Below are 113,215 nucleotides of genomic sequence, written 5' to 3'. Positions count from 1 at the left end.
GTCCTCCAGAACGCCCCCTATCGTTTCGACGTCGCAGTCCTCGTCCATGCGTGGCACTCCGTTTCGGACGCCGTAATGTAACCCCCGCAACTTCAGGATCTGAAGCCGCGAACACGGTGGCTCGAGTACCGGACCCGCGGCGGACGAAACGTGCCGAGTCCGAAATCGCCACTGCGTCCCCCGCTCCAAGACCGGCTATCGCGGCTCGCCTAGAGAGCACGGCGGAGGGACGGGGAGTCCGAATCGCGTTTCGGGATCATGAGGCGACGTTCCGTCGATCACGTGATGATATTCTCGGTCGACTAGAAGTCACGCCTCGCCGCTCGTAGTGACCACAATTGTGCATACTTTCGTTCGCGGAAAGAGCAACGCTTACAGGTTCGTGCGTTCCGCTATCGACCATGACAGAGACCGTACTCCTGATCGGCGGCGGCGGTCGCGAACACGCCATCGCCCGCGCGCTCGCGGACAGTGAGATTGACCTCTACTCCTGCGCCGGCAACCGCAACCCCGGCATCGCCGACATCGCGACCGAGTTCGAGACGCTCGAGACGACGAACCCCAAAGCCGTCGTCGAGTTCGCCGAGTCGGTCGGCGCGACGCTCGCCGTCGTCGGCCCCGAAGCACCGCTGCAGGCCGGCGTCGCGGACGAACTCGAAGCCGCCGGTATCTACGCGTTCGGTCCGAAGGAGGACGAGGCGCGAATCGAGACGGACAAAGCCTTCCAGCGGCGGTTTATGGCCGAGCACGACATTCCGGGCTGTCCGGATTTCGAGACGTTCGACGACACGGACGCAGCCTGTGACTTCATCGACGAGTACGACGGCGATCTGGCGATCAAGCCCGCAGGTCTCACGGGCGGCAAGGGCGTCAAAGTCATCGGCGATCAGGTTACCGCCGAGGAGGGCAAGGAGTACATCCGCGAGTCGGACTACGACCGGATCGTCTTGGAGGAGCGCCTGATCGGCGAAGAGTTCACGATTCAGGCGTTCGTCGCCAACGGCGAGTTCAGAACCGCCCCGGCGGTTCAGGACCATAAGCGCGCCTACGAGGGAGACGAGGGGCCGAACACGGGCGGCATGGGAAGCTACTCCGACGCGACGGCTGCGCTGCCCTTTATGACCGAGGGGGACTACGACGCGGCCGTTTCGATCATCGAGGCGACCGTCGACGCGCTCGAGGACTACCGCGGAATCCTCTACGGGCAGTTCATGCTCACGAGCGAGGGCCCGAAAGTCATCGAGTTCAACGCGCGCTTTGGCGACCCCGAAGCGATGAACACGCTGCCGGTGCTCGAGACCGACTTCCTCGACGTGCTGACGGCTGCGCGAGACGGGGAGTCGCTCCCCGAACTCGAGTTCGCCGACCAAGCGACGGTCTGCAAGTACGCCGTTCCCGCGGGGTATCCGACGGATCCCGACGCGGGCGCGAAGGTACAGGTTGACGAGGAGAGCGCCGGCGGTGCGCTGCTGTACTACGCCAGCGTGGACGACCGCGACGACGGCATCTACACGACCACCTCGCGCTCGTTCGCGCTCGTGGGCGTCGCCGACTCGATCTCGGCCGCCGAAGAACTCGCCGAAGACGCCCTCGCCGTCGCCGGCGAGGAGGGACTGCACATCCGCCACGACATCGGCACCGCCGAACTCGTCCAGCAGCGGATCGATCACGTCGACGAACTCCGCGGCGAGTAAGCGTCACAACCGATTACTGATCGGCCGACTCTTCGTCGTCGCTGAACTCGATCGGCTGGGAGTCGCTCTCGTCCCCTGCAAACGCCTCGTTGATCCCCTCCGGATCGATCGCGTCGCCGAGCGTCGTCGGATCGGCGACCGCACCGACGCCCTCGTTCTCGACCGCGGTCTGGATGGTCTCGACATCGACGGCGTTTGGCACGCGCTCCGAATCGACGGCCCGATCGAGTGCGCGGCGCAGGAGGACGTAGCCGACGAGTGTGAGCGCGCCGAGTGCGAGCGCTCCCGGGACGCCGTAGCGCCGGTAGCCGATCGTCATCGCTTTCTTCCCGATAGTGAGGAGTCCGATCATAGCCATGGTGACCGTCGTAGCATCGGCAGGCGGATGAACCTGCGCCCTTCGTGTGGAGGCCGAGCGGCGCAGAGCGAACGCGGATCCGACCACCGATCAGAGGACGACGACGGCCGTCGCCGCCGCCCCGCCGACCAGCAGCAACCCGCTGTACAGGGCGACCTGATTGCGAAAGCTCGTATTTGGCGAGGTGGCTGCGAGCATCGCCTTGACGACGATACTCGACACTGTCGCGAGCAGGATGGCGATCGTCGCCTCCGGCGGACCGAGCTGGCCGCCCCGATAGAGGACGACCGCGGACGTGGTCGCGCCGGCGCTCGAGACGAATCCGCTCGCGACGGCCGTCGCGTAGAACCCGAGCGTTCCGAACCAGGTCTCCGCGAGCGACCCGAACACGAGCACGACGAGGAAGACGGCCCCGAACGCGAGCGCGTTCTTCAGCGAGAACGGACTTTCGAGATCCATCGCACTCGACTCGCGCCAGTCCGCGGTGAGCGCAGCGATGACGAACGCGACGAGAATAACGGCCCCGAGCGGTACGATCGCTTCGACGAGCACGTCCGTCTCCGTTCCCATCGTAAAGCCGACTGCAATCGCCAGGTTTCGGGTCGCCATCGCGGCGTTTGCGAGCAAGATTGCGGCGACGGCATAGGACGCCGCATCGGGACGCTGCCTGACGTGATCGAGCATCGTCCCGACGACCGCCGTCGAGGACGCGAGCCCCCCGAAGAAGCCGGTCACGGCGATGCCGCGCCCGCCGTAGGTCGAGACGATCGCGTAGTTGACGATCCCGATCCCGGCGACGGCCACGACCATGAGCCAGATAACCTGCGGTTCGAGCGGAATCGTCAATCCGCCGAGTTCGAGTTCCGTCTCCGCCGGCAAGAGCGGGTAGATGACGAACGCCAGAATCGCAAACTCCGTCGTCGAACGCATCTCCTCTCTGGTGAGTCCCCAGGCGAACTCGTGGAGTTCGCGCTTTAAGACGAGCAACAGCGACGAGAGGACGGCCACGGTGACGCCTTCGATGATGAACCCCGCGGCGACGAGCGAGCCGACGCCGTAGGCGACGAGCATCGAAACGGAGGTCGTCAGCGAAAGGCCGGCATCCTCCTCGCCGAGCAGTCCCTGAACCGCGAGCAACACGCCCTGGACGATCACGAGCAGGCCGCCGAGGAACAACAGGCTCTCGCCGATGCTCGTTTCGAGCACGAGGATCGTAAAGACGGAGGCAAGCAGACTAACGAGGGAGAACGTGCGGATCCCAGCCGACTTCTGTGACCACTCCCGTTCGAGTCCGAGAAACATTCCGAGCGCACCCGCGAGCGCGATGCGAATGACTGTCTCATCGAGTGGCGCATCGGCGAGTTGCAACACGACCTCGTTCACTTCCTGCTGTTCTTCGCGGTCCTACATAAGCCCCCTGTCGGACTCGACAGCGATTCGGACCCACCGACCGGACCGACTCGAGACCTATAGATCGACGTACTGTGCTTCCCACTCCCGCCGAGCTTCGAGTTCGCGTCGGCCACGCCGGGTGAGCGTATAGAAGTTCGTCCGCCGGTCACGGTGGCCCTTCTCGACGAGTCCCTTGTCGACCAGCGTGTCGAGATTGGGATAGAGACGACCGTGATGGATCTCCTTCTCGTAGTACTGCTCGAGTTCCTCCTTGATCGCCAGTCCGTGGGGCTCTTCCTCGCCAGCAATGACGTACAGCAGATCACGCTGGAATCCTGTCAGGTCGTACATTGGGAAAGTACCACCTGCACTTACTGTCGAATTTTAATAAGGCTATCGGGTTGTTTCGATAGAAATAGGCCTATTACCTGGATAGCAGGTTGTTTCGCCGAATTTCGAATACTAACACCCATGACGCATTTTAGATGGAAACACACATAATGAGCGGTTCATGTTTAGTGTCCGTCTCGTTTCGGAACGTATCTTACCGGCCGAACGAGCTCACTCGCCGGTACCGGGATGGGCGAGACGGATAGTACAGCCGCTCACGAGTGTAGTAAACAGGAAAGCAAATCGCGTGGCGGGAAAAACGCCACGCGATCGCTTGCCGCCCTGAATTGGTCCCCGCTGACGCTTCGGCCCTCCAAGCGAAGCGTCACCTGAAAGATTCCGCTGGTCCTACTTAAACCTACCGACATAGTGTCGATTTATGATGTATTCACGCCGGATATCACATATGCTCTTCCTCTAATACCCACCCGATGGCCCGTTTGTAGTAGGTGAACATCTGCTCAACGCCGTCGTGATTCATCTCCTCGCTTTCGAGGTGTTCAGTCAGGAACTCGTACTGCTCGCGGATTTCGTCTTCGTCACGCATAGTCCCGTGTTTTCTCGAGAGACACAAAAGACCGCCGGGAGTCATGTCCCGTGTTGCAATAGGTCATTGTCCGGCGGCTGTCGCTCGCTCGCCGTTGTTTCACGTGGTAGTCGGGCGTTTTCGTCCCCGATACGGACCGCTGTCAGTCAGTTCCGGCGCACCCGCAGGACGGGTCACGAGTGCGCTGGGAACCTGCTACAGCAGACCGTCTGACTCGACGGCACCGATGGCCGATCACCGGCCAATCAGTTGTTACGAGCAGCGTCCACGACCGGGGGAGTCCGTGAGGACTTTTTGTCCACTCACCGTACGACTGCACATGAAAATACGGGGCGAGCGCGAGTGCACCGAGTGTGGAACTCGGTGGTCGTACTACGAAACCGGAAGCATCGACTGTCCCGCCTGCGGCAGCCTCCACAGCGTCGGCACCGACGACCGAACCGAACACACCGACAAACCGGTCTCGTTCGATCTCACGTCGATCCGGAACGCGATCGATGACGTCCCGACCGACGAACTCGCCGACCGCACCCGCGATCACTGCCACGAGTTCGTCCGCCAGCGCGGGTTCGTCAGCGGCGGCGACCTCCGCGATCTTACCGACACCTATCTCGCTGCCGCCGAACTGCACCACGTCGCCGATATCATCGCCCGCGAATCGTCGTTCGCCCTCGACGAGCGCGAGGAACTGTACTTCCTCTCCTTGCTGCGCGACGCCGATACGGGGACGCGCCCGCCCGCTACCGAGGTGCCGTCGACGCTTCGAGCGGCGCGCGGCCTCGCGTACGCGAACGCAATCAGCGCGTATCGCCGCGACCTCCGAACCTGGCTCGACGCGCGCGACCGCGATCTGACGAGTCCCGAACGCGCCGCCCTCGAAACGCTCGGCGAGCACGTCACCCGCGCGCGAATGCTCGACGGCGATATCGAACCGGAGGTCGCCGACTGCCTCGTCGAGGTAACGCGCGACCTCGCGGACGGCCTGCGCGGGGCAGGCAACGAAGACGCCATCTCGCGCGCCCGAGATCAGTTAGCTGAACTCGAATAACGGCAGTGTCACTTGTTTTCACTCAGTTGACGATGACTGAGTGCTGTTCTCATCGCCCAACCGTGAGAAACGACAACATATAGTATTCGGTCGGTCCAAATCTTACCACATTTATACGCGCGATCGGTTACGGTTCAAGCAGACGTAGTGGACGTCTGCCATGGACAGACCTGTCGGACGAACGCTCCGATGAGCTACCCTTCGGTTTTGACAGCCTGATTGGGGCACGCGGCCGACGGATGCCGCCCATCCAAGGCGTCTGCTGTACGTGACCATGTCACAGAGATCATCGGAAGAACAAGTGGAAGCAGGCGGTAGTCGAACAGCAACTGAACCGAGTTCAGCAGGCGGCGGCCCAAGCCCGTATATCCCCGCGGGAAAAAGTATGGCTGAGCTCACGATCAAGGCGGTCGTGATCGGCCTCGCGCTCAACGTGGTGATGCTGACCGCGAATATGTACCTCGGGATGCGCTCGGGGATGACGATCAGCGCCTCCATCCCGGCCGCAGTCATCAGCATGGGGATTTTCTACGGTCTTCGCCGGGCGGGTATCGGCGGAACGATTCTCGAGAACAACATCGTCCAGACGATGACCTCCGCTGGCGAGGCACTGGCAGCTGGTGTGATCTTTACGATCGCCGGTGTCACGTTCCTCGATCAGCCGATCGACATTGTCGGAACCGCAGCGGTTGCGGTTCTGGGCGGATTGCTCGGGATTCTGTTTATGATCCCGATGCGCCGGTATCTCATCGTTGATAAACACGAGGAGCTTCCCTACCCGGAGGGAACTGCGTGTGCGGACGTTCTCGAGGCCGGCAACGAGGGAGACGACGGCGTGAAACTCATCTCGTTCGGCTTCATCGTGAGTTTCATCTACATGTGGTTGGCCAACGGAATGGCCGCCTTTCGGACGACGCTCCAGACGGCGTTTTCGGCGGGTCAAACCCGCGGGTTCGCCATCGGCGGCGACTTCACGCCCGCACTCGTCGGCGTCGGGTACATTATCGGTCCGAAGATCGCCGGCTACGTCTTCGGCGGCGGGCTCATCGCCTGGATGATGCTGATCCCGCTGCTCATCACGGGCGGATTCGTTCCCGAATCTGCCGCTGACGCGGCACTTATCGCCCAGGCCGACGCAGTCTGGGACGAATACATCCGCTACGTGGGTGCCGGCGCGATGATCGTCGGCGGATTCTACGCCATCATCTCGATGCGCGGCACGATCGTCGACGCGCTCGGAACCGCGTTCGATGAACTCCGCGGCTCCGCGGCGTCCGCGACCGACTCTCAAAAGCGCACGCAGCGGGACCTCCCGATGAAACTCGTCGTCGGCGGTGCCGTGCTGGTCGCGCTCGCGCTGGTCGTCATCCCGCAGGTGCAAGTCGGAATTCTCGGCGGCTTCATCGCGGTCATCGCCGCGTTCCTCTTCGTCGCCGTGTCGGCCTATCTCGTCGGGGTCGTCGGCAGCTCGTCGAACCCCGTCTCCGGGATGGCCGTGGCGACGATCCTGATCGCCGCGCTGGCCCTGAAATCGACCGGCGTGAACGATCCCGTCGTCGTGCTGATGACTGCCTCTGTCGTCGCGATCGCCGCAGCCGTCGCCGGTGACACGTCTCAGGACTTAAAGACCGGCTACCTCCTCGGGGCGACGCCCCGCAAGCAACAGATCGCACAGGTGATCGGCATCGCCCTCTCGGCGCTGTTCGCCGGCTGGATTCTGTACTTCTTCAACGAAGCCTACGGAATCGGTAGCGACACCATCCCCGCCCCCCAGGCCGGGATGATGGCACTCATCTCCGAGGGCGTCCTCACGGGCACCGCCCAGTGGGGGATGATCCTCATCGGTGCCGTCTTCGCGTGCGTCCTGATCCTCATGGACGTTCCCGTCCTACCGTTCGCGGTCGGCATCTACCTGCCGATCACGCTCGCGACGCCGATCTTCCTCGGCGGCCTGCTCCGTGCGGGAATCGATCGATACGTCGCACGAAAGGACGACGAAGACGGTACGCTCGCGGCACAGGCGACCTCTCGCGGCCGGATCGTCGCGGCCGGGCTGATTACCGGCGAGGCGATCATGGGGATCGTCATCGGCGCGCTGTACATCACCGGCACCGGTGCCGCAAGCGGCGCACCGTTCGCGCTGGGTCTCGCCGGTGACACGCAGACGATCCTCGGCGGCGTCGCCATCGTCGCCCTGATCGTTCTCTTCACGGTCAGCGTGCTCCGAAACACCGGTAACGTCGCCGACGCGTAAACAGAATCAGAACCAGAACCAAAATCAGAACTATGAGTTCACACGGGCCGACGGCAACACCGGTTCGGGTCGCCGACGACTGGGAAGCGACGACCGTCGACGGCGAGTCTCGGGTCACGATCACCTGGACGAAATCGCCGCGAAACCGGCTCGATCGGTTCCTATTCGACCTCTTCGGGACGAGCCGGGAACGCGACCTCACGCTCGACCCCGTCGGCGCGACCGTCTGGAAACACTGCGACGGCGAGCACACCGTCGCCGAACTCGCGGCTATCGTCGCAGACGCGCACGAGGCCGAGCGCGTCGAACCGGTCGACGAGACGCTCGCTCACTTCCTCATGCAACTCGAGGAACGCAACCTGATCCGGTTCAACGACGAGCAGACTGGGTGAACCGCGCTCACCGCCGGAGACAACCGGGCGGACGGCAAAACGGAACTGACAACTGAAACTGACGGCCGAGAACGAACGGTCTGACGGCGTCGCTCGAGCTGAACTCGGGGCGACTTAGGGAAGGTCGACGGCGACGTCTTCCTGCAGACTCGCGGCTTTGACGGTATTGTACAGTAACATTGCGCGCGTCATCGGTCCGACGCCGCCCGGAACGGGCGTGATTGCGCTCGCTTTCTCCTTCGCGCTCTCGAACTCGACGTCGCCGACGAGTTCGTATCCCTTCTCGGTGTCAGACTGGTCAGACGCTGTCTGACTGTCCTCCGAACGCCGTTCGGAGACATCCACACGATTGACGCCGACGTCGATCACGACCGCGCCCTCGCCGATCATCGAGCCGTCGATCAGTTCGGGGACGCCGACGGCGGCGACGACGATATCGGCAGCGCGGGTCTTCGCGCCGAGGTCGTCGGTGCGAGAGTGACAGACCGTCACCGTGGCGTTGCCGTCCTCGGCCTTCTGGATCAGGAGGTTCGCCAGGGGCTTGCCGACGATGTCCGAGCGGCCGACGATCGTGACGTCTTTTCCTTCCGGTTCGACGCCGGCGGTTTCGAGCAACTTCTGGATCCCGTGGGGCGTGCAGGGCCGAAAGCGGGCGTCGCCGGCGACGAGGCGACCGACGTTCTCGGGGTGGAAGCCGTCGACGTCCTTGATCGGGTCGACGCGGCGGATGACCTCGCGGTAGTCGACGTGGTCCGGAACGGGAGCCTGGACGATGTAGCCGTGAACGTCGGGGTCCTCGTTGAGGTCGGCGATGGCGTCGTACAGTTCCGCGGGCGAGGCGTCCCCGTCGACGTCAACGTGGTGGCTCTCGATGCCGACCTCCTCGCAGTCGCGCTGTTTCATGTTCACGTAGGTCTGGCTGGCGGGGTCGTCGCCCATCAACACCGTCGCCAGTCCCGGCCGCGCGCCCGCGTCGGCGAGCGTCTCGATAGCGGCCGTTAGATCGTCACGAATCTGGCTCGCGACGGCGTTGCCGTCGATGATCTCCGTCATAGTGCAACCGGCGGTCGCGACACTAATCAATGCTCGGGTTCGTGCCTACCACGGCGTGTAGAACGACCCAAAATATGCACTCTTGTGAATACTACTTGGGCGGAATCGAGTTCAGGTGAGCAACAGCACGCAAGCCATGATCGCTCTCCCACATCTGTTTTGATGCTCCGCGGAATACGGCCCCCTATGGAGTACACCACGCTTGGTAACACCGGAACGACCGTCTCGAAACTCTGCTTTGGCACCTGGCGATTCGGCATGACACACGGCGACACCGTCGAAACAACCCGCGAGGAGGCCCACGACCTGCTTGATGCCGCCTGGGATCACGGCATCAACTTCATCGACACCGCAAACGTCTACGGCGATCCCAACGGCACCAGCGAGGAGTGGATCGGCGAGTGGCTCGACGACCGCGACCACGACCGCGAGGACCTCGTCATCGCCTCGAAGGTCTACTTCCCCTTCGACGGCTGGGGCGAGCCCGGCCCGAACGACTCCGGACTCGGCCGCAAGCACATCCGCGCCCAGATCGAGGGCACCCTCGACCGACTCGGCACTGACTACCTCGACCTCTACTACATCCACCGCTGGGACGAAAACACCCCCATCCGAGAAACCCTCTCCGTCCTCACCGAACTCGTCCGCGATGGCAAAGTTCGCTATCTCGGTGCCTCCACGATGGCCGCCTGGCAACTCACCAAGGCGCTGTGGACCAGCGACGTCGAGGGACTCGAGCGCTTCGACGTGACCCAGCCGATGGTCAACGCCGCAGCCTACGACGCCGTCGGCGACTACCTCGACGTCTGTGCCGATCAGGACCTCGCGGTCTGTCCATACTCCCCGCTCGGCGGTGGCTTCCTGACCGGCAAGTACGAGCGCACCGACGACGGCGGCGTCGAGGCCCCCGACGGCTCTCGAGGCAGCCTCTCCGAGATGTTCGAAGATCGCTACGCGACCGACCAGGCCTGGGACGTACTGGAAGCCGTCGAGTCAGTCGCCGGCGACGTCGACGCCACGCCAGCCCAAGTCTCGCTGCGCTGGCTGATCGAACAGGATCGCTTTACGTGCGTGCCGATCGTCGGCGCGCGAACGCCCGACCAGCTCGAGGAGAACGTCGCCGCGGTTGAACTCGATCTGACGGCCGACCAGTTCGAACGGATCGACGAGGCACGACAGGGCGACGCCTAACCCGAACTGGACGCTCTAAAAGATCGGCGACGTGAGCACGAGCGCGTCCACGAGAATCGCGACGAGGACGGCACCGAGGAAGGCGTTCGACGCGTGGAACGCGTGAAACGCTGCGGTCTCGGTCTGCTTGAAGTGGAGACGAACCGCCGCCCAGAGGAAGAGTCCGCCGAAGACGACGACCGTTCCCGCATACAGCGCGCCGAGATCGGAGATCCAGGCCAGCGCAACCGTCCCGACGAGCGTCGCCGCGAGGTAGTAGAGGATGTGTTTTCGCGTCGCCGTCTCGCCGCGAACGACGGGCATCATCGGGAAGCCGCCGCGGGCGTAATCGTCCTTGTAGGCCAGCGCGAGGTTGTAGAAGTGCGCCGGCGTCCAGAGGAAGATCACGCCCGCGAGAGCGAGCCCCCCGAGACCGATCTCGTTCGTGACCGCAGCCCAGCCGATCATCGCCGGCAATGCGCCAGCGAAGCCGCCGATGACCGTGTTCTGGACGGTGTTCGGTTTGAGAACCAGCGTGTAGATGACGCTGTAAAACAGAATTGCAGCGAGGCCGAGTGCGGCCGCCAGCACGTTGATCGTCAGGAATACGGCGAGCGAAGCCGCCGTCAGCCCGATGCCGAAGAGCAGGGCGTTTCGGACCGGAATCAGCTCGGTCGCAAGCGGCCGGTCTGCCGTCCTGGACATCTGTTTGTCCACGTCGCGCTCCAGGATGTGGTTGAAGGTTCCCGACGCGCCGATCGCGAGGACGCCCCCACTGAGCGTCGCGAGGATCGTCGGCACTTCCAGATTGCGACCGGCGGCGAGAGCCATCCCCGCCGCGGCGACGAGACAGAGCAGCCACATCAGCCGCGGCTTCATCATCTTGAAGTAGGCAAAGGCGGTGAGGCGAGCGCGAGCGAGGCGACCGGTCGGCAGATCGAAACCGGAACCGGCCGCGTCGGAATCGACTCCGGAGTCGGCGTTGTCGGCTGCGATCGGTTCCGGTTCGGTATCCGCCCCCCCGAGTAGTCCGCTTTCGCGGTCGATGCCGTCGTCGTGTTTATCCCCGGTCGTCCGTTCGAGATTCCAGGCTAACGCGAGCACGATCGCTCCGAAGAGAACGACGCCGAGTCCGAGGTGCAATCCCGGCACGATCGCGGCATCGCCCACGGTCGCCGTCATCGCACCGACGCCGATCTGGACGACGTACAACACCGCGCCGACCAGAATCGACGCCCGAACGCCGCGCGAAACGTCGCCGGCGATCGCGCCGAACGCCGTCGTCGCGACGAGTATGCCGACCAGAACCGCGGCGATGCGGTGACCCCACGCGATCACGAGTTCAGTCTGGTTCAGCGGGTCCGCCGGGGCGTGACAGGTTGGCCACGTCGAACACGCTGCAGCCGCGTCCGTTAGCGATGTCGTTGCGCCGATGATCAAGAGCAGATAGACGCCGAGGGCGGTCGCTGTGAGCAGTTCCGAGAAGCGACGGCGCGTGCCGATCGGACGAGGGAACGGCGCGGATGCTGATGCCACGACTAGTCTCATCTAGAGCCTTCGCGTCCGTGTATTTATGGCTCCCGTTTTTGCGGACCAGTAACGCCGCCTCCCGACACCTGCACTCAGTCCGGGCACGGCACCGATTCACAGCCCGGGAGAGACCCAGTTTTCATAGCCGTTGACGGCATATGTCTGCACCCGTGCAAAGCGAGAACAGACCGGCCGACGCGTCGGATGCACCGATTCGCTGTCCGGACTGCGGGCAGCCGTTTCACACCCGGCGGCTCCAGCGACTTCACCGCGGGCTCGAGCATCCGGACGAACTCGCCGACCGGGAGCGCGCCGCCGTCGAGCGCGCCCACCGCGAGGAAACCGCCGAGATCCGCCGGTTTCGGTTGCTTGCACTCGGCGCTGTACTCTTGCTTTACTTCTGTACGCTGTTTCTGTACGCCGTCGTCACCTGATCTCAGAGTTCACAGTCACGACCCGTTCACATCCCCATATCCGCCGCCGCCTCCGGTACCGGCAACGCCCCGGGAGACACCTCGAGCAGCTCCGCGACGTGATCGAGTGCCATGTCGAAGCCATAATAGCGCTCGAGTTCGTCGCCGTCGGCCGTCGGCCGAACCTTGAGCATGGCGTACCCCTCGCGATTCTGTGCGATGGCAGCGGTCGTCCCCGCGCCGGCCGAACTCTCGGCGTCGGGCGTCACGACGCTGAACTCGAGACGCCGCTCCGTCTCCGTCTCGTCGTAGGTCGCTCGGATGCCGTTGCCGTGTTCCTCCGCCGTCACTGTCTCGTCGGTCATGCGCTGAACTCGTGTGCGGGCCATCGGGAAAGTATCGGTTCCGGTCGGGACGCTGTGAACAGCGTTCGCGATGCACAGTGGATTCGCCGACTGTCGCCGAACGGGACCGTCTGTCACGGACGGCTGTCGACGAATCGATACCGCTTTTTTGCCACCACCACGAGTGTTTCGCGTGCGCGAGAGCGAGTTCGAGAGCCGGTCGGCCGGGCGCTGGCAGTCTCCACGGCTGCTCGCGGCGTTTCGATTGACGAGATCGGTCGCGCTCCAGTGGCTCGTCGTGGCGGTCGTCGGGTTCTTCGCGTTCGCCTACTGCGGTGTGCGACTGGCAGCCGCGCTACAGGGGCGACACCTAGAGCGGATCGCCGTGCCGGCGGTCCCGCCGGAGACCGCCGTGCTCTGGGGCGGGCTCGCCTTCGTGATACTGGCGCTCGTCGTCGGACTCCACGAGTGCTTCCACGGCGTCGCGATGGCCCGATACGGCAGCGATCCCTCCTACGGAATCGGGGTGTCGTACTTCGTCCTGCCCTACGCCTACACCGAGGTCGAGCGCGCTCGCTACACCAGAGCGCAGATGCTCGTCGTCCTGCTCGCGCCGGTCGTGGGGATTACGGTGCTCGGGCTCGCACTCGTGGCCCTGATCCCGAAGCTCTCGGCTGTCGTGCTGGTCGCGCTCGCGGCCAACGGTGCCGGCTCGATCGGCGACCTCTGGATGGCCGGCGTCCTGCTGCAGTATCCTGCGGGAGTTCGCGTCGACGCGCTGCCGAACAGTACCGTGCAGGGATTCGGCGTCTACGGCCCGCCCGACGAGTCGATCGCGCGACGGTCCGCCAGCGAAGTGCTCTCGCGGATCGCCGCCGGTGCGATCGCCACGCTCGCCCTCTTCGGCGCGCTCGCCATCGTGCTCGCCCTCGCCTCGCTCGCCGTCGGCTCCGGAACGGTCGAACTCGGGCCGGTCGCCGGTCGCTGGGTTCTCTTCCGCCACGAGGTGGACGCGACCGGGACGGCGTGGATCGAGATCGGCGAGTGGCCAGTGCTCGGGCTGGCGGTCGCAGGTGGACTTCTCTGGGCCGGGTTCGGCGCTGTTCGCGCGCGCTTCAGGGACCGCTAACACGAACCAAACCTGAACTCGCGGCTGCCGGAGCTACCGACTGCGCCCGTCTTCGCTTTCGATCTTCCTGAAATCGGATCATCAACCAGAATACATTACTGCGAGAGAGTTCACATGTCCGTGATGGTCGATCCAGAACGGCTTCTCGAGCGACCGGACGTATTGTCGGCCACTGAGACTGTTCGAATCAGTCCGAAAGCAGCCCCGGAGTATCGCACCCTCGACAGCCACGCGGCGGTGGGGATCACGAACGAACGCGGGGAGGTGCTCCTCGCCGACGACGGCGCTCACGGTCCGGGGCTTCCCGCACGGGCAGTGAGTCGGAACGATCGCTGGATCGACGCAGCGACGGCCATCGTCGAAGGAATTTGCGGTGAACTCGAGTATGAATTAGCCGTCAGAAAGGTTCGCTGAACGAGATTCGCTGTCGAACAACGTGACGAACAGATCTCGATGTACAACGTGATATTCGACGTGGAGAGCGAGGAGACGGCGAAGGTAACGCCGACGGGAGCTGCTCACGAGCAATACGACTCGGTCGAGTGGGCGTCGTCCGTGCCGGTCGAGCAGAGCGGTGCCATGGCCGAGGACATCCGGTTATTCGTCTGAACTCGCGCGGGAACCGTAACGCTCGTGGGCTATTCCCGCCGAGTGTCGGGCATGGGAAAGTGGCTTCAGAGCGGGCGGCGGCGAGATCTCTGCGTGCTTCTTGCGGCCGCGGGGAGAGCCGACGACGGGACGACGAAAGCGACAACCGAGGACGAATCGGAAGACGAGAACGGACGGGAAGAGGCAGGCGGAACAACCGGGGAACTGCGCGGCCAGCGGCTCAAATCGCAACTCGAATCGCACTACGACGATCGTATCGAACCGAAGGCGTTCTACGGCTCGCTCTCGGCGCTCGTCGATGCGGGATTCGTCGAGAAGCGAACGGCTGGCATCCACGATGTGTACGCGCTGACGGCGGCCGGCGAACGCCGACTGGACGACCACTACGAGTGGATGCGCGACTGTCTCGAGTCTTCGTGATCGTTCTGCGTACCGCTTCATCTCCTGAACTCGGTGAATCAGTCACGTCCCGGCCATCACTCTCGATCCCGGCCGATCAGGAATCCGAGCGCCGCCCCCGAAAGGGTAAACGGCCACGTGACGGTCACGAACGCGAGGACGGAACAGAGTTCACCGACGCCGCCGACGCCGGAGCGCCACCGTTCGCGGCGAGTGCAGACGCCGAGGACGAGTCCGATCGCGGGCAAAATCCAGACGGCGGTGCCGATAATTGCACCGACGGTCGAGGGGAGTTCAGTGTCGACGAGCGGAATCTCGCGGACGGTAGTGAGAGCCACCCCCGAAAAGCTGCCGTCGTAGGCGGCGGTTCCGAAAAGAACGGCGGTCCAGACGCCGACGACGCCCCACGCGTTTCGTGGCGTCAACTGCGGCGTTCCGTGCCGCGCCATCATCGCGCCGAGCGTCAGTGCGAGCGCCCCGGCGAAGCCGACCGGAATGCGGTACGATTCGGGGAGGACGGGCGGCGATCGGTCCATCTTGACGATGCTGAGCCTGTATGCGGTATCGTCTACCGTAACGACTTCCGAGACGTGTTCGAACAGCCCGGCCGTCGGAACCGCCTCGCGGCTTTCGTACCGGGGCCAGTCGTGCCCGCCGCCCTGATCCCCGCGGAACCAGCCGTCGGGGAGGTCGTCGGCTGCCTCGGTCGTTTCGATCGCGGCCTCGACGGCTGCTGCCGTCTCGGGCGGCAGCGATTCGATCGGGACCCGCTCCGCGTCCGACACGGAGTGAACCTCGCCTGCGCGGAGTTCGTATGCATCAGGATGGTGCGGCCAAAGATAGAACGGGTTGACGAGTAATCCGATGCCGAGGACGATCAGGAGGGCGGCTCGAACGCGGGCGGACATGAGTTCGTTTTCATCGTCTAATTCACGTTAGATATATGTAGTGAATCGCGCCGGTGATCTCGAAAAATCGTCCGCCGTCGACTGTCTCGTGAAAACCGAGTTCAGTTAGGTGTCGAGCAGTTGATCGCCGATCGTGTTCCGCAGCACTTCGCTCGTCCCCTCGTAGATCTCGTTGAGTTTGGCGTCGCGGTAGAATCGCTCCGCGGGGAAGTCCTTGGTGTAGCCGTAGCCGCCGTGGATCTGGATGCCCTCGTTTGCGACCTCGCGCGAAATCTCGCTGGCATAGAGCTTGGCCTGCGAGGAGTCTTTGATGTAGTCCTCGCCGCGGATCTTCTTGTCCGCGGCCTTGTGCATCAGCATCCGAGCCGCCTGGATCTTCGTGTCCATGTCCGCGAGCTTGTGTTTGATCGACTGGAACTCGCCGATCGGCTGGCCGAACTGCTCGCGCTCGCCGGCGTACTCGCGAGCCTCGTCGAACGCCGCTCGCGCGATCCCGAGACTGCGTGCTGCGATGGTGATCCGGCCGCCGTTGAGCGTCTTCAGCGCCTGAACAAAGCCCTCGCCCTCCTCGCCGAGCAGGCGGTCCTCGGGCACGCGGAGGTCGTCGAACCGGAGTTCGGCCGTCGGGCAGCCCTTGTCGCCGAGTTTCTCCTCCGTGTTCTCGACGATGAAGCCGTCGTCTTCCTCGGGGCGCACGACGAACGAGGAGATGCCCTTGTTGCCGGCGTCGGGATCGGTCTTTGCGAACACCGTGACCGTATCGGCGACGGAGCCGTTCGAAATCCAGAGCTTGCCGCCGTCGATCACGTACTCGTCGCCGTCCTTCTCGGCGGTGGTCTCCATCGACGGCACGTCGCTGCCCGCACCCGCCTCCGAGAGGGCGAACGCACCGACGTCCTCGCCCGCCGCAAGCGGCGTCAGGTACGACTCCTTCTGGGACTCGTCGCCGAACTCGTAGACCATGTTCCCCGCGAGCGAGGTGTGAGCCGCGACGACCGTTCCGAGGCCGCCCGAGCCGCGCGAAATCTCCTCGATTCCGATCGCGTAGGAGTGATAGTCGAGTCCGGCCCCGCCGTACTCCTCCGGGAAGGGCATGCCCATCAACCCGAGTTCAGCCATCTCGTCGACGAGTTCTTGGGGGAACTCGTCCGTGTGGTCGATCTCGTCGGCGACGGGGACGACCTCCTCGTCGACGAACTCCGAGACCATGTCGCGGATCTGTTGTTGCTCAGCCGAGAGTGCGAAGTCCATAGCGGAGCTATTGCGGGGTCGATTCTTTATTGTTGTCTCTCCGCGTCGTCCACTGACGGTCGGTTGTATCGGGTTTATTCACTTCGACGCCAGCGACGCCAGCGCGTCGTCGATCGGATCTTCGCCCGAGAGTAGTTCGAACGTCTCGTCGACGAGTGACGAGTGGTCGAGCGCGGCGACGAGAACGGTGGCCACGTCCTCGCGCGGAATATCGCCATCGCCCAGTTCGAAGTCCGTCCCGACCCGAACCTCGCCGGTTCCGGGCTCGTTCGTCAACTCGCCCGGTCGAACGATCGTGTGCGCGAGCGAACTCTCGCGAAGGTAGGTGTCGGCTTCGGCCTTCGCGATTAGATAGTTCCGGAGCGGGTCAGGGCCGGATTCGGGATCGTCCGCACCCATCGAGCTGAGCATGACGAACCGGTCGATACCCGCCTCTACCGTGGCATCGATGAGCCGAATTGCTCCGTCCCGATCGACGCCGTAGACGTCGTCACCACCGGAGCCGGCGGCAAAGACGACCGCATCGCAGCCCTCGACGGCGTGATCGACGGCGTCGGTCAGGTCCGCGACGACCGCCTCTGCGCCCGTTGCTTCCATCTCCTTGACCTGGTCGTCCGCGCGGACCATCGCACGGACACCGTAATCGCTCGCGACGAGTTCAGTCGTGACGTGCTGGCCGACCTGTCCGTGGGAGCCGGCGACGAGGACGGTCGTATCCGAATCGGTGGTGTTCGCCATACGTCCCAGTCGGCGATGAAAGGGGATAGTGTTGGTCCCGAGGACTGCCGGGGTGAGTGTGTAGTATGAGCACCAACGGCGATGATTCCGTGGCGCGAGTTCCAACAGAATGAAATGTTTGGACCGCGGTGTTTTTCCGGGATGGGGACGAAATAGGAGCGAGTAGATGACTACGGGCCAGTCCGACCACACAACTGACGCCGACATGGAGTGGTGTTACGATGCGGTGCATGGCGTTTCGCGGACCTTCTCGATCACTATCGACCGACTCGAGGAACCAATGGCGAAGCACATCTGCCTGGGCTACCTCCTATGTCGGGTTGCTGATACGATCGAGGATGCGGGCCACATTCCACCGGCGGAACAGACTGCCCTACTCTCGACGTACGACCGCCTGCTCGATCCGAACACAGCACAATCACTGGAGTCGTTCATGGACGACATCGAGCCGTGGCTTCCCGGTCCGGAAAACCGATCCAACGACTGGGAGGTCGTCGCCAACACGCCACGCGTGGTAGCCACGTTCGAAACGCTCGACGAGGAACCCCGCGAGATCATGCGCGAACCCGTTCGTGAACTCGTCGATGGGATGGCGATGTTCACCGATCGGTACGCCGACGAGGGCGGACTGCGCCTCCAGACGCTCGACGAACTCGAGGAGTACTGCTGGTACGCCGCCGGGACCGTGGGCACGCTCATCACCGGACTGGTCGCCCGCGGTGCCTCCCCCGACCGAGCCGCAGAGATGCGGGACAACGCCCGATCGTTCGCGTTGCTCTTACAACTGGTCAACATCGCCAAGGACGTCGAGACGGACTACCACGAAGAGAACAACGTCTATCTCCCCGCCGAGTGGCTGGCCGAGGAGGACGTCGACGTCGAGGCCGTCACCGAGGCGGAAAATCAAAGCGGCGTGACGAACGTCGTCGAACGCATCACGGGGCGCGCGGAAACCTACCTGGATGATGCCCAGCGGTATCTCGAGGTCGTCCCCGAATCCCACGGCAATCGCCTCTCCGCGTGGGCGATTCCGTATCTGCTCGCGGTCGGGACGATGCGCGAACTGCGCGAACGCCCCGAGGATGTCGTTGAAGAGGGCAACGTAAAAATCGCGCGCGCAGAGGTCTACGCGCTGATCCAGCAGTTCGAGGAGGGCATATCCCGCTCGCGGCTCGACGAACTCCGGAGCAAGATGGCCGAACAGCCGCTTCACCACTAACTGGCCTTACTGCCCGCCGAATTTTACAGCGCAGAAGTCGTGTCGACGATTGGAAGTGCGAACGGTGAGTCGCAACGACGAGATCACTCCGCTGCCACGCGCCGGCCGATCAGGGAGAGAACGTATCCGACGAGTCCGGCCCCGAGCGACCACGGGAGAAACAGCAAGATGACGACATACAGCAGTGAAAGCGAACTGCCGTACGGCGCAAAGGCAGTCGCTACTGCGAGCGGTCCCAGAACGGCGAGTGCGCTGTACCCCCACACAGCAACGGTATCACCGCGTTCGAGCGCGTGCCCGAGCGGGAGGAACGCCGCGGCGGCGAGGACGAACGAGCCGACGAGGACTGCGTTCGGGAATCCGAACGCGACCCAGGTCCCGACAGTGAGGACAGCTCCCGCGCCGAACGCGAGCAGCGAAAGCGTTCGTCGCCCGAGGGAGAGACCGAGTACAGCACAGCCCGTCTCGATCGCGGTGTAACCGCGGGCGCTGATCGAGCGCCGAGCATCGAACCTCCTGAGCCCTCCGTCCCCTCCGTCCCCTCCGTTCCCTCCGATCCCGAACCGCCTCGTCGTCCCGATTGCAAACCCGAGAACGACGACGGGAGCGACGCCAGCGCGGACGGCGTGTGCCGTTACCAGCGGGCCGAACGTCACCGCCGCCCCGCCCCAGGAAGCGAGCGTTCCGGCGACGCCGGTCGGCCCGTAGGTAACGTACGTGCGACTGCCGAACTCGTCAGTGGCGACCCCGTCCGTGGCGTAATCGCGAGCCCACGTCAGCGTTCCCTCCTCGCCGGCGGAGTTCGACGGCCAGTTCGTCGCCGCATACCCGTCCGGCAGGTGAATCGAAACGCGCTCGGCGACGAGGTCGTACCGGTCGGACGTGTCGCCGGCGTAGAAGTAATCGAGAACCCAGCCGTCACCGACCGCTGAACTCGCGACGCCCGGAACGGTATAGTTGACGCGGACCGTCTGGCTTTCGGGCGCGACCGACGGCGTAATGTCTCGGGCATCGTCGCCAGCGACGTCGTAGCGGTGCCAGCCGTCCTCGACGGCGGTCTCGAGTGCGGTGGTATTCGTGCGGTAGGTTTCGGCCGCCGTGTCGTTGATGGGGACGCGAGCGACCCAGTGCGAGTCACCGGTTTCGTCGACGTGAATGTCGAGCGTTCCCGGTCCGGTCGCTCCGTCGATCGAGTCCGGACCGCAGACGCCACAGATAGACAGCGGTGGTGGGGCAGCAGCGACGAGCGAGACGGCCGTGAGACAGCAGAGGGCGACGAAAGAGAGAGCGAGCGCCGAACGCGCGACCACAGCGGGGGACGGGAGTGAGCGCATATCCCACAGTTGATGTTGGAAATTATAATTGTTTGGACCAATTGAACGACCGTCGCTGGGAACGCGATCGTCGAACTGTTGCACGGGCTGTCTGTCAGCATAATCGATAGGCGAACCACCGAATGTAGCCCGGGTGTCCCGAGTCCGTCGCAGCGTCCGTCTCCCGCCCGCTGTTCGCGCTGCGAACGCGTCTGACGGGAGTCAACTCGAGGACAAGTTTCAAGGATAGACAGTGAGAGCTACGGACGAGCGGTGACTCGCGTGAGTAAAGAACAGTTCGTAACCGAGTCGGGGGAGCCGAGTTCGGGGCGCGGCCGAGAGCGGGGTACGGGGGCGAGAACGGGAAGCCAAGACGGGGACGATACCGATCGATCACGAACGGCGGTCGCAACGAGGGCCGAAGACGGTGGGAGTGAGCGCGATACCGAGCCCAGTAGTGATGCTGACGCTGACAACGACGCCGATATCGATGCCAGCAGAACCGACTCCACCGAAAGCGGGGCGCAGGAAACGGACGCCGGAACGCGAACGATCAGCCTCGGTATCGGCCTCGGTATCGAACTCGAGATCGATCCCGACGCCGACGAGGTGTTCGAGGTGGAGACGACCGGGCAGTCACAGGGGATTCCCAGATCGAACTCGCGGTTCGAGTCGGCCGAACGCGAGTCGCTTGCAGCTGCGGATATCGAGCCCGAGGCAGTTGCGAACAAGGAGTACTCCTACCAGATGCTGCTCGAAACGGAGATCGACGAAGACCTCGCAGACAGCCTTCGGCGACGGTTTTCGCTGCCGTGGTCGTTCCAGACCGACGACGATCACAGTCTCGACCGGCGCTCGAACGAGGTTCGCGGACTCGGAGCAGCCGAACGCGCCTGGATCGCAGCGAGCGATGGCGAGGCGTGGCAGACCTTCGAGGAAACGGCTCCGGACGCCGATGACGACGAGGCAACCGTGATCGACGGGGACCGGACAGACACCGAAGGCGACGGCGGGAACCGACCCTGGCCACGACCAACGCCGGTAACGACGGTAACCGGTGTCGGCCCGGACGACGCCGAGACGCTCGCCGAGGCGGGTATCAGCTCTGCGGAACGACTGGCGACGATCAACGCCGCGACCGTTGCCCGCCTCCTTGAACTCGACGTGCTCCACGTTCGGACGTGGCGTCACAACGCGCGCGAAGTCATCGACTAATCACGGACTGGCGAGTGTAACCACCTCACAAACGCCGGACTGGACGTCGGTTCCGAACACTTACTACCCAAATGAGTAATTTCGATAATACGGACCATCAGAGATATATAGCGGCCTAGTGGACCATCAAACAGATGATTCCGATCGACGATTCCCCGATCGTTCGTGACGGTAAAACACTGATCCTCGCGATGGACCACGGGCTGGAACACGGACCGACCGATTTCGCGGACGTGCCGGAGAAACTCGACCCGGAGACGGTCTTCGAGACGGCGACCCACGACGCCGTCACCGCGATGGCCGTCCAGAAGGGAATCGCGGAGGGGTACTACCCGAGCTACGAAGACGACGTGAATCTGCTGGCCAAACTCAACGGCACCTCGAACATGTGGATGGGCGAACCCGACTCCTCGATCAACTGGTCGGTCGACTACGCTGCAGAGGTGGGGGCCGACGCCATCGGCTTTACCGTCTACAGCGGTTCGAACCACGAGGTCGAGATGTACGAAGAGTTCCGGAAGGCCCAGGAAAAGGCCCGCGAGTACGACCTGCCGGTCGTCATGTGGTCCTACCCGCGCGGACAGGGGCTCAAGAACGACACCAAACCGGGCACGATCGCCTACGCCAGCCGCATCGCGCTCGAACTCGGAGCTGACATTGCGAAGGTCAAGTATCCCGGCAGCCCCGAGGCGATGCAACACGCCTGCAAGGCTGCGGGCGATATGAACGTCGTCATGAGCGGCGGCTCGAAGACCTCGGATTACGAGTTCCTTTCGACGGTCGAGGCGGCGGTCAACGCCGGCTGCACCGGCCTCGCCGTCGGCCGGAACGTCTGGCAGCGCGATGACCCAACCCGCCTCCTCGATGCGCTCGAGAAGGTCATTTACGAGGAGGAAACCGCCGACGCCGCGCTCGAGGACTAACGCTGCATGACGGTATCCGATCCGATCGTCGAGAGCGTCATCACGACGCTCAGTCGTTCGGTAACGGAGATTCGACAGGGATTGGTCGGTCGCCGCGGGAGCGCAAACGCCGAGAACCCGAGCGGCGAAACCCAGATGGAAGCCGACATCTGGGCGGATGATCTGCTCGCAGACCGTCTCTCCTCGATCGATGGCATCAGCCAGTACGCAAGCGAGGAGCGAGACACGGTTCTCGACTGCGGGGACGGGGACGGGGACGGCTACGCCGTCGCAGTCGACCCGCTCGACGGCTCCTCGAACCTCAAATCGAACAACGCCATGGGGACCATCGTCGGCATCTACGACGCCCCCCTGCCAGCCCGCGGCGACGAACTCGTCGCGGCGGCGTACGTGCTCTACGGACCGATCACGACGATGGTCCTGGCGACCGACGAGACCGTCTCGGAGTACGAATTGACGGGTGGCGAGCGACGACTCGTTCGCCGCGACGTGACGCTCCCCGAGGACCCCGTCGTCTACGGCTTCGGCGGCCGCGTTCCCGACTGGACCGACGAGTTCAGAAGCTACGCCCGCGAGATCGAACAGGAGTACAAACTCCGGTACGGTGGCGCGATGATCGGCGATATCAATCAGGTGCTGACCTACGGCGGGGTGTTCGGCTATCCCGGACTCGTCTCCCGTCCGGAGGGGAAGCTTCGGTTGCAGTTCGAAGGAAATCCGATCGGGTACATCGTCGAACAGGCAGGCGGCAGGTCCTCGAACGGGCACCAGTCACTGTTGACGGTTGCTCCGAACGCCGACGACATCCACGAGCGGACGCCGGTATTCGTCGGCAACGACGCGCTGATCCATCGACTCGAAGCTGAACTCGCGGAAGCGCGCGTGTAACTGAGTGTGGTCGATCGCATCGGTCGCTGTGCGGTGCTATTCGTAGCTGTCTAATACTTCTCGCTGCGATTCGATACTGTTCGATTCATCTCGCTGCTCCTCGCTGCTCCTTGCTGCTCCTCGCTGCTCCTTGCTGCTCCTCGCTGCTTCTCGCTGCTTCTCGCTGCTTCTCGGTGGCGGCGTGGGTGCGGCAAACGCGTGCCGACTGCGAGACCGTCGTTCCAGTTCGGGCTCAGCTACTGAGCCAGGGTCGAGTTATGGAAACGTAGCCGCCAACGGAGACCACGACCAGTCCGTAGAACGCTACCCGCGGTATCCCGGTTCGGAGGGCAACTAGTGTTAACAAGAGGACGAGGGCCAGAATCGCGATAGCATCGACGACGATCGTGAGGCCGACCATGGTGACACTCCCCAGTCCTGCTTCGGCCGGTGAACGCCCGGAATCGGACGGGGAGGCGGTCGCCGTCTCATCCGCAGATGCACCTCCAGAACCACCGTCGGCGTCGGATCCGGAGGAGGGACTGGAGCCAGCAGTGTGACGCCGAACGCGTGTTGGCTCTCGATCGCGCTCGTGGGGTGATCGTCGATCACTCATCGTTCACCGAGCGGTATTCACGGCAGGACGTACTCGCCGAGGCCGGTTCGCTGGTCGGTTGTTGGTCAGAAGTGATAGCCATGGCGTTCAGTCATCTTGTACGCACCAACGCCCCAGACGTAACTCTGGCCGGGCCACCAGGTTCGAGCGTTGTTGAATCCCGCAATGAGGACATCGCCGTCCGCACCGTCTGGATCTTCGTGAAAGCTAACCGAGCCGCTATCCCCGTCGGTCAGATCCATTTCGCCACCCCAGCGAATCTGTCCACGCCGACAGAACGCCTCCGTGAAGCAGGTAACGGCGTCGATTCCCTGAATGGCACCGGTCGTATGGCCGGTCATCGCACCGACTTTCTCGAGGCGCTCGCCGCGAGCCATGAGATCTGCAAGGCCGAATCTCGTGTACTGTCCGCGCACGCGGAAGGGTGATGGCGAGTCGATTAGACTCGTCGGCTCGAGTTCACCGGTCGGCTCGACCGTCGCGAGGTCGAGGACGGGGTGGGTAGCTGAGAGCGTGCCGATCGCGACCGGATCGTCCCCTTCGACGGGCAGCGTGAGGTGCGTCTCATCTTCGGATGCTGACTTGAAGGCGTGATTCGCGGTGACGAAGAGCGACTGTTCCGTCTCCGGGTGATACAGTGCTGGTCCGAGCGTCGCCAGACTCGTGGCTGTCTCACAGGCAACGCCGCTCGGTGCGTACCCGTTGTGGGCCTGTTCGACGAGTCGCGGTTCGAACGAATCCGCACCCCCCTCGAGATCGTCAAGGTCGTCAATACCCTCGTCGTCGAAATCGTCTCCCTCGAAAATCGTCTCGATATCGACCGGGAAACCGGCAATGAGCCGTTCGATGAACTCGCGCAGTGACACCCAATCCCGCGAGATACCGACCGAGACGGCCGCCGTCCCGTTCTCGTAGGAACCGGGGACGACCGCACTGCCTAGATACCCGGTAAAGGCGACCTGTGCCAGGAGTTCGTTCAGTTCAAACGCTTTCTTGACAGCAGCGTACCACTCCGCAGGGACGTATCGCGTCCGCTCTGTCAGCGACCAGGGATCGTCCGGATCCTCCCTGACCAGCGCAGTGACGACCGGAACCTCCCCGTCGCCGGCCGAGAGAAAATCATCAACACCGAGAAACTGCGCGACCCCGATCGCGTACCCGCCGGTCGCAAGCGTCCGAATGAACTCGCGGCGGTCCATCCCCCCATCGAGTTGTTCACGGAGCATCGATAGTCGCTGAACAGCTCCCGAATTACTCTTCTCTGACATAAACTGATAGCCGGTTCCGTCTTCGGTTCCACCCCCTCACGCTAAAGCTAATATTCACGTACACGGGTTACTCCAGTACGCCTCGTAGGATCGAGCGAACTGCGAATAGCCGTTTTGCCTGCAGTCGCTACCATTTTGTCCTTTACAAATAAATTATCTGATACCTATTAGAGAGGAGAATTTGCTTATAATATCTGTCTCACTGAACGCAACCGTTCGTGGGTCCCGAGCCACTATCTGAACTCGTCTCCGTGCTGGTGACCGCGGAGACACCACCGAACCGACACACCGCTACGCGAGTCGTGCCAGCCGTTCCCGCACGCCCCTCTCTTCGCCTGTTCGAGGGAGTTGCCGCCCTGTCGTGCAACGGGTGGCTCGACTCGTCGTCCGCTCTCGCTGTGACTCCCGTGAATCCTCCTGAGTAACTGATCGGAGCAGGCGCTGCTCTCTACAGCACTTCGCCGGCCCGCATTCGTCCGCTCACCTCGTTCGAGTTTATCACTGCTTACTCGGCCGTAATGACCGATGATATCGATCTATGGTTCGGATAACAATACCGCCGCTTCGCGACCCATCGATCGTAAGAGCCTCTCGATGGGCACGTGGCCAGTCTCGGGCCGCTCCCGGTTCGATTCCGGGCGAGAGCCTATGCAATCCAACGGCGTCCTCCGCTCTCGCGGATTAGCGGTCGCCATTACGCCAGCCGAACTCGAACGGCTGCTCTGGGGACTCGTCGCCGTCTCACTCATCGGGGACGTACTCACGACCTTCGTCGGCCTGCACCTCGGTCTGACGGAGTCGAACCCGGTCGCTCACAGCGCAATCACGGGCTACGGCGTCATCGGAATGCTCGCGCTCAAAGCCGGCGCACTGGCCGTCGGCCTCGCCTGCCGACCCCTGCTTCCGCCAACGTATCGAGCGGTCGTTCCAGCCGGCCTCGCGATTCCGTGGATGCTCGCCGTCGGCATCAACGTCTACATGATATTGACGGTCGTCTGATATCACCCGATCGGTGTCGCACAAACTGGCCGATTTTCACCGACGCTCTCACCGAAACGCTTCGCGTTCATCGAGCGCCTGGCGCACCGCCCGAACTTCTTCGCGGACCGCCCGCCACTGCGCGAGCGTCCCCGGAATCGGCTCCGAACGATCCGAGCTCGAGGCAGCCTCGTTTTGCAGTCGCCGATCACGACACCGGGACCGATACCGATCGAGCGTCCGCCGAACTGAACTCGGGTCATCGACGTTCCAGAACGCGAGGGGCGCGCCGCCAGCAGTATCGATCGAGACGGTGCCATGCCCGACAAACCGACCCGCAACGCCCTGCGTGACCGTCGTATTCTGGATGTGTTCGAGTGAAACCGTTCGGACGGAGCGTCCGAGCACCCCCTGCCTGATCGCAACTCGCCGCGTCGTGATCACGAATACCGTTCGCGAGAGACGCGCGTACTGCCAGGCCGTCGGAACGGCAAGGAGCGCCACCAGCAGGAGTCCCTGCCATGGGACGAGTTCACTGACGACGGCGGCGAGGAGTGTGAGCGTTCCCAGGAGCGTGACGGCGAGCCAGGGATAGATGGTCTGGATACGCGGGCGGCCACGCCACCGGACGGATTCGTCGGGAGCGAGTGCAAGCCAGGCGAGTTCGGCGTCACCGAGCGCCGTGGACTCGGATGGAGCCGGAGAGTCGGCTGCAGCCTCGCGTTTGCCGGCAGGCTCACCGGACGTGCTATCGTATGAGTTCATGACCGGGACGATTGGTCGTCGTACGTGTGCGTGCGTGACCGGTTCGCGTTCGTCTCTGCGTTGTCGTTTGCGTCTGTATTGTCGTTCGTCTCTGTGTTGTCGTCGGTGTGAGTCCGATCGGTTCCCGTGCGAGCACCGGCCCCTGCGTGGCGGTCACGGTCGTCCGAGGGGCCGGTCCCGTGAGCGCCCTCCGACTCCTCCAGCAGTTCGCGGATCGTCCGGAGTTCGGTGCGAATATCGACGAGTACGTCCGCTTTCGTTGCATCACTGCCCGCTTGCGGTTCGGAATCGGTCTGTTGCGGTGCTCCTCGCCCGCGGCGACCGCGCCGTGTTCGATCGAGTTGTTCGCTGAGCAGTTGCTGTACTCCCGTCGGATCCGGCACTGATTTGAACGACATTTCGACGCCGGACCCGCCTGCGGTGCTGATCTCGACCGTTCCGTAGCCGAGTCGCGTTCCGAGGGCGGATTGGGAGTAGGAACTGTCCTGTACCTTCTCGTGTTCGATGCGCTTGACATCTCGCGAGAGGATACCCGTCTTCCGGTAGAGCGCACGGTTCGTGACGACGTACTGGGTGTTCGTCACGCGGAGATACTCGGCCGCGATGATGACGAGCCCGATCAGCACGATCGAGAGCGGAATGCCGATGAGCACCACCGGCAGGAGCGTTCGCCGATCCGGGCCGCTCTCCCAGACGAGTTCTTCGTCGTCGTCTATCGTGAGCCACTCCAGATCGGCGTCGGTCTGTGGCTCGCTCATTGGGTGGGGTCGTCGGCGAACTCGCGTTTCAACGAGAGGACGGTCCGGTCGAACGCGCAGACGAGTTCGTCGTCCTGGTTGAAGGCCTCGACGTGCATGGTGACGACGCCGCGCTCGCCGTCGCTGGTCTCGCGTTTGTCCGTGACCGTCGACCGGGCGCGGATGGTATCGCCGTGAAAGACCGGCTGGGGATGTTCGACGTCGTCGTACGAGAGGTTCGCGACGATGGTTCCGTCGGTCGTCTCGGGGATCGAAACGCCAACGGCGAGACTCATAGTGTAGAGCCCGTTGACCAGCCGTTCGCCGAACTCGGTGTCGCCCGCGAACTCGGCGTCGAGATGCAGCGGTTGCTGGTTCATCGTCATATCGCAGAACCGTTGATTGTCGCTCTCCGAAATCGTCCGTCGTCGCTCGTGGGCAATCGTCTCGCCGACTGTGAACTCCTCGTAGTACAGCCCGGTCATAGAGTCGCAGTGGGCCAGCGCCACCAAAAAACTAGTGTCGTGTCCCGGCACAATCACCGATCGATGCGAACCACCTGCCCGCTCGTGCGGACGAGCGAGAGCGCGAGAGCGTTACTCGACTAAATCCGTCTCCTCGCCCGCGTCCCGCTGCACCCAGATCGTCTTCGTGTTCACGAACTCGCGAATGCCCTCTCGTGCGAGTTCACGACCGTAGCCCGAATCTTTCACGCCGCCGAAGGGCAGTCGCGGGTCCGACTTAACGAGTTCGTTGACGAACGCCAGGCCGGATTCGAACTCGCGGGCGACGCGCTCGCCGCGGTCCAGGTCCTCGGTCCAGACGCTCGCTCCCAGCCCGAACCGGGTGTCGTTCGCCTTCTCGATCGCGGCGTCCTCGTCGGGGACGCGAAACACCGTCGCGACGGGGCCGAACAGTTCCTCGCTGTCGGCGGGCGCGTCCTCGGGAACGTCCGTCAGTACCGTCGGCGGGTAGAAGGCTCCCTCGCGGTCCATCGGCTCGCCGCCAAGTCGAACCTCGCCGCCCTGATCGACCGTCTCCTGGACTTGCTCGTGAAGCTGATCGGCCAGGTCCTCGCGGGCCTGCGGGCCGATGTCCGTCTCCTCGGCCATCGGATCGCCGACGACCTGGGCGTCCATCTCCTCGACGAACCGATCGATGAACTCGTCGTAGACGTCCTCGACGACGATGAATCGCTTGGCTGCAATACAGGACTGCCCGGAGTTCAGCAGTCGGGCCTGGACCGCCGTCTCGACCGTCTCGTCCATCGGGGCGTCCTCGAGCACGACGAAGGGATCGCTGCCGCCGAGTTCGAGAACGGTCTTTTTGAGTTCGCTGCCGGCGGTTTCGGCGACGGCTCGGCCCGCCCCGTCGCTGCCGGTGAGCGTAACGCCGGCGATGCGGTCGTCTTCGATCACCGCGTCGATCTCGTCGGAACCGATCAACAGCGTGGAAAAGACGTTCTCCGGGAAGCCCGCTTCGCGGAACACGTCTTCGATGGCGCGCGCACAGCCGGGGACGTTCGAGGCGTGTTTCAACAGCCCCACGTTGCCCGCGACGAGGTTCGGCGCGGCGAATCGAAACACCTGCCAGAACGGGAAGTTCCACGGCATGATCGCGAGGATCGGCCCCAGCGGCTGGTGGGCGACGACCGTCCGCGCGTTCGGCTCGCCCGCGACGACCTCGTCCCCTAAGAACTCGGCCGCGTGCTCGGCGTAGTAATCGCAGACCCACGCGCACTTTTCGACCTCCGAGCGCGCCTGGTCGATCGGTTTCCCCATCTCCGCCGTCATCAGTTCCGCGTACTCCTCGCTGCCGTCTCGAAGCACGTCGCCCGCGGCGGCGAGCAGTTGCTGGCGCGTCTCGATTGGAACCGTCCGCCACTCCTCGAACGCCGCCGTTGCGTTCTCGAGGTGGTCGTCCCACGTGTCTGAGTCCGCCTCGTAGGTGTCGATGGTCTCGCCGGTCGCCGGATTCGTGCTCTCGATACTCATGCGGAGAGCCACCACGAGGAGACACTTGAACAGCCCCGGTTAGGACGCAACCACACCGCATCACCCGGCGACCGCCACGCTGAACTCGATGGGTGACAGAGAACGTAGCTGCTTCCGCCGAGGGCCGCCAAAACGGAATCGACCGGAGACCGATTGAGCCGGCGATTGCAAGTATTGCGCGAAATCAGTCCGAGTAACAAGGGTTATGGCAGTGGACCGGAAACTGCCTCATCTACACCCGCCTGACAGTCACGCTGTGACTGCCCATTCACTATGGGACGTCCGATCGTCGTTCCACGCGGGGACTCCACTCTCTGACTATGACAGCAGCCGAACCGACAACGGAATCGGAAATAGAAGAGGAGGAAAGTGCCGTCGAAACAGCCCGTCGCCAGCTCGAACGCGCAGCCGCCCATCTCGATGTCGACGAAGGCATCGTCGAACGGCTTCGCCATCCGACGAGCGTCTATCGCGTCACGATTCCGCTCGAGCGCGACGATGGAACGCGCGAGATGTTCACCGGCTATCGCGCCCACCACGACAGCGTTCGCGGCCCCTACAAGGGCGGGCTGCGCTATCACCCGGCCGTCAACGAGGAGGAGTGTGTCGGGCTCTCGATGTGGATGACCTGGAAGTGCGCCGTGATGGACCTTCCATTCGGCGGCGCGAAGGGTGGCGTCGTCGTCGACCCCAAGGAACTCAGCTCCGACGAAAAGGAACGGCTCACCCGCCGTTTTGCGGAAGAGCTTCGCCCCGTCATCGGCCCGAAAACCGACATTCCCGCGCCCGACATGGGCACCGATCCGAAGACGATGGCCTGGTTCATGGACGCCTACTCGATGCAGGAAGGCGAAACCGAGCCCGGCGTTGTGACCGGCAAACCGCCGGTCATCGGCGGCTCTTACGGCCGCGAGAAGGCACCCGGCCGCAGCGTCGGTATCATCACCGAAGAAGCGATCGACTACTACGACTGGGACATCACCGACACGACCGTTGCCGTCCAGGGATTCGGTAGCGTCGGGGCGAATGCCGCCCGCTACCTCGACGATCTCGGCGCTTCCATCGTCGCCGTCTCCGACATCGACGGCGCGATTTACGACCCGGACGGCTTCGATACGAACGACGTCGAAGACCACGACGAAACCCCCGGCATGGTCTCCGGCTACGCTGACGCGCAGTCGCTCTCGAACGAAGAACTCCTCGAACTCGACGTTGACGTGCTCATTCCCGCCGCAATCGGCAACGTACTGACCGGCGAAAACGCTCGCCGCGTCCAGGCGGACATGATCGTCGAAGGGGCAAACGGACCCACGACCTCGACGGCGGGTCAAATCTTCGAAGAGCGCGATATTCCCGTCATCCCCGACATCCTCGCCAACGCCGGCGGCGTCACCGTCTCGTACTTCGAGTGGCTGCAGGACATCAACCGGCGATCCTGGCGGCTCGAACGCGTCCACGAAGAACTCCAGACCGAAATGCTGCGCGCCTGGGAAGGCGTCCGTGACGAATACGACACTCGCGATATCACCTGGCGCGATGCCGCCTACATCGTCGCACTCGAACGAATCGCCGAAGCACACGACGCCCGCGGCCTCTGGCCATAACGCGACCGCGATCGATTCTCCGCTTCAGTATCGCATTGATTCTCTCCGCCCCCACCCCCTGTTCAGACTGAAAGCGGCGCGAACCGCCCCGGGGAGAACTCGATCAGACTCACACGAAATTCTGTCTCCCCCACCCCCGTCGTTCAGACTGAACTCACGAGAACGAGGAGAGGTCCGTCTCGATGTCGCGCTTGTGCGAAGAGCCGCTGGTATTCGCGAGCTGGTCGTAGGCTGGTAACTCTTCGAGCGAAGAGTCGCGTCGAACGGCCTTGACGATGTGCTTCGGATCCGTTACGAGCCGATGGAGAAGATAGCTCCCCTGCGAACGGCCGCCGCCCGTTTTTTCGGACTCGATGACGCCGAGGAAGGCCTGTTCTTTGAGCTGTCGGTACAGACCGTTCTCCGTGATCGGATCGTTTGCAACCATCTCGCAGATACCAGCATATCGCTGGTAGATTTCCCGCGTCTTGTACGTCTCGCGATCACCGGTAATAATACGGCTCGCAAGTGAGTAGAGCGCGAGTTTTGCATGGACCGTCGCCCCGCTCGTCAGTTCTTCGATACGATTGATCTCGGCGACCTCCTGGGCCTGCTGGATGTGGCTCTCGGAGACGGTTTCCGAGCCCGTCCGCCGGGCGAGTTCACCCGCTTCCTTGAGAATCTCGATCGCTTTGCGAGCGTCGCCGTGTTTCTTCGCGGCGAGGGCGGCGCAGAGTTCGATCGTCCCGTCCTCGAGAACGTCGGGCTGGAAGGCGTCCTCGCGATTGCGCATGATCTCACGGAGCTGGGAGGCGTCGTAGGGGTGAAAGAACAGTTCGCGGTGGCCGAAACTGCTGTCGATGCGTTCGTCGAGCGTTTCGCGGTACTGGACCTTGTTGCTGATGCCGATCACGCCGATGTAGGCGTCGGTTTTACGCGCCTCGCGAGCGCGGGAGAGTTGCATCAGGATGTTGCTGTTATCGAGTTTGTCGATCTCGTCGAGAATGATTATCGTCGCGTCGAAAAACGACTCTAGGATTCTCCAGATGTGTTGGTAGTACTCCATCGTCCCGACGCCGCGAAGCGGAATGTGGTCCTGGTAGCTCGTTTGTTCCGTGAGGTTGAGCGCGAGTTGTCGCGTTGCCCGCGTTTCCGTATTCGCCTCGGAACAGTCGACGTAGAGAACACTACAGTCGATATCGTTGTCCCGAGCGGCATCCTGTGCTCGCGTCGCAACGTGGCGAGAGATGAGACTCTTTCCGGTACCGGTCTTGCCGTAGATCATCACGTTGTTCGGCGGATCGCCGCGGGTAATCGCGCCGACTTCGGCAGCGACTGACTGAATTTCGTTGTCCCGGCCGACAATTCGATCCTCATCGGGAACGTGTCCGACGTGCAAGAGTTCTTTCCGATTGAAAATCGGATCGTGAGATTGAAAGAGCGGGTCCCCACCAGCCGTATCAGCCATGCTTCCATTCTGGAAGACAGGTATTATAAAACCCGGGGAAAGAATTCAGACTGATAACGAACAGCAATGATAGACATATTCCGAGATGAGCGTTAGATGACGCCGTATAGCACGAGTTCGTGTTCGAGTTCTCGGAAACAGTGCTCCGAACTGACCCGCCCCTCATTCAGAGTGAAACGGCCGATGGCGGAGGCGGGTCACGACGGTTCGGTATCGAGCGTACCGTTGCGGTGGTCCTAAATGGAGCGATACGACGAGGGGGAATTCATCAACTGTATGGACTGTACGGCGTGTCCAGTCTCTGGCGGCAAAGACCGTCGAGATGACTCGATACCACCGACGAGAAGATCACTAATGTGAAGATCGTCGTCGAAAAGACTCGATACCACCGACGAGAACGATCACTGATGAGAAGATCGTCATCAAGAAGACTCGATACAGATCGCCAAGCGGACGGAGCCGTGAGCCGTTCCTACTCGAACTGCCAGCGCGTCGAGGAAACCGACGCATCCAGACCGAAGCCGAAGACTGTCTCCGGGGTTACTTCGTACACCTCGTACGGTGGGTCCCCTGCAGTGGGAGCGCCAGCAGCGTAAAATGCACCGTCACGAATCTCAACCTCCCACTCGTATTTAGTCGCATACACATCGGCCGCGTCCTGGAGCGCGGTTTCGTCGCTCCGCTTCGCCGCCTCGCCTTCGATCACGAAGTGGAACGCGTCCGTTTCGGCCGCGAGACTGCAGGACGGAACGGCTGTGATATTCTTAATCTTCCGCGTGGCTGCCCCCGAACAGAAGTACATCGCGTCCGCGACCCAAACGGCGAGCAACGGCCGGACGTGCGGCCGACCGTCCGGATGTACCGTTGCGAGCCAGTAGTAATCGGCTGCCCCAAGCTGCTCGCGCGCATCCGTCCACGCAGTCGCGTTACCGTCTTCGAGGGGCTGTGTTTCCGGTTGTTTTCTTCGAGTCATCGATGCTCACCACACTTTCTTCGGTCGCTACCCACATGAACAGTGCGCCACACGGCAAATAGACGATAGAACGACGATAATCAGTGTGTACCCGTTCTGTCCAATCTGTACCCGTTCTTTCCCCGGTTGTTCTTCCGTCCTAGTCTAGTATTGTATTGTATGTTCCGATATCAGAAATTCTCGCCGAAAACGGTCCACCTATATTTCACGCTCGTCCCTCACCGAAACCGACGACGAAACCCCGCCTCTTCCAATCCCCACCCGACCCTCGACCGAATACACTCTGAATCGGGGGTGCCCCTGGTCGAGTACACCCGACGTCTCGGTTCGACAATCACTGCACCGGCTCTCACCCGCTATCACGTTCGAAAACAGGTACTGCTTACCGTGAGGATCGTCGATAGTTCACGAGAACATCACCCCCGATTCAGAGTGAAAACGATTCGACGGACCCCCGCCTCTCACGCCGGCCGTTTCACTTTGAACGACGGGTGTCTCAGCGAGTAATCGGGCGGTGAGCACACTCGGTTCCACTACGACGGAGTAATCCGTACTTTCACGTCACCACTTCACGCACACTGAGATATGGTACGGCGTAGTCTCCTCTTCACACCCGGTGATCGCCCGGAAATGCTCCGCAAAGCACCCGAATCCGGTGCCGATACGATCGTCTTCGATCTCGAAGATGCAGTGGCACCCGGTCGGAAAGATGCGGCCCGAGAAACGGTCCGCGAGGTCCTTTCGGACCCCGAGTTCGTGCCGGATTGTGAAGTTTGCGTGCGCGTTAACACGTCGTCCGCGTCCATCGCCACGGATCTCGAGGCACTGCTCGCTCACGGACCCGTCCGACTCGACAGTCTGTTGCTCCCGAAAGTCGAGCACCCCGACGACGTCGAAGCCCTCGTCGGTGAACTCGAACAGTTTGACAGCGGCGACGCTGACATTCCCGTTCTCGCGTTGATCGAAACCGCTCGCGGCGTCCTCGCCGCACCCGACATCGCCGCCGTTCCGGAAACCGATGCACTCGTCTTCGGCGCTGAAGACCTCTCGGCCGATATCGGAGCCACGCGAACCGACGACGGGACCGAAGTGCTCTACGCCCGCGAACGCGTCGTGCTCGCCGCCGCTGCGAACGACTGTTCCGCAATCGATACCGTTTTCACCGATTTCGGGGACGAGACGGGACTGATCGACGAAACCGAGTTCGCGATCCAACTCGGGTACGACGGCAAACTCGCGATTCACCCCGCGCAAGTCGACCCGATCAACGACGCGTTCACGCCGACGGCCGAAGAACTCGAGTGGGCAAGGGACGTGCTGGACGCGAAACGAGACGCCGACGCTGACGGCCGCGGTGTCTTCGAGGTCGACGGGCAGATGATCGACGCGCCGCTGATCGCACAGGCAGAACGAATCGAGGCCCGAGCCGCGGCGGATTCCACGGCCGAAGACGGCAGTCCCGACAGCTAACTGCTCCGCCTGTCACCGATCCACGCCACTCGTCACTCAGTGCTATTGCACAGAATATAATGGGATCTATAATCCTTATATTGTGTTTTACTTACTATGGATGTCTTCGTCACGCTTATTTCCGGTTCGCTAGAACTGGGGTGTAATGGTAGCAGACATCAATCCATTCGAGAGCCTCCAGTCGCAGATCGACGACGCGGCGGCGCACCTCGACGTCGGCGATGACGTCATCGAACGGCTCAAACACCCGGAACGAGTTCTCGAAACGAACCTCACGGTCGAACTCGACGACGGTGAACTCGAGCGGTTCAAAGCGTTCCGCTCGCAGTTTAACGGCGACCGCGGCCCGTACAAAGGCGGCATCCGCTACCATCCGAACGTCTCCCGCGACGAGGTCAAGGCCCTGTCGGGCTGGATGGTCTACAAGTGCGCCATCGTCGACATTCCCTACGGCGGCGGCAAGGGCGGCATTATCATCGATCCCGATGACTACTCCGCAAGTGAACTCGAACGCCTGACGCGGTCGTTCGCAACCGAACTCCGTCCGCTCATCGGTGTGGACCGCGATATCCCCGCCCCCGACGTGAACACGGGTCAGCGGGAGATGAACTGGATCAAAGACACCTACGAGACGCTCGAGAACACCACCGAACCGGGCGTCATTACGGGGAAAAACATCGCGAGCGGCGGTAGCGAGGGCCGCGTCGAGGCGACCGGGCGCTCGACAGTCATCGCCGCGCGCGAGGCGTTCGACTACCTCGACAAGGATCTCGAAGATGCGACTGTGGCCGTCCAGGGCTACGGGAACGCCGGCTGGATCGCCGCCAAGCTCATCGACGAGATGGGGGCCACCGTCGTCGCCGCGAGCGACTCGAGCGGCGGTATCTACAATCCCGACGGCTTCGATCCGGTTGCCGCGAGGGACCACAAAAACGAAACCGGCAGCGTCGTCGGCTACGAGGACAGCGTCGAGGAGGTAACCAACGAGGACGTACTCACGATGGATGTCGATCTGCTCATCCCCGCCGCACTCGAGAACGCAATCGACCGCGACCTTGCCACGGACGTCACCGCCGACGTCATCTCCGAGGCCGCGAACGGACCGTTGACGCCCGAAGCCGACGAAGTCCTTCAGAAACAGGACACCTTTGTCATCCCGGACATCCTCGCAAACGCCGGCGGTGTTACCGTCTCGTACTTCGAGTGGGTCCAGAACCGCCAGCGCTTTTCCTGGAGCGAACAGCGCGTCAACGACGAACTCGAGACGCTCATCGTCGACGCCTTCGATGCGCTCGTCGATACCTACGAAATGTACGACCTCGACAACCCTCGGACTGCCGCTTACGTCGTCGCAGTCGACCGTGTCGCCGATGCGTACGAGGAAGCAGGTAGCTTCCCCTGATCACCTAGCTAGCGGTACCGTCGCTCTCGCCCGCGAGTTCCAGTAAGCTCCCGTAAGATCCCATAAGCTCCCGTGAGGTTCTGTTAGAGCGATACGTAGTTCTTCACCGACCGCGGTCTTTTTCCACGTCCACCCGATAGGACACATGGACAACGCGTGAGCATACGGGACCGACTCGATCACTATCGCGAAGAGGCCCTCCACAAGCTTACTGTCGCGATTCAGGAGGAACACACGCCCCACGAGGTCGCCGCCAGTTTCGCCATCGGGATTTTCGTGACGGCATTGCCATCCGGTGGTCTCGGTATCGGCTTGTTCTTCGTGTTCAGCGCCCTGTGGTCGTGGATCTGCAAGCCGGCACTGTTCGCCTCCATCGCCGTCCTCAACCCGTTCGTCAAACCCGTCGTCTACCTTTCGAGTGTTCACGTCGGCGGCGTCCTCCTCGGCACCAGTCCGATCCGTTCGCAGGAAACGATAACCGAATCCGCCACCGCCACCGTTCACCAACTGATCGTCGGCAACGTCGTGTTCGCGACGGTGCTTGCGGCCATCGGTTACGTTATCGTTCGGCGACTGACGCGGCTTCACCGCCGCCGAGCGCAACGCTCGACCGATCGCTCGGTCGTCTCGACGATCCGTCGCATGCTCCGTCGCAACTAAGGATACGGATACCACACGACGATAGCGTCCTGTTAGGAAATCGAGAGACGATCAGGGGACCAGTAAACACTTATCAACTGATCGTTGATTGTGATACTATGAAACGTCGAACGCTTCTGAGCGGCCTCGGCGTCGCCGGCCTTACCAGCCTTTCGGGCTGTCTGGGGCTCGTCGGCATGGCACATCACGAAGCCTCACCCGCCGGTGTCGATGCGTCCGTTCGCAATGATACCGGGTACGAGCAGACCACAATCGACGAGTTCACCGTCGAGCGCGAGGTTGGCGTCAGCATCGCAACCGAAACGGTCGTGATCACGAATTACATGACCGAACACGAGAAGGCGGTCGACATGGGTCCGCTGGGCGAGCAACGCGGGGCCGTCTTCATCGTCCTGACGACGCCGCAGGTCAACGCGCTCGGCTCGCAGTTCAATCCCGTCGAGGACATGTCCACCGACGAACTCGTCGAGTTGGTCGCGAGCAATTACGACGATATCGGCTCCGTGTCCTTCGTCGAGGAAACGTCGGTGACGGTGTTCGACCAGTCGACGACGCAGTCCAGATACACCGCCGAGGCGTCGTTCCAGGGACAGCCGGTCGATGTCGCGTTGCACGTGAGCGAGGCCATCGAGACCGACGACGATCTGCTCGTAACGGTCGGCGTCTATCCGAACGAATTCGATTGGAGCGAGGAAGAACAGATATTCTCGCTGATGGACGGTGTCGTTCCGGATATCGACGAGGAGGACGCCGGCGATACCGAGAACGGAACCGGCGAGTCGGATAGTGACGGCAACGACACCGAGACTGGCGCCGAGAGCGATACCGAGGGCAACGATACCGACACCGGTAACGGGACGGACGAAAACGGTGACAACGAGGACGACGGCGGCCTTCTTTCTGATAGCAACTGACGGGTGTCAATCCTGATCCGTCTGGTTGCGTGTCAAACCAGCCATCTGGTTGCGTGTCAACACTAAGCCGTCTTGTTTGTACGAGCCGATTTCGACGAGTAATCGAGTTCAGCGAGTGACTGCCTTACCAGCCGCGGTCAGCGTCGTCGTCGCGGTCGTCGGAGTCGTCGCTGGGAGTAGCGTCGTCATTGCGGTCATCGGTGGCGTCGGTTCCGGTTCGATCATCATCATCATCGAACCCGGACTCGTCGAGCCACCCGTAGTCGTCGGTTTCGTCTCGGGGTTCGGTGTCGAACTCGTCGTGTGCGTCGTCGGAGCGATCGGTCCGCTCGTCGGCTCGAACCGTCTCGCCGGCACCGGTGTGATTGGCCCGGGCGGCACCTCGTTGCTCCGGAACGAGGTCGAGCTCGGAATCAGTGTCGCCGAGCAGGAGCAGTGCGTAGTACTGGAAGTAGGTTCGGACCGGCATCTGGACGAGAGCGACGAGTGCGATGAGCGCGAGCAGACCGACGACGCCGATGGCACCGGCGAGGTAGACCCCGCCACCGCCAAGCGCATACGCCAGTACGCCGACGATCACGAACGGAATTGCGAGGACAACCGCGCCGAAGAGGATGACGAATCCGACGGCGATACTCGTCACGAGTTGTAGCACCCAGACCAAAAGCAAGTAGACGACATACTCGCCGACGTTCCCCCGAAGCGTCGCCCAGAATCGTCGCCACCCACCGAGCACGCTCCGGTCCTCGAGCAGCATGATCGGCGCGACGAACTCGGACGTAAAGCGCATCACGATGGCGTAGACGATATAGAGCGGAATCGCCACGAGCGCGATCAGCGCGAGTTCGCCGATGAACTCGTCCGTGGTGGCCGTGCTGGTGAGGAAGTAGCCGACTGGAACGGCGACGATTGCAAGCAGACCGAGCGAGACGAGCGCCCGAAACGCAAAGAGCCGGATGCCGCGACCGAGATTTGCCCTGCTGTATCGTCGCACGTGAATCTCCGTCGACCGGAGCGTTTCGATGAAGACGAATTCCATGATGGCACCGAGGAGCGCGAACAGGGCCCAGAGTAGGATGGCAACAACGGCGAGAACAACGGCTGCTGCGAGCACGTCGTCCGGAATCTCGCCGAGTCCGTCCTGCGGCATCGGCTCGTCGCCGACCATCTGCGGGTCGCTGGTTGCGAGGTTCCCTGGCGAACCCAGACTCCCGCCGACGAAGAGCACGACGACGGATAGCTTGAGCCACAACCACACGCGGACCGGGAGTAACAGCGCTCGCGTGGTTTCGATCGCATCCCCGAGATCGTCGACAGCATCCATAGTTACGGTAAACGTCTCAGAGCAACGATAAAAATGGTGCTGTCTCTCGTGTCGCATCTGAACTCGAGTGCGTGCCGAGAGTGATGGCTCGCCCGTGACTGTCGATGCTAACAGCGTTCAGGCGACCGGACACATCTCGTTTGAAACACTTCGAGACGCATTTAACCGCGAGTCCACTCACGGTCTAGTAATGGATCTCCGCCAGCTCGCTCGCGGGACCGTCGAGTGGGGACGCATCGAGCGCGTCATTCGAACGCTGGCGGAACGCCACGACCGCGAGTTCGTCCGCGTCGAGTTCCTCGAAGCCGATAACTGGCTGTCGACGCCCTGCGTCATCGACGAGCGGTGGTTCGTCAAAATCGTCAGCCGTCAGAACGCGCTCGTCCACGCGCTCTTGACGACGGGGCGAAACGTCGGCGCGGTGTCCTCGGGTACCGAGGGCTTTTTCGGCCGCTTCGATACGCCCCGCGAGATGGTCGAACACGAGTACGAGGCAACACAACGGATGCGCGAAGTCGGTCTCAACGCCCCGCGCCCGATCGAAGCCTTCGAGGTCAACGGCCTGGGCGTGCTCGTCCTCGAGTACCTTCCCGAGTTCGAGTCGCTCGGAGACGTTTCCGACGCCGTCGTCGCCGAGCGCGCGCCGGACCTCTTCGAAATGCTCTCGCTCCTGCACGACCACGGCCTGGCCCACGGCGACCTGCGCGACGAAAACATCCTGCTTTGCGACGGCGACCTCTACTTCATCGACGCGACCAGCGTCCACGAGAACCGCGTCGCGGAGACGACCGCCTACGACCTCGCCTGCGCGCTCGCCGTTCTGGAACCGCGTATCGGTGCCCGCGAGGCCGTCCTCGCCGCCTCGTCGGTCTACGACACCGACGAACTCCTCTCGGCGCGGCGCTTCCTCGACTTCGTCCGCCTGCGCCCCGATCACGAGTTCGACTCGACGCTCCTCCGAAGTGAACTCGAGAAGGCGGCGGATCTGGGGCGGCACTGACGTTCGAGACGGATTTCAAAATTCGAGTTCCACCGAGTCCCGAGTTCGATAGTACAGAACTACCGAAGAGCGATCAGGCGCGAGACGGCGACGGCGACGACAGCGAACTCGTGAGGTAACTGACGAGGACGATGAGGACGCCGGCGACCGGTGCCGCGATGATCACCGCATCCAGTCCGTAGGGACTTCCCAGGACCGTGTCCCAGGAGACCGCGAGCACGGCACCGACGATCATTCCGGCGAGGCCGCCGATCTTGGTCAGGCGCTCTCGCATCAGGAAGATCGCGAGCAGCGGCGGCGTGATCGCGGCCCCGTAGGCCGTATAGGAGTACATCTGGACCTCGAGAATCGTCGGGAAGTACTGCCCGAGGACGAACGCGAAAATACCGAGGACGACCACGAACGCGCGGGTCAGCCAAAAGACCTGTTGATCGGACGCATCGGGATTGATGAGCCCCCTGTAGAGGTCCTGGGAGAGGTTGGTACAGGCAGACAGCAGGTAGGAACTCCCCGTCGTGACGATGAACGCCGTGGCGGCGGCCAGCAAAACGCCGCCGATCCAGGTCGGAATCTCCGTCGTCGTCGCGATCAGCGCCATGCCCGGATCGAGTTCGGGAAACATCGCTCGCGAGGCGAACGCGATGAGGGGGACCAGCGTCATGGTTGCGATCGCGCCGCCGAACCAGGCGATGAGTCCGGTGTTCGTCCCTTCGTCGGTTTCGCCGGCGATGATGCGCTGGTACATGTTCTGGTCGGCGAGGATCAACAGCAGCGGCGGGGCCCACAGCGCGAAGAACTCGAAGAACGAGAGGTTTCCGAGTGTGTCGAAGTGGGTCGCGGGGACGTTCGCTGAGATTCCGCTCCAGCCGCCGGCTTCGATGAAGACGAAGGGGACTGCGACGACGAGGCCGACGAGCATCAGGAACGCGCTGATCGCGTCCGTGTACGCGACGGACATGAGGCCGCCCATCGCGGCGAGTGCGATGATGAGGACGGTTCCGATGAGCGTCCCCTGGGCGACCGGGATGCCGGTCGTGACGTTCAATACGAACCCGAGCCCGGTGAACTGGTAGGAAACGATTCCGACGTATGCGAACGCGATGACGAGCAGGCTGATGATGCGCCCTTCCTTGCCCAGTTCTTCCTCGATCATTTCGGGGACCGTCAGCTTGTCGAAGGCCCTGATACGCGGTGCGAGCGCCTTCAGAATGCCGATACCGAGGAGCGATCCCGTACCGAGGATGATCGCGGGCCACAGCCCGTTGTCGTACGCGATCGAGTTCGCGCCGCCGGTCACCGTGCCGGAGCCCATCCACGTCGCCAGCAGCGTTCCGGCGATGATGACCGCGCCGAGGCTTCGGCCGGCGACCATGAAGTCCTCCGCGGTGTTCGTTTTTCCGTACGCCCAGACACCGACGCCGAGCATCACGACCAGATACGCGGCGACGATGTACAGTAACGTCATGTCGCTCTCGACTGCCATGGCGTGAGAATATGAGACACGGGTGTTAAATACCTCACCGACCAATCGTTCCTGATCGATACATACAGATATCAAATATAAACGCGGCAAGACCGACCTGGTCGGGTCCGGTTTTAATATCGCGAGCCGTCTGATGGCGTGTGATGGCAGACCTCACTATCCCCGAATCGGAACACCGCGAACGAACGGAAATAGTTCTCGAACGCGCCGACGCGGACGGCTACGACGGCCTCGTGCTGTTTACCTCGCTGAACATCCACTACGTGAGCGGCATGTATCACCTGCCGACCGAACGGCCGGTCGCACTCGGAATCACCGACGAGCGCATCGAGGCTGTCGTTCCGCGACTCGAACAAGAACACGCTTCCCGGGACGAGTTCATAATCGACGAGGTCACGACGTACTTCGACTATCCCCAGGGCGAGCCGATGGAGGCGGTCGCCGATATGTGTGCCCGCCTCGGACTCGCCGACGGGAACATTGCGGTCGATGCTGACGGGAGCCCGGCCCGAAACGGATACACCGGCCCCGCGCTCTCGTCGCTCGTCGCCGCGGATGTCGGCGTCGAGGAGTACATCACCGAGATGCGCGAAACGAAAAGCGACCACGAAATCGAACTTATCCGCGAGGCGAGCGTCTGGGCCAACCTCGGCCACCGACTCCTGCAGGAGCACATCGAGCCGGGCCGACGCCCCATCGAAGTCCGGGCGGAAGTCGAGGCCGAGGCCGTCAAGACGATGCTCGATACGCTCGGCGACCGCTACGAGATGCGCTCGTGGGCGAATCCGATGCAGTGTCTGTTCACGACCGGCGAGGTGACGGCACGACCTCACAGCATGGACCAGACGACGCGAATCGAACGCGGCGACAATATCGTCACGATCGTCAAACCGAACGTCGGCGGCTACACGACCGAACTCGAGCGGACGATGTTCGTTGGAGAAGCCTCCGACGAGCAGCGGACCTACTTCGAGATCATGAAAGAGTCCCAGGAGATCGCGATCGACGCGATCGGGCCGGGCGTCGAGTACGCCGCAGTCGAGGAGGCCGTCGTCGACTACTACGAAGAGCAAGGTGTGGCCGAGTTCACCCAGCATCACGCCGGTCACAACATCGGTATGCAGGGCCATGAACGGCCGTTTCTCGACGTCGACAGCGACGGTGAGATCCGCTCGGGCGAACTGTTCACTGTCGAACCCGGATTCTACGTCCCCGATCTGGGCGGCTTTCGTCACTCCGATACGGTGCTCGTGACCGACGATGGAACGGAGACGCTGACGTACTATCCCCGCGATCTCGAGAGCCTGATCGTTTGAGAAAGCGCCGACACAGCTCCGGGGAAACCACATATCTACTAGATTGATGCCCATACTCTTTTCAATCGACACAATTAGCGGACAAAGCGCAACATAGAAGCCCTTGCTACAGACACGCAGAGACATGAGCCTGGAGCACGAGTTATCGAGCGTTCGATTAACCCTCGACCTGTGGCACCCGGACTGCTGGGCCATCGAAGCGACGGACCGAACGGGCGGCGGCGTCCTCGCACACGCGATCTATAACTCCCCGAAGATCAAGAGCGATGAGCCCAGTCCGAATACGGTCGAGGGCCTGTTCACCGCGTTCGGCGATACCGCCGCAGAGGTCCGAGATCTCCTCGATGCGATCCGCGCGTCGAACCATGCCGGAGAACTGTTCGAGCTTCAAAAGCGGTTCGGACGGGCACGCAACGCCCCCGGCAACGTCGTCCGCGAGTTCTTCCTCGAGTACGATCCCGACGAGATGGTCTGTCCGACGCTCCTGGAGAACGGCTTCGTTCACAGCGCACCGGTCCGGATCCAGAACGGAAGCGAGGAGTGGAACCTCTGTTTCGCGGGTGATCGATCCCGGATCGAAGAGTCCCTGAACGACGTGCGCGATCAGGCCGGCGCGGAGGTAACGGTCACGTCGATTACAACCGCCGATTCGCCCGAGCGTTCGACCCGCGACCAGCGCCTCGATACGCTCACGACGGCCCAGCGAGAAGTGTTCGAACACGCCCGCGACGCCGGCTACTACGAGTGGCCCCGCGAAATAACGACCCGCGAACTGGCAGCCGACCTCGATATTGCGAAATCGACGCTGCTCGAGCATCTGCGGACGGCTGAATCGAAGCTTCTGGACCCGTAGTCACGCTCTTGCAACCTCGCTCCAAACGGCCGATCAACGAAGGATCGCTGACGGACACAGACGACGAACACGGACGAGATCCTCCTTCCGCTCTCGAACTCGTCGGGAGACGTCGGAGGGTCGTTCGGGATCCTTCCGAGTTCGCTCGAGATTCGCCTGGAGGCAGGCGTCCAAGCCCGTTCCCGACGTATTTATCTAATTTACCTTCGTTGAAATAAATTGCCGACACGTGACCATGATCGGTGGGGATTACATGGGATTAGCGCGTAATCACGAACTATGTCGCACCAATCCGGAACGCAACTGAACCAACACTACATCGATGGCGAGTGGACCGACGGCGACGGCTCGGAGACGTTCGCAAGCGAGAGCCCCGCAACGGGAGAGACGCTGGCGGAGTTCACGCGCGGCACCGAGGCCGACGTCGATGCTGCGCTGGCCGCAGCGGACGAGGCCACCGAGGAGTGGCGTGAACTCTCGTATATCGACCGTGCGGAGTATCTCTGGGATATCTACCACGAACTGCGCGACCGGCATCAGGAATTAGGTGAGGTCGTCTCCAAGGAGTGCGGCAAGGAGATTTCGGAAGGGAAAGCCGACGTGACCGAAGCCTGGCACATGGTCGAGTGGGCGGCGGGCAACGCCCGCCACCCCCACGGTGACGTGGTTCCGTCGGAAGTCGGTGACAAGGACGCCTACATGCGTCGGAAGCCACGGGGCGTCGTCGGCTGTATCACACCCTGGAACTTCCCGGTCGCGATTCCGTTCTGGCACATGGCTATCGCCCTCGTGGAAGGGAATACGGTCGTCTGGAAGCCTGCCGAACAGACGCCGTGGTGTGGCCAGATTATCGCCGAGATGTTCGACGACGCCGGCATTCCCGACGGCGTGTTCAACATGGTCCAGGGCTTCGGCGACGCCGGCGCGGCGATCACGGACGACGAACGCGTCGACACCGTTCTCTTTACGGGCTCGGCAGAGGTCGGGCAGGAAATCGCCAGCAAGGTCGGTGGCGAACCCGGCAAGCTCGCAGCCTGTGAGATGGGCGGCAAGAACGGCATCATCATCACCGAGGAAGCCGATCTGGACATCGCCGTTCACTCGGCGATCATGTCCTCGTTCAAGACCACGGGTCAGCGCTGTGTCTCTTCCGAGCGCCTGATCGTCCACACGGACGTTTACGACGAGTTCAAGGAGCGCTACGTCGAGATCGCCGAGGACGTTGCGGTGGGCGATCCGCTCGAAGAATCGACGTTCATGGGACCGGCGATCGAGCCCGAACACGTCGAGAAGATCCGCAAGCACAACGAACTCGCCGAGCAGGAGGGAGCGAACGTCCTCGTCGACCGTTTCGAACTCGGCGAAGACGAGATTCCGGACGGCCACGAAGACGGCAACTGGGTCGGCCCGTTCGTCTACGAGATCGAGTACGACACGGACCTGCGCTGTCTCAAAGAGGAGTGCTTCGGGCCCCACGTCGCCCTGCTCGAATACGAGGGCGACATCGAGGATGCCGTCGAGATCCACAACGACACGCCCTACGGTCTTGCCGGCGCTGTGATCTCCGAGGATTACCGCCAGATCAACTACTTCCGCGATCACGCTGAGATCGGTCTCGCGTACGCGAATCTGCCGTGTATCGGTGCCGAAGTGCACCTGCCGTTCGGCGGAGTCAAAAAGTCCGGCAACGGCTACCCCTCGGCTCGCGAGGCCATCGAGGCCGTCACCGAGCGTACCGCCTGGACGATGAACAACTCCAAAGACATTCAGATGGCTCAGGGCCTCTCGGCGGATATTACCATGCAGGACGACTGACCGTCGCTGCTGACACTCTGTCCTGGTTTTCTTTTTTCTCGTGAGTCAGTCTCAACCGGCCCGGCGGAACGACGAGTTCAGTTAGTAGGTACTGGTTGTGTCATTGACTATCAGTAACTGGTAACGAGAGGTAGTGGGGACTGAGCAGTGAGTAATGGCCGGTGACTAACAGTCGAAAGGAAGATGCGGACGAGGTGACGAGGAGACGGGAGTGCTCGTTCCCGGGAACGAGCAGTGCCGGGCCGGAGACGCGCTTGCCGGGTACGACGTGAAAAGCGTCTGTACCGGCATTCGTATTTCGATTCGCTGGACCAAAAAGTCAGCGGTCAGCGAACGTCAAATGTGGACTAGTGACATGGTTTCTCGTTGCCGGGTCCGCGTTTCCATGTTGTCACGGTGTCGGATTCCCAGTTATGAGGGACCTATAACCGTCGGTCACGTAGTGCGGGGAACTCCTCGCGTACAGCGGACACCGCTTCTCGGTTGAGTTCGGCCATCACGAGGTCGGGATCGTCCCCAGTCGAGGCAAGCGTGATGCCCCAGGGATCGGTGACGGTCGAGCGGCCGAGCAGCGTCGTCGTGTCGCCGGTGTCGCCGTCGGTGAACTGGCCGGAACCGTTGATCGTCGCCACGTAACACTGGTTTTCGATGGCTCGCGCCCGTGAGAGCGTCTGCCAGTGTTCGAGTCGCGGGTAGGGCCACGCACTCGGGACAAGCACGAGTTCAGCGCCCGCATCCACCAATCGGCGGTAGAGTGCGGGAAAGCGCAGGTCGTAGCAGGTCGTCACGCCGACGGTCAGTCCGCCGATGGTCGCGGTTTCGATCCGCTCGCCGGGAACGAGCAGGTCGGATTCGGCGGAGTCGTAGCCGAAGAGGTGGTGTTTGCGGTAGACCAGTTGCAGGTCGCCGTCGGCGTCGAACAGCGCGGCGGTGTTGGCGAGTCCGTCGTCGGCGGGCGTGTCTACAGCGGTCGTCGCGCCGAGATCTTCGACGATACTGCCGGCGAGAATGGCGATATCGTGTTCGGCGGCCGCCGCTCGGAGGCGCGCGTTCGTCGCGCCGAGCAGGGGTTGTGCATCACGTTCGTACCGGTCGAACGCGAAGTAGCCCACGTTAAACAGTTCGGGGAGAGCAACTAGATCGGCACCGCGGGCGGCCGCGCGATCGATCGCGTCGAGCGCCCGGTCGACGTTTTCCTCGAGTGCACCGGCTTCGACGCGGAGTTGGGCCAGGGCCAGCGTGAGCGGTGGCGTTTCTCGGGACGTCGTTTCGGCGGTCATCGTGTCGTCTGAAGGTGGCGCTCGAGTTCGTCGCGGAGGTTCTCGAGTTCGTCGTCGAGGTTGCGTTTGAAGAATTTTTCGACGCCTGGAAGTTTCCCATCGACGACGAAGTGGTTCTCGAGGCGCGCCCCGGTTTCGGTTGCGACGATTTCGTGCTCGCCGGTGACGTCCAGGACGCTCGAGTTGCCGACGAACTTGACGTATTCCGGCGGCCTTCGCGTCACGTCTTCGGTGTCGACGGTGACGGTCCGTCGAACGAACGGAATCGGCAGGGCGACCTGCCAGGTAACTTTGTGGCTCGCCGGGTCGGTGACGGTGAACTCGTCGACGACGCTGATCGCGCGGGCGCGATTCTCGGGATCGGCAATAAACGACCAGACGCGTTCGGGTGGTGCCGATAGCTCGAACGACCGGTCGACCCGTACAGTCATGCCACTAACTGTGCGCGTAGTGGATAAAAAGACCGTGGGACCGTCGTGAATCGAACGGAGAGTCGAAGACCGGTCTGGTAGAGCAATTCGAGCGGGTGGTCATCAGGCGGTTGAAGAGCTCAGGGTTACCTTCCACGTGGTCGAACGCGCACGGCCCCATTTTTCGATGTCCACGTCGTCGGATTTCTCCGCGAGGTGTGGGAGGCGCGCGCCAACCTGTTTCGACGAAAGTCCGATCGCATCGGCGATGTTTTTCGACCGGAAGTAACGTTCTCCACGGGTAGCGCTCTCGCGCAGATACGAGATAATCCGCTGTTCTTCGTCGGAGTAGTCGGTCATCGTCCGTACGAAACATAGGAGGCCGCCGCTCTTAACTCTTGACGGCCGTTATGGCATGTGTTGGCGCGTCAGTCCCAGTAGAGATGAATGCCAACAACTGCGAGTGAACTGAAGAGGACGGCACCGGCGAACCCGAAGGCAGCATCGATTTCCGGCGCGCCCGTCACCATCACGAGTGCGCCGATCGTGGCGAGCGCCCCGAGTGCAAGCGCCAGCCCGACGCCCTTGTCCGTCGTCGACTCCGATTGCGTAGCCATGCTCGTGAGTTTGTCGATGGGGTCTCTTAATTGCACTTATTCCGGCCAGCGAGAGGGTGTGTCACACCGGCCGGTCGTCGTCACCGCCCGGCACCGCAACCGTTTCAGTTAATCGTCGTGTGCTCCGATTCCTCGTTGAGCGCGAGGTTCGCCGCGATTTCCGCGTTTCGCATCGCGTACTGGGCGGTCTGCTGGAGGCTCACGAGGACTTCCCGAACGCGAAGGAGCTCTTCGTTCGACATCTCCGGCAACTCCACGAGGATTTCGTCCTCACGGTCGGCGATTTCGTGGAAGAGTTCACGAACCTTGTTCGATTTGTCGTAGTCGCGTTCGACGGCGGATTCGACCGCGAGCGAGGTGATCTCGTCGACCAGATCGTTCAGTTCGCGGATATCGCGCATGACGGAGCCCTCGACGTCGAGCGTGTGGCCGTTCGTCTCGATGACGATCTCCGCGATGTCCTCGCCGTTGTCGGCCGTGAGTTCGAGGTTCTTCGCGATCGAGCGGTAGCCGATGAGCGGAAAGCCGCTGTTGAGGCCGACCGCACGCGCGAGGTTCGGGTTCTGGTAGGCCGTAAAGATGAGTCGCAAGAGGAGGACGAAGATTTTGTTCGCCTGTCGCTCGCGGTTGAGCGCCCGCTGTGCGAGGTCGGTATTCCCGTGAGCGAGCGCCTTGATCCCCTCGCCTCGCATCGTCTGCCCGGTTCGTTCTAGTCGCTCGAGCAGGTTATCGAGCGTAAAGTCCTCCGGGTCGACCGAACAGCGAATCGCGATACTCTCGGGCGTCTCCTCGATGACGCCCAGGCCCATCAGTTGCGTCTCGGCCTGGTAGACCGCGTTGATGTGCGCCGATTCGAGCGCCCCCTCTTCGCGCTCGATTCGGATGACACGCCGACCGAGGACGTACTGGGCGACGATCGCCCGTTCGACGGCCCCTGCGTCCAGGTCGTCCGCGTGGATAATCGCCTCCGTCTCTTCTGAACTCGCAGACTCGGGCATCACCGTTAGCGTCCCCTTGCCGCTCGTTCGGAGAGAGACCTCGTCTCCCTTCTCAACGTCCTGTTCGGACGCCCACTCGGCGGGCAGGGTCATCGCCAGCGTGGATGGCCCGAGTCGCTGGACTTTCCGCGTTTCCATGCTCTCCCCGTAGTAGCGACACGACCTTAATATTGACTATACACCCATTATGTGAAACGCCGAGGGTTATATGGTTCTGGTTCTCACCCGTTTATCTCCGCCCCCTTAAACAACGTTGACGAGCCGCGTCGTGAACCGTCCCGTCCGAACCTGCTGCCAGCCGCGGAGTTCGTCGTTGATCGTCTCATCGTCCGTGTCGACGCGCAGCGCCTCGATCCCGTCGAGTTTGTCCTCGTCGGCGACGACGACGAGTTCGTCTGCGAACTCGATGACGGGCGGGGAAATCTGGTGGTTGCCGCGGCCGAAGATGACGCCCTGGCCGCCGATGGGTGAGACGACGATCGTCGCGGGTTCGTCGAGCGCGGCCAGAATCTCGGATTCCGACGCATCGCGAGCGAGAAGCGTTCCGTTTCGTGTTTCGCTCGCCTCGTCTCTGTCGCGTGCCGACTCGGTGTTCGAACCGGGGTCGGCGCGCCAGACGTCCACCCCGAGCGGAGCGGAATCGATCCCGAGTTCGGATTCGATCGCGCCGACGGTGCCGCCGGGGCCGAAGACGTAGGTTCGGCCGGGCTCGATGTCGCGGGCGAAACCGGCCGCCAGCGCGTCGACGGTGCCGCTCGAGAGCTGTTTGCTCGACTGGACGTTCGGGGCGACCGGGACGGGAACGACGGATTTGAGTTCGGAGCGGACCTCGCCCTGGCGGTAGGCCGCCTCGTCGATGTCGTTGACCTCGCGGGATTCGACGCGGTCGAACTCGGCGGCGATCCGACCGGCATCGGTCGGGGTGACGGCGAAGACGGAGGAGTAGATTTTGACGCCGGCGGGGACGCCGAGCATCGGCGTCAGTGGCGACTGTTCATTGCCCGTGCCCGTGCCCGTGCTATGTCCGGCTCCGTCGGCGTTCTCGAGAGCCGCTGCCACATCAACCGCTGTTCCGTCGCCGCCGACGAACAGGACGAGGGAAACGTCGTGGTCGAGCAGCGCGCGAACGGTCCGGCGGGTGTCCGCGGCGGTCGTTTCGGCGGTGGCGGGGTCGACGGTCGAGTCGGCGGTCGGATCGTAGACGGTGACCGGTTCGTAGCCGGCATCGCGCGCGGCGAACTCGCCCATGATGCCGGTCGCGGTGTAGACGGTCGCGTCCGGGGCGTGGCGAAAGAGGGAAGTCAGTGCCTCGCGCGCTCGCGTCGGCGCGCGCGGTTCGGCACCACGCTCGCGGGCCTCGGCGAGTGTCTCGTCGGTTCCTTTGAGTCCAACGCGGCCGCCCATGCCGGCGATCGGGTTGACGACGACGCCCAGCGCGTCCATGGCCGGGCTACGGGGGGCGATTCAAAAAGCCGTGCGATTGCAGCCCTGTCGCGGCGACCGGTTGCAGAGTCCGTCGTTATTGGGCCGTTTCTCAAAAACTAAGAGGGATCGGGATAGAGCACCGTTCATGAACGAACTACTATACGTTCTCGCGGCGGAGTCGGAACTTCCGATGCCGATGGAGTACGTCGGGTGGAGCGCCCTGGCCCTGAGTCTTCTCGTCACGATCGCCTGGCTCGCCTACTTCTACCGGTAGTTCGACGGTGCGGCTGGCGGACACCGGCTACGCGCTTTCGACCCGCTCGCGCAGCCACGCGGCGGCTTCCGCGACCGTCCGCTCATCCCTTCCTTCGATCGAAATCCGAACGCCGTCGCCGGGATAGCTGCCAACCGACACGTCGAACTGCCGGCGAAGCGTGGCGATCCGATCGAGTAACGCACTCTCGGGTTCGTCCGCGACGACGACGAGCCGATGTGTCGGTTCGCCGTTGAACTCCGAGGCCACCGCCTCGAACATCGCTTTCATCTCCTCGGGGACCCCCGGGAGCACGTAGACGTCCTCGAGGACCGCGCCCGGAGCCACCCCGACATCGTTGTGTAGCGCCCGCGCGCCTGCCGGCAACTCCGCCGTTCCGTCCGCGAGTTCAGCGTGAGAGTAGCCGTTTTCTTCGAGCCAGGAGCGGGCGGCGTCGTGTTCCGTCAGCGACCGGCCGAGTGCGGCGGCGACGCCGTCCATCGTGACGTCGTCGTGCGTCGGTCCCAGGCCGCCCGTGACGATCACGGCGTCGTAGGCCGCTCGATACTCGTTGACTACGCGTGCGATGTCCGAAACGCGGTCCGGAATCGTCGTCACTCGCTCGATGTCGACGCCGCGCTCGGTGAGTCGCTCGCAAAGCCACGTGGCGTTCGTGTTTGCCGTTCGTCCGGCGAGGAGTTCGTCACCGACCGTAACGACCGCAGCGTTCATACCCGCTCGTTCGCGGTCCCCCCTCAAATGTGTCTCGTCCGCATCATTCGATTTAAAATGGTATCTTACTGACCACTCAGAATCCCTGTTACTCATCATAACCACAAGATTCAATTCTGATAATTAGTAACGGTGTGACAATGCCTCGTCGGACGCAACGAACTGACACCAATTCGACTACGGTTCTTTCGGCACTCGGCAGCAAGTACAGTGCCGAAATCCTCTGTGCTGCGGGAACTCCGAAGTCGGCACAGACGCTGAGCGAAGACATCGAAATACCCATCGCAACCTGCTATCGACGCATCGAAGAACTCGTCAACGCGGGGTTACTTACCTGCGAAGGACGACAACTCTCCGAAGAAGGGCGACGAACGAACATTTATCGCCGCACGGTCGACGAACTCGAGATCGACTTCTCCGACGAGCAACCGACGTTCTCCCAGAAGCGCCGCACCGAGGCCAAAAACCGGCTGCAGGACCAACTCGAGAACTGATCGATCGACCGGTAGTGTCGTCGGCGCGAGAGCAACCGAACTCGTAGTCGCAACTCCACCGTCGTCACCGTCACGGGTGCCGTCACCACCGCCATTACCGCCACCGCCACTCTTACCGTCGCGGTTACCTCTCGCTCGAGTTCATCTCAGAGCGGGGCGTTCGACCAGATTTAAGTATTCTCGAGAGAATACTCGCGTGTGACTGAATACGCCTCGGACGACGACCACCGCGAGGCCGACGGGTCGACGACGGCCGACGAGCGCCTGGTCGGTCGTTCTCGAACCCTCCACATCGGCCGCGACCGCCCGATCAGAATCAGCACCGGCCACCGAATCCTCCACCACGACGGCAAGTGCGCCAGACCGCACGGCCACAACTACGAAGTCGCGGTTACCATCGAGGGGACGCTCACCGAGGAGGGCTGGATCGCCGACAAGGGTGATATTACTGCAGTAATAGACGAGTGGGACCACCGGTTCCTCCTTCAGCGCGGGGACCCCCTCGTCGAGGCCTTCGAAGCGGCCGGCGACGCGGACGGAATCGTCGTCCTCGATCAGCCGCCGACGGCCGAGGTGATGAGCGTCCTCCTCGAAGACAAACTCCGCGCTGAACTCGGAGCGAACGTTACCGACGTCGCCGTTCAGGTCAACGAAACGAACGAACTCTGCGGCGGAAGCCAGTTCTGATCATAATGCCGGTCTCTCACTCAGTCGACCGGGAACCGTCCGAGCCGACGAACAGCACGGAGAACGAGCACCAAAATCAGACCGACGACGGCGGCGACCGACCCGACGACGGACTCCCGATCAACGAACTCTTCTACTCGCTGCAAGGCGAGGGGACTCTCGCCGGCGTCCCCTCCGTCTTCGTCCGCACGAGCGGCTGTAACCTCCGGTGTTGGTTCTGTGATTCCTATCACACCTCCTGGGAACCGACCCACGCCTGGATGAGCCTTGAGGAAATCCTCGCCGAGATCGAATCCTACGACGCGGACCACGTCGTCCTCACCGGCGGCGAACCGCTGTTGCACGACGCGAGCGCGGACCTGCTCTCCGAACTCGACGACCGCGGCTACCACACCACCGTCGAGACGAACGGGACGATCCACCGCGACGCCCCCATCGATCTCGCCTCGATCAGCCCGAAACTCCAGAGCAGCACCCCGACTCCCGAACGCGACCCGAGAAGCGAGATTCCAGAAGAATCTCGAAACGGTGAGCGGCGATCACGAGGAGCCGCGAACCGAGGCGACGGCGAATGGGAACAGCGCCACGAGAACGCCCGACTCGACCTCGACGCACTCACCGAACTCGTCGAGACCCACCCGTTCCAGTTGAAGTTCGTCGTCACCGACGCGGACGACATGCCGGAGATCCTCGACCTGCTCGCCGAACTGCGGGACGCGGCGGCCGTTCCCATCCACGAGGAGAACGTCCTGCTGATGCCCGAGGGCGCGACCCGCGAGCGCCTCGCCGAAACGCGAACGCGCGTCGCCGAACTCGCGATGGAGCACAGCTTCCGATACACGCCGCGGCTGCACGTGGATCTGTGGAACGACGCACCCGAGACATAACTAGCACCATCCCGATACGAAGAGATACGATGACATCCGATTCACCTACCACCGACACCGGTACCGACCCGACGACTGACTCGAAGCGCGCCGTCGTCCTCCTTTCGGGCGGCATGGACAGCGCCACCGCCGCCTACGAGGCCCGCGAGCGCGGCTACGACCTCTATGCCCTCCACACCTCCTACGGCCAGCGCACCGAAACCCGTGAACTCGACTGTGCAAAACGGCTCGCCGACGATCTCGAGATGAACGACTTCCTGCAGATCGAAACCGGACACCTCTCGGCGATCGGCGACTCGAGTCTCACCGACGACGAACTCGCCGTCGCGGACGCGGATATGGACGGCGACGAAATCCCCACCTCCTACGTCCCCTTCCGGAACGCGAACCTGCTCGCGATGGCCGTCTCCTATGCCGAAGCCAACGACTGCGAAGCCGTCTTCATCGGTGCCCACAGCGAGGACTTCTCGGGCTATCCGGACTGTCGCCCCGAGTTCTTCGAGGCGTTCGAAACCGTAGTTGACGTGGGGACCAAACCCGAGACCGACATCTCGATCGAAGCCCCCTTCGTCGAGTGGTCGAAGACCGACATCGCAGCCCGCGGCACTGCACTCGGGGTTCCCTACGAACACACGTGGAGCTGCTACCGCGACAACCAGCCGGCCTGTGGCACCTGCGACGCCTGTGCCTACCGCCTCCAGGCGTTCCAGCGCAACGATCGCCGCGATCCGATCGAATACGCCGAGCGGCCGTCCTACGTCGAGGAGTGACGACTGCGTGATACGTTTGGAGAAGCAAACGTTCTTTGTCCAACCCATCGTTCTCCCGCTATGCCCCTCCCGATCGTCTCGTGGGTTCGCGACGGGGACGGCGGTTGGACGCTCCCCGACGGCCGTCGCCGCGAGTTCATCGGCCTCGCGATTGGTCTCCCAGTGTTCGCCTGGTTTGTCGCGGACGATGTGGGGCCGCTCGCGCCGAGCCAGCACTGGCCGGTCGTGGTACTTGGCGTCTGCTGTGGCGTTTACTATGCGGCATCCGTTCGATCCACGGTGTTCGAGTTGCTTCCCGACGGTCTCAGCGGCGTGACTGTGCTTTCACTACTCGGTGGCGGAGCCGGTCTCTCGCTGCTCGAAATCGTTCACCTCGAAACGCCGACCGTCGTGTTCCTGGTGACTGCCGGTGTGACGATTCTCGGAATCTACGTGATTCGACTCGTTTCTCCACTCCACGACGGATTGCAGCCCTCGCGTCGCGGAGTCGAGCCGCCGCCCGCGATAGAGTGAACGCCGCTCTGCTTACCACGCCGCTTCGAGCACGGCGACGAGTTCGTCGACCGACGGGTCGAGTCCCGACGGCGCGTTCGCCATCATTCGATCCGCGAGCGTCGCCTCCGCGACGGCGCTGAACTCGTCGGGTTCGGGTCCGTCCACGTCCCGAAGCCGGGTCGGGAGCGAGAGCGCGTCGCGGACCGCGGTCACGCGGTCGACGACCGCGGCGGCCGGCTCCGCGTTTGCGCCGACGCCGAGCGCGTCCGCGAGCAGGTCGACGCGGGCGTCCACGCCTTCCTGGGCGAAGACGAACTCGAGGACGTGCGGGGCGACGACCGCGTGAGCCGTCCCCTGTTGTACGTCGTTCGTGCGCGTCAGCCCGTGGCCGAAGGCGTGGATGATCGAGAGCGTCGTCTCGCCGGGGCGGGAGATGCCGTACTGGACGAGGACGATCCCTTCGAGAATCGTCTCGAACGTCTCGGGGTCGCGCTCACCGCGGCCGTACGCGCGCAGTCCGGACTCCAGTGCGGCCAGTCCACGCGACGCCGTCGCGTCGGTGATCGGCGTCGCGTTGGCGGCGTAGATCGTCTCGAGACCCTTGTCGAAGCCGTTCATCGCGGACCCCGCGAGGACGGATTCGGGCGTCGTCGCGACCAAATCGGGGTCGTAGAAAGCGGCCGCGGGCATCAGCTCCCGACCACCGATTCCACCCCCGAGTTCCTCGTCGATCCGGCCCGATCCGTCCGACGCCGGTGCGGCCGTGATGCCGGCAGCCTGCGAGAGATCCGCCCCCGCGAGCGTCGTCGGCACCGCGAGGATCGGCACCAGCCCCGACTCGGGAACGGTGATCGTTCCCGTCTCGCTGAACTCGGCGACGATATCACCGCGCGAGCGCTCGTCGGCCGCGAGCGCGCTGATCACCTTCGCCACGTCGAGGCTGCTGCCGCCGCCGACCGCGATGATCGCGTCAGCGTCGGTGTCTCGCAGGCGGTCGAGTCCGTCGAACGCCGTCCCGAGCCGTTTCTTTGGCGTCGTCTCGTCGAAGACGCCCGCGAGTTCAGCGCCGAGTCCCGTCCGGACCGGGTCGATTACCGCCGGCGTGCTCCCGACGGTCGACCCGCAGACGACCAGCGCGCGCTCGCGGTCCAGCCGCTCGAGTTCGGCGTCGAGGTCGTCGACGCAGCCTCGGCCGAAGCGGATCGTCGGCGAGGTGAACTCGAAGCGAAACGGGGTTCGATCTCGCGCCCTCCGGGAGAAGCCGTTCGAATCGGGTGCGGTCATGGGGTCGTCTACGGACGGGGGACTGTTAACAGTGGAGTCCCCGGCGGGCCACGTCCGAGGGTCCGTCTCGATCCGTCGCTCCAAAACACTGTTGCCGTTTCCGGAACGATACTGCAACGTGACGCTCACACCGAACTGGCGACTCCGGGTTCGAATCGCTGCCGCGCTCGCGCTGGTCGTGGGAGTGAACGGACTCCTGCTCGCGGCGCTCGCCTGGAGCGCTCTCCGTCTGCTTTCCGCGAGCGGCCGATCGGTGCCGGTCGAACTCGGCCTGCCGCTCACCGTCGGGACGCTCCTCCTCGCCGCCGTCGGCCTCGTCGCCGTGCAGGCGCGATACGGCTCGCGGACGATCGTCTCCGGCCTCGATCTCGACGAACTCCACGAACGTGACGACTCCGGCGAACTCGAGGGAACCAACCCGCAAACCCTCGACGGCCGGGTTCGGCGACTCGCAGCGCAGGCGGACGTCCCGCTTCCGTCGGTGGCCGTCGCGAACCGAGCCGAACCCGCCTGTCTGACCGTCGGAACGCAACGCTCGCCGACGATCGTGGTCACGACGGGACTGCTCGAGCGACTCGACGACGATGAACTCGATGCGGCTCTCGCACACGAGGTCGCCCACGTCGCCAACCGCGACCTGCCGGTCGTGACCGCAGTCGCCGCAACCGTCGCGATCGGCGATCGGTTACTCGAGCGCGAGCGGAAACTCCGCGGCGTTCTCGCCGGCATGGCGATGGTCGCTCTCTTCACCGGGATCGGCCTCCTCATCTTCGCAGTCCCGATTCTCGTGGTCGGCGCGCTCTACCTTGCCGTGAGTGTCGTTGCGCGGGCGCTGCTCGGACTGAACTCGATCGCGCTCGGACTGTTCTCGAAGACCCGCGAGTTCGCCGCCGATCGCGGTGCGAGTCGACTGACCGGTGAGCCGGCGGCGGTGGCGAGCGCGCTCGAGACGCTCGAGGACGAGCGATCGAAACCGGATCAGGATGCGCGACTGCACGCGAGCGCGACGCTCGGGATCGTTCCGCAGCCGCTGGCGTTCGAGCGCACGGCTGAGAACGGTGAGGGTGGGGAACACTGGTTCGACCGGTGGTTCGTCGGTCAGTTCTCCATAGAGACAGTCGACAAGCAAGAATCCAGTGGTCCCCCGGGACCCATCGCCCGGCGCAAGGAGCGGGTCAAAACGTGGCTTCGTACGAGGATCATCGAGCCGGTGCGGACACGTATTCGACGAGTGCTCGCGTGGCGGCCCCCGACGCATCCGGCGACTGAGGAACGGATCGAACAGCTACGAACGCTCGAACGGCGTCGGCGCGGGTAAGTCGTCTCTTCCAGGATGCGACGGCGACGAACTACCGATCAGACGATGGCTCGGAATCGACCGCCGGGCCGTCGAACGACGGCAACTGCGACTCGATCCGTTCGCGCTCGTCCTCGAGCCACTCGGGCAGCGCCAGGCTGGACCCCAGTTCGTCGCGGTCCTCGTCGGCCGTGAACCCGGGCTCCGTCGTCGCCATTTCGAAGAGGACGCCGCCGGGCTCGCGGGTGTAGACCGACTGAAAGTACTTCCGATCGATGACCTCGCTCGGGGAGAGTCCCTGCTCGGCGTAGGCCTCCCGCCAGCGCTCTTGTTCCTCGAGATCGGCCGCCTCGAAGGCGACGTGGTGGACCGTCCCGACGCCCATCCGGCCGCGACCGGCATCGGTCTCGACCAGGTCGACGATCGAGCCGGGACCGCCGGCCGCGCTCCGGTACCGGCGGCGACCGTCGGCCTCGGCCTCGAGTTCGTAGCCGAGCACGTCGGTCAGGATCGTCTCCGTCGGCCCGAACTCGCTGACGGCGAGCGTGACGCTGTGAAAGCCGCGCAGTTGGTGGTCGGTCGGGACGGGGCCGTCTTCCCACGGCGTCGCGTCGCTCTCGGCGGCCGCGTCGTCGGCCGGCGCGACGAGTTCGAGTTCGATCCCGTCGGGGTCGGCAAATCGGAGGACGGTTTCGTCGAAGCGCTGTATCCGCTCGACGTCGATACCCTCGCTCTCGAGTCGGTCGAGCCAGTAGTCGATCGAGTCGGGGCGGATCAGGTAGGCGGTCGCCTGCGTCTGGCCGGCACCGAACTCGCCCCGGCGGCCGCGGTCGGTCCAGGGAAAGAACGTAATATTCGTGCCGGGCGTCCCGCCTTCGTCGCCGAAGTAGAAGTGGTAGGAACCGGGGTCGTCGTGGTTGACGGTCTGCTTGACGAACCGGAGGCCGAGCGTGCCGACGTAGAACTCGGCGTTTCGATCGGGATCGCCGGCGATCGCCGTGACGTGGTGTAATCCGGGCGTGGTCGGTGACATACAGCGTGTAGGCGCTCGGCCCTTGTGAGGGTTGTCCACGGTCGTGTCACCAGGGGACGCGGCCGTTACCGGCTCGCGAAGCGCGATTTCTTTATGTGCTTCCGGAACAGATTAGAAATATGAACCGACGACAGTGCGTGGTCGGTATCGCCGCCCTCTCCTCGAGCGCCGTCGCAGGGTGTTTCTCGCGGGAATCGGGTGGCGCACAGCAGTTGAACCTCACCCCGACCGACGACCGAGACGTCGAGGCGGTCTCCTCGACGACGTTCGACGAGGACGTGACGCCGATCTGTGCCGAGGGCGAGTCGCTGACAGCGACCGTCGACGGGCCGAACGCGGACGCCGTAGTCGCCCACGAGTTCGTCCGCGATCCCAAGAGCGGGCGGTACGGCGTTCGCGGTCGGATCGAGCCCGGAGAGTGGGGGAATATACCGAGTATTCGCGCGGCGTTCGACGACGGGTCGAGTGAGTCGACTCGGGTGTACGGACTCGATGCGGACGAAACATCTCTGTTTACGATCACGACCGCAGATGGAGCGGCCGACGAAATCGGCGAGTACACGCTCACCGTTCGCGACGGGGAAACCGCGGATATCGGTCGCGTTTCGGAGCAGTACGCCACCGTCGACGGCGACTGGGGGCGGATCGGAACGTACGACGGGTCGCCGGTCTACGGCTACAGCGCGACGGTCGCGAACGACCACAGCGAAGCCGTCGAACTGTATCCGCGGCTGAAAGCGTACCTGGATGAGACGACCGTGGCGTACAGCGGGACGGCTACCGAGTCGGCCATCGACGTCGCACCCGGCGAGACGAGAGCGGTATTCTTCCCGTATCCCCGGTGCGATCCGGGGAGCATCGTCACGGTTGAGGCGTGGCTCGACTGGCCGACGATGCTGTATCCCTGATCGAGCGGTTTTGCGGTTCGCGGTTCGTGGTTCGCGGTTTTCCACAGTATCAACCGCTCGGCGTATGGCGGACGGCAAGCGGCGAGTAGCGAACGGTGACCTCAAAGGGCGGACGACGAACCCGGACGGCGAACAGCTAACACGATCGGCCCGGAACGATGCCTATGTCCTGTCCGTTCCTGGACTACCGACTCGAGGCGAACGAGCGGAAATTCGACGAACCGCGGGCATACTGCGAGGCGGCGGCGCGATTCGTCCAGCCGATGCGCGCTGATATCTGCAACGACCGCTACGACCTGGCACACGACAGCGACTGCGAAATCTACCTCGAGCACGCCGGGGCTGCCGACGAGAACGAGGGCAAGAACGAGCGGGAGCCGAAAAACGGGACCGAGAACCGAAGCGGTGACGGCGACGAAAATCGGGCCGGGTCCGGTGAAGACGCGTGAGTTACGACGAGTTCCTCGCCGGCGAACCGGTCATCGTCACCGCCGCCCTGACCGGCGGCGTACACGGCAAGGAGACCACGCCGCACCTCCCTGAAACGCCCGAAGAGATCGGGAAAGCGGCGGCGGAAGCCGAAGCCGCCGGCGCGGCCGTCGTCCACGTTCACGCGCGCCAACCGAACGGCGAGCGCACGTTCGCGACCGAGCGCTTTCAGGAGATCGACGACGCCATCCGCCGCCGCGCTGAGGACGTGATCATCCAGCACTCCACCGGCGGAACGGGTGCGCCGGATGCGGCGCGACATCTTCCCCTGCGGACTGACCCCGCCCCGGAGATGGCCTCGCTCGACATGGGGCCGCTGAACCGGTACGATCACCTCACCAGCGAGAACACCCGCAGCCTCGTCGACTCGCTCCACGCGGAGATGGTCGAACGCGGCGTGAAACCCGAACTCGAACTCTTCAACGACGGCCACCTGAACGAGGCGCTCGGGCTCCTCGATCGGCGCGACCTCGCCGACCCCGTCTACGGAACCCTGATCTTCGGCCCCGGCACGCTCACCCCGCCGACACCGCGGAACTTCCTGACTGCGATCGACAACCTGCCCGCGGGCGCGCAGTTCAACACCCTCGGCTTCGGCCGCCATCAGCTTCCGTTCGCAACGATGGGCCTCCTCTTCGGCGGCCACGTCCGCGTCGGTCTGGAGGACAACGTCTACTACCGACAGGGTGAACTCGCAACGAGCAACGGGCAACTGGTCGAACGAGTTGTCCGCATCGCCGACGAACTCGGCCGCCCGGTCGCGACGCCGTCGCAGGCGCGCGAAATTCTGGGTCTCTGAGTCGCGTCTGCCCCCGTCCTCTGACGAATCCGACGAAATCAACGAAATCGACCCAAACCATTAGCCCCCCTTCCATCGTACCGGGCCTATGGTCGCGGACGACTCTCCTCTCACAGAGGCACTCCAGATCGATTCCGGCGTCGTCGCCGTCGTCGGCGCGGGCGGCAAGAAAACGACGCTCTACACGCTGGCGGAACGCGCCGCCCGACTGCCGTCTTCGAGAACCGTCCTTACCGCGACCGTCCGTATCCCTATCTTCGACCAACACGTTTCGGCCGTCTCCATCTCGGACGATCCGGTCGCAACTACAGCCAACGCCGATCGCTGGCCTCTCGGCATCGTTCCGGAGCGAGAGGGCGACCGCTACGTCGGCTACGATCCCGCCACCATCGATGAACTCGCGGCCGCGGACACCGCCGACCTCGTTCTCGTCAAAGCCGACGGCGCGCGAACGCGCGAGTTCAAAGCGCCGGGCGATCACGAGCCGCAACTGCCGCGGCGTACGGACACCGTCGTCCCGATCGCGAGCGTGCAGGCCGTCGGCAAGCCGCTCTCGGCCGAGTTCGTCCACCGGCCCGAGAGAGTCGCGGCGATCACCGATCGTGAAATCGGCGAGGAGATCCGGCCCGACGACGTTGCGCGGGTGCTCGCGAGCGAGCGCGGCGGGTTGAAGGGCGTTCCGGACGGGGCGACAGTCGTGCCGGTGCTCAACAAGGTAGACGACCCGTCGCTCCGGGCGACCGGCGAGAAGATCGCAACGGCCCTGCTCGATCGCGCACCGACCGTCTCTCGCGTCGTGCTCACGTGCTTGATCGACGACGAGCCGGTGGTGGAGGTCATCGAGTCCTGACTCGGTTGCTCTGTACCCGGTACCGAGAGCGCGCGAGTTCCGATACGCCGCCCGCTAGGCCGAGTCGGCGAGTCGGTCGCGTGCCGCCTCGAACTCCTCGGGCGTGTTGATGTTCTCGAACGTCTCCAGATCAGTGTAGTCACGTATCTCGTCCGTCTCGACGACGACGTAGTCGAGATCGAACAGGGGTTCGACGACCCGTCGGTCGCCGCGGTCGACGGCGCGTTGGCAGGCCTCTCCCATCGGCTCGGTTCGGTAGACCGCCTGCGTGGTCTGGAACCACTCGTCTTCGAGCCGCGGAACCGCAGCGTCCGCGTCTTCGCTTGCCGCCCGGTCGAAGAGGTGCGAGACGAGTTCGGGATCGACGAAGGGCATATCGCAGGCGACGACGGCACTGAATTCGGTCCGCGCCGCGCGAAGTCCGGTCATGATTCCCGCCATCGGGCCGCGGTCAGGGACCGGATCGACGGCGAAGGAGACCGGTGGCTCACCAGCGCCGTCGGAGTCGCCCGCATCGGCTGTGAGTGCATCGTCGATAACGGGCACCTGGTCGTCCCGACAGTTGATGATGAACTCGTCGACGACGGGGCCGAGTCGATCGACGACGCGGCGGATCATGGGCGTTCCCGCGAGTTCAGCGACGGCCTTGTCCTCGTCGCCGAAGCGGGTCGAGTGGCCGCCCGCGAGGATGACGGCCGTCCGCTCGTTCGGCGTGGCGTCCGGTTGCGCTGTACCGCCCGATCCGGTTGCGGGGGACATACACGCGTGTTCGGCGACCGGCAACAAAAGTCCGCGGCCGACCGTCTGAATCGAGTGTTACTGGTCGGTAGTGGCGGCCGAGAGACGCCAGAGCGCCCGGTGAATCATCCACAACTCGCAGTCGGTCGTCGTCGCAATCGATCGACAGCGGTCGAGATACGTCTCGTAGTCGCTCGCTGTTGGTGCGGTCGGGTACGGCTTCGCGAGTTCACCCGCGTCGTACAGGACGGTCCACTCGCGAGGGCCGAGGACGACGAACTCCTGCGGGGCGAAAAACATGAGAAAGCCGGTGGCGACCGGCACGTCGACACCGTCCAGTGCGGTGAGGGCATCGATTGCAGCCGTCGCGTCTCGCTCCGGGCCGGCGGTCGCATCGACCGCGTCCGCGATAGCAGCCCGGACCGCGTCGAACTCGTTCTCTTGAAAGCGCTCTTCTGCGGCCCGCCGCTCGGCGTCGGGATAGGTGCCGAGAAATCGCCGGTAGTACCACCTGACGACCCAGGCGGCGTCGCGCCACCCGAACGCGGCCGTCTCGAACGCTTGCGGGAGCGTTTCGAGTTGCTCCTGTTCGACAGGATAGAAGGGGTTCTCCGCCCGGTAGTCGGCCGCTTCGGAGCGCACTAGATCGCGTGTGAACTCCATCGTGCGACTGTATGGCGCGGGGCGCTGTTAGCGTTCGCCCGAGTGAACCGTACTTTCCCTACCGTCTGACCACTCGTCTCGGGCATGGTAGAAAAACTCATGCACACTCGCGTTGTGAATTCACATACCGCGATTCACCATCGAGCGGAGCATCCAATGTCCAGTGATCAACACCAGACCGACGAACCGGTCACGACGATTTGCCCGTACTGCGGCGTCGGCTGCGGTATCCAGGTTCAACAGGGCGATGACCCGGGTGACGTGCAGTTCATGCCTTGGGGCGACGCGCCGGTCAACGAGGGCCGCATCTGTATCAAAGGCGGCGCGGCGACGGAGGTCGTCGACCACGAGGACCGACTGACCGATCCGCTCATCAAAGACGACAGCGGCGAGTTCCGCGAGGCGACCTGGGAGGAGTGCTACGAGTTCATCGTCGATGAACTCGAGCGGATTCGCGCGGCGTATGGTCCGGACGCGGTGGGCTTTTTCGGCTCCTCGAAGACGATGAACGAGGAGAACTACCTCCTGCAGAAGATCGCCCGCCGCTACGGGACGAACAACGTCGACAACTGCACGCGGATGTGTCACGCCTCGACGGTCTGGGCGTTGCGGACGAGCCTGGGTGCGGGCGCGATGACGAACAGCATGGCCGACTTGCGGGCCGAAACCGACGTGTTCTGGATCCAGGGTGCGAACCCGGGCGAGCAACATCCCATTGCGAACAGCCAGTACTTTCGGCAGGCCGTCCTCGACGGCGCGACCGTCATTCAGGTCGATCCGCACGCGAACAAGACGACTCGTTCGTTCCAGATCGACGAGACGGACCGCCACATGCACCTCCAGTTGAATCCGGGGACCGACGTTCCCCTGTTGAACATCGTCCTCAAAACGGTGCTCGAGAACGACTGGATCGACGACGAGTTCATCGCGGAGCGGACCGAGGGCTTCGAGCACCTGCGGGAGACGCTCGCCGAGTTCGACAAAGCAGCCGCCGCCGAGGAGTGTGGGGTCCCGCTCGCGGACATCGAACTCGCTGCGGAGAAGTACGCAACGGCCGAGAACGCGGCCATCTTCACCGGCATGGGGATGAGTCAGCACCGTTGCGGCGTCGACAACGTCCAGAACGAGATCAACCTGGCGCTGATCACGGGGAATCTCGGTCGCCCCGGGACCGGCGTCAATCCGCTGCGCGGCCAGAACAACGTTCAGGGCACCTGCGACGTGGGTGCGATGCCGAACGTCCTGCCGGGCTACCAGCTCGTCGACGACGACGAAGCCCGTGAACGCGTCGAGGAAGAATGGGGGTTCGACATCCCCGACGAGCCCGGTCTCACGAACGTCGAGATTTCCCACGAGTTCGGCGACGGGATTCGCGGCCTGTACGTCATGGGTGAGAACCCGATCATGAGCGAACCCGATGCGAACCGGGTCGCAGAGCGGATGGAAGAACTCGAGTTCATGGTAGTGCAGGACATTTTCCCGACGGAGACGGCCGAGTACGCCGACGTGATTCTGCCGGCGACGACCTGGGCGGAGCGCGGCGGGACGGTCACCAATACGGATCGTCGCGTCCAGCGCATGCGCGGCGTCGAGAAAGTCCACGAGAACACGAAACACGATCTCGAGATCCTTTCGGAAGTCGGCACGCGACTCTTCGGGGCGGCTGGGTTCGACTTCGATACCCCCGAAGCTGTTTTCGAAGAACTCCGGCAGGTCTGCCCGAGTTATCACGGGATGACCTACGACCTGCTCGGCGAGGAGGGGCTCCACTGGCCCTGTTACGAATTGGGCGACGAAGGTGATCCCTACCTCTACGAGGAGGAATTCGACACCGAGAGCGGACTCGGACACATAGAGGGTGTGAGCCACACCCCGCCAGCCGAAACGCCGGACGAGGACTATCCGCTGATCCTCACGACGGGCCGCCTCGAGGAGCACTACAACACCGGCACGATGAGCCGTCGGTCGTCTACGCTCAACCGACAGACGCCGGAAAACTTCGTCGACGTGCATCCGGCGGACGCCGAGCGATACGGCATCGAGGACGGCCAGATGGTTGCCCTCACGTCTAGGCGTGGCGAGATCACCGTCGAGGCGAAGGTCACCGACGACACCAAGGAGGGCGTCGTCTGGACGACGCCGCACTTCGCGGCCGCCTCGGCGAACAAACTGACGAACGACGTGCTCGACGACCGGGCGAAAATTCCCGAATACAAGGCCGCGGCGGCGGAGATCGAGGTTGCACTCGAGTCTGACGACGACTAATCCTCGGCGACCGACGACCGACGGCCGCCGATCAGTTTCGGTGTGCGGTCGGCACTTATGCCCACCGGGACCCAAGAGCGACCAACGGAGAGAACCAATGAAACTACAGATTCTCGACGGCGAAATCGCTATCGACGAGTCGAGTATCGCCGAATCGGTCGCCGAAATCCGTACGCAGGTACGCGAGTACGAGCGGGGCGACCGGCGGCGCTTCGACCTCGACGTGGACGTTCCCGACGGGCTAACCGGCGACGTAATGGCCGCGATGATGGCAATCCCCTACGGCGAGACGCGCACGTACGGCGACCTCGCCGCTGACCTTGGAACGAGTCCAGTCGCCGTGGGTCAGGCCTGTGGCCGCAATCCCGTGCCGATCGTCGTTCCCTGCCACCGCGTCGTCGGCAGCGACGGCGCGCTCACCGGCTATTCGGCGGCCGACGGCGTCGCGACGAAGCGCCGGCTACTTGAACTCGAGGCACGCGAGAGCGACGGCCCGGTACAGACGCGATTGCCGACGACGTGAGGCTGTCATAGAACTGCTCTCACACCCCGATCTAGTGATTACAATAATCGATAAGTACGGACGAAGAACTGACTGGTGTTCATCGCTTCCAGAGTTGTCCGCAAAACACGTTCCGCAGCTTGCTCCATAGCTCAGGTATGTCCACGACCATCACAACACCCGATGCAGACGAGGAATGTGCGTACTGTGGATCGCGTGTCTTCGACCACGATCCGATCTGTGTACGTGATTGTACTGACGACTGCGGCTCACCCGCGTACTTCTGTAACTACGCGTGTCTCTCGACATATATCGACGAGAACAGCCGTATGTCGGGGAATGCGTGTGAATGGCCGCCTGGTGAACGCAATTGTTGAGTGAGGCACATCGTTAGATCAATATGTAGACTTATCGTCACGTTTCTCCGAATACGGACATGATCTGCGAGGCCTATTTGAACAGATTTGGTCAGAACAGGAATCTACTCGTTCTCCAGAGCCGCGTAGATTTCGGCGTGACGGCGTCCGTCGAGTTTTCCCATCTCGAGTGCGATCTCGTGGCGTTCCTCGTCGCTCTCAGCCGACTGATATCGCTCGTACAGCCGGCGGACCTCTTCATCGACCGCTGCCGAGGAGTCAGTACTGGACGCCATCGCTGTATCCTGAATACGCATTGAATCCCTTTATCAGTTGCGACGAGCACACGCTCGGAAGTAGATGACTGCCGTCTCGGTGTCGACCCCGGCTTCGTCCGTTGCAAATCGGTGCAGTAAGGCGCGAATTTCGTTGCCGTATTCGAACGTATACCCGTTCAGCATATAGAAGACAACCACTGTTCGGAGTGCAGTTCGTTTGTTCCCATCGACAAACGGATGATTTGCAACGAGGAGTCGCATCAAATGCACTGCTTTTTCGTGACGTGTTTGTGGGACCTCCCCGAAGAACCCCTCTGACACGTACTGAAGTGCGGATTCAATCGCGTCCTCCGACCGAACTCCTGGTTCCGTATTGTCGCCTTCCGCAACGATCTGCTCGTGGAGATCGAGAATTAGTTGCTCGGAGGGATACCCGATATCGTCAGTCACGCTCCCGACTCTCTCGGGCCACCCGATAGTAGTTTCTGATGAGTGATCTTCCCTGTCAGACTGTCTAGTTACATGATTCAGGCATGCGTGGGCGTTCTGTGCAAACTGTTCTATGACACTCTCGACGAAGTGAGAAACCACCTTACCCAACATCGTCGTGCGTCAGCAACGGCCGCTCGCGCTCGCCCGCCGGCGACTCGTAGGTGATCACCTCGAGCAGGTTCCCGTCCGGATCGAGGAAATAGAACCCCTCGAACTCGTCCCAGTCGTACGGCCCCTGCTTTGGAAACTGGCCGCCGAGTTCAGCCGTCAGTCGCTCGTACTCCCGTCGATCGGTCTCGAAAGCGACGTGGGCCTTGTCGAGCGGGTGATCCAGGCCGCGCTCGTCCCAGCCGTCGGCGCGACCGGTTTCGGCCAGCGTGACGACCGTCTCGCCGACCTGGAACATGGCGTGTTCGCCTTTGAAATCGGACGGCTCGCGGCGGACGTCGAGCCCGAGTTCATCGCGGTAGAACTCGTAGCAGGCGGTGAGGTCGTCGACATCGATGTTGATGTGGTCGACTGCGTGCATGGGTATCCTCAGAGCCGCGGTTCCGTTTCCGACTCGGCGACGCGCTCCACGTAGTTCCCGATCACCTCGTCGTCCGCGTCGATGAACTCGTTCGTCCAGACCGCGTCGGGATCGATCTCGCCCTCGAGCAGGTCCGTCTCGGCGAGCGTCCGGCCGAGCGTCCGCCAGCGCTCGCCCTCGTGCAAGCCCCACCCCTCCGCCCGCGTCCGGTCGGTGAACTGGAGGTCGGTCGCCGCCGTCTCGAACTTGCGCCGCTCGACGGGTCGATTCCGCTCGAGCGTCGCGTTGCGTTCGACGAGCACGTCGATCGCCGCGTCGGGATCGTTCGTTGCGGCCGCCCAGCCGCGGGCCGTCGCCCGGAGGAAGGAGCGGACCGTCTCCGGCTCTGCGCGGGCGAACTCGGGGGCGGTCACGATGGTCATCCCGTAGATGCCGAGGTGATCCCCGATCGCGAGTTCGTCCGCCCGCCGGTCGTGTTCGCGCTCGAGTTCGTAGCCGTTCGTGACGACGCCGACGGCGGCGTCGACGCGCCCATCCAGGAGCTTGTGCTGCACGCGGTGGTGGGTGTGATCGTCGACGCCGAGGAGGTCGACCTCGTCGCGGATACCCGCGTCTTCGAGCAACTGGGCCGTCAGGATGCGCGTTTTGGTCGCCGACGGCGCGACAGTCCGGCCCGCGAGTTGCGAAGGTTCGGTCAGCGCCTCGCCGAACTCGTCCCGGAGAGTGTAGATCGCGGCGGGCGTCTTGCCGGTGACGGCGGCGACGGCGAGCGGGTCGAGCCCGCGGCTCTGGATCGAGAGGACGGCGCTTGCGCCCGCCAGCGCGAACTCGGCCCGACCGCGGGCGGCCTGCTCGGCGGCGAAGGGCGAGCCGTGGCCCTCGACGAACCGCACGTCCAGCCCCTCGTCGTCGTAGAAGCCCCAATCGCGCGCGAGGAAGTAGGGGGCCTGAAAGCCGTTCGGCTCCCAGTTGAGTTGGAAGTCGACGGTCGGTGTCGCGTCCGGTGTCATTGCGACGGCACCTCCAGTCGGAACAGATCGTCCGGAATACGGTCGACGCCGAGCGCCTCCGGGCCGGCGACTGCGAGCAGGTGGTCGAACAACTGTTCCATCGCACCGACCGTCTCCGCGTTCCACTCGGTGACGACCATCTCCCGCCAGTGGTCCCGAACGCCGCGAACGACGGCGGGGTCGTTCTCGTACATGAGTCTCTCGCCCAACTCCTCCCAGAGTTCGTCGTCGGTTTGCAGACGCTCGACGGCGTCGGCGTACGCGCGCTTGAACCCCCGGATGGCTTCGGGCTGGTTTGCCAGGTAGTCCTCGCTCGTGAGGAACGTCGAGATGGGCAGCGTCCGCTCGACGCCCGAAAGCCGCTGGACGAGTTCGGCCATCGGGATCGCTTCGCGGTAGGGACCGGGTTCGACGAGTTCGGGGATGAGTTGCCAGAACTGGAGGGCGGCGTCGACCTCTCCATCGCGCAGGAGTCGGGTGAGTTCGACCTTCGAGCCCGCCTCGACCGACGTGGCTTCGGTTTCGGGATCGAACTCGTTGAACTCGCGGCAGGCGGCCCGTGTGAGAATCCAGTTCTTGTCGAGCCGGCGGACGACGCCGATGCGGTGGCCGGGGAGGTCGGCCAGACCGTCGATCGGCGAACTCTCGGGGACGACGAGGCCGCCGACGGTTCGGCCGTAGGGATGGAAGGCGACGATGGGTGCGCCGCCGGCCCGCTCGCGCGCCGTCGAGATGTAGTCGATGTCGATCAGATCCGCGTCGCCCTGGTGCAGTTTGGCCTCGACCGTTTCGAGGCCGTCCTCGAGTTCGTCCGAGACGAGTTCGACGTCGAGGTGGAAGCCGTGGTCGTGGTCGAAGCCGTACCGCTTGATGGTGTACAGCATGTAGCGGGGGCTGCCGTTGTGTTCGAATCGGGCGCGCAGTTCCGGAAGCTTAATCCTGGTCGCGTCGTCGCTTTCCGTCCGAGCGGGAGCGTCGTGGAGTTCGTCCAGTGCCGCTTGCTGGGTTTCGATGTCGCTAGTCATTGGCTCGGGGGGAAACGATCGTCCTGATATCGGCTCGGTCGTCGATCAGCTCTCGATCCTTCATCCACTCGAGGTGGCCGTCGAGTTCGTCCGGATCGGCGAGTTCGGGGACCTCATACCGGGGAACGGTCATCGATTCGCGAACGGTTTCGAGATCGATGCCGTCGAAGAGGTCCGGTGCGATCTCGGCGTCCGATTCGAGCATCGCGAGGTACTGCTCGCGGAAGGCTTGCGGGTCGTCGTTGATCGCCTCGACGGCGCGGCCGTAGGCTCGCATGAAGGCGTCGAGTTCGTCGCCGTCGAGTGTCTCGGTGCCGACGATACCGATGTGGTTCTCGAAGGCGAGGACCCGCTCGAAGCCGAGGTGATCAGCGAGGGTGCTGTGTGGATCGAGGAGCGTGATGGCATCGATGTCGCCGTCGCGGAGCGCCCGCAGCCGTTCGGTCGGCATGCCGAAGTGTTCGAGTTCGATCTCGTCGGGGTCGACGTACTCTTCGAGCGCTTTGATGGCGGTGTACTCTTGGCCGGTTCGGCGATTGACGCCGACGGGGGTACCGGCGAGGTCGGCGGGAATGTCGATCGACGTTTCCGGCCGCGTATAGAGGCTATACGGGAGGTCTGCGAACGTTCCGTGGGCGACGATTTTGCCGTCATCGAGCGACCAAGTGCGCCGGAGACTCTCCCACTTGCAGACCGGGTAGAGGTCGACGTTGTCGTCGCCCGTCAGCGTCCAGTCTCCCGGGACGTACTTCCAGTCGACCTGTTGCCGGTCGCGTTCGACCAGTTCGATGTCGAGTCCCTCGTCCTCGAAGTAGCCCCGTTCGGCTGCGACCCGTTGTGGCAGCATGAACGAGAACGGGAGGTGAAAGATGCGCAGTGCACTCTGTGTGTCACTCGATGCCATACAGTATGTGACGGCAACGGGCGGCATAAAACGTTTCTAGGGATCGTTTATATGCCTGTTAGCGGCGAATACAGTCATCGCTGGCTGAAGTAAGATTCACGTATCGCACTCGCTGAGCATACAGGTAACGGCAACTGATATCATGGACCACATACAGACGGCCGATGTCACCGCCGAGGAGGTTGCGGACGGCGTCTATCTCGGCGATCTCTCGATGGGCGACCGGGCGAGCATGAAATACTGGCGGATCGAACCGGGCGCGACGTTACCCGCCCACGAGCATGACAACGAGCAGATCGGCTACGTGCTGTCGGGAACGCTGATAGCGATCGTCGAGGGGGACGAGGTCGTTCTCGAAGAAGGTGACGCCTACCGGTTTCCGAGCAACGAGTATCACGGGGCTGAAAACCGACGCGACGAGCCGGCGATCGGACTCGGCGTCCTCGCACCGCCGCGACAGCACCCGGACTGGCGGACGAACGTCGACTGACGAACGGATAGCATAGAACGCCGCTCACGTCAGTGGTCGGTCCATCCTGCTCACGACCGCAATCTGACGCCGCGAACGGGTGAGACAGCAGGCGCTCACTCGACTATCGCCAGTAACACGACGACCCCACCCATGGCCGAGAGACACCCGCTGAGTAGTTTCGTCAATGTGACGTTCCACTCGGCCGGTTCGACGGTCCCGGCCGACCGCGTACTCCCGATGGCGTCGAGTTGCTCGTGAAACCGAGTGATCCCGTAGGCGTGTCGTACGCCGAGAAGTCCGAGTCCCACTAGAACAGTGCCAACCACGATTCCGCCGATCGCGACCATAGCCCTACGCTTATGCTACTTGCGTAAAAACTCTAGTTCCCCACTACTTTCGTCGCAGTCCCGAATCGAAGCCCCAGCCATCTCAGCGCCACGAGCGTCGCACCAAGGGACATCAACGGTTCCCGCTCCCCGGACCCGGAATCCACGCGAGAACTGAACTCGTCTCGGAAACCGCCGTAGAGACGAGCACCCGATCGCAGTCCCGGCAAACCCGTTCGATACCGACTTGCGGCCGACGACAGCAGTGTTCGTCCCGCTCGACACGCCGGGAGAGCGGCCCGCCACAGACGGGACACCGGTCCCGAAGTATCCGCAGGCCGGTGAGAGTCGCTCGCCGATCCGCGGTGTCGACTGCGTCCCAGCCGTCGAGCCGCGATTCGAGTTCACGAGCGGCGGCGACGTCGGCGGCGAGGGCTGCGTCCGACGGCCACCGGACCAGTTTCTCGCCGTCGAGTTCGACGGTGCCGACGCCGCGTCGGGTTGCGGTCTCGGCGTCGAACGCCGTCGCCACGGTCGCCGCGTTGACGGTGACGGACCCGTCGTGGTCCGTCCCAGAGCTACCAGCGATGGTCGACAATCGGTCGTCCCATTGCGTCGTAAATCCCGTCGTGAGTCGCGGTCCGCCCGCCCGCTCCTCGATAACGCCGGCAGCCGAAAGCGCGCGAATCGTGCCCTCGAACTCGGCGGTGTCGATCGAGGGCTGCCGATGGGCCGCCGTTCCGACCGCCGCGTGAACTCGATCGGGGAGGTATCGCCGCGTAAGCGTCGGCGTACCGGGGAGTAGATAGCCCCGAAGCGCGATAATCCCGAGGAACGCGACGAACGCGACCGCGCCGACCGCTTCGGAGACGGCGACGCCGAATCCGATCGCACCGACGAGTGCGATGGCGACGTTTCCGATCGTACACGGGAGACAGCGATTCGCGCCCGTATACTCGGGCCGCCTGAGCCGCGAAAACGCATCGGGTAGTCCGGCCATTACCGATCACTCGGGTACCGCTTCGTGCCGAACGGGGAATATACTTGTAGTACGTTCGACATACTGTCGGGATATGATGGCATTATTTCGAACCTATCCGACTGAGACTTAGATAGCACGCCACCTGTTCGAAGTCTTTGATAATGATTATTCGTTGGCATGTGGGAGCAAACCATGTGTGGTGAGAACATGACACATGCAAATGCGAGGCGGGAGATCTCAGGCGCGGACCAAACGAAACTGGCGACGCAACTCGGTGCGACCGAGGTACCCGATCAGCCGGTAACGTGGAGCGACCTGGCGGGACAGATCGAACCGGACCGATCGCCGACGCTCGCGGCCGCCGGCGAGACGATACGAACTGAACTCGCGGAGCGACTCGACGGCGAGGTACTCGAACGCGAGCACGACAGGCTTGCGGCCCAGATCGAGCGCCTTCCCGAGGTTCGGAAGACGGGCGTTCCGAACGAGCCCCACGGTTGTTACGAGACGGTGGCCGACCCCGGCTGGCGGCTGTACGAGCATCTGGCGGCGGGTGAGTTCTTCGAGCGCCTCGACGAGACGCTGCCGCGGTTTACGCCCGCACACATCGAGCGCACCGCGCGGGAACTGGTACTGACGACGCCGCTTTCGGCGGCGCTCGACGATGTCGGGTTCGACGAGTCCGAGAAGACGGCGTTGCTGATCGCCGTCGCGAACGATGCCGATCGGCTCGCTCGGTGGGTGCCGTCGAATCAGATTCCGGACGGCGTCGAGTTCGATACCGAAACCGTGCCCCCTCTCCACCGGCGCGCCATGGGCGGGGCGCTGCTGTGGATTCGCGGACTCGACAGGCACCTCTGGCAAAACGAGGTGCTCGTCACCGAGGAGGTCCTCGACGCCGCCGTCGCGCACACGAAGACGATGCTGGGCGGCCTGTTCCTGTCGGCGACGGCCGCCTGTGATCTCGCCACGACGGGACGGCTCACGGACGAACAGGTGACCGCCGCGTTCGCGGCGGGGACAGCGGTACAGATCGTCGGGCAGGAGGAGCTGTTACACGAGGTGTTCTACGTTACCGACGAGACGCGCGCGCCGAGCAAACTGAGGTGAGTACGCATGGCACTTCGCAACGACAGGGCCGTTCAGGCCGCACGCGACATCGAACTGACCGAGATCGAAGACGGCTACACGCTCGTCGGCGGTCCCGACGACTCCGTTACCGAACAACACGACACCGACCGGATTCCGGAGGTCGACGTCGACCAGGAGATGCTAAGCGGGACCGGAGAGGACCCCGAGTCGTGGCTCATGTACGGCGGGAACTACGAACAGCACCGAGCGACGACCGCCGACGTCATTACACCCGACAACGTCTCCGATCTCGAACTCGAATACGAACTGTCGGTCGGGACCGGGTCGAGCATGGAAGGGACACCGATCGTCGTCCCGGGCGATCCGCCGATCATGTACCAGACCAACGGACCGAATCACATGAAGGCGATCGATCCCCGCGAGGGGGAGGTCCTCTGGAGTTACACCTACGCGCCGCCGATCGGCGTCGAACTCTGCTGTGACGACAATAATCGCGGGGCAGCCGTCCTCGGCGACACGGTGTACATGACGACGCTCGATTCGGGGATCGTCGCGCTGAACCGGTACACCGGCGAGGAGGAGTGGCACACGCAGACGGCGGACCACGAGGTCGGCTACTCTGCGACGTGGGCCCCGGTGATCTACGACGGCACACTGTACACGGGCAGCGCCGGCGGCGAGTACGGCGTCCTCGGATTCATCGCCGGCCTCGACGCCGAAAGCGGTGACGTGCAGTGGAAGTGCGACACGCTGCTCGAGGACGAATGGGTCGGCGCGAGCCGCGAGCACGGCTGCGGGACGAGCTGGATGACGCCGACGATCGACGAGGACCGCGGCGTTCTCTACTCGCCCGTCGCGAATCCGGGACCGGACTTCGACGGGACGGTCCGTCCGGGGCCGAACTTCCCGACCTGCGGTACGCTCTCGCTCGACCTCGAGTCCGGCGAGTTCAACTGGGGCTTCCAGAGCAGTCCGCACGATGTCTGGGACTACGACGCGGCGGCTCCGCGGGTGCTGGTTCCGGACGTGGAGGTCGAAGGCGAGTCGACGGACCTTGTCGTCGGTTCAGACAAGTCCGGCTGGGTGTACATGATGGACGCCGATTCGGGCAAGCTCCACGAACGCAGCGAGGAGATCTGCCAGCACATCAATATGTGGGAGATGATCCCGCACATTAGTGAGGACGAGCGGGTTCCGTTCGTTCCCGGCGCGCCGGGCGGCAACGACTGGCAGCCCCCGTCGTACAACCCGGAGACGGGGCTGGTGTACGTTATCCACCAGAACTATCCGCAAGACCTCTACTGGCGGTACGAAGAGTACGAGGCCGGCCAGCCTTACTGGGGCGGGAACCTCGACGATCCGGCATCGGAGTTCCCCGACGAATGGAACGGTGCGATCACCGCCTTCGCCGCGGTCGATCCGGCGACGGGCGAGCGCGTCTGGCGCGATTGGATCGAAAGCGAGGACGACCACTACATGTGGGGCGGTTCGCTATCGACCGCGACGGGGCTCGTATTCAATGGCACTCAGAACGGTAATTTCGTCGCCTACGACGGCGAGAGCGGCGACCGACTCTGGGAGTACGAGTTCGACGTGCCGATCAGCGCGTCGCCGATGAGCTGGTACGATCCGGGCGAGGAAAAACAGTACGTCGCCGTGCAAGTCGGCGGCAGCGGCTGGCTCCGCCAGGGGCCACGCGGCGACACGCTCGCCGTGTTCTCGATGGACGGCTGATCACGATTACGAGTACGAATACGAATACGAATACGATTCAACAGACTCCAACCATGACGAACGACCAACGCTCACGCGACGACGTGTCCCGTCGTGGCGTACTGAGGGGAACAGCGGCGATCGCCGGAACCGCGGCGACGGCCGGGACCGCAGGCGCGTATCGCGACGAGATCGACTTCCGACTGCCGGCCACGCAGAACGACGGCGAGGGGCGAACGCTCTCGCTGCTCGGCATCGTCGGCGGCTGGGTCGGCGTCGCTCCGGCCGAACTCGACGGGAAGTCGAACCCGACGCTACGGCTAATCGAGGGCGAAGAACACGAGATCGTCTGGACGAACGGCGACGGCTCGAACCACAACTTCACCGTCGCCGACGAGGACGGTGAGGTGATCGAAGCGACGGACTTCGTGAACGAACAGGGCGAATCGCTCTCGTTTACGATCACCGCCGACGAGGAGATGGCCGAGTACTACTGCATGCCGCACCCGGTTCAGATGCGCGGTCCGATCGAACTGGTCGACGCGGATGAGGTCCACGAGCTACGGGTGCGAGTCGAGGACGAGAACGGCGAGCCCCTCGGCGCGGAAGTGTTTGTCGGGGATCACCACTCCTTCTCCGATGTCGCCGCGCGACCGGGACAGGAGGCAGAAGAGAGTCCGCCGTCGATCGCCCGCTTCGACATGCTCGAAGACGGCGAGTACGAACTCGAGGTCTGGACCTACGGTCACGAGCGGGTAACCGACACGGTAGCGATCGACGGCGACGATCAGGAAGTCACCGTCACGCTGCCCGCGACCGAACCCGGCGACCCGACCGAAACCTACGCGCTCCGACTCGAGGAGGGCCAGTGGGTCGGCGTCGGACCCGACGAGATCGCTGACGAATCGAATCCGACACTCGAGTTCGAGGCGGGCGAGACCTACGCAATCGAGTGGGAGAACGCGATCGGTCGCCACCAGCCCGAGGCGGAGAACAGGTCGATGGAACCGCTGCCAGGACACAACCTCGTGCTTGCATCCGGCGGCGAAACCAACCAGTGGAATACCCTCGTCAGATCGGACTTCCTCGATGAGAGCGGCGAGACCCAGACCGTCGAGTTCGTCGCCCGGGAGGAGATGGGAGTCTACCTCGACCAGTCACAACTCGATGCGATCGGCGAGGTTGCCGTCGAGTAGTTCGGAGCCGCCATCGTCACACGGCGGGTGCCCAGACCCGCTCCCGCTTTGATGGGTTATCCCGGCGTCGGCTCGCGGCGTCGCTCGCGCTCGATCGTCGTCACGTAGATGCCGGCGAGAACGACGAGGCCGCCGACTACCGTGATCAGATCCGGGACCTCGGTCAGCAAGGCGAGCGCGAGCACCGTCGCGCCGACGGGTTCGCCGAGCCAGGCTACGCTGACGACGACCGATTCGAGGTACTCTAACACCCAGTTGACGACCGTGTGGCCGAACACGCCGGGGCCGATCGCCATGCCGAGAAAGAGCAGCCACTCGCGGGCCGAGTACGCGACGAACGCGTGACCCTGTGCGCCGACCAGCGCGAACAGCGTCACCGCACAGGCCGTGTAGACGACGGTCACGTAAGGAAACAGCGAGACGCGCTGGCGGATCGACCGGCCGGCGAGGACGTAGCCCGCAACGGTGACCGCTCCGAGAATCGCGAGCCCGTTCCCGTACATCGTCGCGTCCGAGAGGGGTGCTTCGCCGGCGTCGCCGAGCGACATCGCCGCTGCCCCGACGATCGCAATCGCGAGACCGACCACTGTTTCCCGGGAGACGCGCTCGCCGAGCACCAGCCCCGCGCCGAGCGCCACGAACAGCGGTTGGGTCTGGACGAGCGTCACGCTCGCGGCTACGCTCGTGTGATTCAAACTCTCGAACCAGGCCGCAAAATGTACCGCGAGCGCGACGCCAGCAACGACCGCAAATCCGATGTCGCGCCGAGCGAGACGACTGAACTCGTCGCGGTGCCGAGAGAGGGCGACCGGCGCGACCAGCGCCGTCGTAAACACCACGCGATAGAGGGCCGCGACTGAACTCGGGGCGTGACTCCAGCGAACCAGGATTGCACTGGTGCTCGCGGCGAAAATCGCGAACGCGAGCGCGGCGTAGGGCGTCACTTCGAGTTCGGACGAGTGCACGTCGTGTCGACGGTTTCGAACATCCAAACGTGTTCCGGATACGATGCGGCGAGCGGTGGGAGGCAGGGGTAGGGGTAGAGGTAGGGGTGGGGGTGGGAGTGGGGCGGGAGACGATATGGTGGGTCGGTCAGGGCTCGTCGGGGACGCGTCTGCCGCGATAGATGCGGGCGATCTCGCGGTCGACGGCGGAGAGTTCGATGATATCCTCCTCGGTTAGCGCTTCGGCGTCCCACTCGTCGAGGTAGGCGACGGCGTCTTCGCGGGCGGCGAACGGGCGGGGGTTGAGTCCCATCGGCTCGTTATCGACGCCGTCCTCGTCGGTGACGAGCACGAAGTGGGCGTCGGTGGCGTCGATCAACTCGGTCGTCCCGAAGTTGGTCGTCCAGGCGTCGCTGACCGGCGATTCGACGGGCGGGGCGGCGTAGTAGGCGAACAGGCAACCCGGCGTATCGAAGACTGCGCCCTCGCCGTTCTCGTGGGCGAGTTGGCTCTGCCACCGCGCGTAGCCCGTCGGTCGCATGTTACACACGGCACAGTGCTGGTCGTCGGTGAACGGAATCGACTCCCCACCTGGATGATCGATCACCCTGTCGGCAAACGGATGCTCATCGTCGTCTTCCCCCTCCGTCCCGTTATCGACGAGTTCACCGAGACAGCCGGCGATGCTGGTGGTAACGCCGATCCCCATCGCGCCGAGCAATCGGCGTCTCGAGGGGTCTGTCTCCGAAGGCCCAGTCATAGAAGCGTATACTCATCGCGCCCTCAAAACGGACGTGGTTCACCTCTCGGAAGCGCCCCTGCGACGCGGCCGCCGCCGTTCGAGGCGGGTTGTGCTCACTGGGCGATGTCGCTGACGATTTCAATCCCAGTAGTGAGTTGTTACTATTCAATTTTCCGTAGAGTAGCTAGGTCACGTGTATCGACGTATTCGAAAGCAAACGGCGATATTAGCGCGCTATAGTTTGTGAAGCTAATCACACGTATGACGGTGGAGCAGGACGCATATGCCGATATATGGGTAAATACGAATATATATTACACATAGCACTGCTTTTTTTGGACCTCTCGAATCCTTCACGAGATGGTCGACAACCAGTGTGGACGCGCTGTCGACGGGGTATCACGACGGACGTTCATCGCAGCGACCGGTTCTCTGGGAGCCGTTGCACTCGCCGGCTGTGCCGAATCGGAGACGAGCGAAGGCGTCTCGGGGACGCTTCGGATCTCCGGTAGCAGCACCGTCTACCCGGTCTCCGAGGCCGCCGGCAAGGAGTTCGCCCGCCAGAACGAGGAGTTCGACTACGAACTGTCGAACGACGGCAGTACTAACGGCTTCGAGAACTCCTTCCTGCCGGGCGACAGCGACATCAACGGTTCGAGCCGCCCGATTCTGGAAGGAGAACTCGAGAGCGCCGAAGACACCGGCTTCCAGCCGGTCGAGTTCCAGTGTGCCGGCGACGCGTTGACGGCCGTCGTCAACACCGAGAACGACTGGCTCGACTGCGCTGAACTCGATCAACTGGGCGAGATCTGGCACCCCGACAGCGCCCCCGAAACGTGGGCCGACATCGATTCGACCTGGCCCGACGAGGAAATCGAACTGTTCGGTCCCGCGACGACATCCGGGACGTTCGACTACTGGACCGAGGAGGTCATCGGCGACTTCCGCACCATTCGCGAGGACTTCACCGGCACGGAGGAAGACGACGAGATCGCCCAAGGCGTCCAGGGCAACGAGTTCGCCCACGGCTACCTGCCCTACGCGTACTATGACAACAACCCCGACGAGGTCAAAGCCCTCTCCATCGATGCCGGCGACGGCTGTACCGAACCGAGTCTGGAGGCGGCCTCCGAGGGATCGTATCCGCTCGCGCGGCCGATCTACTGGTACGTCAACCAGGAGAAGCTCCAGGACGACGAGGCGCTCCAGGGATTCATGGAGTACGCGATCGAGATGAGCGGCGACCAGAGCATCGTCTCGGACGACATCGGCTACGTCGCGATGAACGACCAGGAAGTGGAGGACAATCTGGATCGGCTGCAGGCCGCCATCGACGGTGAACTCGGCGACGGCGAAGCGATCCCCTCGATGAACTGACGCGGACCCACTGTTTTCACCATGAGTGCACGGAGAACGCGGATACGGGTGGTTTCCTGTGAGTAGCGACGTCGTCGACTCCGAGCAACGCTCGAGCAATGCGGTCCGACGTGAACGACTCTACGAGTTCGTGCTGTTCGGCTGTATGGCGCTGACGGTGGTGATCACGATCGGGATCATTATACAGCCTCTTTTCGGACGCCGCGTACTTCTTCGACCAGTACGCGGGGATTCTCGGGACATCCTGGACCGATGCGGTTTATGAGTTCCTCGTCGGCTCGAACTGGCGGCCGACGATTCAGCCGTACCGATACGGACTGCTCCCACTGTTGAGCGGGACGATCGTCGTAACGGTCACGTCCGCGCCGGTCGCGCTTCCGTGCGGACTGGGGGCGGCGATCTACATCAGCGAGTACGCAACCGAACGCACGCGGGCGTATCTCAAACCGGCGCTCGAGATCCTCGCCGGCGTGCCGACGGTCATCTACGGCTACTTCGCGCTGGTGTACATCACGCCGTGGCTCCAGCGACTTTTGGCGCTCTCGACGTTCAACGCGCTCTCGGCGTCGATCATGGTCGGAATTCTGATCGTGCCGATGATGTCCTCGATCAGCGAGGACGCGCTCAGTTCGGTCCCTGACGAACTCAGACAGGCGGGGCACGGGCTCGGTGGGACGAAGTTCGGCGTGTCGACGCGGGTCGTGGTTCCGGCGGCGCTCTCGGGCATCTTCTCGTCGTTTATCCTTGCGATTTTGCGGGCGATCGGCGAGACCGCGCCGCTGATCATGGTCGGTGCCGCCACGTCCGTCTCGAGCGAACCGGACTCGCTATTCTCGACCGTTACGGCCATGCCACTCCAGATCTACGCCTGGCGCGGCATCGTCCAACCCGAGTTCAGGTACGGCGTCGTCGCGGCCGGCGTCGTGACGCTGCTGGTCGTCCTGCTCGGAATGAACGCAGCGGCGATCCTACTGCGGGATCGGTTCGAACGCCGATAACTGAGTCTCGGCCCTGAGCAGTATCGGATACTGCTCACCACGATCGATCAATACGACGACCGTTCAGCAGGAAGACACCGGATAGACTCACCAGAAACGATTCCGCTCGTGTCCACCCCACGACGCCACCCGGCCACCCCCACCGCCGAACGCAGGCTGCGGTCCCGAGGCCGAGACACAGCGATGCAATCAGTGCAGTCCGATCGTCCTACTTGAGTCGCTCCTGCAGAAACGAGGGATGGGCCGCGGTAACGCCCTCGATCTCGAGCAGCGTCGACGAGATGAACTCGCCGAGCGCGTCGCCGTCTTCGGCGCGGACCTCGGCCATGAGCATGTGGTCGCCACTCGAACTGTACAGTGCCTCGATCTCGGAGAGGCTCTTGAGTTCTTTCGTCACCTCGACGTAGCGCTCGCTCGCAACGTCGAGTCCGACCAGTGCAATCGTCTTGCTCGAGAGCTTCTTCGGATCGATCTCGGCGGAGTAGCCGACGATCACGCCCTCGTCTTCGAGTTGGTTAATATACTTTCGAACCGTCGGCTTCGAGACGTCCGCCCGTTTGGCGATTTCGGCGTACGACGCCTGGGCGTCCTCCTCGAGGGCCTCGAGAATACGGTCTTCCGTCGCCTGCGTACTCATAGTAGACACTTTTGCTCCGATGGGAAAATATCTTTTGTATACGAAAACGTCGGATTGCCTAGCGGAACGTCCCGGCTCGCGGCCCGATGCGGCGTTTCATCGGCGCAGACGCACTCGATCGATTTAGAGACAACTCATCGGTGAAATAATAGGGGAGGCCGATTAATTCCCGCTATGTCCCCTCGTGACGACGATCGTGCGCACGTCAGCCCACGACTCGTACTCGCGCTCGGATTCATCCCTCTCTTGCTCCTTACAGCGGGCTGTACCAGCCCCTTTGCCGACGACCTCTCCGCCGACACCATCGAAACTGAACTCGACGAGGCGACGCCGCCCGACGAGTTCAGTGCGACGGTCGAGGTTCGCGAGGTGATCGACGGTGAGACGAGTACGGAGACGGAGACCGTCTGGTTGCGCGCGGACGGAGCGAGTCGCGTCGAAACGGACCCGGAGGCGGGGTCGGCGGCAAATGAGACTGGTGTCCTTGTCGTTACCGACGGTGAGACGCGCTGGCATTACGACCGCGAGACCGAGACGGTGACGCAACTGGAACGAGATCCCACTGCGTCGTCCTGGCTCAAGGGTCTCTACGCCCAGCAAGATCGCTACGTCGAGGCCTACGATATCGCCGACGTGACGGAAGCCAGCGTCGACGGCCGCGACAGCTATCGTGTCACGTTTGAACCGCCGGCAAACGAGACGGTCGAACAATCGCTCGACATCCTCGTCGGGCAGACGGAGTACGCCGTTCCGCTGTCGACCAGTGAACAGCCGGCAGAACGCGGTGTCGACCGCGTCGAGGTCTGGTTCGACCAGGAGACGATGTTTCCCCTGAAACACCTCGTCGAGGGCGAAGAGGGTGAACTCGTCCTCGAGACGACGTATCGCAATGTCTCCGTCGATCCAGAGCCCCCGCTCGACGACGACTTGTTCGAATTCGACCCGCCGACGAATGCGAGTTCTGACACCGATACCGACGCCGAAAACCCGGATTCCGATTCGGGCCCGTCCGTTGAGACCATCCCCGACAACACAACAGAAGACAGTTCGAACGGTGACGGGGGAGAAGAAACCCCGAACGACAGCGACGACAATACCGACGGCGGAGCAATCGCTCTCCCGTCGATCGATCACTACGATTCCATCGCGGCTGCCGACGAAACGGTCTCGTTCCCCGTCGTTGAACCACCGTCGGACTCTCTTCCAGCAGCAGTCGACCGCGAGCGCATCAGCAGATACGAGTTCCCAGACGAGGACCGCCGGCAGGTGACACTGTTATACGCCGACGACGATACCGGCGGCACGATCTCGGTAACGACCAGCGACGGGCCTCGGACGTTCGCAATGGACGGCTCCGAACTCCCGATCGGCGATGTGACGGGATCGATCGCCCACACCGACGAGGGAACCGAACTCCAGTGGGCCTGCGGCGAGCACTACCGCTCCGTGTTCGTCAGCCACGAGTTCGAGAACGGGACGGCGATCGAACTCGCGCGGGCGATCGGCTGTCAGTAGGAGGACAGCGATTGCCGGCGCTCTTGTCTGGTGTCTGTCGTCTGGTAGCTGGTAGCTGGTATCGAAGTGAACTCGGCTCTCGGCTCTCGGCTAGACGAGCCCGCGGCTGAGCAGCTGTGAGTCGCGCGCAAAAATCGGAATGCGTCGAATCGCGATCCTCGCGTTACGTGTGCCGCTCGAGGAGGTCGTAGCTGCGCTCCCATTCGGCGTCGTCGTCGAAGTAGCGCTCCGCGAGGGGCTGGTCGGGCATCTCGCCGACCGCCTTCTTTTCCTGGGAGTACGACGGTCGGTCCTCGTCGACGTAGTACCGGCCCGTCAGAACCGTCCCCTCGTTGAGGACGTTCTCCGTTTCGCGCATCATCTCGGCGGCTTCCTCACGGTTCGTGGTATCGAACTCGTAGTCCTCGGACTCCTGGACGTCGATGTAGGGGACGTACTGGCGCGCGTCCTTGTTCCAGGTCGGACACTGCGTGAGGAAGTCGATGTGGGCGAACCCGTCGTGCTCGATGGCTTCCTTGATGATCTCTTTGGCCTGGTTCGGGTTGACCGCGGCGGTGCGGGCGACATAGCTCGCACCAGCGTTCAGCGACATCGACAGCGGGCGAAGCGGCGTCTTCGCGCTGCCGGACGGCTGGGTCTTTGACTTGTGGCCCTTGGGGCTGGTCGGGGAGGTCTGGCCCTTCGTCAGCCCGAAGATCTCGTTGTTGAACACGATGTAGGTCATATCGTGGTTCTCCCGGGCCGAGTGGATGAAGTGGTTGCCGCCGATCCCGTAGCCGTCGCCGTCGCCGCCGGCGGCGATGACTTCGAGTTCGGGATTGGCGAGTTTGGCGGCCCGGGCGACGGGCAGCGCACGGCCGTGGATCGTGTGGAAACCGTACGTGTCGAGGTAGCTGTTCAGTTTGCCGGAACAGCCGATCCCGGTGACGGTTAGCACTTCCTCGGGCGTCTTGCCGGCTTCCGGGAGGGCCTGCTTCAGCGCTTTGAGGACGCCGAAGTCGCCACAGCCCGGACACCAGGTCGGCTGCGGTTCGATACCGGGCGTGTACTCGTCCCGGTCGATCTCTCGTTCGTCTCCGATTGCGTTGAAAGCACTCATTGGTTAGTCACCTGCAGCGGGTTCGATTCGCACCTGTGCAGTCGGTTCGCGGTCCTCGTCGGCGAGGTTGACCTCGTATCCCTCGACGATCTCCGCTGGTTCGAACGGATTGCCGTTGTACTTGAGCAGGCTCGTGAGCTTCTCGCCGAAGCGGCCGAGTTCCTTCTGGAGCAGGCCGCGGAACTGGGCGGTGGCGTTCATCTCGACGACCATTGCCTCGTCGACGCTCTCGACGAACTCGGTCACTTCCCGCTCCGGGAACGGCACCATGTCGGAGACGCTGAGCCCTTTGACGGAGTGGCCGTTCTCGTTCAGCCGCTCGATGGCTTCCTCGACGGCTCCCTGGCTCGAGCCCCACGTGATGATGCCGTACTCGGCGTCGTCCTCACCGAAGTAGGTCTGGGTGGACTCGCGTTCCTCGTCGAGTTCCTCGCGAATGGACTCGAGTTTCTCGAGGCGACGGTCCATCTGGTGGACGCGGTTGTCGGGGTCCTCGCTGATGTGTCCGACCGGGTTGTGCTCGTTCCCGGTCGCGAGGTAGCGCCCGTCCTTCTGGCCGGGCAGCGAGCGCGGCGCGACGCCGTTCTCGGCGTCCTCGTGGTTGAACCGCTTGAACTTCCCGGAGTTGTCGTGTGCGGCCTCCCGGAGTTCTTCCTCGGTCAGCGTCGAGCCCAGATCCGGCGACGGTTCGCGGTCGAAGAACTCGACGTCGACGTTGGTGTTCTCGCCGGAGAGCTTCTGGTCGTAGATGATGATCGTCGGGATCTGGTAGTCCCAGGCGATGTCGAAGGCCAGTCGCGTCTGCTCGTAGGCCTCCTCGATGCTCCCTGGTGCGAAGACGACGCGCTGTGAGTCGCCCTGACTGGTGTAGAGGACGTGCTCTAAGTCGCCCTGTTCGGGCTTGGTCGGCATCCCGGTCGACGGACCGGCGCGCATGGCCTCGATCAGGACGAGCGGTGTCTCAGTCATCTCGGCGAGACCGAGCGGTTCGCTCATCAGCGCGAAGCCGCCGCCGGAGGAGCCGGACATGGCCTTCACGCCGGCGTGGCTCGCGCCGACCGCGAGGGCCGCGGCGGCGATTTCGTCTTCGACCTGCTCGGAGATCCCGCCCATGTCGGGGAAGTTCTGACTGAGGATGGTGAACACGTCCGTCCACGGCGTCATCGGATAACCGCTGATGAACCGACAGCCGGCGTCGATGGCACCGTAGGCGATCGCGTTCGAGCCCGACAGCAGCGCCTGCTCGGCGTCGTGTTCGCCCGTGGGTGCTCGGAGGTCGTGGTTGAACTCGTATTCCTCGTTGACGCTGTCGTAGGCCTCGTGGAGGATTTCGATGTTCGCTTCGAGCACGTCGCCGCCCATGGCGTCTTCCATGAGGTCCTCGATGTGCTCGAGTTCCATGTCGAGCAGTGCGGCGGTTGCGCCGACGCCCGCGGTGTTGCGCATGACCTCGCGGCCGTGTTCCTTGGCGAGTCCGCGCAGGTCGAGCGGGTAGACGTGCCAGTCGTTCTCTTCGGCGCGTGCTTCGAGGTCGAGGGCCTCGATATCGTCCTCGCTGACGAGGCCTTCGTCGTAGATGATGACCCCGCCCTCGCGGAGGTCATCCAAGTTCTCCGAGAGCGGCTTGATCTCCTCGTTGCCGTAGTAGGCTTCTTCCTGCGGGTTACGGGCGAACGAGTCCCCCAGTGCGAGCAGGAAGTTGTAGCCGTCCCCGCGTGACTGTACCTCGTGTGCTGCGGCCCGGATCTCGACGTAGGTGTGGCCGCCACGGATTCGCGATGGGTAGTGGCGGTGTGTGAATACGTTGAGCCCCGAACGCATCAGCGCTTTCGCGAAGTTCTGGCTCGTCGAGTCGATCCCGTCGCCGGAACCTCCCGCGATTCGCCAGATAAGTTCGTCGTCGCTCATAGCTAAATCAGTGGCCGGTGGGCCAACCGTAGCGGAGATTTGCCCCACTTACCCTAAAGCCTTTGCTATAGATTAACAAGGATCTATCGTTAAGAATGTGTGCTCGCCGGCCGATCTCTTACTAACAATAATTACTGTAGTGGCAAAAACGTACAGAAATGTCCATCTTTTCGACTACACCGATCGCTCAAACGTGTATGAATTCATACATTCACTCGTTCCGAAACGAACGCGTTTAGCTCCATCTAGTCGGGTGTTTTTTGCGTTTCAAGTAACAGATATCGAGTTCTTTCGCCGGCGTTTTCACTTCGGTCGTGCTGACTCACCCCGGCCGGCCTATCATCCACCAGATAATCTATTATCCGCCGGACAGTCCGACGCGAGCGTCGGCCTCCCGTGCCATCACTCCCGAAGAGAGGCCGGTTCGACGAGTTCGAGTTCGTGTTCCGCGGCGAACGTATCGAGAAATGACACTCGGTCACCGATTTCGGCCGGGCGGTGGGAATCCGTCCCAACCGTGATCGGAACGTCGAACTCGCGCAGCGTTCGACTGAACTCGGGCGCGGGGTGGACGATTTCAGCGTCGGTCAGTGCGCGGCCCGCGTTCAGTTCCGGAATCGTTCGCGAGTTCGCAAACGCCCGTGCGACCCGCCGGTAGTGGTCCGTCGTCGCCCGGCCGCGCAACGGCGGCGTGCGTTCGATCAGATCGACGTGGGCGGCGATGTCGAACAGTTCCGACTCGATCAGCGAAACGAGCGTCTCGAAGTACTCGTCGACGACGGCGTTCAGTTCCTCGGCGGACAACTCGTCGAACAGCGATGGCACCTGGACGTTCTTGCCGGCGACGGCGTGGACGCTTCCGAGGCTGTAGTCGAAGTCGGCCTCGGCGAGAAACGCCTCGATGGCGGCCTCGTCGCGCGGGTCGTAGTCCATCTCGACCGCGTCGTAGACCGGGATCGACGCCGTTTCGCGAACGCGCTCGATCGCCTCCCGCCGACGCTCGTAGGTCAGATCGAGGTTGAACCCGTGGAGGTTGCGCATCGCCGCCGCGGATCCCCGCTCGGCGACATTGCAGTGGTCGGCGATGCCGATACCCTCGAGCGGAGTTTCGTCGGCAGCGCGGACCATTCGCCTGAGAAAGCTTCCGTCCGAGTAATTCGAGTGGACGTGAAGGTCCTTCATACGTGGTCCACGCAGGACGACGAGTTAGGTGTTGTGCCCGGGTATCAACGAACGGTTCACACACTACGCCTGTGACTACCGATAAACGGTAAGTACAGGAGACATACACAACACAGAGACTAACAGATGGTGTTGAATTTTGATAGAGTAATCCGTTCATCAATAGCCGGCTATACTAACATCTATTAAATCGGACACGGTTTTCTCATCAGTAATCCGAATAAGAAGCGAATGTGTGGCGAGATCATCATGATCGGGGATAAGTGGTTGATCTATAGAGACAGCAACCTGAATTCCACCGTCAGTGCGTTCAATCGCATCTAATTCGAGATCGTCTTCAGATCGCATTCCGTTTTGAACAACAAGAATATAGGATTCGTCGAAATCAGTCTCGTCACTAAAAGCAGATACTTGTTCAACATCGTCAAATTCGCTAGCTGCAGTTTCTTCGTCTGCGATAAGCGTATAAGACTCTTCCCTCAAGGCAAAGACATCACGTGGATCGAAGACATTTCGTTCGAGATATAACGTCTCTACGGTCATACCATCGGGTATTGACGGAGATTGAAATCTGTTCCATGCGAGATACCCTCCTGTCCCAAGACCACCGACAGCAAGGAACTTCCGTCGATTCATAATCAAATATTTGAGATAAATTCCTCATATGTCTTCGGGAAGCTCAAACCCCGATTTGATCGATCCACACCTACTTATCGGACGATTCACTTCTAATGTGGGCATAATTCCCACTGTGGGAAGAGTTCTATAATGCCGTCGATGTGTCCGGTATCCGATCCCGATCAGCGGCCGACACGCGGGCATCTCGCCCGCTGCGCTGCGCTCGCTTCGCTCGTCGCCGTGTCGGACGGGACAGTTATGTTTCTCTTGGCCGAACGACCGACGGATGGTATCTCGTCACTGGCTGTACTTCGGCGGCTTCGCGATCACCGGGCTGCTATTGGTTGGCACCGGTTTGCTGGGACTTCTGGACGCCCTGTCGGTGATGGCCGACGGCGCGTCCTACAGCGAGGAGTTCGTGGTGCTTGCGATGCTCGCGGAAGCCCGCGAGTGGGTCGTCGTGACGCTCGTCCTCGGTCTGCTCGCGACGGCGTTTCTCGGGGCGACCGTCGTCTCCGTCCTGCGACACGCGTCACTTCCTCGCAGCGACCGACTGGTCGCTCTCGTCGAGCGACTCGAGTACCGGTATCCGATACTGCGGCAGTTCGACGCCTCGCAGCGAGTCGAACCGACGACCGAAGACCGCAAACAACGGCTCAAAGAGCAGTACGTCGCAGGCGAAATCAGCGACGACGCGTTCGAACGCGAGATGGCCAACTGATGGACGACGATTCCTCGGATGCGAACGCGAACATGAACACGAATGCGAACGCAAATGTGAACGCGAACGCCGACGCCAAAACGAACTCGCGGTCGAAATCCGCAACATCAATCGATCTCGAGGAGTGAGCACGAGAGACGAAACGCCGCGTCAGCGCGCGAGCGACGACTATTCGTTTCGCGGATTGCTCGGGTGGTACTCCGTGTCGTACGTTCCGGGCTGGTCGTCGACGCGGTCGGGGTTGAGCCGACCCGACAGCAGCATGAAATCGACGAGCGTCAGCGCGAGCATCGCCTCGACGACCGGCACGCCCCGCGGCGGGAGGACGGGATCGTGGCGGCCGATCACCTTCTCCTCTTTCAGTTCGCCCGTCTCCCAGTCCGCGGTCTGCTGGGACTTCGGAATCGAGGTCGGCGCGTGCAGCGTCACCTCGCCGTAGATCGGCTCTCCCGAACTGATGCCGCCCTGGATACCGCCGTGGTCGTTCTCCACGGGCGTCGGGTTGCCGTCCTCGTCGAACTCCCAGTCGTCGTTTCGCTCCTTGCCGGTCCACTCCCGAGCCTCGCGGCCCAGCCCGAACTCGAATGCCGTCGTCGCCGGCACCGCCATCATCGCCTGGCCGAGTCGAGCCGAGAGGGAGTCGAACCGGGGCGCGCCGAGCCCGACGGGGACGCCCTGGGCCTCGAAGTAGATGCTCCCGCCGATGGAGTCGCCTTCTTCCTGGTAGTCCGCGATCAGCTCCTGCATCTCGTCGGCCGTTTCGGGGTGGGCACAGCGCACGTCGTTCTCCTCGCTGTGCGCTTTGATCTCCTCGAAGCTCACCTCGGGTGCCTCGATGTCCCCGATCTGGTTGACGTGGGCCTTGAGTTCGATGCCCTCTCTGGCGAGCAGCTTCTTCGCGATTGCGCCCGCGGCGACCCAGTTGACGGTTTCGCGGGCCGAGGAGCGTCCGCCGCCGCCCCAGTTGCGCGTGCCGAACTTGGCCGAGTAGGTAAAGTCGCCGTGCGAGGGGCGCGGCGCGGTGATGAAGGGCTCGTACTTCCCCGAGCGGGCGTCCTTGTTCTGGATGACCAGACCGATCGGCGTGCCGGTCGTGTAGCCGTCCTGGATCCCGGACTTGATCGAGACGTCGTCCGGTTCGCCGCGACTGGTCGTGATCATCGACTGGCCCGGCTTTCGCCGATCGAGATCCGCCTGGATGTCCTCCTCGGAGAGTTCGAGACCGGCGGGACAGCCGGAGATGGTACACCCCATCGCCTCGCCGTGGCTCTCGCCGAACGTGGTCACCTGAAAGAGCCGACCGAAACGGTTGCCGTTCATTGTCGGCCCCTCGGAGACGCGGATACTTAGCCCTGCAGGATCCCTGCGAATTTTCGCCGGCTATTGTCCGCCCGCTCGCCGTTCCCGCCCCCGATGCAGAGTGAATAGGGCGGGCGCAATCGGCGTTCGGGACACTCCCGACGAGTTCACACGCGACTCGCGGAGGGAATCGAGTCGCGCGGCCGCGAGCGAAACCGGCATCTCCTAACGTGGAAGCGAGCGTCGCGGCTACCGTTCTCGATCGATCGCAGCGCCAAGATCAGACAGCATGTCGAAGAAGCCGGGGAAGGAGACGTCGACGTGGTCAGCGCCGACGACGGTCGTCTCGCCCTCGGCGACGAGTCCCGCCAGCGCGAGCGCCATGATCACGCGGTGGTCGTTCCGGCCGTCGACGGTCCCACCGGTGAGTTCGGAGTCGCCGCCGTGGATCGTCAGCGAGTCCTGCGTTTCGGTCGTTTCGACGCCGAGCGTGGCGAGTTCGTCAGCCATCGCGCTGACGCGGTCGGTCTCCTTGTACCGGACGTGTTCGGCGTTCGTAATCCGCGTCTCGCCTTCGGCAACGGCTCCGAGCGTGGCGATCGTCGGCAGGAGGTCTGGCGTGTCCTCGACGGAGACCTCGACGCCCTCGAGTTCGCCGGCGGTGACGTCGATGGTGCCCGCGTCGCGATCCCAATCGACAGCCGCGCCCATGCGGTCGACGATGTCGACGATGGCGGTGTCGCCCTGCGCGCTCGGGTGTGCGCCGTCGATTCGGACGCCGTCTTCGCTCGCGATCGCGCCCGCGGCGAGCGGGTACGAGATCGACGAGAAGTCGCCGGGGACGGCGTACTCGCCGCCGGTTGCACTGTAGGTTTGGCCGCCGTCGACCGCGAATCCGAGGTCCGTCTTGCGGGCGTCGACGCCGAACGCTGCGAGTACCTCGAGCGTGATGTCGACGTAGGGGGCGGATTTGAGTTCGGTTTCGAGTTCGATTTCGAGGCCGTCCTCGGTGACCGCACCGGCGAGCAGCAAGGCCGTGATGTACTGGGAGGACACGTCGCCGGGGATCGACACGCGGCCGCCGGAGATGGGGCCGGTGACGACGAGCGGTGCCTGACCGTTGCTGCGGGTGCTCGTTGCCTCGCCGCCGAGGTCGGTGATGGCTTCGAGTAGCGGTCCCTGGGGTCGTGAGCGGAGCGATTCGTCGCCGGTGAGCACAGACGTGCCATCGGCGAGCGCGGCCGTTGCGGTGACGAGGCGCATCGTGGTCCCACTATTCCCACAGTCGATGATGTCCGCGGGAACACCGGGCCGGTCGTGGAATCCCTCTATTTCGAGCGTCTCGTTCCGTTGGGTAACTGTTCCGCCGAAGCGTTCGACGGCACGCGCCGTCGCCTGGGTGTCGGCACTCCAGAGGGCGTCTCGAACGGTCGTCTGATCGGCGTAGCCCGCAACGAGGATCGCCCGGTGCGTGTAGCTCTTCGAGGGCGGTGCCCGCGCGAGCCCCTGAACGCGCGAGGGCGTGATCGTGACGTTCATGCTCGGGGTGTCGGCCGGCCACCCTATACCGGTATCGGTCGCGCCAGTATCTGTCTCGTCGTCGACTCGATCCCTCGTTGTCTCTCGGTCACGAACAGCCGATGGACGCGGCGACGTCGACGAGCGGCTCCTCGACGGTCACGCTCGAGACCTCGTAGCTCAGGTCCGAACAGGTCCAGAAGTAGCTATCGATCCGCCCACGCCGACGATAGGCTGTGTGGCCGTCGATCTCCGTCTCCTCGAGCAAAGTCGGCTTGAACTGCTGATCCGTCCGCACAGCGACGGAAATCTCCTGATCGGGCCGATCCGAATCGACGTACCACAGCGTCGTCACCGGACCGGACTGGCGCACGTTATCGACGACGGTTACGCGATCGAGTTCATACGCGTCCGGCACGTCGGGATCGGGAATCTCGTACGGGACGGTCGTCGCGGCTGCCTCTCGTGACTCGTAGATCCCCTCCGGTTCGTCGCCGAGCGTGCCGACCTCCGCGTCTTCGGGCGGCTCGTAGACGAACGTGTCCGGATCGAGGCCGTCGTTGATCGCGAGGTCCTCGTAGGTCACCGTCAGTCGGTGGAGCAACGTGCCGTCCCCGTCGCGAACGACGTCCTGTTCTTTGATCGGATAGCTGAACTCGTCGTCGATCCAGACGGTTCGCGAGACGGCCAATTCCTCGCCGTCGAGTTCGTCGTCGGTCGTCTCGGTTTCGTTTTCAGTTCCGTTCTCGCTTCCGTTTTCGCTTTCAGCACTGGCATCGGTATCGGACGATCCACCCAGTGGAATTCGATAGACCGTCTCGCCGACGAGGAGTTCGATCGCGCGGCCGTCGGCGTCGTCGGATAGCCCGGTCCCTGTTGGTACCGCGTCGATGCGATGTGTTTCGCGGCCGTCGACGGTGTCGGTCCCGTCGTACGTGAGTTCGTAGTCCTCGAGCAAGTCCCTGAGAACGAGTCGCGGGCCGTCGGCGACGACTTTGTTCGGATGGTAGCGTTTCCAGACGAAGTTTTCCTCGGGGTAGTAATCCCAGGAAATTTCGCGATTCGTGACCGAAACCGTCCCCGTCGGCGGGTCGCCGTCGTCGGAACGCAGGACGGTTCGGCGTTTTTCGGCCGGGGGTCGTCGGGAGATGGATTCGGTCTGTGTCGTCGTTTCCGTCGGCGTTTCGGCCGTCAGGTGCCGCCGAGCCTGGAGGTCGGTGAGCTCGAGACGGGTCTCGATCGCGGCTTCGACGAGTTCCGAACCGGTTCGGTCCTCGGTCGACTCCGCTGGCGTCAGACAGCCAGCAAGCGCGGCGAGCGTTCCCGTGGCAAGGAGTCGGCGGCGGCGCATACACGTGGCTTGGAATCGTCAGTGATAAGTCTATGGTTTCAACTGATCGCGTAATGAATAGATCGCAATAATTGCCGCTCCGAGCGCGATGACATCGTCCGCTGCGGGCGGTTTCGATCCGGTCGGTTCGGCCGTCGAACACCGGACACCGACGCCGCGACCCTCGCCATTATGTGACCGCCGGTCACACGTCGGGGCATGGACGACCCCGTCGATCTCACACCGCTTCATGCGATGCTCGAACAGCGCGACCTGGACGGCTATCTCATCGACGCCGACGGATCGAACTCGGACCAGCGGTACGTCTCCGGGTTCACCGCGCCGGACCCCTATCAGACGCTCGTCACCCAGGATGGAGTTCACCTGCTCGTCTCCGGGCTCGAGTTCGGTCGCGCGCAGTCGGATTCGGCGGCTGACTCGGTTTCCCGGCTGTCGGCGTACGATTACCACGACCGCCGAGCCGAACACGGCCGGTACGAGGGGATGATCCGCACCCTCGCGGCCTTCCTGGCGGACCACAACGTCGACACCATCGCCGTTCCACAGGCGTTCCCGACGGGAACCGCCGACGGACTCCGCGAGCAGGGCGTGACCGTGACCGCCGAAACGGAGGGTATCGTACAGAAGATTCGGGCGACGAAGACGCCGTGGGAGGTAAACCAGATCCGAGCCACCCAGCGAGCGAACGAGGCGGCCATGGCGGCCGCCGAGACCCTCATCGCGAGCGCGGACGTGGAGGACGGGGTTCTCGTCCACGACGGCACGCCCCTCACCAGCGAGCGCGTCACAGAGGAGATCGAGATCACGCTGCTTCGCCACGGCTGCGGGCTGGACGAGACGATCGTCGCCTGCGGGGCGGACGCGGCGGACCCGCACAACCGCGGCAGCGGTGAACTCGCGGCCGGCGAGTGCATCGTGATCGATATCTTCCCGCAGGACAAGGAGACGGGCTATGCCGGCGATATGACGCGCACCTTCGCGCGCGGCGACCCGGGCGAAGAGGCGAGACGGCGATACGACGTCACCAAGGAAGCCTACGAGGCCGGTCTCGAGGCCGTCGAGGCAGGCGTTACCGGTGCCGCCGTCCACGACGCCGTCTGCGACGTGATCGAAGACGCCGGCTACGAAACCCTCCGCAGCGATCCCGACACCGACACCGGATTCATCCACAGCACCGGCCACGGCGTCGGCCTCGATGTCCACGAGGAACCCCGCGTTTCGCCAAGCGGCGGTGAACTCGAACCCGGCCACGTCATCTCGATCGAACCGGGTATCTACGACCCCGCGGTCGGCGGCGTCCGTATCGAAGACCTCATCGTCGTCACCGAGGACGGCTACGAGAACCTCACCGACTACCGCGTCGGGCTCGACCCGACTACCGAGTAGCGCCGCCGGGCCGAGTTCAGCGGCGGCCGATCGGTTCGAAACGGTGACCGTCTGGCGTGCTAATCGATCGAACGTCTTTTGCAACGGCGGCAGGTAGAGCCCACCGATGGACGTACTGATCGTCGGCGCGGGTGCGATGGGGACCTGGTTCGGCAGCGCCATCGACGCCGACGTGACCTTCGCCGACCTCGATCACGACGCCGCAGTCGCGGCAGCGGCGGAAACCGGCGGCAGCGCGACCGTCCTCGAAGACGGCGCGGACGCCGGTGTTGATGGAACCCTCGAGACAGACGAGGCCACCGACGCCACCGACGCCTACGACGCCGTCTGCCTCGCCGTTCCGATGACACACATCACCGAGGCGATCGCCGCCCACGCCTCGCGGGCCGAGCGAGCCGTCGTCGACGTCTCGGGTGTAATGGCCGCCCCGATCGAGGCCATGCAGCGCCACGCGCCCGACTGCGAACGCGTCAGCCTCCACCCGCTGTTCGCGCCGGCCCGCGCCCCCGGCTCGATCGCCGTCGTGCGCGACGCCGACGGCCCGGCGACGACCGCGCTCCTCGACGCGCTCGCGGCCCGCGGCAACGAACTCGTCGAGACGACCGCGAGAGAGCACGACGACGCGATGGAAACCGTGCAGGCGATGACCCACGCGACCGTCCTCTCTTTCGCCCTCGCGGCCGAATCCGTCCCGGACGGCTTCGAGACGCCGATCTACGAGCAGTTACGAACGCTCGCCGAGCACGTGACCGCCGGCACGCCCCGCGTCTACGCCGATATTCAGGCCACGTTCGAGGGAGCCGAGCAGGTCGCGGCGGCCGCCGGGGCAATCGCCGACGCGGACGCAACTGAACTCGAATCACTCTACCGGGACGCCGCGGCGCAGTGGCACGAAGGTGCGACCGAATCGAGCGACGGACAACCCGTCGCCGACAGCAAAGCGGAGGAGACCGACCGATGACCGACCAACGCGAGGCGATTCGCTCGAACGCGAAGTACCTGCGAAACGTCCGGCCGATCGATCCCGACGAGATCTGCGAGTACGTCGCGGGGAACCCCCATCCGGCGGTCGTTCGCCAGCACCTCCGCGAGGACGCGCCTGACCTCGGCCTGATCGAACGCGAAGACGGAACCTTCGTCCCCGTCTCGGACGACCCGGTCCGGCCGAACCGAGGGCCGGTTCGCGAGTTCCCCGAGCGCTACGCGCAGGCGCTCGAAAACTTCCTCGTCGATCGCTACGGCGTGAACTGGCACGCAGGCGCCGCGGGCGACCTGCTGCGCTCGACGATCCGGCGGTTCAAAGCGCGGTATCTCGAGCGCCGGTCCGTCACCTACGACGACGACGTGGCGGCGGGCTACGCGATCTATCACCTGCCGGGGTACTACGCCGCGATCCAGTACGCGCTGGACGACCTGGCCGAACGGGGTCTCCTCGGCCGGAACCTCCGCGTGCTCGACGTCGGAGCCGGCGTCGGCGGCCCCGCGCTCGGCCTCTGTGAGTACCTCCCCGAGGACGCGCTCGTCGAGTACCACGCCGTCGAACCCAGCGCCGCCGCGGACGTCCTCGAAACGCTGCTCGCGGAGACGGGGCAAAACGTTCACGCGACCATTCACCGATCGCCGATCGAGGATATCGATCCCACGACACTCGGGTCGACCGACGGCACAGCCGAGTTCGACCTCGTCCTCGCCTGTAACGTCCTCAACGAACTCGCAGCGCCGACGACCGTCGCTCGCTCGCTCCTCGACGCCCTCGCACCCGACGGCACGCTCCTCGCGATGGCCCCCGCCGACAAGAACACGAGCATCGCCCTTCGAGAGATCGAACGCGAACTCGAGGATGAGCGAATTCGAGCGCCGAGCGAGTTCAGCGCGCTCGAATCCGGCGGGGACGATGCGGCCGGCGAGGCAGCCGACGAGGCGGACAGCGACGGCGAGACCGCCGACCGCTGTCATCGAGGTCGCGTCACCGTCTACGGACCGACCGTCCGCCTCTGGCCGGGCGAGCGCCCGTCAGATCGGGGCTGGTCGTTCGACGTGCGCCCCGACCTCGACGTGCCCGCGTTCCAGCGCCGACTGGACGAGGCGACGCCCGCGGACGACGAGCACGCCCCCGGCGAGTTCGTCAACGTCGACGTGCAGTTTTCGCACTCGCTGTTGCGCCTGGACGGCACGCGCCGCATCGATATCGAACTCGAGACGGACGACTGGGCGAAGATGGCCGAGATGGAACGCCACGTTACGAACCGGATCGACCTCGTCGCGGCGAAGGTGAGCCGCTCGTTGAGCGGGGCCGCCGAGTCCGAGTACGGCGAGAAACCGAACCCGCTGTTCAAGATCAGCGACGGCAGCGAGGCCATCGACCACTACGCCGTCCTCACGTCCGAAACCTCGCTCAATCGGCCGTTGCTCGAGGCCGAGTACGGAGAAGTGTGCTCGTTCGAGCAGATTCTCGCGCTCTGGAACGACGACGAGGAGGCGTACAATCTGGTCGTCGACGAGGAGACGGTCGTCGATCGGATCGGCTAACGTCGCGCTAGTAACGCTGCGGGTGACCGACAAACTACCGAAACCAGAGTCCTTTTCGCTCCAGCCTCCGACAAAACCGCTATGAGCGACACCCTCGAGATCCTGCTCACCAACGACGACGGGATCGACAGCGTCGGCATCCGTGCGATCCACGACGCCCTCGTCGAGCACGCCGACGCGAACGTCACCGTCGTCGCGCCCGCAAGCGACCAGAGCGCCTGTGGCCGGTCGATCTCTCACGGCGGCGAAATCGGCCTCGTCGACCACGAACTCGGCTACGCCGTCGAGGGAACTCCCGCCGACTGCGTCGTCGCCGGCCTCGCCGAACTCGGTCCCGACCCGGATCTCGTCGTCGCGGGCTGTAACAGAGGGGCCAACCTCGGCGAGTACGTCCTCGGCCGCTCCGGCACCATCAGCGCCGCCGTCGAAGCCGCCTTCTTCGACGTTCCCGCGATCGCCACGTCGATGTACGTCCCCGTCGACGAGACGCCGCTCCGCGAGATCGACCTCTCGACCGACGACTTCCGCGAGGCGCGCCGCGTCACGACCTACCTCGCCGAGTACGCCCTCGACGCCGGCGTCTTCGACCACGCTGCCTACCTCAACGTCAATGTCCCTATCCCCGGGAAGCGGCCGGCACCAATCGAAATCACGCGTCCCTCGAAACGCTACGAAATGGACGCCGAAGCCACCGACGGGTCCGTCACCCTCCACGACCGCGTCTGGGAATCGATGGACCCCGACACGATCCCCGACCCCGACGGAACCGACCGCCGCACCGTCGCCGAGGGCCGCATCAGCATCTCTCCGCTCACCGCCCCCCACTCGACCAACCACCACGAGACGCTCACCGAACTCGCGGAGACGTATCACGACCGCGTCGCGACTGCAGACGACTGAGAACGGTGTTGGTCGTCCACTCGCCCAGTGTTGGTCTGCCTTCTCGACCGGCTATCACAGTCGGCCTGCTATCCTGTCTGGAACTCGAAGTGAACACCGGTCGACAGCGATCCGGTAGCAGGGAACCGATCACGCCAGTAGTGAACGACACACATTCCTCCTGCTCGGGCAGAGCACAGATATATAACCGATAGGACAGAAGAGTATGTTACTGACGGATTTCCGCGACACACTGCCGTGAGGGTGATCGACAATGGTATTCAGCACACTCTGGGCTCGCCTCTCGTCGCTCTGGCAGGGGGACTCGGACGACGAGCGTTCGGCGAGTGAGTCCACGACGGGAACAACTGACGCATCGACAGACGAACGCGAGGACGAGACGCTGAGTTATGCGGAGGAGATCGAGTACGGCGTCGACGAACGCGACCTCCCCGACGAAGACAAGGTCCTCAGATTGCTGGTCAAGCGCGGTGGCCGGGTCGACGAATCGACCGTTCGCGAGGAAACCGGCTGGTCAGCGGACCGGCTCGAAGCGGTGATCGACAGTATGGAAGACGACAACCAGATCAGCGCGATCACGGTCGGCCGGAAACGCGTCATCTGTCGGCGCGGGTTCGAGCCGAAAGGGTATCGGTCGCACCTCGGCGAATAACTCGAACCGGTTTTGTCTGTGGCCGTTTCTGCGCTCCAGTTTCACCACCAGTCGAGTTCAGGCTGCGGGGTGATCGCGCTGCTGTGCCAACGCTTGCGTTGATCGATCAGCGCGCGAGAATCCACAACGGAGACCGCTCAGAACTGCGGAGCGAACCGACGAACGCGGTATCGGTTGGACGGGCCACACGTCGGCGTATGCATGCCAAATTCATATTCACTGAACGGTCATCTATTCGACCATGCTAGAACTTGCACTCATGTTTTTCGTGATTGCAGTCATCGCGGGTGCGCTCGGCGCAACCGGTATCGCCGGGCTCACGATGACGATCGCGAAGTGGCTCGTGATCGCGTTCCTCGTCCTCGCAGTCGTGTCGCTGCTGCTGTAACGAGCACACCGACCACCACGCCGTTTCAGTTTCTAGCAGAAGCCGTTCGTCCCACCGCAGCAGAACTGGCTAGCGATGCGTCTCGTGTCTGATCCAGCGAGAGGGAGTCTGTCACAGCAGTCACAGTGTTCTTCGCCACGGACGCTCTGGTCGGCAACAGACTGCTTCCCACGATAGTCTTCCGAATCGATAAGTATTCGCCAGCCGAGATTCAGGACGAACGTACGTTCGTCCGGATATGTCTCACGAACCTGCCCTCGACGGCACACTCCACGTCCTTCCGTTCGATAGCGGCTCGCTCGCGACCCGCGTCGCCGATATCTACACGACCGCACTCGAGTCCGCGGACGGCGACCCGCGAAACGTCCTGGTCCTCAAACGCCTGCCGACCGGCATCGACGAGTTCACCGCGGCGCTTCGCGACGCCGCCGAACTCGAGGGGCGACCGAACGTCAAGTCGCTCCCGCGACACGCCGGGATGGTACTCGAGGAGGCCGAGCCGGAAATAACGCGGCTCGGCTACGAGGAGCGGATCGAGTTCCTCGCGCGGGTGCTCGACGGCTTCGATTGGTCGCCGTACTTCGAGCGGGCGAGCGAGCACGATTCGTTCGGCCGCGACGTGGGGCAGGTATTGCTCGATGCAACGTGGAATGGAGGATTCGATGTCACTCCGGACGCGGAAGCGCCTCTGGCTGGCACGGACGACGAGCGGGAACAGTACGACGCATATCTCCGGGAACTCGCCGCCGTCAACGACGCGTTCCACGAGCGCCTCGCCGAGCGTGACCTACTCGAACAGGCCCAGACGATCGAGCGGGCCATCGACGCGCTCGACCGCACGGCGATTCGAGCGCAGATCGAACGCGAGTTCGACGTCGTCCTCGCCGTCGAGTTCGAGGAGTGCGGTGAACTCGATCGGGAGTATCTGGCGACGCTGACGCGTAACGTCGACCTGCTCTGCGTCGGCGAGGAGCACGCGAGTATCGAGCGCACGAAGACCGAATCGGGTTCCGTGCGCGAACTCGCACCCGCGTTGTCCGTCGTCGACCACACCGACGAGTCGAACGCGGAGACGACGCCGTCGGTTCCTGGGGCGGAGACCGAGACCGGGACGCGGACCGAGATGGCCGGTCGGGCGTTCGGATCGTTTCTCGCAACCGGCGGCGGTGGCGACCGGAACGGCACGGTTGCCGGTGACGGGGCCGATGGCGGCGACGGTGACGGGAACACTGTGAAATCGGACCCTGGGACCGGAGCCAACGAAAACGAGGCGTACGCACGCCTGATCAGCGAACCAACCCTCGACCAGCAGGTCGAGGCGGTCGCCAACGAAATCGAGTTCTTGCGAGCGGAACACGGCTGGGAGTACGACGAGTTCGCCGTCCTGTTGCGCCACGTCGGCAATCCGATGCCCCGCGTTCGGCGCGTGCTCCAACACGCCGGCGTTCCGACCGCCTCGGCCGGCGTCAACGGCCTCGAACAGGACCTCGCCGTTCGAGAACTCCACGCGCTCGCGCAGTACCACATCGACGACAGCGAGCGGGCCTACGACCTGCTCGATGCACGAGTACCTGAACTCGACGAGAATCTCATCCAGGGGTGTGTCGTCCGGAACTCGATCGCCGAAAGCTTGAAACGCTGGATCGTCACAACCGACCTCAAACGACGTATCGCGGCGGATACGGAGCCCATCGACGCCAGAGAGCAGTTCCGGAACGTCTCCAGGCTCCTCTCGATCGCCGAGTTCGTCGACGGACAGGACATCCTCGCCGGCGACTGGATCCAGTTCGTCACGATGCTCGAGCGCGCGATCACTTACGACGCGCCCTACGCCCACACCGCCGCGGTCTCCGTGCCCGAGGGCGGCGTCACCGTCGGCGATGTGGGACTGCTCAAGAACGACAGCCGAACGGCCGTCTTCCTGCTCAACGTCGTCGACGGCGAGTACCCGGGTGAGGAAACCCTCTCACCGCTGTTTCCGACCGCCTGGATCAAACAGATGGACGGTTATCCGGCGGTCACGAACCCCAGTGCGGCCGACGTGGCGACGACGTACGCGACGGTCGAGGCCGCCGACATCACCGGCAACGCGTTCGAACGCTACCACGACGAACGCGCGCGCCGACAGCTCGCCATCGGCGCACGAGCCGCCGAGGAGCAACTGTACTTTTGTACGTACCGCCAGACGGACGGCTCGATCGGCCGGTTACAACACCGCTCGCGGTACCTGCACGCCATCGAGGACTGCCCGCACCTCCGCGTCGAGGAAGTCGCCGGCGTCGGCACCGATCGGAACATCCACACCCTCGGCAGCGCGTCGACCGAAATCCTGGCCCAGCCCTGGACCGAACTCGAGCGCATCCAGGCCGAGGCCAGTACGGGCGGCGATGTCGAACTCGAGTCGACGGAAGAAACGCTGGCTGCCATCCAGCGCGTTCTCGAAACGCGCGAGACGGTCGACTCCCGGTTCGAGCGTGCCGTCGAGACGCAGTTCGATCTCGCACGCGGCGCGGTTCGCCCGGCTGCGGGGCAACGAGAGCCGCACGCAGAGACAGAGACTGAAACTGAGACCGAGACGGTGACGAACGATGACTGACCCCCACTCCGACGCGCCGACGAACGCCGAACCCGCCACCGAGACGACCACTATCACCGCAACTGAACTCGCGACACACCTCGTCTGTCCGCGCCGGTACGAGTTCAGGTTCGAGCGCCCGCTGTCGGCGCGCGAGGGGAGTCACGATCGGGTGAGAGCGCGTCGTCGGGAACTCCTCCGGCGGCCGATCATCGCCGGATTGCGCGCGGATGGTGACGCAGCGGCCGACCGCGTCGATGCCGCACTCGAGCGGTTCGACCGCCACTGGCACTCCTCGCGGGAGTCGTACCTGGCTGACGAACAAGAACAGTACGACGAAGAGGCGGTCGCGGCTGCGATCGAGGCCTATTTTTCGAACGGTGGCCACGACCACGCCGAGCGACTGGTCGACGCGGATACCACGCTCGGCTACGAACGCGACGGGATTCGATACGAGGCTGCCGTCGACGCCGTCGTCGAGCGTGACCAGGGGTATCTCGCGATCAGGTACGTGCCGGATCTAACCGGTATCTTACACGTGAGTTGGTCCGACAGCCACGTCCGGGACTTTCTCGACGGCCGGAAGTACTACCCGCGCCAGATCGGCAGCTTCGTCAGGGCGGGCGTCGCGATTCGCGGGCTCAAAGCCGAGTTCGGAATCGATCTTCCCTGTGACTTCGCTTACGTCGCACCGCTTGCGGAGAGTCGACCGGCCTACGAGTTCGCATCCGAATCCGGATCCGAATCAGCGTCCGAACCGGGCGTCCACGTCGATATCGCACACCGTCACTTCGAGGACGCATACGAGGAAGAGCGGTTGGACCTCGTCGAACTGATCGGAGACCGAGCCGCGGCGATCCGCGCCGGTGAGACCGATCCCCGGGAGCGGCGCTTCGACGAGATAACGGCCACCGCCTGCGAGTACTGCGCCTATCGCGACGCCTGTCCCGACCACCTGGCAGCCGAGGTTTCGTTCGGCGACCGGCCGCGTTCGCGCTCCCAGTCGCGGGTTTCGGGGGACGACGACACGACGGAACACGGACGGAAACAGGATACCGCGGACGCACCGACGGGTGACGACTAATGTCGGACGACAACGCGACCGACGGTGACGCTACCGCCGAACCCGAGTTCGGATCCCGATCACGATCCGCGGAGCCGAACACCGTCGAACCCAAGGGCAACCAATCGGCCGTCATCGCCGCAACCGGCGGCGCGCACACGGTCGAAGCCGTCGCTGGCTCCGGCAAGACGACGACGATGGTCAAGCGACTCCGAGCCGAAATCGAAGACCGCGATGTCGCACCCAACCGCTTGCTGGTACTCACCTTCGCGAACGAGGCCGCACACACGATTCAAGCGAAGCTCCGCGACGAACTCGGACCACAGGACGCCTTCGACATCGACGTCTACACCTACCACTCGTTTAGCTCACAGCTCCTGACAGAGTACGCCTACCACGTCGGCGTCTCGCCCGAGTTCGAACTCGTCACCGAGGCAGATCGCCCGCAACTGATCGAATCCGTGTACGACGAGATCGACTTTTCGTTCGTCGCACCGGGCACGCCCTCGGCGGGCGGCACGAACGAGGGGACGCTCTCCGAACTCACGTCGTTCATCGAGTCGATGCGCCGCGAGGCGATACGACCGGCAGCCATCCGCTCGTACCTCCCCGACGACGAGGCGCTACGAGCCCTGCTCGGCCTCGTCGGCGACCTCAAGCAAATGGCACACGATGTCATCAACGTCGACGCGAACGATATCATGTGGGACGACGACGAGCTCGCCGAGCGGTGTGACCGGCTGTCGGTCGTCTACCGTGCCAAAGCTCGCGAGTTCAACGGCGACGGTCCCGTGCAGACCGCCGTCGGAACCCATCTCGAGGCGATGGCCGAGACGGCAACCCGCGTCGCCGACCACCTCCGGACGGCGACTGAACTCGAGTGGCAGGACTACCGGCTTCCCGAGGCGATGTTCGAGGGGGAGACCGGCCCGCTCACGTCGATCGCGCAGACGCCGATGGGACGGCTCGACCACTTCGTCCACATGCTGCGGCGGGTGCGGGCGTTCGTCGGTGCCTACGAGGCGTACCTCGACGCGCTCGAGGAGCGCAACGCGTTCGACTACGACGAACTGATCCACCGGACCGTTTCGCTGTTGCAGGACGAGACCGTTCGCGAGGACATTCTCGCGGAATGGGACGCCGTCTACTGCGACGAGTTCCAGGATACGGACGAGTCACAGCTCGAACTGGTCGAGGAGTTGCGCGACGGCCTCGACATCATGGTCGTCGGCGACAGCGATCAGGCCATCCACGAGTGGCGCGGCCAGGACCCCGAGAACATGTCGAACCTTCCGGCGAGCTTCGAGGAGATCGGACTCGAACTCAACTTCCGATCACGGCAGCCGATCCTCGACCTGGCGACGAATCTCGATCCCGAAAAGGACGCTATCGAGGCGTACAAGGAGCCGAATCCGCCGAACGTTTTCAAAGTCGACAGCGAGGGAGAGCGCACGCCCGCCCAGGTGAGCACGACGATTTCCCACCTCCTTACGGGGCGGTTCGAGGACGTTCCCGACCGCGACCTCTCGGATATCGCCGTCCTCGTCCGACGCAACCAGAACGCCCGAGACGTCGCCGCGCAACTCGACCGGGACAGCATCCCCTACACGCTCTCGAGCGACGCCGCCGGTGATCTCGGGCACGGCGTTCGGACCGTCCTCTCGTACTTCCGGATTCTCGTCTCGCCGGACGACGACGTGAGTTGGCAGCGCATCCTCCTGCATCTCTATCGGATTCCGGAGGCAGACATCGATACGCTGTTGACCGCGGGCGAAACGGTTCCGGAGGGATACGAAGCCCTTACGGCTGCGGACACCGCGCTCGCTCGCCCCGACCGCGTTCACGAAGCGCTCGCGGACTACGAGCGACTGCGGTCGGTTTCGACGACACACTCCATCTCCGAACTCTACCGTCACTTCAAGCGCGAGACGCGGATCGACTGGTTCCTCCGCAAGAGCGACCGGGATGCCCTCTCGAACGTCGAGCGCCTGATCGGCGCGTTCAACGACAGTCCGGTCCAATCCGGGCTCACACCGGCGTTCGTCGACTACCTGGAACGCCAGGCACACCTGCTCTCGGCCGACGACGAGACGGCGACGAGCCCCGGCTCGCAGTCCGATGACGCCGTCGACATCATGACCGTCCACCAGGCCAAGGGCCTCGACTTCGACACCGTCTTGCTGCCCTTCCTCACCGAATCCGAGTTCGGCCACATCACACTCGAAAACTACCAGCGGGACCTCTACCGCTACGACGTACTCGTCGACGACATCCAGGGCGAGGTGGACGATCCACTTCGAGCCGACTGCAGCGACGACCAGATCGCAGAGGAGTGGCGCGTCCTCCACGTCGCACTCACGCGAGCGAAAGAGCGTCTCTTCCTGTTCGGGAACGACGTCGAAGACGCCGGTCCAGGCGCCGATCTGTTGGATACTCACCTTCCCGACGAGACGAGTGATACCCCGGTTCACTGGTCGGCTGAGGGGCCGCGACTGCCCGTCTGGGATGCACTGATGGACAGCTACGACGACCTTGCGGATCAGACCCCTGCGGCCGTCCGGGACTACACCGACGCCGTGAACCGCGGCGTGGACGAGGACCCTGGGACGATCACGTACTACCAGTCCGAAGTTACGACCGAACAGGCGCTCGAAACCGTCCTCGAGTTCGCCGACGAAGTCGTCGCCGGAACGCTTGCGAACGACGACCCCGAGACGGACGCCGCGACCTCGCGTTTCGCCGACGCGCCACTCGGCGGAACCGTCGACGCCGAACTGGCGCGCCAGCACAGCCACACCGCACTCGAAGCCGTTCGAAACTGCGAGCGAAAACACGTCCTCGATCACGTGGTCGACGCGTTTCCCGATCCGATCGCCGGCACGGCAACGGAATCCACCAGCACCCACACCCACTCCCATACCCACTCCCCAGCCGATGTCGGATCGCTCTTCCACGCCGTCGCCGAACTCGCCTACTGGCGCGACTACGACGACCGCGGCGACTGGCGAACGGCGTGTACCCGCCTCGCCCAGAGCCGTGATCTACAGCCCGCGCTCGAGCCAACACTCGACTGTATCGATCGGTACTTCGAAACCGACGGTTCCCGCTGGCCCGCCGTCGGCTCCGAAGTCCCCATCACCGTCACAGACATCCCAGACGTGGCCGGCGATGTCACCGGATACGTCGACACCGTTCGCCGACATCCGGACGGTGGCCTCGCCGTCCTCGACTACAAGACGAGCCGAACGCGAAACGAACTCGAAGAAAGTCACCAACTGCAACTCTACGTCCGAGCCTGTCAAAACCGCTTCGACGACCCCATCACCCACGCCGGCTACGTGTACGTCGGCGAGGCCGGTCCGGCGACGGAACTCTTTGCGGTTTCGGAGTTGGAGCCGTTGTGGACGGACGTACTCGACGATTTGCAGGCTGCGGACGACTCTACGTTCGAGAACGCGACCCCCGGTTCGCACTGCCGGTTCTGCGAGCACCGCTCGCTCGGCTGTCCACAAGCCGAGTTCAGCTACGAAGACGAGTTCCGCGTCGATCGCCGGTGAGCCGTTCGTGTCGGTAGCGAGTTCGTCGTCGAACACAAGGCGTGTGAGCCGACACCCGTCCGATATCGAGTATCGGACCGCGTCACCGTCGGCTTCAGGGGGCTCGTGATCCGTCTCGACAGTTGCAGTGTTCCCGCACCGGTACAACGTCCACCCAGCCGATTTCTCGACCGCCGGCAGTGAACTCGATTCGCCGATCCGCGGCCCGTCGACGGCGCTTTCAGCATCGGTGCCGAACCCACCGACGCTGAACTCGGCCAGCGCCCGACTGAACCGTGCCGCCGGTCAGCTGCGACAATAGCCTCTCTATAGTACACTTTTTAGCCGCCGAACGCGTACCTCCAGTATGGCCGCGTTTTTATCACTCGGTTCGAAGTACGTTTTCACGCACATCGACGATGCGACGTTTGGAATCGCATTAGCCGAGGCCGGATACATCCTCCTCTGGATCTTCCACGCGATATACCGCGGCAAGTAACCTCGGTCTCTCTCTCTCTCTCTCTCGAACCGTTGCACCACGTGCTGAACTCGTCTGGAGTGAACAATCCAACGCGTTTGCGCGGTCGACGAGTTCGAGATAGCGAACTCACGCCTTTTCGTCTTCGTCGTTACTTTTCCCGTCGGAGACCGTACTGCGAGTACAGAGGCCGACGCCTATCAGAAGGAGAGTTGTTGATCTTCCCGTCGTTCCCCAATCGCAGGTGGCGTCCGATCGGAGTAGTACTTCCGGCCGATAGCTCGGCTGTCAACCATGTTGAACACCGCTTGCCGCGCCTCGCTCGGAGATTCGTACGTCTCGTTCGCGAACGATCCGAGGATCTCGCGGACCGATTCCGTCCCGTTCGGAAATTCGATGACGTGCTCACCGTACTCCTCGACGAGTTCCTCGTTCGTAATCGGATACGAATGCCCCTCAATCTGGCCGGCTAACTCACCGAATTCAACGCCAAGCTCTCGGTGTGGGACGCTGTTGTAGTCTGTCATCGTCGATCCGGGATTCGTACATCACTGATTCATAAACGTCTATGGGTACGTCAATTGGCGTGACTACCTCGCTACTCGTACGTACCGCGCGTTTTACTGGTGATCTGCGGAACTGAATGACGGATCACTACTGATCAATCTCACCGGCGATCGCGGTCTTGGCCTCAAAACTCACTGTCCTCGATAATAGCGTTTCGGTGAGACGTGTCTGCTCTCCCTGAGTGAACTCATCGGGGCCGAGCAAACCGAACCGGTTGCGATGGGTAGCGAGTTCGCAACTAGACGAATAATAGTAACGGAGTGGACTCGCCGGGATTTGAACCCGGGGCCTCTTCCTTGCGAAGGAAGCGATCTGCCACTGATCTACGAGCCCTCGCTCGTTTCTAACCCCGGTTTGTATTTGTAGCTTGTGTTTTGTCGAGAGGAGCTGCCCGCTACTGTGGTACGACACTGATACACAATGAGGTCAGACAACCGATCGGCTGGCACTCGACTCAGAGTTCACGTGCAGAATGCGGGTGCGGCCGGCGAGCAGGCCGAGCAAGAAGCCGGTGAAGTGAGCGATCAGGGCGACACCCGGCGCGGCGGTGACGAGCGTGACGGTGAGTGCGAGGCCGACGAAGACGAGTATCGTCACCCACTGTGGTACGTCGATGATCGAGGCGAAGCCGGCCGAAAGTCTGTTTGACGTGAGCAGATAGCCTAACAGCGCAAAGACGGCTCCACTCGCGCCGAGGACGGCCACCGGCGTGCCAGCGAGAAACGGAGCAGCCGCGGCGAAATCGGTGAGCAGCACCTGTGAGATGCCGGCGATCGAGCCGGTAACGAGGACGAATGCGTGAAACCGACCGCGTGTCGTTGCGCGAGCGACGGGCCAGCCGAAGACGAGCAGTGCGAGGCTATTCGAGAGGAGATGCCAGATGCCATCGTGCGCGTAAACGCTCGTCACGATCGTCCATGGATTCTCCGCAAGCGGCGGTGCGAGGATAAACAGCCCGGCCATCGCTCCGACGACAGCTGTGAGTCCCTGAATGATAAAGACAAGCCCGAAGATAACGAGCACTTCGAAGATCGGACTGCTCGAGCCGGCAGTCGAATCCGACGGCGGGCTAGAACCAGTGTCGATACCCTCGGATTGTGAACTCGACCGTGCGCTGGACCGTGATCCGGGTCGCGACCGCGATCGGTTCGCCATACTGATTCTAAGGACGGAGAGCGATAAAAGTCTGCACGCTGAGTGAACGCGACCGTCTGTACGAACCGATGGGTGCCGTGTGGGACTATAGTACCAACTGAAACTGTCTACACACGATCGTATCGCCGTCGTGCGACCGGGTGTGTACTGACGGTCAGTGGCTACGAGAGGAGGCGGCGACGTGTCTACGACCTGCCTCGAGATGAGTTCAGCAGCTATCGGATGAGAGGACAGTAAGATGGTGAAAACGCAGCGCGGCGCTGTCGTTGTAAGTCGACCGAGTTCAGTCTTCGAGGACGATCTCGATCGAGACGTCGTTTGGCACCTGAATGCGCATGAGCTGTCGGAGTGCGCGTTCGTCGGCGTCCAGATCGATCAGGCGCTTGTGGACGCGCATCTCCCAGTGCTCCCACGTGGCGGTACCCTCGCCGTCAGGCGACTTCCGGGTCGGCACCTCGAGGGTCTTGGTCGGCAGCGGAATCGGACCGCTCAGGTTGACGCCGGTGTTGTTCGCAATCTCGCGGACGTCGTCGCAGATGTCGTCTAAGTCGTCTGGACTCGTGCCCGCGAGTCGAACGCGTGCCTGCTGCATTTATTTCTCGTTGACGTCGAGGACCTTGCCGGCCGCGATGGTCTGGCCCATGTCGCGGATGGCGAGGCTCCCGAGTTCAGGGATTTCGCTGGACGGTTCGATGCTGAGGGGCTTCTGCGGTCGGATGGTGACCACAGCAGCGTCACCCGACTGGATGAAGTCGGGGTCTTCCTCGGCGACCTCGCCGCTCGAGGGGTCAATCCATGAAACCGGAGTCGGGTTGTCGCTCGAGCGATCGGTCAGCCAAAGATAACGAGTGCGAGGCTGTTCGAGAGGAGATGGCCGATGCCGCCATGCGCATAGACGTTTGTAATGACCGTCCAAGGATTGTCCGCGAGTGGCGGTGTCAGAACGAACAATATCGGCACCAATCCAACAAGATCGGTAAGTCACTGGGCGACGAAAACGACGACAAAGACGGTAAGCAACTCGAGAATTAGGCTAAGAGAGCGGTTCGACATGGAATGCATCTAAATGATGTGACGAACTACAAAAATGTTCACACCGGACGCTACTGTGTGTCGTGACGCCGGCCGATCTGCGGAACGTGAATACAGTATGTCATCACTGACGCGGTCCGTCGTCGGAACTGTACCGATACGATATTGTATTAATTAAATTACAAAACGAAAAATAAGTGTGGGTCGGGGATTATGCAATCGTACACAGTTTCCGGTGGTCTGGGGTGTCACTGCATTGATTCTACTCCTTGAGGACGAGTTTGATCGAGACATCGTTTGGCACCTGAGTTCGTATATGTTGTCGGTGGCGCGTCAGTTGACGCCAAAACGCTCGATAGTCACGGACAGAAGATAGACGGTATGTTAGCAGCCTATATAATAATATTAGTATACGACATATACCGATAAATATATTACTCTTCTATTCAAATTTCCCCAAAATGGATGAAATCATATTAAATCAGTTAATGACAGCCGAATACAGTGGGAGGGCGACACGTCCGAAGCCGGATCGCGAACACCTCTATCGATACACCCACAAAGAGTTTCTTGAAGCCGGTCTCGCCGAAATCTTCCACGAAAATACCAAACTCACCAAAAACACGAATCGCATCGACGACCGGACGACATCGATGTTTTTGACGGACGAGACGATGAAGTACGCCACTCATCGTATCAATCCGGATTACAAGGGAAGAGAGGTCGTAGAGTTACACGAACCTAACAAGTCTCTCGAAACAGACGTAGCAGACGCGATCAGGCAGCGACGATCGAAACGGTCGTACTCCGGTGACGGAATCTCGAGACAGAAGCTCTCTAATTTACTGTACTATAGTTGTGGTATTACACATACGCAATCTGCGGATATGGGATCGGAGAGTTCCGAAATGACACCGGAGTTTCGTGCGTATCCCTCCGCAGGTGGCCTTTACCCGGTCGAACCCTATATCGCAGTGCTAAACTCCAGCGGGTCACTCGACCGAGGACTCTACTACTACGTCCCGAAAGATCATAAACTCCGGAAGTTGGGGGGAGAAAATGTTTGCTCCCGTGTCCTAGCTGTCTTCGGAGAGGGTAGTGGAATTACGGTAGATAAAGCAGCAGCCTGCCTTATGTTCACGGCCGCATTTTGGCGTTCGAAAGCGAAGTACGGCAATCGCGGATACCGGTTCACACTTCAAGAATCCGGACATATCATGCAAAACGTCCAGATCGCAGCAACGAGTTTAGGACTCCATTCCGTTCCCGTATCATCAGTAGACGAACAAGCGATGGAAGATCTTCTCGACGTCAACGGCGTTGAGGAAAGTATCGTTTATACGGGTCTCGTTGGTGTTTCAGCGGAGGTGGAAGATGATGAGTGACAACATCATTTCACCCATCGGGCGACTCGAGAAACCAAAGCTGAATCCGTCGTTCATTGCAATCCAGGCAGATCAGGACACGTACCACATTCGGGCGGGTCCGTGGACCGGGCCAGTACTTACCATCAAGGAAACGGACGAGGAAGATGCGATCGAGGATCTCTTCGAGCTATTGGACGGTGAACACACTCTCGAAGAGATTTTTGCGGCATTCGATGAAGAGGATCACGCGGCGATTGGTTCGTTGCTTGAGCAGCTAGCGGATCGGAACATCATCTACGATGGGGCCGAAATCAGTACCAACCTCGGTGGGCCCCAGTTGATGCACTCGTCGCGGTTCCAGCACGAAAGCCGTACGCCGCTGGGTGAAACCGACGCACTCGTGATCAACGCGGGTTCGATCGCGGTCCAGATCGCTCAGGACTTGTTAGAAAGCGGCGTTGGTACGGTGCGCTTTGCGCAACCGATTCCGGAGGCCAAGGCCGACGTATCGGACTTTCGTTCTGACGGTCGATTCGAACTGGTGGCGGAAGGTGACTTTACCGACGCCATCGCGGACACCACTGCAGCCATCTACGCTGCCGACCGAGCCTACCCGGCACTTGGTGAAGAGATCAGCAAGACCGCAGATGAAACCGGAACGCCTTGGATGCTCGCTCAGGTGAGTGGGTTCGACGGACTGGTCGGACCAACGGTGTTCCCCGGTGAGACTGGGTGTTACAATTGCCTGCAACGTCGGACAGCAGCGAACATCAACGATGTGACTTACGACATGTACCGAGATACACTCTCGGACCAGCCGGGTCTCTCGACTGAAGGTCTTCCGTCATACAGTCGGATGGTCGCCGGTTACTCGACTATCGACTTTCTTCATCTCCTCGCGTACGGTCAATCGTTCACGATAGGACGATCTCTCGTAATCAACTTCTTGGATCTTTCTGTTGAAGTGAACGACGTCCTTCGGTTGCCGCGGTGCGATATTTGCGGGAAGGATCCCGGTGATGATATGCCACGGTTCATCAATATCCGAGACAGAGTCAAAGCCGGTGAACTAGGGCAGATAAGCAAGGAGGAATAAACATGCGCGTTATTGAGCACGACCGGCCACTCCCAGCTGAATACGAATGGCTACTCGGTCGGAAAACCGGCATCATCAAGCGCTTGAACGTCTGGTATCCTGAACGGGCCGGCCCGCAGTTGCTTTCGAGTGGAATTATCGAAACCGACACGAGTACGTTCCAAGACAGCGACGGGTCCAGTATTGAGGCGGGAGGAAAAGGAAAAACTATCGGTGAGACGTTGCAGACTGTGTTTGGTGAGACTGTCGAGCGATACTGCATGGACATGCCCGACGAAGCCCGGATTTGTCATGGATCCTACAACAAAATGGAACGCGAGCATGAGGTTATTGCTTTCGAGTATTTAGACATCTACTCGGATCTCGACTCTACCCCGTATATCCACCCAATTGATAAGGATACTCCGATACCTTGGACGAAGGGCGTAAATCTCCTCACAGGCGAGACGACATATGTCCCAGCGGAACTCGTCTGGAGCTTCAAAGGGCCGCTCAAGAAGAATAAGAGACATTTTATTGGAACATCGAACGGGGCAGCTGCTGGTCGAGATGCCCGTGACGCGATCCTGAGCGGTCTCTACGAGCTAATTGAGCGCGACGGATTTATGTATACCTGGCTCACTCACTCGTCCCCGCAAAAAATTTTTCCAGAACAGGTGGATGGCTTAGAAGATCAATTAAAGGAGTTTCTACCCAGCAAGCACTTCGAATGTCACATCTTCGAGTACGATACGCTGGTAGATATCCCAACATACGGGGCCGCTCTCGTCAACAAGCGTGACGAGTATCCGAAATTCATGATCGGTGGTGCTGCTGGCTCAAACCGGTACGAGACAATCGAGGATGCTGTCATCGAAGCAGCACAGGGGTGGATACTCATCAACAAGCTCAAAACAGAGCGGGAAACCGATTCGATCCAGTTGGATGACGAGATATGGAATTTCGAGGATAACGTCTTGTTGTACGGGGAGCCAGAACATTTCGACAAGACTGAATTCCTTACGGATGGTATGCCCGGAAAGCCCCGCCACGAACCGATTAGTGGGGATACTTATAACGAGTTGCTTCGCCGCCTCGAGACTGCAGGATGTACACCTATATGTGTCGAAATAACGACTCCTGAAACTGCACACATCGGCATTCCCGTTGTTCAGACCATCGTGCCTGAACTGATCCCCCTACAAGTCCCCTCAGCTATTCCCGATGGCCACCCGCGGTTAACAGACCGCGAACTTTACGAGGTGCCCCATCCCTTCCCATAAGGGAGTGCGCTGCGACGGCCCCGCTCGTATTGTATCTTCAACTATGAGGTGTCAAACAGACGCCAGCTATAGTAACCGTTAAAACTTTTCACTCAGAAATTCGTTCTGAAGGTAGTGGATCATCTCGACGAAATCTCTATCAAGGAATTGCAAGATGCTCTCGGCAACGTGGAGGGAAAGAAGCCGACAAAACGGCTCTTAGCGACAATAGCGTACAAAAACGGCGTTGCACAGACTGAACTAGCCGAATGGTACGACGTTCAGCGACGCACAATCTATAGCTGGCTCAAGCGACTCGACATTGACGAGTCGCTTGAGCAGGCTGTAACTGACGATCACCGTACTGGGAGAAAGCGAAAGCTCGAAGAAAAAGAGCAACACGAATTCGAAGAAGCTATCCACGACTCACCCGAAGAAGTTGGGGTTGACGCGCCGGCGCTCGTTCAGCAGTATCTCGACGAGACCTACGATGTTGATTACTCAATCCCGAGTTGCCGGCGGTTGCTCAAAGAAGCGGGACTGAGGTATCAAAAACCACGCCGTACAGCCGCTGAAGCTGAGGCTGACGAACAAGAGACGTTCCACGAAGAACTCAAAAAAAGCGGCGGGAGATGGACGCCACAGTAGTCTGTATCGATCAAACCAAGAAATCCGTGCAAGTTGAGCCGCGTTCCGAGTGGTTTCCGCGCGGTACGCGGCCGATCGTCGAATTGTCCGGGCAACGCGACTGGACGTGTCTCTTGGGCGCGATCACCGAGGACGGTGATCACTTTTTCTCTCGGTTCGAAGAGTACGTGACCGCCGAACATGCGAAACATTTCATTCTCGCGTTATGCAACGAGTTCGAAGATAATTTGATCGTCGTGTTGGATGGAGCGCCGTATTGCCAGGCGTCGGCCGTCACGGACCTGGCGGCCTGTGACGACCTCGCCTTCGTCACGTTACCAGCGTATTCACCGGAACTTAATCCAGTCAAAGAGTGCTGGAAACAGTTGCAATCAGCTCTTAGCAACCGATTCTTCGACTCACTCTCTAAGCTAACAACAGCGATCGATACCGCTCTTGATCAACTCTCTATTCCCAAAATGAGTGGCTATTTCTAACTCCTACTATAGCCATAGGTCGGTAACGTCGCTAAGATTAGCTACTCAGAACCATCCTTGAACTGCATAATAACTGGCCAGCTAGTTAAATCGGCAGAGTTCGAGAAGTACCTCTGAAGCTCCCCGCTCCAGTTATTGAAGCGGGAGCCACAAGTCTAGTTTTTAGGTGATTATTTTAATTACGTTCCGCA

112 protein-coding genes, 1 tRNA gene and 4 pseudogenes (1 of these 117 cut by a window edge) are annotated in these 113,215 nt (G+C 62.9%); 60 read left to right on the top strand and 57 right to left on the bottom strand.

Going from position 1 to position 113,215, the window contains the following annotated elements; all coding sequences use genetic code 11:
• Positions 1-48 carry the 5' portion of a winged helix-turn-helix domain-containing protein gene (locus SM755_RS02980; protein WP_323171376.1) on the bottom strand. 294 nt of this gene lie to the left of the window's left edge, so only the first 48 of its 342 coding nucleotides appear in the window; it begins with the start codon at positions 46-48; its stop codon lies beyond the left edge, outside the window.
• Between the two features lie 353 nt (positions 49-401).
• Here SM755_RS02980 and purD point away from each other — a divergent pair, with 353 nt between their 5' ends.
• Entirely contained in the window at positions 402-1,694 is a 1,293-nt protein-coding gene (gene purD / locus SM755_RS02975) for a phosphoribosylamine--glycine ligase (protein ID WP_323171375.1), read from the top strand.
• A gap of 13 nt (positions 1,695-1,707) precedes the next feature.
• Here the strand turns inward: purD and SM755_RS02970 are convergent, their stop codons facing one another.
• The 4 genes from SM755_RS02970 to SM755_RS02955 all read right to left on the bottom strand — a co-directional run bounded on the left by SM755_RS02970 (position 1,708) and on the right by SM755_RS02955 (position 4,381).
• The gene (locus SM755_RS02970) at positions 1,708-2,052 is read right to left on the bottom strand and encodes a hypothetical protein (protein ID WP_323171374.1); all 345 of its coding nucleotides are present in this window, start codon (positions 2,050-2,052) and stop codon (positions 1,708-1,710) included.
• A 90-nt stretch (positions 2,053-2,142) separates the two neighbouring features.
• Positions 2,143-3,435, bottom strand: a complete 1,293-nt coding sequence (locus SM755_RS02965; protein ID WP_323171373.1) for a DUF4010 domain-containing protein — start codon at positions 3,433-3,435, stop codon at positions 2,143-2,145.
• A gap of 84 nt (positions 3,436-3,519) precedes the next feature.
• Positions 3,520-3,795 carry a PadR family transcriptional regulator gene (locus SM755_RS02960; RefSeq protein ID WP_006109721.1) on the bottom strand — a complete coding sequence of 92 codons (276 nt, stop codon included), beginning with the start codon at positions 3,793-3,795 and terminating at the stop codon, positions 3,520-3,522.
• Between the two features lie 439 nt (positions 3,796-4,234).
• Entirely contained in the window at positions 4,235-4,381 is a 147-nt protein-coding gene (locus SM755_RS02955) for a hypothetical protein (protein ID WP_006109722.1), read from the bottom strand.
• Positions 4,382-4,700: 319 nt separating this feature from the next.
• Here SM755_RS02955 and SM755_RS02950 point away from each other — a divergent pair, with 319 nt between their 5' ends.
• From SM755_RS02950 to SM755_RS02940, 3 genes are all read left to right on the top strand, one after another.
• Positions 4,701-5,429 (top strand): TFIIB-type zinc ribbon-containing protein, encoded by a 729-nt coding sequence (locus SM755_RS02950; protein WP_323171372.1) that lies wholly within the window; start codon positions 4,701-4,703, stop codon positions 5,427-5,429.
• A gap of 274 nt (positions 5,430-5,703) precedes the next feature.
• Positions 5,704-7,683, top strand: a complete 1,980-nt coding sequence (locus tag SM755_RS02945) for an OPT family oligopeptide transporter (protein WP_323171371.1) — start codon at positions 5,704-5,706, stop codon at positions 7,681-7,683.
• A 32-nt stretch (positions 7,684-7,715) separates the two neighbouring features.
• Positions 7,716-8,075, top strand: coding sequence for a PqqD family protein (locus tag SM755_RS02940; RefSeq protein ID WP_323171370.1), 360 nt, complete (start codon positions 7,716-7,718; stop codon positions 8,073-8,075).
• A 114-nt stretch (positions 8,076-8,189) separates the two neighbouring features.
• Here SM755_RS02940 and SM755_RS02935 read toward each other — a convergent pair whose 3' ends face one another.
• Entirely contained in the window at positions 8,190-9,128 is a 939-nt protein-coding gene (locus SM755_RS02935) for a bifunctional methylenetetrahydrofolate dehydrogenase/methenyltetrahydrofolate cyclohydrolase (RefSeq protein ID WP_323171369.1), read from the bottom strand.
• A gap of 186 nt (positions 9,129-9,314) precedes the next feature.
• Here SM755_RS02935 and SM755_RS02930 point away from each other — a divergent pair, with 186 nt between their 5' ends.
• Positions 9,315-10,319: an aldo/keto reductase gene (locus tag SM755_RS02930; protein ID WP_323171368.1), complete on the top strand. Its 1,005-nt coding sequence runs from the start codon at positions 9,315-9,317 to the stop codon at positions 10,317-10,319.
• A gap of 15 nt (positions 10,320-10,334) precedes the next feature.
• Here SM755_RS02930 and SM755_RS02925 read toward each other — a convergent pair whose 3' ends face one another.
• Positions 10,335-11,834: a heme o synthase gene (locus SM755_RS02925; protein ID WP_323171367.1), complete on the bottom strand. Its 1,500-nt coding sequence runs from the start codon at positions 11,832-11,834 to the stop codon at positions 10,335-10,337.
• Between the two features lie 152 nt (positions 11,835-11,986).
• Between SM755_RS02925 and SM755_RS02920 the strand changes: the two genes are divergently transcribed.
• Positions 11,987-12,262, top strand: coding sequence for a hypothetical protein (locus tag SM755_RS02920; RefSeq protein ID WP_006664253.1), 276 nt, complete (start codon positions 11,987-11,989; stop codon positions 12,260-12,262).
• A 26-nt stretch (positions 12,263-12,288) separates the two neighbouring features.
• On the opposite strand, the gene SM755_RS02915 is transcribed toward SM755_RS02920, so the two are convergent.
• Positions 12,289-12,606 carry a hypothetical protein gene (locus SM755_RS02915; protein WP_323171366.1) on the bottom strand — a complete coding sequence of 106 codons (318 nt, stop codon included), beginning with the start codon at positions 12,604-12,606 and terminating at the stop codon, positions 12,289-12,291.
• A 163-nt stretch (positions 12,607-12,769) separates the two neighbouring features.
• On the opposite strand from SM755_RS02915, the gene SM755_RS02910 reads away from it, so the two are divergent.
• From SM755_RS02910 to SM755_RS02895, 4 genes are all read left to right on the top strand, one after another.
• Positions 12,770-13,714, top strand: a complete 945-nt coding sequence (locus tag SM755_RS02910; RefSeq protein WP_323171365.1) for a DUF3267 domain-containing protein — start codon at positions 12,770-12,772, stop codon at positions 13,712-13,714.
• Between the two features lie 123 nt (positions 13,715-13,837).
• Positions 13,838-14,128, top strand: coding sequence for a hypothetical protein (locus SM755_RS02905; RefSeq protein WP_323171364.1), 291 nt, complete (start codon positions 13,838-13,840; stop codon positions 14,126-14,128).
• A gap of 39 nt (positions 14,129-14,167) precedes the next feature.
• Positions 14,168-14,323, top strand: a complete 156-nt coding sequence (locus tag SM755_RS02900) for a hypothetical protein (RefSeq protein WP_323171363.1) — start codon at positions 14,168-14,170, stop codon at positions 14,321-14,323.
• A 51-nt stretch (positions 14,324-14,374) separates the two neighbouring features.
• Positions 14,375-14,743: a PadR family transcriptional regulator gene (locus tag SM755_RS02895; protein WP_323171362.1), complete on the top strand. Its 369-nt coding sequence runs from the start codon at positions 14,375-14,377 to the stop codon at positions 14,741-14,743.
• A gap of 56 nt (positions 14,744-14,799) precedes the next feature.
• Here SM755_RS02895 and SM755_RS02890 read toward each other — a convergent pair whose 3' ends face one another.
• The 3 genes from SM755_RS02890 to SM755_RS02880 form a co-directional block, all read right to left on the bottom strand.
• Positions 14,800-15,630: a hypothetical protein gene (locus SM755_RS02890; protein WP_323171361.1), complete on the bottom strand. Its 831-nt coding sequence runs from the start codon at positions 15,628-15,630 to the stop codon at positions 14,800-14,802.
• A gap of 105 nt (positions 15,631-15,735) precedes the next feature.
• Entirely contained in the window at positions 15,736-16,881 is a 1,146-nt protein-coding gene (locus SM755_RS02885) for an acyl-CoA dehydrogenase (protein WP_323171360.1), read from the bottom strand.
• 78 nt (positions 16,882-16,959) lie between these two features.
• Positions 16,960-17,619, bottom strand: a complete 660-nt coding sequence (locus SM755_RS02880; protein WP_323171359.1) for an SDR family oxidoreductase — start codon at positions 17,617-17,619, stop codon at positions 16,960-16,962.
• Positions 17,620-17,785: 166 nt separating this feature from the next.
• On the opposite strand from SM755_RS02880, the gene SM755_RS02875 reads away from it, so the two are divergent.
• A complete protein-coding gene (locus SM755_RS02875; RefSeq protein ID WP_323171358.1) occupies positions 17,786-18,838 on the top strand; it encodes a phytoene/squalene synthase family protein in 1,053 nt (350 codons plus the stop codon).
• Positions 18,839-18,921: 83 nt separating this feature from the next.
• Here SM755_RS02875 and SM755_RS02870 read toward each other — a convergent pair whose 3' ends face one another.
• Positions 18,922-20,172: a hypothetical protein gene (locus SM755_RS02870; RefSeq protein ID WP_323171357.1), complete on the bottom strand. Its 1,251-nt coding sequence runs from the start codon at positions 20,170-20,172 to the stop codon at positions 18,922-18,924.
• A 261-nt stretch (positions 20,173-20,433) separates the two neighbouring features.
• On the opposite strand from SM755_RS02870, the gene SM755_RS02865 reads away from it, so the two are divergent.
• From SM755_RS02865 to SM755_RS02855, 3 genes are all read left to right on the top strand, one after another.
• Entirely contained in the window at positions 20,434-21,366 is a 933-nt protein-coding gene (locus SM755_RS02865; protein ID WP_323171356.1) for a helix-hairpin-helix domain-containing protein, read from the top strand.
• Between the two features lie 134 nt (positions 21,367-21,500).
• Complete coding sequence (locus SM755_RS02860; protein ID WP_006664264.1) at positions 21,501-22,289, top strand: class I fructose-bisphosphate aldolase; 789 nt, start codon at positions 21,501-21,503, stop codon at positions 22,287-22,289.
• Between the two features lie 6 nt (positions 22,290-22,295).
• Positions 22,296-23,177: a class 1 fructose-bisphosphatase gene (locus tag SM755_RS02855; protein WP_323171355.1), complete on the top strand. Its 882-nt coding sequence runs from the start codon at positions 22,296-22,298 to the stop codon at positions 23,175-23,177.
• A gap of 232 nt (positions 23,178-23,409) precedes the next feature.
• Here the strand turns inward: SM755_RS02855 and SM755_RS02850 are convergent, their stop codons facing one another.
• Together SM755_RS02850 and SM755_RS02845 are read right to left on the bottom strand one after the other, a co-directional pair.
• Complete coding sequence (locus SM755_RS02850; RefSeq protein ID WP_323171354.1) at positions 23,410-23,772, bottom strand: hypothetical protein; 363 nt, start codon at positions 23,770-23,772, stop codon at positions 23,410-23,412.
• Between the two features lie 65 nt (positions 23,773-23,837).
• Positions 23,838-24,971, bottom strand: coding sequence for a hypothetical protein (locus SM755_RS02845; RefSeq protein WP_323171873.1), 1,134 nt, complete (start codon positions 24,969-24,971; stop codon positions 23,838-23,840).
• Positions 24,972-25,688: 717 nt separating this feature from the next.
• Between SM755_RS02845 and SM755_RS02840 the strand changes: the two genes are divergently transcribed.
• Entirely contained in the window at positions 25,689-26,039 is a 351-nt protein-coding gene (locus SM755_RS02840) for a DUF5658 family protein (protein ID WP_323171353.1), read from the top strand.
• A gap of 48 nt (positions 26,040-26,087) precedes the next feature.
• Here SM755_RS02840 and SM755_RS02835 read toward each other — a convergent pair whose 3' ends face one another.
• The 4 genes from SM755_RS02835 to SM755_RS02820 all read right to left on the bottom strand — a co-directional run bounded on the left by SM755_RS02835 (position 26,088) and on the right by SM755_RS02820 (position 29,514).
• Positions 26,088-26,783, bottom strand: coding sequence for a PH domain-containing protein (locus tag SM755_RS02835; RefSeq protein ID WP_323171352.1), 696 nt, complete (start codon positions 26,781-26,783; stop codon positions 26,088-26,090).
• Complete coding sequence (locus SM755_RS02830; RefSeq protein ID WP_323171351.1) at positions 26,780-27,541, bottom strand: PH domain-containing protein; 762 nt, start codon at positions 27,539-27,541, stop codon at positions 26,780-26,782. Before SM755_RS02830 ends, SM755_RS02835 begins: the two co-directional genes overlap by 4 nt.
• The gene (locus SM755_RS02825) at positions 27,538-28,023 is read right to left on the bottom strand and encodes a MaoC family dehydratase (protein WP_323171872.1); all 486 of its coding nucleotides are present in this window, start codon (positions 28,021-28,023) and stop codon (positions 27,538-27,540) included. The genes SM755_RS02830 and SM755_RS02825 overlap by 4 nt, the downstream gene beginning before the upstream one ends.
• Positions 28,024-28,116: 93 nt before the next feature.
• The gene (locus tag SM755_RS02820; RefSeq protein WP_323171350.1) at positions 28,117-29,514 is read right to left on the bottom strand and encodes an NAD-dependent succinate-semialdehyde dehydrogenase; all 1,398 of its coding nucleotides are present in this window, start codon (positions 29,512-29,514) and stop codon (positions 28,117-28,119) included.
• 320 nt (positions 29,515-29,834) lie between these two features.
• On the opposite strand from SM755_RS02820, the gene gdhB reads away from it, so the two are divergent.
• On the top strand, positions 29,835-31,118 hold the full coding sequence (gene gdhB, locus SM755_RS02815) for a glutamate dehydrogenase GdhB (protein WP_323171349.1): 1,284 nt from the start codon (positions 29,835-29,837) through the stop codon (positions 31,116-31,118).
• A 154-nt stretch (positions 31,119-31,272) separates the two neighbouring features.
• On the opposite strand, the gene SM755_RS02810 is transcribed toward gdhB, so the two are convergent.
• Positions 31,273-32,565 (bottom strand): orc1/cdc6 family replication initiation protein, encoded by a 1,293-nt coding sequence (locus SM755_RS02810; protein WP_323171348.1) that lies wholly within the window; start codon positions 32,563-32,565, stop codon positions 31,273-31,275.
• A gap of 472 nt (positions 32,566-33,037) precedes the next feature.
• Positions 33,038-33,538 (bottom strand): pyridoxamine 5'-phosphate oxidase family protein, encoded by a 501-nt coding sequence (locus tag SM755_RS02805; RefSeq protein ID WP_323171347.1) that lies wholly within the window; start codon positions 33,536-33,538, stop codon positions 33,038-33,040.
• A 585-nt stretch (positions 33,539-34,123) separates the two neighbouring features.
• Between SM755_RS02805 and SM755_RS02800 the strand changes: the two genes are divergently transcribed.
• The 4 genes from SM755_RS02800 (at position 34,124) to SM755_RS02785 (ending at position 37,984) form a co-directional block, all read left to right on the top strand.
• Positions 34,124-35,008: a CoA ester lyase gene (locus tag SM755_RS02800; RefSeq protein WP_323171346.1), complete on the top strand. Its 885-nt coding sequence runs from the start codon at positions 34,124-34,126 to the stop codon at positions 35,006-35,008.
• Positions 35,009-35,153: 145 nt separating this feature from the next.
• Entirely contained in the window at positions 35,154-36,410 is a 1,257-nt protein-coding gene (locus tag SM755_RS02795; protein WP_323171345.1) for a Glu/Leu/Phe/Val dehydrogenase, read from the top strand.
• A 156-nt stretch (positions 36,411-36,566) separates the two neighbouring features.
• Positions 36,567-37,070: a DUF2062 domain-containing protein gene (locus SM755_RS02790; RefSeq protein WP_006828000.1), complete on the top strand. Its 504-nt coding sequence runs from the start codon at positions 36,567-36,569 to the stop codon at positions 37,068-37,070.
• A 98-nt stretch (positions 37,071-37,168) separates the two neighbouring features.
• Positions 37,169-37,984 carry a DUF6517 family protein gene (locus SM755_RS02785; RefSeq protein ID WP_323171344.1) on the top strand — a complete coding sequence of 272 codons (816 nt, stop codon included), beginning with the start codon at positions 37,169-37,171 and terminating at the stop codon, positions 37,982-37,984.
• A 124-nt stretch (positions 37,985-38,108) separates the two neighbouring features.
• On the opposite strand, the gene SM755_RS02780 is transcribed toward SM755_RS02785, so the two are convergent.
• Entirely contained in the window at positions 38,109-39,308 is a 1,200-nt protein-coding gene (locus SM755_RS02780; protein ID WP_323171343.1) for a hypothetical protein, read from the bottom strand.
• 190 nt (positions 39,309-39,498) lie between these two features.
• Here SM755_RS02780 and SM755_RS02775 point away from each other — a divergent pair, with 190 nt between their 5' ends.
• Positions 39,499-40,308, top strand: coding sequence for an RIO1 family regulatory kinase/ATPase (locus SM755_RS02775; protein ID WP_323171342.1), 810 nt, complete (start codon positions 39,499-39,501; stop codon positions 40,306-40,308).
• 73 nt (positions 40,309-40,381) lie between these two features.
• Here the strand turns inward: SM755_RS02775 and SM755_RS02770 are convergent, their stop codons facing one another.
• Positions 40,382-41,791: a sodium:solute symporter family protein gene (locus SM755_RS02770; protein WP_323171341.1), complete on the bottom strand. Its 1,410-nt coding sequence runs from the start codon at positions 41,789-41,791 to the stop codon at positions 40,382-40,384.
• Between the two features lie 143 nt (positions 41,792-41,934).
• Between SM755_RS02770 and SM755_RS02765 the strand changes: the two genes are divergently transcribed.
• The 3 genes from SM755_RS02765 (at position 41,935) to SM755_RS02755 (ending at position 45,775) form a co-directional block, all read left to right on the top strand.
• Positions 41,935-43,107: a Xaa-Pro peptidase family protein gene (locus SM755_RS02765; protein WP_323171340.1), complete on the top strand. Its 1,173-nt coding sequence runs from the start codon at positions 41,935-41,937 to the stop codon at positions 43,105-43,107.
• 124 nt (positions 43,108-43,231) lie between these two features.
• The gene (locus SM755_RS02760; protein ID WP_323171339.1) at positions 43,232-43,960 is read left to right on the top strand and encodes a helix-turn-helix domain-containing protein; all 729 of its coding nucleotides are present in this window, start codon (positions 43,232-43,234) and stop codon (positions 43,958-43,960) included.
• Between the two features lie 279 nt (positions 43,961-44,239).
• A complete protein-coding gene (locus SM755_RS02755) occupies positions 44,240-45,775 on the top strand; it encodes an aldehyde dehydrogenase family protein (protein ID WP_323171338.1) in 1,536 nt (511 codons plus the stop codon).
• 422 nt (positions 45,776-46,197) lie between these two features.
• Here SM755_RS02755 and SM755_RS02750 read toward each other — a convergent pair whose 3' ends face one another.
• From SM755_RS02750 to SM755_RS02725, 6 genes are all read right to left on the bottom strand, one after another.
• Positions 46,198-47,055, bottom strand: a complete 858-nt coding sequence (locus tag SM755_RS02750; RefSeq protein ID WP_323171337.1) for a carbon-nitrogen family hydrolase — start codon at positions 47,053-47,055, stop codon at positions 46,198-46,200.
• Positions 47,052-47,486, bottom strand: a complete 435-nt coding sequence (locus tag SM755_RS02745; protein WP_323171336.1) for an SRPBCC family protein — start codon at positions 47,484-47,486, stop codon at positions 47,052-47,054. Before SM755_RS02745 ends, SM755_RS02750 begins: the two co-directional genes overlap by 4 nt.
• A gap of 102 nt (positions 47,487-47,588) precedes the next feature.
• Positions 47,589-47,825, bottom strand: coding sequence for a hypothetical protein (locus SM755_RS02740; protein WP_006109764.1), 237 nt, complete (start codon positions 47,823-47,825; stop codon positions 47,589-47,591).
• Between the two features lie 68 nt (positions 47,826-47,893).
• Complete coding sequence (locus tag SM755_RS02735; RefSeq protein ID WP_006109765.1) at positions 47,894-48,082, bottom strand: hypothetical protein; 189 nt, start codon at positions 48,080-48,082, stop codon at positions 47,894-47,896.
• 104 nt (positions 48,083-48,186) lie between these two features.
• The gene (locus SM755_RS02730) at positions 48,187-49,218 is read right to left on the bottom strand and encodes a phosphate uptake regulator PhoU (RefSeq protein ID WP_006664288.1); all 1,032 of its coding nucleotides are present in this window, start codon (positions 49,216-49,218) and stop codon (positions 48,187-48,189) included.
• 105 nt (positions 49,219-49,323) lie between these two features.
• Positions 49,324-50,523 (bottom strand): ATP-NAD kinase family protein, encoded by a 1,200-nt coding sequence (locus tag SM755_RS02725; RefSeq protein ID WP_323171335.1) that lies wholly within the window; start codon positions 50,521-50,523, stop codon positions 49,324-49,326.
• Between the two features lie 127 nt (positions 50,524-50,650).
• Here SM755_RS02725 and SM755_RS02720 point away from each other — a divergent pair, with 127 nt between their 5' ends.
• Complete coding sequence (locus SM755_RS02720; protein WP_323171334.1) at positions 50,651-50,779, top strand: hypothetical protein; 129 nt, start codon at positions 50,651-50,653, stop codon at positions 50,777-50,779.
• A 27-nt stretch (positions 50,780-50,806) separates the two neighbouring features.
• Here the strand turns inward: SM755_RS02720 and SM755_RS02715 are convergent, their stop codons facing one another.
• On the bottom strand, positions 50,807-51,490 hold the full coding sequence (locus SM755_RS02715; RefSeq protein WP_323171333.1) for a molybdopterin-binding protein: 684 nt from the start codon (positions 51,488-51,490) through the stop codon (positions 50,807-50,809).
• A gap of 140 nt (positions 51,491-51,630) precedes the next feature.
• On the opposite strand from SM755_RS02715, the gene SM755_RS02710 reads away from it, so the two are divergent.
• The 5 genes from SM755_RS02710 (at position 51,631) to SM755_RS02690 (ending at position 54,841) form a co-directional block, all read left to right on the top strand.
• The gene (locus SM755_RS02710) at positions 51,631-51,984 is read left to right on the top strand and encodes a helix-turn-helix domain-containing protein (protein ID WP_006664292.1); all 354 of its coding nucleotides are present in this window, start codon (positions 51,631-51,633) and stop codon (positions 51,982-51,984) included.
• A 198-nt stretch (positions 51,985-52,182) separates the two neighbouring features.
• Entirely contained in the window at positions 52,183-52,671 is a 489-nt protein-coding gene (locus tag SM755_RS02705; RefSeq protein ID WP_323171332.1) for a 6-pyruvoyl tetrahydropterin synthase family protein, read from the top strand.
• A gap of 5 nt (positions 52,672-52,676) precedes the next feature.
• Positions 52,677-53,558: a 7-carboxy-7-deazaguanine synthase QueE gene (locus SM755_RS02700; RefSeq protein ID WP_323171331.1), complete on the top strand. Its 882-nt coding sequence runs from the start codon at positions 52,677-52,679 to the stop codon at positions 53,556-53,558.
• Positions 53,559-53,587: 29 nt separating this feature from the next.
• The gene (gene queC / locus SM755_RS02695; protein WP_323171330.1) at positions 53,588-54,328 is read left to right on the top strand and encodes a 7-cyano-7-deazaguanine synthase QueC; all 741 of its coding nucleotides are present in this window, start codon (positions 53,588-53,590) and stop codon (positions 54,326-54,328) included.
• A 60-nt stretch (positions 54,329-54,388) separates the two neighbouring features.
• Positions 54,389-54,841: a hypothetical protein gene (locus SM755_RS02690; protein WP_323171329.1), complete on the top strand. Its 453-nt coding sequence runs from the start codon at positions 54,389-54,391 to the stop codon at positions 54,839-54,841.
• Positions 54,842-54,853: 12 nt separating this feature from the next.
• On the opposite strand, the gene SM755_RS02685 is transcribed toward SM755_RS02690, so the two are convergent.
• On the bottom strand, positions 54,854-56,107 hold the full coding sequence (locus SM755_RS02685; protein ID WP_323171328.1) for an iron-containing alcohol dehydrogenase family protein: 1,254 nt from the start codon (positions 56,105-56,107) through the stop codon (positions 54,854-54,856).
• A gap of 118 nt (positions 56,108-56,225) precedes the next feature.
• On the opposite strand from SM755_RS02685, the gene SM755_RS02680 reads away from it, so the two are divergent.
• A complete protein-coding gene (locus tag SM755_RS02680; protein ID WP_323171327.1) occupies positions 56,226-57,425 on the top strand; it encodes a M56 family metallopeptidase in 1,200 nt (399 codons plus the stop codon).
• Positions 57,426-57,456: 31 nt separating this feature from the next.
• Here the strand turns inward: SM755_RS02680 and SM755_RS02675 are convergent, their stop codons facing one another.
• On the bottom strand, positions 57,457-58,437 hold the full coding sequence (locus SM755_RS02675; RefSeq protein ID WP_323171326.1) for a ring-cleaving dioxygenase: 981 nt from the start codon (positions 58,435-58,437) through the stop codon (positions 57,457-57,459).
• 119 nt (positions 58,438-58,556) lie between these two features.
• Here SM755_RS02675 and SM755_RS02670 point away from each other — a divergent pair, with 119 nt between their 5' ends.
• The 4 genes from SM755_RS02670 to yqeC all read left to right on the top strand — a co-directional run bounded on the left by SM755_RS02670 (position 58,557) and on the right by yqeC (position 61,483).
• Positions 58,557-59,345 (top strand): hypothetical protein, encoded by a 789-nt coding sequence (locus SM755_RS02670; protein ID WP_323171325.1) that lies wholly within the window; start codon positions 58,557-58,559, stop codon positions 59,343-59,345.
• A 164-nt stretch (positions 59,346-59,509) separates the two neighbouring features.
• On the top strand, positions 59,510-59,794 hold the full coding sequence (locus tag SM755_RS02665; protein WP_323171324.1) for a hypothetical protein: 285 nt from the start codon (positions 59,510-59,512) through the stop codon (positions 59,792-59,794).
• Positions 59,791-60,633 (top strand): 3-keto-5-aminohexanoate cleavage protein, encoded by an 843-nt coding sequence (locus SM755_RS02660; protein ID WP_323171323.1) that lies wholly within the window; start codon positions 59,791-59,793, stop codon positions 60,631-60,633. Before SM755_RS02665 ends, SM755_RS02660 begins: the two co-directional genes overlap by 4 nt.
• 88 nt (positions 60,634-60,721) lie before the next feature.
• A complete protein-coding gene (gene yqeC, locus SM755_RS02655) occupies positions 60,722-61,483 on the top strand; it encodes a selenium cofactor biosynthesis protein YqeC (RefSeq protein ID WP_323171322.1) in 762 nt (253 codons plus the stop codon).
• 54 nt (positions 61,484-61,537) lie between these two features.
• Here yqeC and SM755_RS02650 read toward each other — a convergent pair whose 3' ends face one another.
• Positions 61,538-62,242, bottom strand: coding sequence for a molybdenum cofactor guanylyltransferase (locus SM755_RS02650; protein ID WP_323171321.1), 705 nt, complete (start codon positions 62,240-62,242; stop codon positions 61,538-61,540).
• A 57-nt stretch (positions 62,243-62,299) separates the two neighbouring features.
• Positions 62,300-62,884 (bottom strand): hypothetical protein, encoded by a 585-nt coding sequence (locus SM755_RS02645; protein WP_323171320.1) that lies wholly within the window; start codon positions 62,882-62,884, stop codon positions 62,300-62,302.
• A gap of 156 nt (positions 62,885-63,040) precedes the next feature.
• Between SM755_RS02645 and fdhF the strand changes: the two genes are divergently transcribed.
• The 3 genes from fdhF to SM755_RS24370 all read left to right on the top strand — a co-directional run bounded on the left by fdhF (position 63,041) and on the right by SM755_RS24370 (position 66,028).
• Positions 63,041-65,149 (top strand): formate dehydrogenase subunit alpha, encoded by a 2,109-nt coding sequence (fdhF, locus tag SM755_RS02640; RefSeq protein ID WP_323171319.1) that lies wholly within the window; start codon positions 63,041-63,043, stop codon positions 65,147-65,149.
• Between the two features lie 97 nt (positions 65,150-65,246).
• The gene (locus SM755_RS02635) at positions 65,247-65,672 is read left to right on the top strand and encodes a methylated-DNA--[protein]-cysteine S-methyltransferase (RefSeq protein WP_006664307.1); all 426 of its coding nucleotides are present in this window, start codon (positions 65,247-65,249) and stop codon (positions 65,670-65,672) included.
• Between the two features lie 137 nt (positions 65,673-65,809).
• Positions 65,810-66,028, top strand: a complete 219-nt coding sequence (locus SM755_RS24370) for a hypothetical protein (RefSeq protein WP_369335236.1) — start codon at positions 65,810-65,812, stop codon at positions 66,026-66,028.
• Positions 66,029-66,132: 104 nt separating this feature from the next.
• Here the strand turns inward: SM755_RS24370 and SM755_RS02630 are convergent, their stop codons facing one another.
• The 6 genes from SM755_RS02630 to SM755_RS02605 all read right to left on the bottom strand — a co-directional run bounded on the left by SM755_RS02630 (position 66,133) and on the right by SM755_RS02605 (position 70,245).
• A complete protein-coding gene (locus tag SM755_RS02630; protein ID WP_006664308.1) occupies positions 66,133-66,303 on the bottom strand; it encodes a hypothetical protein in 171 nt (56 codons plus the stop codon).
• Between the two features lie 33 nt (positions 66,304-66,336).
• Positions 66,337-66,735 (bottom strand): type II toxin-antitoxin system death-on-curing family toxin, encoded by a 399-nt coding sequence (locus tag SM755_RS02625; RefSeq protein WP_006664309.1) that lies wholly within the window; start codon positions 66,733-66,735, stop codon positions 66,337-66,339.
• Between the two features lie 142 nt (positions 66,736-66,877).
• Complete coding sequence (locus tag SM755_RS02620) at positions 66,878-67,306, bottom strand: VOC family protein (RefSeq protein ID WP_006664310.1); 429 nt, start codon at positions 67,304-67,306, stop codon at positions 66,878-66,880.
• An 8-nt stretch (positions 67,307-67,314) separates the two neighbouring features.
• A complete protein-coding gene (locus SM755_RS02615) occupies positions 67,315-68,316 on the bottom strand; it encodes an ABC transporter substrate-binding protein (RefSeq protein ID WP_323171318.1) in 1,002 nt (333 codons plus the stop codon).
• Positions 68,313-69,341, bottom strand: coding sequence for an ABC transporter substrate-binding protein (locus tag SM755_RS02610; RefSeq protein ID WP_323171317.1), 1,029 nt, complete (start codon positions 69,339-69,341; stop codon positions 68,313-68,315). Before SM755_RS02610 ends, SM755_RS02615 begins: the two co-directional genes overlap by 4 nt.
• Positions 69,334-70,245 (bottom strand): ABC transporter substrate-binding protein, encoded by a 912-nt coding sequence (locus tag SM755_RS02605; RefSeq protein WP_323171316.1) that lies wholly within the window; start codon positions 70,243-70,245, stop codon positions 69,334-69,336. The genes SM755_RS02610 and SM755_RS02605 overlap by 8 nt, the downstream gene beginning before the upstream one ends.
• Before the next feature lie 142 nt (positions 70,246-70,387).
• Here SM755_RS02605 and SM755_RS02600 point away from each other — a divergent pair, with 142 nt between their 5' ends.
• The gene (locus SM755_RS02600) at positions 70,388-70,735 is read left to right on the top strand and encodes a cupin domain-containing protein (RefSeq protein ID WP_323171315.1); all 348 of its coding nucleotides are present in this window, start codon (positions 70,388-70,390) and stop codon (positions 70,733-70,735) included.
• Between the two features lie 95 nt (positions 70,736-70,830).
• On the opposite strand, the gene SM755_RS02595 is transcribed toward SM755_RS02600, so the two are convergent.
• Together SM755_RS02595 and SM755_RS02590 are read right to left on the bottom strand one after the other, a co-directional pair.
• Positions 70,831-71,064 carry a hypothetical protein gene (locus tag SM755_RS02595; protein ID WP_323171314.1) on the bottom strand — a complete coding sequence of 78 codons (234 nt, stop codon included), beginning with the start codon at positions 71,062-71,064 and terminating at the stop codon, positions 70,831-70,833.
• Positions 71,065-71,176: 112 nt separating this feature from the next.
• Positions 71,177-72,043: a hypothetical protein gene (locus SM755_RS02590; protein WP_323171313.1), complete on the bottom strand. Its 867-nt coding sequence runs from the start codon at positions 72,041-72,043 to the stop codon at positions 71,177-71,179.
• A gap of 174 nt (positions 72,044-72,217) precedes the next feature.
• On the opposite strand from SM755_RS02590, the gene SM755_RS02585 reads away from it, so the two are divergent.
• From SM755_RS02585 to SM755_RS02575, 3 genes are read left to right on the top strand one after another with little or no spacing between them, the layout of a single operon-like run.
• Positions 72,218-73,135 (top strand): hypothetical protein, encoded by a 918-nt coding sequence (locus tag SM755_RS02585; RefSeq protein ID WP_323171312.1) that lies wholly within the window; start codon positions 72,218-72,220, stop codon positions 73,133-73,135.
• A 6-nt stretch (positions 73,136-73,141) separates the two neighbouring features.
• Entirely contained in the window at positions 73,142-74,851 is a 1,710-nt protein-coding gene (locus tag SM755_RS02580) for a PQQ-binding-like beta-propeller repeat protein (protein ID WP_323171311.1), read from the top strand.
• Between the two features lie 53 nt (positions 74,852-74,904).
• Positions 74,905-76,026, top strand: coding sequence for a plastocyanin/azurin family copper-binding protein (locus SM755_RS02575; protein WP_323171310.1), 1,122 nt, complete (start codon positions 74,905-74,907; stop codon positions 76,024-76,026).
• A gap of 56 nt (positions 76,027-76,082) precedes the next feature.
• Here SM755_RS02575 and SM755_RS02570 read toward each other — a convergent pair whose 3' ends face one another.
• Both SM755_RS02570 and SM755_RS02565 read right to left on the bottom strand, forming a co-directional pair.
• Entirely contained in the window at positions 76,083-76,991 is a 909-nt protein-coding gene (locus SM755_RS02570; RefSeq protein ID WP_323171309.1) for a DMT family transporter, read from the bottom strand.
• Between the two features lie 127 nt (positions 76,992-77,118).
• Entirely contained in the window at positions 77,119-77,730 is a 612-nt protein-coding gene (locus SM755_RS02565) for a nitrous oxide reductase accessory protein NosL (protein ID WP_323171308.1), read from the bottom strand.
• A 342-nt stretch (positions 77,731-78,072) separates the two neighbouring features.
• Here SM755_RS02565 and SM755_RS02560 point away from each other — a divergent pair, with 342 nt between their 5' ends.
• Both SM755_RS02560 and SM755_RS02555 read left to right on the top strand, forming a co-directional pair.
• Complete coding sequence (locus SM755_RS02560; RefSeq protein WP_323171307.1) at positions 78,073-79,089, top strand: substrate-binding domain-containing protein; 1,017 nt, start codon at positions 78,073-78,075, stop codon at positions 79,087-79,089.
• 145 nt (positions 79,090-79,234) lie between these two features.
• Positions 79,235-80,087: pseudogene (locus SM755_RS02555) on the top strand (PstC family ABC transporter permease).
• Between the two features lie 208 nt (positions 80,088-80,295).
• Here the strand turns inward: SM755_RS02555 and lrpA1 are convergent.
• Positions 80,296-80,724: an HTH-type transcriptional regulator LrpA1 gene (gene lrpA1 / locus SM755_RS02550; protein WP_006109801.1), complete on the bottom strand. Its 429-nt coding sequence runs from the start codon at positions 80,722-80,724 to the stop codon at positions 80,296-80,298.
• A 174-nt stretch (positions 80,725-80,898) separates the two neighbouring features.
• Between lrpA1 and SM755_RS02545 the strand changes: the two genes are divergently transcribed.
• A complete protein-coding gene (locus SM755_RS02545; RefSeq protein WP_323171306.1) occupies positions 80,899-82,239 on the top strand; it encodes an outer membrane lipoprotein carrier protein LolA in 1,341 nt (446 codons plus the stop codon).
• 163 nt (positions 82,240-82,402) lie between these two features.
• On the opposite strand, the gene SM755_RS02540 is transcribed toward SM755_RS02545, so the two are convergent.
• The 4 genes from SM755_RS02540 to SM755_RS02525 form a co-directional block, all read right to left on the bottom strand.
• Positions 82,403-83,338: a thiamine pyrophosphate-dependent enzyme gene (locus SM755_RS02540; protein ID WP_323171305.1), complete on the bottom strand. Its 936-nt coding sequence runs from the start codon at positions 83,336-83,338 to the stop codon at positions 82,403-82,405.
• Between the two features lie 3 nt (positions 83,339-83,341).
• Entirely contained in the window at positions 83,342-85,246 is a 1,905-nt protein-coding gene (locus tag SM755_RS02535; RefSeq protein ID WP_323171304.1) for a 2-oxoacid:acceptor oxidoreductase subunit alpha, read from the bottom strand.
• A 402-nt stretch (positions 85,247-85,648) separates the two neighbouring features.
• Positions 85,649-86,428, bottom strand: a complete 780-nt coding sequence (locus SM755_RS02530; RefSeq protein WP_323171303.1) for a PHP domain-containing protein — start codon at positions 86,426-86,428, stop codon at positions 85,649-85,651.
• 159 nt (positions 86,429-86,587) lie between these two features.
• Complete coding sequence (locus SM755_RS02525) at positions 86,588-86,971, bottom strand: hypothetical protein (RefSeq protein ID WP_323171302.1); 384 nt, start codon at positions 86,969-86,971, stop codon at positions 86,588-86,590.
• 361 nt (positions 86,972-87,332) lie between these two features.
• Between SM755_RS02525 and SM755_RS02520 the strand changes: the two are divergent.
• Positions 87,333-87,895, top strand: a pseudogene (locus tag SM755_RS02520) (SHOCT domain-containing protein).
• A gap of 40 nt (positions 87,896-87,935) precedes the next feature.
• Here the strand turns inward: SM755_RS02520 and aroC are convergent.
• From aroC to SM755_RS02505, 3 genes are all read right to left on the bottom strand, one after another.
• Positions 87,936-89,087 carry a chorismate synthase gene (aroC, locus tag SM755_RS02515; RefSeq protein WP_323171301.1) on the bottom strand — a complete coding sequence of 384 codons (1,152 nt, stop codon included), beginning with the start codon at positions 89,085-89,087 and terminating at the stop codon, positions 87,936-87,938.
• A gap of 228 nt (positions 89,088-89,315) precedes the next feature.
• Positions 89,316-90,605, bottom strand: a complete 1,290-nt coding sequence (gene aroA / locus SM755_RS02510; RefSeq protein WP_323171300.1) for a 3-phosphoshikimate 1-carboxyvinyltransferase — start codon at positions 90,603-90,605, stop codon at positions 89,316-89,318.
• A gap of 88 nt (positions 90,606-90,693) precedes the next feature.
• Entirely contained in the window at positions 90,694-91,935 is a 1,242-nt protein-coding gene (locus tag SM755_RS02505) for a DUF2092 domain-containing protein (RefSeq protein ID WP_323171299.1), read from the bottom strand.
• Between the two features lie 198 nt (positions 91,936-92,133).
• On the opposite strand from SM755_RS02505, the gene SM755_RS02500 reads away from it, so the two are divergent.
• The 10 genes from SM755_RS02500 to SM755_RS02455 all read left to right on the top strand — a co-directional run bounded on the left by SM755_RS02500 (position 92,134) and on the right by SM755_RS02455 (position 105,463).
• Positions 92,134-93,321 carry a Xaa-Pro peptidase family protein gene (locus tag SM755_RS02500; protein WP_323171298.1) on the top strand — a complete coding sequence of 396 codons (1,188 nt, stop codon included), beginning with the start codon at positions 92,134-92,136 and terminating at the stop codon, positions 93,319-93,321.
• Between the two features lie 106 nt (positions 93,322-93,427).
• Positions 93,428-94,282 (top strand): prephenate dehydrogenase/arogenate dehydrogenase family protein, encoded by an 855-nt coding sequence (locus SM755_RS02495; protein ID WP_323171297.1) that lies wholly within the window; start codon positions 93,428-93,430, stop codon positions 94,280-94,282.
• Positions 94,279-95,850 carry a class I SAM-dependent methyltransferase gene (locus SM755_RS02490; RefSeq protein ID WP_323171296.1) on the top strand — a complete coding sequence of 524 codons (1,572 nt, stop codon included), beginning with the start codon at positions 94,279-94,281 and terminating at the stop codon, positions 95,848-95,850. Before SM755_RS02495 ends, SM755_RS02490 begins: the two co-directional genes overlap by 4 nt.
• An 81-nt stretch (positions 95,851-95,931) precedes the next feature.
• Complete coding sequence (gene surE / locus SM755_RS02485; RefSeq protein WP_323171295.1) at positions 95,932-96,750, top strand: 5'/3'-nucleotidase SurE; 819 nt, start codon at positions 95,932-95,934, stop codon at positions 96,748-96,750.
• Between the two features lie 253 nt (positions 96,751-97,003).
• Entirely contained in the window at positions 97,004-97,402 is a 399-nt protein-coding gene (locus SM755_RS02480; protein ID WP_006825575.1) for a hypothetical protein, read from the top strand.
• Positions 97,403-97,643: 241 nt separating this feature from the next.
• Positions 97,644-97,790 carry a DUF1328 domain-containing protein gene (locus SM755_RS02475; protein WP_006664337.1) on the top strand — a complete coding sequence of 49 codons (147 nt, stop codon included), beginning with the start codon at positions 97,644-97,646 and terminating at the stop codon, positions 97,788-97,790.
• A gap of 238 nt (positions 97,791-98,028) precedes the next feature.
• A complete protein-coding gene (locus tag SM755_RS02470) occupies positions 98,029-100,386 on the top strand; it encodes a hypothetical protein (RefSeq protein ID WP_323171294.1) in 2,358 nt (785 codons plus the stop codon).
• Complete coding sequence (locus SM755_RS02465) at positions 100,379-101,449, top strand: hypothetical protein (protein ID WP_323171293.1); 1,071 nt, start codon at positions 100,379-100,381, stop codon at positions 101,447-101,449. Before SM755_RS02470 ends, SM755_RS02465 begins: the two co-directional genes overlap by 8 nt.
• Positions 101,449-104,985, top strand: a complete 3,537-nt coding sequence (locus SM755_RS02460) for an ATP-dependent DNA helicase (protein ID WP_323171292.1) — start codon at positions 101,449-101,451, stop codon at positions 104,983-104,985. The genes SM755_RS02465 and SM755_RS02460 overlap by 1 nt, the downstream gene beginning before the upstream one ends.
• 346 nt (positions 104,986-105,331) lie before the next feature.
• Positions 105,332-105,463 carry a hypothetical protein gene (locus SM755_RS02455; RefSeq protein ID WP_323171291.1) on the top strand — a complete coding sequence of 44 codons (132 nt, stop codon included), beginning with the start codon at positions 105,332-105,334 and terminating at the stop codon, positions 105,461-105,463.
• A 179-nt stretch (positions 105,464-105,642) separates the two neighbouring features.
• On the opposite strand, the gene SM755_RS02450 is transcribed toward SM755_RS02455, so the two are convergent.
• The 6 genes and pseudogenes from SM755_RS02450 to SM755_RS02425 all read right to left on the bottom strand — a co-directional run.
• Positions 105,643-105,969, bottom strand: a complete 327-nt coding sequence (locus tag SM755_RS02450; protein ID WP_006664342.1) for a hypothetical protein — start codon at positions 105,967-105,969, stop codon at positions 105,643-105,645.
• A 301-nt stretch (positions 105,970-106,270) separates the two neighbouring features.
• Positions 106,271-106,342 (bottom strand) — tRNA-Ala (locus tag SM755_RS02445).
• Positions 106,343-106,435: 93 nt separating this feature from the next.
• A complete protein-coding gene (locus SM755_RS02440) occupies positions 106,436-107,164 on the bottom strand; it encodes a rhomboid family intramembrane serine protease (protein ID WP_323171290.1) in 729 nt (242 codons plus the stop codon).
• A 283-nt stretch (positions 107,165-107,447) separates the two neighbouring features.
• Entirely contained in the window at positions 107,448-107,756 is a 309-nt protein-coding gene (gene rpsJ / locus SM755_RS02435; RefSeq protein ID WP_004215311.1) for a 30S ribosomal protein S10, read from the bottom strand.
• Positions 107,757-107,957: pseudogene (locus SM755_RS02430) on the bottom strand (elongation factor 1-alpha); the annotation flags it as partial.
• 41 nt (positions 107,958-107,998) lie between these two features.
• Positions 107,999-108,226 (bottom strand): annotated as a pseudogene (locus tag SM755_RS02425) (rhomboid family intramembrane serine protease); the annotation flags it as partial.
• Between the two features lie 431 nt (positions 108,227-108,657).
• Between SM755_RS02425 and SM755_RS02420 the strand changes: the two are divergent.
• From SM755_RS02420 to SM755_RS02405, 4 genes are all read left to right on the top strand, one after another.
• A complete protein-coding gene (locus SM755_RS02420) occupies positions 108,658-109,581 on the top strand; it encodes a SagB/ThcOx family dehydrogenase (RefSeq protein WP_323171289.1) in 924 nt (307 codons plus the stop codon).
• Positions 109,574-110,659, top strand: coding sequence for a TOMM precursor leader peptide-binding protein (locus tag SM755_RS02415; protein ID WP_323171288.1), 1,086 nt, complete (start codon positions 109,574-109,576; stop codon positions 110,657-110,659). Before SM755_RS02420 ends, SM755_RS02415 begins: the two co-directional genes overlap by 8 nt.
• A 2-nt stretch (positions 110,660-110,661) precedes the next feature.
• Positions 110,662-111,921: a YcaO-like family protein gene (locus SM755_RS02410; RefSeq protein WP_323171287.1), complete on the top strand. Its 1,260-nt coding sequence runs from the start codon at positions 110,662-110,664 to the stop codon at positions 111,919-111,921.
• Positions 111,922-112,035: 114 nt separating this feature from the next.
• Positions 112,036-113,024 (top strand): IS630 family transposase gene (locus tag SM755_RS02405; RefSeq protein WP_323171286.1). Its coding sequence is split into 2 segments (ribosomal slippage): positions 112,036-112,516 and positions 112,516-113,024, totalling 990 coding nucleotides; the frame shifts between segments, so codons are not numbered across the junction.
• The last annotated feature ends 191 nt before the right edge of the window (positions 113,025-113,215 follow it).

This window comes from Natrialba sp. PRR66 (assembly GCF_034808065.1).
GTDB classification, from domain to species: Archaea; Halobacteriota; Halobacteria; order Halobacteriales; family Natrialbaceae; genus Natrialba; species Natrialba aegyptia.
The sequence above is the reverse complement of the archived record's forward strand: the minus strand, read 5'-3'. Positions and strand labels throughout refer to the sequence as shown.

Bases quoted from the DNA above. Each gene is read 5' to 3' on its own strand.
- SM755_RS02870 (WP_323171357.1), bottom strand. From the start codon at position 20,172: ATGCGCTCACTCCCGTCCCCCGCTGTGGTCGCGCGTTCGGCGCTCGCT.
- SM755_RS02895 (WP_323171362.1), top strand. From the start codon at position 14,375: ATGGGAAAGTGGCTTCAGAGCGGGCGGCGGCGAGATCTCTGCGTGCTT.
- SM755_RS02415 (WP_323171288.1), top strand. From the start codon at position 109,574: ATGAGTGACAACATCATTTCACCCATCGGGCGACTCGAGAAACCAAAG.
- SM755_RS02620 (WP_006664310.1), bottom strand. From the start codon at position 67,306: ATGCACGCAGTCGACCACATCAACATCGATGTCGACGACCTCACCGCC.
- SM755_RS02490 (WP_323171296.1), top strand. From the start codon at position 94,279: ATGACCGACCAACGCGAGGCGATTCGCTCGAACGCGAAGTACCTGCGA.
- SM755_RS02475 (WP_006664337.1), top strand. From the start codon at position 97,644: ATGCTAGAACTTGCACTCATGTTTTTCGTGATTGCAGTCATCGCGGGT.
- SM755_RS02785 (WP_323171344.1), top strand. From the start codon at position 37,169: ATGAAACGTCGAACGCTTCTGAGCGGCCTCGGCGTCGCCGGCCTTACC.
- gdhB (WP_323171349.1), top strand. From the start codon at position 29,835: ATGACAGCAGCCGAACCGACAACGGAATCGGAAATAGAAGAGGAGGAA.
- SM755_RS02540 (WP_323171305.1), bottom strand. From the start codon at position 83,338: ATGAGTGCTTTCAACGCAATCGGAGACGAACGAGAGATCGACCGGGAC.
- SM755_RS02505 (WP_323171299.1), bottom strand. From the start codon at position 91,935: ATGCGCCGCCGCCGACTCCTTGCCACGGGAACGCTCGCCGCGCTTGCT.
- SM755_RS02740 (WP_006109764.1), bottom strand. From the start codon at position 47,825: ATGACCGACTACTCCGACGAAGAACAGCGGATTATCTCGTATCTGCGC.
- SM755_RS02645 (WP_323171320.1), bottom strand. From the start codon at position 62,884: ATGGAGTTCACACGCGATCTAGTGCGCTCCGAAGCGGCCGACTACCGG.
- SM755_RS02810 (WP_323171348.1), bottom strand. From the start codon at position 32,565: ATGGCTGATACGGCTGGTGGGGACCCGCTCTTTCAATCTCACGATCCG.
- SM755_RS02860 (WP_006664264.1), top strand. From the start codon at position 21,501: ATGATTCCGATCGACGATTCCCCGATCGTTCGTGACGGTAAAACACTG.
- SM755_RS02470 (WP_323171294.1), top strand. From the start codon at position 98,029: ATGTCTCACGAACCTGCCCTCGACGGCACACTCCACGTCCTTCCGTTC.
- SM755_RS02575 (WP_323171310.1), top strand. From the start codon at position 74,905: ATGACGAACGACCAACGCTCACGCGACGACGTGTCCCGTCGTGGCGTA.
- SM755_RS02460 (WP_323171292.1), top strand. From the start codon at position 101,449: ATGTCGGACGACAACGCGACCGACGGTGACGCTACCGCCGAACCCGAG.
- SM755_RS02440 (WP_323171290.1), bottom strand. From the start codon at position 107,164: ATGGCGAACCGATCGCGGTCGCGACCCGGATCACGGTCCAGCGCACGG.
- SM755_RS02750 (WP_323171337.1), bottom strand. From the start codon at position 47,055: ATGACCGCCGAAACGACGTCCCGAGAAACGCCACCGCTCACGCTGGCC.
- SM755_RS02890 (WP_323171361.1), bottom strand. From the start codon at position 15,630: ATGTCCGCCCGCGTTCGAGCCGCCCTCCTGATCGTCCTCGGCATCGGA.
- SM755_RS02590 (WP_323171313.1), bottom strand. From the start codon at position 72,043: ATGGCCGGACTACCCGATGCGTTTTCGCGGCTCAGGCGGCCCGAGTAT.
- SM755_RS02960 (WP_006109721.1), bottom strand. From the start codon at position 3,795: ATGTACGACCTGACAGGATTCCAGCGTGATCTGCTGTACGTCATTGCT.
- SM755_RS02690 (WP_323171329.1), top strand. From the start codon at position 54,389: ATGCCCCTCCCGATCGTCTCGTGGGTTCGCGACGGGGACGGCGGTTGG.
- SM755_RS02450 (WP_006664342.1), bottom strand. From the start codon at position 105,969: ATGACAGACTACAACAGCGTCCCACACCGAGAGCTTGGCGTTGAATTC.
- SM755_RS02605 (WP_323171316.1), bottom strand. From the start codon at position 70,245: ATGGCATCGAGTGACACACAGAGTGCACTGCGCATCTTTCACCTCCCG.
- SM755_RS02905 (WP_323171364.1), top strand. From the start codon at position 13,838: ATGGTCGATCCAGAACGGCTTCTCGAGCGACCGGACGTATTGTCGGCC.
- SM755_RS02930 (WP_323171368.1), top strand. From the start codon at position 9,315: ATGGAGTACACCACGCTTGGTAACACCGGAACGACCGTCTCGAAACTC.
- SM755_RS02840 (WP_323171353.1), top strand. From the start codon at position 25,689: ATGCAATCCAACGGCGTCCTCCGCTCTCGCGGATTAGCGGTCGCCATT.
- SM755_RS02805 (WP_323171347.1), bottom strand. From the start codon at position 33,538: ATGACTCGAAGAAAACAACCGGAAACACAGCCCCTCGAAGACGGTAAC.
- SM755_RS02650 (WP_323171321.1), bottom strand. From the start codon at position 62,242: ATGTCCCCCGCAACCGGATCGGGCGGTACAGCGCAACCGGACGCCACG.
- SM755_RS02915 (WP_323171366.1), bottom strand. From the start codon at position 12,606: ATGACCGACGAGACAGTGACGGCGGAGGAACACGGCAACGGCATCCGA.
- SM755_RS02900 (WP_323171363.1), top strand. From the start codon at position 14,168: ATGTACAACGTGATATTCGACGTGGAGAGCGAGGAGACGGCGAAGGTA.
- SM755_RS02945 (WP_323171371.1), top strand. From the start codon at position 5,704: ATGTCACAGAGATCATCGGAAGAACAAGTGGAAGCAGGCGGTAGTCGA.
- SM755_RS02735 (WP_006109765.1), bottom strand. From the start codon at position 48,082: ATGGCTACGCAATCGGAGTCGACGACGGACAAGGGCGTCGGGCTGGCG.
- SM755_RS02775 (WP_323171342.1), top strand. From the start codon at position 39,499: ATGGATCTCCGCCAGCTCGCTCGCGGGACCGTCGAGTGGGGACGCATC.
- SM755_RS02765 (WP_323171340.1), top strand. From the start codon at position 41,935: ATGGCAGACCTCACTATCCCCGAATCGGAACACCGCGAACGAACGGAA.
- rpsJ (WP_004215311.1), bottom strand. From the start codon at position 107,756: ATGCAGCAGGCACGCGTTCGACTCGCGGGCACGAGTCCAGACGACTTA.
- surE (WP_323171295.1), top strand. From the start codon at position 95,932: ATGAGCGACACCCTCGAGATCCTGCTCACCAACGACGACGGGATCGAC.
- SM755_RS02720 (WP_323171334.1), top strand. From the start codon at position 50,651: ATGAACGAACTACTATACGTTCTCGCGGCGGAGTCGGAACTTCCGATG.
- SM755_RS02565 (WP_323171308.1), bottom strand. From the start codon at position 77,730: ATGACTGGGCCTTCGGAGACAGACCCCTCGAGACGCCGATTGCTCGGC.
- SM755_RS02630 (WP_006664308.1), bottom strand. From the start codon at position 66,303: ATGGCGTCCAGTACTGACTCCTCGGCAGCGGTCGATGAAGAGGTCCGC.
- SM755_RS02580 (WP_323171311.1), top strand. From the start codon at position 73,142: ATGGCACTTCGCAACGACAGGGCCGTTCAGGCCGCACGCGACATCGAA.
- SM755_RS02940 (WP_323171370.1), top strand. From the start codon at position 7,716: ATGAGTTCACACGGGCCGACGGCAACACCGGTTCGGGTCGCCGACGAC.
- SM755_RS02880 (WP_323171359.1), bottom strand. From the start codon at position 17,619: ATGGCGAACACCACCGATTCGGATACGACCGTCCTCGTCGCCGGCTCC.
- SM755_RS02885 (WP_323171360.1), bottom strand. From the start codon at position 16,881: ATGGACTTCGCACTCTCGGCTGAGCAACAACAGATCCGCGACATGGTC.
- SM755_RS02525 (WP_323171302.1), bottom strand. From the start codon at position 86,971: ATGACCGTAGAGACGTTATATCTCGAACGAAATGTCTTCGATCCACGT.
- yqeC (WP_323171322.1), top strand. From the start codon at position 60,722: ATGGTCGCGGACGACTCTCCTCTCACAGAGGCACTCCAGATCGATTCC.
- SM755_RS02610 (WP_323171317.1), bottom strand. From the start codon at position 69,341: ATGACTAGCGACATCGAAACCCAGCAAGCGGCACTGGACGAACTCCAC.
- SM755_RS02850 (WP_323171354.1), bottom strand. From the start codon at position 23,772: ATGAGTGATCGACGATCACCCCACGAGCGCGATCGAGAGCCAACACGC.
- SM755_RS02760 (WP_323171339.1), top strand. From the start codon at position 43,232: ATGAGCCTGGAGCACGAGTTATCGAGCGTTCGATTAACCCTCGACCTG.
- SM755_RS02535 (WP_323171304.1), bottom strand. From the start codon at position 85,246: ATGAGCGACGACGAACTTATCTGGCGAATCGCGGGAGGTTCCGGCGAC.
- SM755_RS02545 (WP_323171306.1), top strand. From the start codon at position 80,899: ATGTCCCCTCGTGACGACGATCGTGCGCACGTCAGCCCACGACTCGTA.
- SM755_RS02820 (WP_323171350.1), bottom strand. From the start codon at position 29,514: ATGAGTATCGAGAGCACGAATCCGGCGACCGGCGAGACCATCGACACC.
- SM755_RS02725 (WP_323171335.1), bottom strand. From the start codon at position 50,523: ATGGACGCGCTGGGCGTCGTCGTCAACCCGATCGCCGGCATGGGCGGC.
- SM755_RS02665 (WP_323171324.1), top strand. From the start codon at position 59,510: ATGTCCTGTCCGTTCCTGGACTACCGACTCGAGGCGAACGAGCGGAAA.
- SM755_RS02600 (WP_323171315.1), top strand. From the start codon at position 70,388: ATGGACCACATACAGACGGCCGATGTCACCGCCGAGGAGGTTGCGGAC.
- SM755_RS02875 (WP_323171358.1), top strand. From the start codon at position 17,786: ATGACTACGGGCCAGTCCGACCACACAACTGACGCCGACATGGAGTGG.
- SM755_RS02795 (WP_323171345.1), top strand. From the start codon at position 35,154: ATGGTAGCAGACATCAATCCATTCGAGAGCCTCCAGTCGCAGATCGAC.
- SM755_RS02495 (WP_323171297.1), top strand. From the start codon at position 93,428: ATGGACGTACTGATCGTCGGCGCGGGTGCGATGGGGACCTGGTTCGGC.
- SM755_RS02830 (WP_323171351.1), bottom strand. From the start codon at position 27,541: ATGAGCGAGCCACAGACCGACGCCGATCTGGAGTGGCTCACGATAGAC.
- SM755_RS02920 (WP_006664253.1), top strand. From the start codon at position 11,987: ATGTCTGCACCCGTGCAAAGCGAGAACAGACCGGCCGACGCGTCGGAT.
- SM755_RS02420 (WP_323171289.1), top strand. From the start codon at position 108,658: ATGGATGAAATCATATTAAATCAGTTAATGACAGCCGAATACAGTGGG.
- lrpA1 (WP_006109801.1), bottom strand. From the start codon at position 80,724: ATGAGTACGCAGGCGACGGAAGACCGTATTCTCGAGGCCCTCGAGGAG.
- SM755_RS02955 (WP_006109722.1), bottom strand. From the start codon at position 4,381: ATGCGTGACGAAGACGAAATCCGCGAGCAGTACGAGTTCCTGACTGAA.
- fdhF (WP_323171319.1), top strand. From the start codon at position 63,041: ATGTCCAGTGATCAACACCAGACCGACGAACCGGTCACGACGATTTGC.
- queC (WP_323171330.1), top strand. From the start codon at position 53,588: ATGACATCCGATTCACCTACCACCGACACCGGTACCGACCCGACGACT.
- SM755_RS02770 (WP_323171341.1), bottom strand. From the start codon at position 41,791: ATGGCAGTCGAGAGCGACATGACGTTACTGTACATCGTCGCCGCGTAT.
- SM755_RS02780 (WP_323171343.1), bottom strand. From the start codon at position 39,308: ATGGATGCTGTCGACGATCTCGGGGATGCGATCGAAACCACGCGAGCG.
- aroA (WP_323171300.1), bottom strand. From the start codon at position 90,605: ATGAACGTCACGATCACGCCCTCGCGCGTTCAGGGGCTCGCGCGGGCA.
- SM755_RS02710 (WP_006664292.1), top strand. From the start codon at position 51,631: ATGCCTCGTCGGACGCAACGAACTGACACCAATTCGACTACGGTTCTT.
- SM755_RS02465 (WP_323171293.1), top strand. From the start codon at position 100,379: ATGACTGACCCCCACTCCGACGCGCCGACGAACGCCGAACCCGCCACC.
- SM755_RS02615 (WP_323171318.1), bottom strand. From the start codon at position 68,316: ATGACACCGGACGCGACACCGACCGTCGACTTCCAACTCAACTGGGAG.
- aroC (WP_323171301.1), bottom strand. From the start codon at position 89,087: ATGAACGGCAACCGTTTCGGTCGGCTCTTTCAGGTGACCACGTTCGGC.
- SM755_RS02855 (WP_323171355.1), top strand. From the start codon at position 22,296: ATGACGGTATCCGATCCGATCGTCGAGAGCGTCATCACGACGCTCAGT.
- SM755_RS02585 (WP_323171312.1), top strand. From the start codon at position 72,218: ATGTGTGGTGAGAACATGACACATGCAAATGCGAGGCGGGAGATCTCA.
- SM755_RS02530 (WP_323171303.1), bottom strand. From the start codon at position 86,428: ATGAAGGACCTTCACGTCCACTCGAATTACTCGGACGGAAGCTTTCTC.
- purD (WP_323171375.1), top strand. From the start codon at position 402: ATGACAGAGACCGTACTCCTGATCGGCGGCGGCGGTCGCGAACACGCC.
- SM755_RS02845 (WP_323171873.1), bottom strand. From the start codon at position 24,971: ATGGACCGCCGCGAGTTCATTCGGACGCTTGCGACCGGCGGGTACGCG.
- SM755_RS02635 (WP_006664307.1), top strand. From the start codon at position 65,247: ATGAAACTACAGATTCTCGACGGCGAAATCGCTATCGACGAGTCGAGT.
- SM755_RS02730 (WP_006664288.1), bottom strand. From the start codon at position 49,218: ATGGAAACGCGGAAAGTCCAGCGACTCGGGCCATCCACGCTGGCGATG.
- SM755_RS02560 (WP_323171307.1), top strand. From the start codon at position 78,073: ATGGTCGACAACCAGTGTGGACGCGCTGTCGACGGGGTATCACGACGG.
- SM755_RS02835 (WP_323171352.1), bottom strand. From the start codon at position 26,783: ATGAACTCATACGATAGCACGTCCGGTGAGCCTGCCGGCAAACGCGAG.
- SM755_RS02715 (WP_323171333.1), bottom strand. From the start codon at position 51,490: ATGAACGCTGCGGTCGTTACGGTCGGTGACGAACTCCTCGCCGGACGA.
- SM755_RS02800 (WP_323171346.1), top strand. From the start codon at position 34,124: ATGGTACGGCGTAGTCTCCTCTTCACACCCGGTGATCGCCCGGAAATG.
- SM755_RS02675 (WP_323171326.1), bottom strand. From the start codon at position 58,437: ATGTCACCGACCACGCCCGGATTACACCACGTCACGGCGATCGCCGGC.
- SM755_RS02670 (WP_323171325.1), top strand. From the start codon at position 58,557: ATGAACCGACGACAGTGCGTGGTCGGTATCGCCGCCCTCTCCTCGAGC.
- SM755_RS02480 (WP_006825575.1), top strand. From the start codon at position 97,004: ATGGTATTCAGCACACTCTGGGCTCGCCTCTCGTCGCTCTGGCAGGGG.
- SM755_RS02700 (WP_323171331.1), top strand. From the start codon at position 52,677: ATGCCGGTCTCTCACTCAGTCGACCGGGAACCGTCCGAGCCGACGAAC.
- SM755_RS02950 (WP_323171372.1), top strand. From the start codon at position 4,701: ATGAAAATACGGGGCGAGCGCGAGTGCACCGAGTGTGGAACTCGGTGG.
- SM755_RS02410 (WP_323171287.1), top strand. From the start codon at position 110,662: ATGCGCGTTATTGAGCACGACCGGCCACTCCCAGCTGAATACGAATGG.
- SM755_RS02455 (WP_323171291.1), top strand. From the start codon at position 105,332: ATGGCCGCGTTTTTATCACTCGGTTCGAAGTACGTTTTCACGCACATC.
- SM755_RS24370 (WP_369335236.1), top strand. From the start codon at position 65,810: ATGTCCACGACCATCACAACACCCGATGCAGACGAGGAATGTGCGTAC.
- SM755_RS02745 (WP_323171336.1), bottom strand. From the start codon at position 47,486: ATGACTGTACGGGTCGACCGGTCGTTCGAGCTATCGGCACCACCCGAA.
- SM755_RS02595 (WP_323171314.1), bottom strand. From the start codon at position 71,064: ATGGTCGCGATCGGCGGAATCGTGGTTGGCACTGTTCTAGTGGGACTC.
- SM755_RS02685 (WP_323171328.1), bottom strand. From the start codon at position 56,107: ATGACCGCACCCGATTCGAACGGCTTCTCCCGGAGGGCGCGAGATCGA.
- SM755_RS02935 (WP_323171369.1), bottom strand. From the start codon at position 9,128: ATGACGGAGATCATCGACGGCAACGCCGTCGCGAGCCAGATTCGTGAC.
- SM755_RS02500 (WP_323171298.1), top strand. From the start codon at position 92,134: ATGGACGACCCCGTCGATCTCACACCGCTTCATGCGATGCTCGAACAG.
- SM755_RS02755 (WP_323171338.1), top strand. From the start codon at position 44,240: ATGTCGCACCAATCCGGAACGCAACTGAACCAACACTACATCGATGGC.
- SM755_RS02970 (WP_323171374.1), bottom strand. From the start codon at position 2,052: ATGGCTATGATCGGACTCCTCACTATCGGGAAGAAAGCGATGACGATC.